Origin of the sequence: Streptomyces rubiginosohelvolus (assembly GCF_014649875.1) — a bacterium.
GTDB lineage: Bacteria > Actinomycetota > Actinomycetes > Streptomycetales > Streptomycetaceae > Streptomyces > Streptomyces rubiginosohelvolus.
In genome coordinates this window covers 1-115,343 of sequence record NZ_BMTW01000018.1, presented here as the reverse complement: position 1 = coordinate 115,343, position 115,343 = coordinate 1, and the positions used below count along the sequence as shown (strand labels likewise).

The window sequence follows — 115,343 nt, the reverse complement described above, 5'->3', positions numbered from 1 at the left end:
TGTCCGACGCCGGGGTCGATCCCGCCGAGCTGCCCGAGTACGCGGTCGGCGTGGCCGTCTCCAGCTCCACGGGCGGCCTGGAGTTCGGCCAGCAGCAGCTTCAGCAACTGTGGGGAACCGGCTGGGAGTCGGTCAGCCCGTACATGTCCTTCGCCTGGTACTACGCGGTCAACACCGGCCAGATCTCCATCAGGAGCGGCATGCGGGGGCCGGGCGGGGTCGTGGTCTCGGAGCAGGCCGGCGGCCTGGACTCGATGGCCTTCGCCCGCAGGCGGGTCCGCAAGGGGACGCAGGTGATGACGACGGGCGGCTTCGACAGCCTGCTGTGCCCGTACGGGATCTCCACCGTCGCGGCGGCGCCCGGGGTCAGCGGCAGCGCCGACCCGGACCGGGCGTATCTGCCCTTCCGTGCGGACTCCACCGGCTTCGTGCCGGGCGAGGGCGGCGCGGTGCTGGTCCTGGAGCCCCGCACGGTCGCCGAGGAGCGCGGTGCGGAGACGGTGTACGGGGTGGTGGCCGGGCATGGGGCGGCGTTCGACCCGGATGTGACCGGGTCCGGGGGCGACGGTCTGCTCCGGGCGGCCCGCGCGGCGCTCTCGGACGCCGGGCTCACCCCTGACGACGTCGACGTGGTGTTCGCCGACGCGTCCGGCAGCGTTCCGCTCGACCGGGCCGAGGCGGCGGCGATCGAGCGGCTCTTCGGGGCACGGCGGGTGCCGGTCAGCGCGCCCAAGTCACTGGTGGGCCGGCTGATATCCGGCGGTTCCGCCCTGGATGTCGTCACCGCGCTGCTGAGCCTGCGTGACGGGGTCGTACCGGCGGTGCCCGGCACGGTGCGCGATCTCGTCGACCCCAGGATCGACCTGGTCGTCGGCGAGCCGCGCACCGCGAGCCTGCGTTGTGCGCTGGTGCTGGCCCGGGGGCACGGCGGTTTCGCCTCGGCGATGGTCCTCACCGCCCCGTGAGCCGGAGGCGGCGCGGCCGTCCCGGTCAGCGCCGCTTGCCCGCCGGCACCACGAAACGCGTGTACAGCAGATCGCGGACGACGTCGTCGCCGCCCTCGACCAGACCGACGTACCGCAGGTCGCGCACCAGCTTCCCGACCGGGTGGTCGTGGGTGTAGCCGAGACCGCCGAACATCTCGGACCCCGTGGTGGCCACCTGCCAGCCGGCCTGGCCGCAGTACATCTTCGCGGCCAGCGCCGAGCGCAGTGTGCCGGTCCGGTACAGGGCGGAGGCCGGTTCGGCGCCCGACAGGTACCGGTCGAACTCCGCCGCGGCCGCCCGGCACTGGTGGCGCATCACGTCGATGAGCATCTCGATCTGGCCGAGCTTCCCGGCGAACACGGCGTTGTCCGCCAGCCGGGCGCCCTTGACCTGCTTCACCGCCGCGTACTCCATACAGAGATCGCGGACCCGGCGGGACACCCCGATCGCGGTGGAGGCGATCAGGATCCTGCTGGCGTTGAGCCCCATCTCCAGGTTGCGCAGCCCATTGCCGCGCAGGGTGTGCGCGGCGGGTACCGAACAGTCCTGGAGCCGGACCCGGTAGGTGGCGGAGCCCCGCATGCCGACCATGTCCCAGCGCTTGACGATCTCCACCCCGGGTGTGTCGCGCGGGACGAGCAGCACGCGGAAGTCGGCCGCGTCCTCGGCGTCCCGGGCCACCACCAGCAGCAGTCCGGCCGCGTCCGCGTTGGTGGAGAAGTACTTGTCACCGTCGAGGACCAGTCGATCGCCGTCGCGCCGGAACGTGGTGCTGATCCGGGCGAGTTCGCTGCCGGCCTCCTCCTCGCTGGCGAGGATCGCGCAGACGCCGCCGTCGCGGGCCAGCCGCTCCAGCGGCTCGCGCACCAGCTCGTCGTCGCCGCAGAGCTGGAGCATGGTGGTACCGAGGATGGAGAGGAACGACCCGAAGGCGAACCCGGCGTCTCCGTAGGCGAGTTCGGAGACGATGTCGACGCTGTCGACCAGGGGGACCCCCTGCCCGCCGTAGGCGGCGGGGATCCACCAATTGGCGAGACCGGCCTCGTGCAGCCGGGCCGACTCCCGGGTGGGCGCCTCCGGGAGGCTGTCGAGATGGTCGGTCCGGGGCAGGACCTCCGCGTGCACGAAGGTCCGTACCCGCTCCAGCAGACCGTCCGTCATCGAAGCCTCCCGGCCGTCGTCGCCGCTCACGCCGCCTGGGAGAGCTGCTGGTTGAAGACGTCGAGGAAGTCCCTGGGCGTCTCGATCTCCGATATCCCGTCCTCCGGGAGCTTGAGCTTGAAGTGCTGCTCCAGGCTGCTCGTCGTCGCGATGACGGCGAGCGAGTCGAAGCCCAGGTCGGTCAGCCGGGTGTCCAGGATGTCCCCGGAGAGGTCGATCGTCTCGTCCTCCCCCATCGCGCTCTTCAGGAACGTCCTCAGCTCGTCGATCGTCAGTTCGGCCATGGCGGATCGCCTTTCTCGTCGGGTGTGACTGCGGTCGGTGCGGACTGCGTGTGGTTCAGCGGGCCTCGACGTACTCCTGGGCCCTGGCCAGCGTCGCCCGGCTGTTCGCGCCCAGGGAGTCGCGCACGGCCTTGCGGGCCTCTTCGAGTGACGCGGGCGGGTTGGGCAGCGCCGCGATGCCCTCGGGGTCGAGGATCACCCGGTGCCGGGAGGTCACCTCGACCACACCGTCGGCGGGCGAGGTGAACAGCCACTCGCCGTTGTGCGCCTGGAGCGCGGGCGGCAGCTTCACCTGCTTGTAGGCGATGCGCTTCTGCGGCTCGCAGACCCGGCCCGAGACGGTCGTGTGGACCGAGCCGTCCGGTGAGCGGGTGTCCATCTCCATGTGCTGGAGACCCTCGACGTCCTCGCGGAGCCCGATGCGCAGCACGTGCGGGATGCGGTCCGGCCAGTGCCGCACGTCGTACAGGAAGTCGTACGTGTCCTTCAGGGAGCCGCGGATGGTCAGCGAGTCGGAGAAGTCCAGCAGGAGTTCCCGCTCGTTCTCACCCCGCTCGACCGCCCGGCGCAGGTGCTCCAGCTCTGATGTGCTGTTGTCCTCCACCGCCCGTGCGATACGGGCGAGTTGGGCCGGGTTGTCGCCGGTGGCGCGATAGAAGTGGTCGAGGACGACCGTGCTGGTCCCGTCGCCGTGCTCCGTCACCGACCACGCGCCGCCCATCTCGGCGACCGGGTCGGTGGGAGTGGCCTGCTCGAACTCGACCCGGTGCGCCTCGGGGCGCAGCCGGCGACGGGACTCCCAGGTCCGGATCTCGTCGTTGGCCATGGCCCAGATCCGGATGCGTTCCTCACGGTCGTCCCCCGACACCCGCTCGGCCCGGAGCGTGGGCGGGAAGTACAGCGGCCACAGCCCGACGTCGGACACGACGCGGTACACGGCGTCCGCCCCGGCGGGCACTGTGATCGTGTGGGTCACCTCGGTCTTGCTCATCTCGAACCCTTCCTCCCGGTCCGCGAACGCGGTACGGGGAATCTGGCAGGGCCACGTCGAGCGGCCCTACAGTGGTGATCCAGCGGCCCCTCACGCCTCGCCGAGCGCCTTGATCATGGATTCGACCAGGGCGCGCGGCGTCGGGTTCTTCAGGACCACGTCGGCCGGCAGCCGCAGTCCGGTGGCCGCGTTGAGCCGGTTGCGCAGGTCGACGCTGAGCAGCGAGTCGAAGCCGAGGTCCCGGAAACCCTCGTCCGTCCCGACCGCGGAGGCGTCCCCGTAGCCGAGCACGTCGGCGGCGTGGGAGCGCACGAGCGTCAGGAACGCCTCGTCGGAGGGCTGTTCCGCGGGAAGCGCCCCGGTCTGCCGTGCCTGCCCGGTCTCCTGAGGCCCTTCGGCGGGGAGGTCGCGGCTCCCGGTCGGGGCGGGCGCGTCGTCCGGGCCGGTCAGTTCATCGAACAGGCGGGCGGCCCTGCTGCCCGGCCGGATGCCGGTGAGCGCGGGCCGCAGCGGCACCCGGAGCGATCCCGCCGATGCGAGCGCCTCGTCCAGCAGCCGCAGCGCTCGGTCCGTGGCGAGGGGCGCGATCCCGATGCCCGCCAGGGCGCCGACGGCCCGCTCGGACAGGTGCGCGGTCATCCCGGTCTGCTCCGCCCACAGCCCCCAGGCCACCGAGGTGGCCTCCAGGCCCTGGGCCCGCCGGTGCTGGGCGAGCGCGTCGAGGAAGGTGTTGGCCGCCGTGTAGTTGGCCTGGCCCGGACTGCCGATCACTCCGGACGCCGAGGAGAACAGGACGAACGCCGACAGGTCGAGATCGCGGGTGAGGTCGTGGAGGTGCCACGCTCCGTGTGCCTTGGGGGCCGTCACCGCGCGTAGCCGGGCGGGGGTGAGCTGGGTGAGCGGCGCGTCGGCGAGCACCCCCGCGGTGTGGAAGACGCTGCCGGGCGGGTTCTCGGCGATCACCTTGGCGAGCGCGGCCCGGTCGGTGACGTCGCAGGCCACCACGGTCGCCTCCGCCCCGGACGCGGCCAGTTCGGCCCGCAGTTCCGTCGCTCCCGGGGTGTCCGGGCCGCGGCGGCTCAGCAACAGCAGCCTGCGGACCCCGTGCGCGGCGACGAGATGGCGGGCCACCTGGGCGCCCAGCCCGTCGGTACCGCCGGTGACGAGTGCGGGCCGGCCCGGGTCGACGGCGCGCGGCATGGTCAGGACGAGCTTGCCGCGCTGCTTGGCCCGGCTCAGCATCCGCAACGGCGTACGGCCCTCGTGGACGTCCCAGGTGCGCAGCGGCAGATGAGCCAGGGCGCCGCTCTCGAACAGGGCGATCAGCTCGTCCAGCACCTCGCCGATGCGGCCGGGGGAGATTCCCAGGATGTTGTAGGCCCGGTAGGTGATGCCCGGGTGGTCGGCCTCGGTCCGCCCGATGTCGCGGATGTCGGTCTTCCCCATCTCCGCGAACCGTCCGCCCGGGGCGAGCAGCCCCAGCGAGGCGTCGATCGCTTCCTTGGCGAGGGAGTTGAGGACGACGTCCACGCCGCGTCCGCCGGTGACGGCACGGAAGGCGTCGGCGAAGTCCAGGGTGCGGGAGGAGGCGATGTGGTCCTCGGGAACGCCCCAGGCGCGCAGGGTGTCCTGCTTGCCGGCGCTCGCGGTGGCGAACACCTCGCCGCCCAGGTGACGCACCAGTTGGATCGCGGCGAGTCCGACGCCACCGGTGGCGGTGTGGATGAGCACCGACTCGCCGGGGCGGACATCGGCCACCTCGACCAGGCACTGGTAGGCGGTGATGAACACGATCGGCACGCTCGCGGCCTGTGCGTGGCTCCACCCGGCCGGGAGGGGTTTGACCATGCGCTCGTCGGCGACCGCGAGCGGGCCCAGGGAGCGTTCGAAGACGCCGAACACCTGGTCCCCCGCGGCGAACCGGGTGACGTCGGCGCCGGTTTCGACGACGACGCCCGACCCTTCGCTGCCCATGGTCTTCTCACTGGCCACCAGCCCGAGGCCGACCGCGATGTCGCGGAAGTTGAGCCCGGCCGCGCGGACCTCGATGCGGACCTCCCGGGGACCGAGGGGGGCCTCCGCCTCCGGATGGGGCAGCAGGGCGAGGTGGTCGAGGGTCCCCTTGCTGGTCACGTCGAGCCGCCAGGCGCGGTGGCCGTCCGGCTCCCGGAGCGTGCCGCCGGACGGCATCCGCAGCCGGGGGCGGAGCAGTGCCCCGGCCCGGACCGCCAGCTCCGGTTCGCCGGTGGCCAGAGCGTGCGGCAGCGCCCGCAGCGACGCCGGGTCGTCGTCGATGTCGATCAGCTGGAAGGCGTCGGGGTGTTCCGCCTGGGCGGATCTGACCAGCCCGGTGATCACCGAGGAGGCCAGCCGGCGCACCGGTTCGCGGTCGACGACGGACTGCGCGCCCCGGGTGAGCACGGCCAGGCGCGCCGAGGAGAACCCGGGGTCCGCCAGCCAGCTCTGCAGCAGGTCGGTCGTCTCCCCGGCGAGCGCGTCCACATCGGCCGGCAGCGTGTCCTCGCTCCCGTCGCCGCCGAGAGCGGTGACGAGGACCGCGGGCGCGGGCCGGGCGACCCCGTCGAGCCCGGGGAAGTCGTGCGCCGCACCCAGTCCGGGGGTGGACAGCGCCGCCCACGCGTCCGGGGCGAGCGCCTCGGGAGTCTCCGGGACCGGGGCCCAGTGCAGGGCGAACCCCGCTCCCTCCTCGTCGAGGTCTCCGGGCGCCGCTTCCTGCGCGAGGGGGCGCATCGTGAGCGAGGCGACGGTGGCGACGGTCCGGCCCAGCGGGTCCGCACAGTGCACGGTGACCTCGTCGCCCTCGGTGCTGATGCGCACCCGCAGGTCACGGGTCGTGGAAGGCGCGAGGGTGACGTCCCGCCAGGCGAAGGGGACCACCAGTTCGCCGCCGCTCTGGAGGACCGCGGCGTGCAGGGCGGCGTCGAGCAGTGCCGGGTGCGCGGTAGCTCCGGAGCCTTCCGCGGTCCCGTCGGGCAGAGTCACCTCGGCGAATATGTCGGTGCCGCGCACCCACATCCCGCGCAGCCCGGCGAAAGCCGGACCGTAGCCGTAACCGCGCGCGGCCAGCCGCTGGTAGGCGTCGCTCAGGTCGATGCGGGAGGCGTCGGCGGGCGGCCAGGCGGCCGGGGCCGCCGTGTCCGCCTGCGGGCTCCCGGGGGCCAGCACGCCGGAGGCGTGGGCCGTCCAGGCTTCCGCGTCGGCGGGGCGGGCGTGGACGGTGAGTCGGCGGTGGCCCGCGGCGTCCGCCGGTTCCAGCAGCACGCGGAGATCGGCCGCGGTGTCCTCGGGGGAGGTCAGCGGAACGCCCAGGGTCAGCTCCTGGACGACGGGCAGCCCGGCCGACCGTCCCGCCTCGGCGAGCAGCGCCAGGAAGGCTGTCGCCGGGACGAGCGCGGTGCCGCGCACCCGGTGGTCGGCGAGCCAGGGGTGACGCGCCGGGTCGAGACGCGCGGCGAACACCGTCGCTCCCGTCGGCAGTTCGAGTGACCGCAACGTGAAGTCGCCCGTGTCCGGACCGGCTTCGGAGGCGGGTACGACTGCCGGGGCACTCGTCCAGTAGCGGCTGCGGTCGAAGGCGTAGGTCGGCAGCTCGACCCGTCGGCCCGGCGGCTGGAGCGGACCGAGGTCCACGGGGACGCCGACGGCCTGGGCGGCGGCGGCCGAGGTGAGGAACTGCCCGGGGCCTCCGCTGCCGCGCCGGACGGTGTCCAGGACGGAGCCGCGCACTCCCGCGGCCTCCAGGATCGCCTGCAGGCCGAAGGTGAGGACCGGGTGCGGGCTGATCTCGACGAACACCCGGTGTCTGCGGTCCACGAGCCGCTGGACGGCCGCCTGGAAGCGCACGGGGTTGCGCAGGTTCTCGAACCAGTACGAGGCGTCCATGGCCGAGGCCTCGATCGGCTCGCCGGTGAGCGTCGAATACACCGGCACGGTCCCGGGGCCCGGGGCGATGCCGGCCAGCCCCTCGGCCAGCGGTTCGCGCAGGACGTCCATGGCCTCGGTGTGCGAGGCGTAGTCGACCTCGATGCGCCGGGCGTCGATCCCGTGCGCCTCGCAGACGGCCAGCAGGTCCTCCAACGCCTGGACACCGCCCGCGACGACCGTGCTGGAAGGCCCGTTGAGCGCGGCGATCCCGGCCTTCCCGTTCGTCCCGTCCGCCGCGTCCAGCAGTCCCTGGGTCGCTTCCGCGCCCAGCGGCACGGAGACCATTCCGCCGCTGCCCGCGACCGAGTGCAGGGCCTTGCTCCGCAGGGCGACGATCCGGCACGCGTCGTCGAGGGTGAGCACCCCGGCCACGTACGCCGCGGCGATCTCACCCTGCGAGTGGCCGACGACGGCCGCGGGCCGCACCCCGGCCGCCTCCCACATCCGGGCCAGCGACACCATCACCGCGAACAGCGCGGGCTGGACGACGTCGACGCGGTCCAGGTCCTCGCCGCGCAGCACGTCGGACAGCCGCCAGTCGACGTACGGATCCAGGGCCCGCTCGCACGCCTCGACGCTGCGGCGGAACGGCTCGGAGCGGTCCATCAGCTCCCGGCCCATCCCCCGCCACTGCGACCCCTGGCCGGGGAAGACGAACACCGGTCCGGCGGAGCCCTGGCGGGCCTCGCCGCTCAGCACGGTCGGCGATCGGTAGCGGCCGGGCGAGGTGGGGGCGTGGGTCCCCGACGCCAACTGGCCGAGTCCGCGGGCGAGGTCAGCGGCGTCGTCGGCGACCACGGCGCCCCGGTGGGCGAAGCGGGTACGGGAGCGGAGCACCCGGGAGACGTCCTCGGGCGCGGTGTCCGGGGCGTCGGTGAGGAACGCGCCGAGGGCCGCAGCCTGGGTGCGCAGGGCGTCGGGGCTCGGGGCGGACAGCTGCCAGACGTGGGGGCCTCCGGCGGGTGCGTCGTCCTCCGTCGGCTCCGGGGCGGGGGCACGGACGGCCTCTTCCAGGACCACGTGGGCGTTGGTTCCGCTGATGCCGAAGGAGGAGACCCCGGCACGCCGGGGGCCGTCCTCCGCCCGGTTCCAGTCGCGGGCCTCGTGCAGCAGGGCGAGACCGCTGCTCCCCCAGTCCACGTGCCGGCTCGGGGTGCCCGTGTGCAGGGTGGCGGGCATCACGCTGGCGCGCATCGCCTGCACGACCTTGATCACGCCGCCCACGCCGGCGGCGGCCTGCGCGTGTCCCAGATTGGACTTCAGCGAGCCGAGCCACAGCGGGTGCTCCGCGGTACGGCCCGAGCCGTAGGCCGCCGCCAGCGCGCGGGCTTCGATCGGGTCGCCCAGTTCGGTGCCGGTACCGTGCCCCTCCACCAGGTCGATGGTGTGCGGGTGGAGCCCCGCCCGGTCCAGGGCGAGCGAGATGACCTTCTCCTGGGCGGACTTGCTGGGCGCGGTCAGCCCGTTGCTCGCACCGTCCTGGTTGGTGGCGCTGCCCCGGATCAGGGCGAGGATCTCGTGGCCGTGGGCGAGGGCGTCCGACTGCCGCTCCAGCAGGAGCAGGCCGGCGCCCTCCGACCAGGCGGTGCCGTTGGCGTCGTCGGAGTAGGAGCGGCAGCGTCCGTCCGGGGACAGTCCGCCCTGGCGGCTGAAGTCGATGAACATGCCGGGGGTCGGCATCACCGCGACCCCGCCGGCCAGCGCGCGGTCGCACTCGCCGCGGAGCAGCGCCTGGACAGCGAGGTGCAGGGCGACCAGCGAGGAGGAGCAGGCGGTGTCGACGGTGAGTGCGGGGCCGCGCAGGCCGAACCAGTAGGCGATGCGGCCCGACGCGACGCTGGTGGTGCTGCCGGTGATCCGGTAGCCGCCCGCGTCCTCGTTGTCCTCGTGCAGCCGGGGTCCGTACTCCTGGGCCATCGCGCCGACGAACACGCCGGTGTCGCTGCCGGCCAGCACGTCCTTGTCGAGGCCGGCCCGTTCGAAGGTCTCCCATGCCACTTCGAGGAGCAGCCGCTGCTGCGGGTCCATCCCGGCGGCTTCGCGGGGTGAGATGCCGAAGAACTTGGCGTCGAACAGGTCCGCGTCGTGGACGAACCCACCGTGCCGCGTGCTGGAGCGGCCGTCGGCATCGGCCAGGTCCCAGCCGCGGTTGCCGGGGAACGGGGAGATGGCGTCGCCGCCGGACGCGACGAGCCGCCAGAGGTCCTCCGGGGACCGTACGCCTCCCGGATACCGGCAGCCCATGGACACGATGGCGATCGGTTCCTGGCCCTCGTGGGGAGCAGGTATTTCCTGGGTCATGGTGCTCAAGGCCTTTCGTCGCGTGGAAGGTGGGGCCGGGGCGGACGGCGTTACAGCGGCGCGTCGCTCCCCAGGGCCTCGATCAGGGCGCCCGGGGTGGGGTGGTCGAACAGCAGGGTGGTGGGCATGGACCGCCCGGTGGCGCGGGTCAGCACCGTGCGCAGAGTGACGGCCATCCGGGAGTCCAGGCCGAGCGCGTTGAAGTTCTCGTGCAGGTCGAGTTCGGTGGCCGGGGACAGCCCGAGGGTGCTCAGGGTGCTGCTGACGACCAGTTCGTAGGGGTCGCCGGACCACTGCGCGGTGGGTTCGGCGGGCAGCGGCGCGGTGGACGGCACGGTGTCGAGCCAGAACGGCTCGCGCCGGAAGGGGTAGGGCGGCAGGTCGGTGCGGCGGGCGTGCGGGCCGTGGACGGCCACCGGATCGATCGGCGCGCCGAAGACGTGGGCCGCGGCGGCGGTCCCGGCGACGCCCGCCACCTCGTCCCGGGTGGCCATCGGCGCGCTGAAGAGGGATGCGCCCAGGTCCACGGTCTCCGCCGCCATGTTGACCAGGCCCCGCCCGGGACCGATCTCGACGAAGAACCGGGCGCCGAGGTCGTACGCGGTGCGCAGCGCGGGCCCGAACCGCACGGTGGCGCGCAGGTGGTGCGGCCAGTGTCCCGGGCGGTCGATCTCTCCGGGGATCACCGGCCGGCCGGTGACGGCCGAGACGATGGTCGGGCCGGTCGGCGGATGCCAGGTGAACCCCTCGGCCAGCGCGAGCAGTTCGTCCTGGATCGGTTCCATCAGCGGGGAGTGCCCGGCGACGGCGATCCGCAGTCGGCGGGTGCGGCGGCCCAGCTGCTCGAAGTGGGCCGCCGCCGCGAGGGTGGCCTTCTCCTCGCCGGAGAGCACGAGGGACTGCGGGCTGTTGACCGCGGCGACGGAGACCGGTCCGGGCTCGGGGCCGAGCAGGTCCCGCGCCTCCTTCTCCGCGGCCTGTACGGCGATCATCGCGCCGCCGGGCGGCAGGGTGCTGATGAGCCGGCTGCGGCGCGCGACGAACAGCGCCGCGTCCTCCAGGGACAGGACGCCCGCCACGTGCGCGGCGGTGATCTCGCCCTGGGAGTGGCCGAGCAGCAGGTCCGGCGCCATGCCCCAGGACTCGAACAGCCGGTAGAGGGCGGCCTCCAGGGCGAACAGCGCGGGCTGGGCGTGATAGCGCCGGTCGGGCAGGTCGTCGCTGCCCCACAGGATGTCGGCGAGGCTCCCGCCGAGGGCCGGCTCCATCGCGGCGCTCGCCGCGTCGAAGGTGCGGGCGAACACCTCGAACTCCTGGTGGAGCCGCCGGCCCATGCCGGGCTGCTGCGCCCCCTGCCCGGGGAAGAGGTAGGCGGTGAGACCTTCGCCGCGGGTTCCCTCGACGATGCCGGGGGCGTCGGGGTGCGGGCCGTCGGCGAGCACCCGGAGCCGGGCGACCAGTTCGTCGAGGTCGCTCGCGACGACCGCGCCCCGGTGGTGCAGGAGTGCGCGGGTGGTGACGGAGGAGAGGCCGATGTCGGCCGGGGACACCGGGTCCGCCGCCGGGTCCCGGCGCGCGGGGTCGAGGGCGTCGGCGAAGGCGGCCGCGTGCCGGCGCATCGCCGGGCCGCTGCGGCCGGACACCAGGACGGGCACAGGGGTGGCGGCACCCGTCGCCGGGCTCGCGGGGACGGTGCTGGCGGGGTGTTCGCCCAGGACGACATGGCAGTTGGTGCCGCCGAGGCCGAACGAGGAGACGCCGGCGATGGACGGCTCCGAACGCCGGGGCCACGTTCCACGGACCGCGCACACCTGCAGCCGGTTCGCGTCGAGGTCGATCGCCGGGTTGGGCTCCCGGTAGTTGAGGCTGGCCGGCAGCTCGCCGTGGTGCAGGCCGAGCGCGGTCTTGATGAAGCCCGCGATGCCCGCCGCGCCCTCCAGGTGGCCGATGTTCGTCTTGACCGAGCCGACCCGCAGGGGGAAGTCCGACGGCCGCCCGGAGCCGTGCACCGCGCCGAGCGCGGACGCCTCGACAGGGTCGCCCAACGCCGTTCCCGTGCCGTGCAGTTCGACGTAGGAGACGTCTTCGGGCGCGACGCCCGCACGCCGGCAGGCGGCGGTGAGCACCGACTGCTGGGCCTCGCTGCTGGGCGCGGTGAGGCCGGTCCGACCGCCGTCGCTGTTCATGGCGCTGCCGAGCACGGTGCAGTAGATCCGGTCGCCGTCGGCGAGGGCGCGCTCCAGCGGCTTGAGGAGCAGGACGCCGGCCCCCTCGCCCCGGACGATCCCGTCGGCCCGGGAGTCGAACGTGTGGCACCGCCCCCGGGGCGAGAGGGCGCCGACCGCCTGGACGGCGTCGTCGCCCTCGGCGGCGAGGTTGAGCTGCACCCCTGCGACAAGGGCTGCCGAGCACTCCCCCGCCTCCAGCGACCGCAGCGCTTGGTGGAGGGCGCTGAGCGACGAGGACTGCCCGGTGTCGACGGTCAGACTGGGGCCGGTGAATCCGAGGAAGTGGGAGAGGCGGTTGGCCAGGAACGCCCGGCCGGTCCCGGTCATCGTGTAGGCGGTGGCGATCCCGGCGGCCCGGCCCATCAGGGAGTAGTCGTCGGCGCAGTTGCCGACGAAGACGCCGACCGGCTCCCGGGAGAGGGTGTCGGGGGCGGTCCGGGCGTCCTCCAGGGCGTGCCAGGCGAGTTCGAGGAGCAGCCGCTGCTGGGGATCCGTCGCGGCGGCCTCCGGAGCGGGCATCTGGAAGAACTCGGCGTCGAAGAGCTCGACGCCGTCGAGGTAGCCGCCGTCGCGGCGCCCGCTCCGCCGGCTCCCGGCTGGGCCGATGGCCTCGCTGCCGGAGATCAACAGCTGCCAGAACGCGTCGAGGCCGTCGGCGCCGGGGAACCGGCAGGACATGCCGACCACCGCGACAGGTGCCTGCTGCCGGGACGTGGGTCGTCGGGTCGGGTTCTGGGACACGGTCTCCTCCGGTTTCGGCGGGCGGGCGGGCGGTGCCGGCGTGCGCGCGGGCGCTTCCGGCGGCGCGAACAGCCGCTCCACGGCCGCTGCGGCCTCCCGCCGGTCGGCCTCGTCGCCCCGGCACCGGTCGGGCAGCAGCGGCAGCACGGCGCTGCGGCGGGCGACCACGGACGGCTGTCTGCGGGCGAGGACGCTGAGGCTGTTGCCCGGTCCGGCCTCGACCAGCAGACAGTCGTGGTCGGCCAGCAGACCGGTGAGTGTGGGGGCGAAATGGACGGTCGCGGCGGCCTGCCCGGCCCAGAAGTACGGGTCCACCGCGTCCTGGTCGGTGAGCAGGCCCCGGGTGTAGGCGGAGTACAGGGGCAGCTGCGGGGGCCGCAGTCCGGTGGCCCGCCAGTCCGGCAGGGAGGCCGTCACCGCCTCGGCGACCAGGGGGCTGTGGAACGCCTGCCGGGCGCGCACCTTGCGGCAGATCAGCCCCCGTTCCTCCAGTGTCCGCGCCGCCTGCGCCAGCGGGGCCTCCGCGCCGGCCAGCAGCAGCTGCCGGGGGGCGTTGACCGCCGCCAGGTGCACATCGGCGTTCAGGAGGTCGGCGACGTCGGCCTCCGAGGCCGCGACGGCGAGCATTCCGCCCGGTGGGGTGTCGGCGAACTGCCGGACGCGGTCGCGCATCAGCCGGACCCCGTCGGTGAAGTCGAGGACTCCGGCCAGGGTGGCGGCCGCGAGTTCCCCGACGCTGTGCCCGATCAGGGCCACCGGGCGCACGCCGCGCTCCAGCAGCATCCGGCCGAGCGCGTGGTTCACCGCGTACAGCAGGGGCTGGGCCACCGACACGTCGTCGTACAGGGGTGAGGGGCGCTCGGCCAGCCACTCGGACCGCAGCGCGGGTCCGGAGTCCTCGTACAGCGTGAAGGCGCGGTCCATCCAGGCGGTGAACGACTCGTCGTGGCCGTAGAGGCCCGCCGCCATCCTGGGGTGCTGGGCGCCCTGTCCGGCGAACATCAGGGCGACGGGCCGGGTGGTCGGGGGCAAGAGCGACATCCACGTACCTTTCCTGGGATTCGGCCACACCGTGCGTCCCGGCGTTCGAGCCGCGCCTGAGAACGGTTCGAACCGCGGGGGCTCCATCCGGCCTTGAGCCGGTTTTGACGTCGCCGCCACAGACTCCGGGCCCGGGGGCCGCATCCGGCTTCACCCGCCGGCGACGATCCGGCCGAGTGGTGCACGAGGGAGGATCCGGTGAGCGTCACGGACGTGTTCATGTCCGGGGTCGGGCTTCATCTGCCGCCCGCCCTGCCCGTAGCCGAGGTGGCGCGGCAGGGTCTCGCGGACGAGCGGACGATCCGGCGCAGCCGGATGCGTTCGGTCTGCGTGGGCGAGGAGTCGGGGCCCGAGATGGCGGTTCGAGCGGCCCGGGAGGCGTTGGCCTCGGCGGGAGCCGACCGGGAGGACATCGGCCTGGTCCTGCATGCCAGTACCTACTACCAGGGACACGATCTCTGGGCGCCCGCCTCCTACGTCCAGCGGGAGGCGGTGGGCGGCTCCTGCCCGGCGATGGACGTCGGGCAGCTCTCCAACGGCGGTATGGCGGCCATGGAGTTGGCGGTCGCCGCGCTGCTGTCCGGCCGGGCTCCGCACAGTGTGCTGATCACCACGGGCGACCGGTTCGCCCTGCCCGGCTTCGACCGCTGGGAGACCGACCCGGGGACGGTGTGCGGGGACGGCGGAACGGCGGCCGTCCTGTCCACGGCCGGCGGCTTCGCCCGGCTGCGCAGCCTGGTGACGGTCTCCGATCCGACGCTGGAGTCGATGGGCCGGGGCGACGACCCGTTCGGTACGGCGCCGCTGGGCGTCCGCTCCCCGGTCAGTGTGGCCGGGCACCGGGCGCGGCTGGTCGAGGAACTCGGCATGGGTGAGCTCATCGACCGCCTGCAGGTCGGGCAACGTGAGGCGTTCGAGAGGGCGTTGGCGGACGCGGACGTGAAGGCCGACGGCATCGCCTGGTTCGTGCTGCCCCATCTGGGCCGCCCGAAGATGGACTTCCAGTTCTTCGGCGCACTGGACATCGACCCCGCCCGGAGCACCTGGTCGTGGGGGTCAGGGGTGGGACACCTGGGTGCGGGCGATCCCTTCGGGGGGCTGGCCCATCTGGTGCGGACCGACGCCCTGGCCCCCGGACAGTTCTGCGCCCTCGTCAGCGCCGGCGGAGGTTTCGCCTGGTCGGTGGCGGTCCTGGAGATCGTCGGCTTCCCGCCGTCCGGGACGCCTTCCCCTTCTGCCCCTGCGACAAGGAAGTCGAGCGCATCGTCATGACAACCCGTGAAACCCCGCCCGACACCGGGCCCGGCCCGAGCGCGAACGCCGCGGGCGAGAACGCGCTGTCGGCGTTCCACGAGCAACGGCCTCAGTGGGCCCCGGCGCCTCCCGGCGGCGGCGCCGCCTCGGCCTGGCTTCCGGCGGCCGCGCCGACCCACGCACCCGTCGAGCACGCGGTGGTGGAGGTGCCGATGGACTACTCGGACCCCGCGGGCCGCAGGCTCTCGATCGCGGTGAGCCGGCTCCGGGCCAAGGACCCGGCGCGGCGTCGCGGCATCCTGCTGCTGGTCAACGGAGGCCCCGGGGGCTACTTCGGGCTCGGCCGGGGCTTTCCCGCCGCGCTGGCGCACACCGGGCTCACCGAGGTCTACGACCTGATCGGCTTCGACCCGCGCGGCACCGGGGACTCCACGCCCCTGCGCGGCGAGATCACCCCGACGGCCGCGCCGTTCGACTCGCGCCCCCCGGACTCCGCCTTCGCGGTGATCTCCGAGGACTTCCGCATCCGCGAGGAAGGCAACCTGCGGGCGGGCGGCGAGCTGCGTCCGCACGTCAGTACGCCCAACACCGCCCGGGACATGGACGTGATCCGCGCGGTGCTCGGCGAGGACCGCCTCAACTACCTGGGCTACACCTACGGCACCTACCTCGGCGCGGTCTACGGAGCGCTGTTCCCCGACCGGCTGGACCGCAGCGTCCTGGACTCCTGTGTGCATCCCGACTGGTCCTGGCGCGAGCAGGCCATGGCCCAGGGGCGCGCCAACCGGGACAACGTGGAGGCCTGGGCCGCCTGGGCCGCGCGGCGCGACGGCCACTTCGGGCTCGGGTCCTCCGGCGAGCAGGTGCTCGCCGCGGTCGAGGCGGCCGCCGCCGCGATCACCGCCACCCCGGGCGCCGTCCCGCTGCGCTCGCTGTTCGACGGGGCGATGGGGAACCGCTCGGCCGACCGCTCGAAGTGGCGGGAGCTGGCGGACCTGGTGGCCGACGTCCGGACGGGCGGCGCCGAGGCGGCCGGGAAGTGGCTCGCGAACGAGAAGGTGTGGCCGCCGAGCGAGACCGAGGGCGAGACCCGGTGCGGGGTGCTCGACGCGGTGACGGTCGAGAAGGACTGGCCGGCGGACCTGGAGGTCTACTACGAGGACATGCGCCGCTTCCGGGAGCACTTCCCGTACGGCTACGGCGTGATGCGGGCCCAGACCTGGGTGGGGGCGTTCCGGACGTTCACCCCGCCGGAGCGGCCCGTGGAACTGTCCGCCCGCGGCTACCCGGCCGGTCTTGTCGTGCACGCCGAGGGCGACCCGACCGACCACTACGAGGGCGGGGCCGCGATGGCCGCCCGGCTCGGGCACCGGCTGATCACGGTCGCCGACTCGGGCCAGCACGAGATCTACGGCTTCGTCCGCAATCCGGACGTGGACAGGCTCGTCGAGGGCTACCTCGTCGACGGCGTCCTGCCCGACGACACGTCCTGCCCGAGCACCGTGAGCCGCCCGGACGTTCCGGCGGACGGCGACACCGGCTCCATCTCCCGTGAACAGAGGAAGGAATCATGACTCGCGTGCTCGTCATCGGCGGCGGGATCGCCGGGGCCGTCTGCGCCATCGCCCTCCAGAAGGCGGGCTTCGAGCCCACGCTCTACGAGGCCTTCGACCGCACCGCCGACGGCATCGGCAACTTCGTCAACATCGGCCCGAACGGCATCGACGCGCTGGACAGCATCGGCCTGGGCCACCTGGTCCGGGACAAGGGCTTCGACACGCCCGCCATCGCGTTCTACAGCGACACCGGCCGGGCGCTGACCGGTGACGTCCCCACCGACCGGCTGGCGGACCGGGGCCAGATCATCCAGACGATCCGCCGCTCCGACCTGTACGTCGGGCTGCGGGACGAGGCGGCGCGGCGCGGGATCCCGATCGAGTTCGGCAAGCGGATCGTGGACGCGAGCTTCGAGGGCGACCGGGTGCGGGCCATCTTCGAGGACGGAACGCACGCCGAGGGCGATCTGCTGGTGGGGGCGGACGGTCTGCGCTCGCAGGTCCGCCGGATCATCGACCCCACGGCTCCCTCGCCGCGCTATCTGGGGGTGCTCAACGCCTTCGGCCGCGCCGAGGGGCTCCAGCTGGAGGGCCCGCCGGGCGTCATCCGGATGTTCTTCGGCAAGCGGAGCTTCTTCAGCTACACCAAGCACCCCGACGGCAGCCTCTGGTGGTTCGCCAACCCGCCGCGCGCCGAGGAGCCGGACCCGGAGCTGTTGCGGCTCAGGACGGCGACCTGGCGCGGGGACCTGCTGCGCCTGTTCGACGGCGACCGCACTCCGGCTGCCGCCATCATCGGGGCGACCCGGGACCTCGCACCGCCGTCGCCGACGTACGACCTGCCGCCGGTGCCCCGCTGGCACCGCGACCGGATGATCGTGATCGGGGACGCGGCGCACGCGGTGTCCCCCACGGCCGGCCAGGGCTGCGCGGTCGCCATGGAGGACGCGGTGGTGCTGGCCAAGTGCCTGCGCGACGCGCCCTCGCACCAGCAGGGATTCGTCAGCTACGAGGCGGCGAGGCGCAAGCGCGTAGAGGACATCGTCGCGCAGGGGAAGTACAACAACGAGGGCAACATCCGGCGCGGCCCGGCGGGCCGTCTGCTGCGCAACTTCTTCATCTCCAGAGCCTTCCGCGGGACCGGGGGCAAGGGTGACCCCACCTGGATGATGAGCCATCACATCGACTGGGACGCCAAGGAGATCGCACGATGACGACCGAATCCCGTTGCCCCGTCGCCCACACCCCCTTCCCCTACGCGCGCCAGGGGCCGTTCACCGCGCCCGCGCAGTATCCGGAGATGGTCGAGAAGGGTGTCACGCAGGTGACACTCGCCCAGTCGGGCCTGCGGGTCTGGACGGTGACCGGCTACGCCAACATCCGCAGTCTGCTGACGGACCCCCGGGTGAGCGCCTCGCGCCGACTGCCCGGCTTCCCCTTCTACTTCATCGCCCCGCCGGAGTTCCGCACGGAGACCTCCTTCATCGGGTACGACGCGCCGGAGCACACCCGGGCGCGCGGCAAGGTCGCCGCCGCGTTCACGTACCAGCGGGTGCAGAAGATGCGCGGGCGCATCCAGGAGATCGTCGACGAGCACATCGACCGGATGCTCGAACTGGCCCCGCCGGTCGACTTCCACCGGCTGTTCTCGCTGTCGCTGCCGACGACGGTGATCTGCGAGATGCTGGGCGTCCCGCAGGACGACCACGACTTCATCATCGAGCACAGCAACAACATGTTCGGCGGCCGCAGTACGCCCGAGCAGCGGCGGGCCGCGATCACCGAGGTCAACGCGTACGTCGAGAAGCTGGTGCGGCTCAAGACGGAGACGCCCGGCGAGGACGTCATCAGCATGGCCATCGCGGCGTACGAGGAGTCGGGCGAGGAGTACACGCAACGCGATCTGGTCAACATGGTCCGGATGCTGATGAACGGCGGTCACGAGACCACCGCGAGCATGATCTCCTTCGGCACCGCCGCCCTGCTGGAGCACCCGGAGCAGCTGGCGGAACTGCTGGCCGACCCGGAGAAGATGATCGGTCCGGCCACCGAGGAACTGCTGCGCGTCGTGACGATCGGCGACGTGGGGGTGCCCCGGGTCGCGCTGGAGGACATCGAGATCGATGGCACGGTCATCCCGGCCGGCGACGGGATCCTGTGCCTGCTGCTCACCGCCAACCGGGACCCCGAGGTCTTCCCCGACCCCGACGAGCTGATCCTGAGCCGGGGCAGCCGCAAGCAGGTCGGGTTCGGGCACGGGGCGCACCTGTGCATCGGCGCGGAACTGGCCCGGCTGGAGATGCAGATCGTCTGGACGACGCTGTTCCGCCGGATCCCTTCGCTGCGGCTGGTCAAGCCGTTGGACGAGGTGCCCCGCAAGGAGGGCGCGATCGTGTACGGCGTTCATGAGCTGCCCGTCACCTGGGACGTGTGAGGACCATGGCCGAAGAGGTGTACGGCTCCGGACTCGCGGAGATCTACGAGCTCATCTACGCCGGCCGCGGCAAGGACTACCCGGCGGAGTCCGCCGAGGTGGCCGCCCATGTGCGGGCCCGGAGGCCGGACGCGGGCACCCTGCTCGACGTGGCCTGCGGGACGGGCGGTCACATGGCCTTCCTGCGGGAGACCTTCGACGTGGTGGAGGGGCTCGAACTCTCCGAGCACATGATCGTCAAGGCCGGCGAGAGCATGCCCGGCCTTCCGGTGCACGCGGGCGACATGCGGGACTTCTCGCTGGAGCGGTCCTACGACGCGGTCATCTGCATGTTCAGCTCCATCGGGTACATGGACACCCCCGAGGAGCTGGAGGCCGCCCTGAGCGGGATGGCCCGGCACCTGACGCCCGGCGGGGTCATCGTGCTCGAACCCTGGTACTTTCCGGACGCGTTCCTCCCCGGGTACATCGCGGAGGACCTCGTGCGGTCCGACGGCCGGGTCACGGTGCGGATCTCGCACTCCACCCGCGAGGGCGACCGGGTCCCGATCGTCGTCCACTACCTGGACGCGCTGAAGGACGGCGGGATCCGGCACTTCACGGACGTGCACCGGATGCGGTTGTTCACGCGTGAGGCCTACGAGCGGGCCTTCGAGGAGGCGGGCTGCTCGGTCGAGTACATCAGGACCGACCGGTTCGGCTGCGGGCTGTTCGTCGGCGTATTGAAGTGAGCGCGCCGCGCTGAAGCGGAGGAACGACGAAGGGGGTCCGGGCCAGTCGGCCCGGACCCCCTTCGTCGTTCCTCCCGCTGATCCGCCTACCGGCCGGCCACCGGCCGGTGCTCCGCCCGGTCCGTCCACCACATGTCCCGCAGGGACTCGGCGAGGGTGGTGCGGGGCCGCCAGCCGAGCAGGTGCGCGGCGCGCTGGATGTCGGCCCGGGTCCAGGCGCCGCCGAGGCTGCGGACCTCCTGGGCCCGTTCGTCGAGGATCTCGGCCGGGTAGCCGGCGGCGGTGACGAAGAGCCGCACCAGGGTGGGCATGTCCACGGCCGTCCCGCTGCCGATGTTCACGGCCTGGCCGGTCGCCGTCGACTCGACGGCCTTCAGGACCGCTTCGGCGACATCGCGTACGTCCACGAAGTCGCGCCGCGCGTCGCCCAGGGTGACCGGCATCCGGTCTCCGGTGGCCACCGCCTCACGCAACAACGCGACGAGCTTGCCGGGAAAGCTCTCGGGCGACGGGTGGGGGCCGCTGACATTGGCGACCCGCAGCACCAGCCCGTCCGCCGCACCGGTTCTGGTGGCTGCCAGCACCGCCTGCGAACCGGCCAGTTTGCTCCGGGTGTACGGGGTCACCGGACGCGGATGGAGCGCCTCGTCCATGACGGTGCCCGCGGGGACCTCGCCGTACTCGTGCATCGTGCCGATGTGGACGAGGCGGACCCGTCCCTCCACGGTGCCCAGGGCCGCGAGGAGGCGGCGGACCAGACCGAGGTTCAGGTCCGCCAGGTCCTCGTCGGTCCTGGCCCAGCCGTCGGTGGCGTTCGCGGCGTCGGTTGCGTTGACCACGACGTCCACCCGGTGCTCGCGCAGCAGCCGGCCGATGCTCTCGGGCGAGGCGCGGGCGAGGTCGAGCTCCGCGAACTGGTGGGTGGCTACGTGGGGCCGGGGCCGACGGGCCACGGCGAGGACGTGGTGGCCGCGCCGGGCGGCCAGCTCGCAGACGTGTCTGCCGAGCCAGCCGGTACCGCCGAGGACGGCCGTCCGGAGTGCGCCGGGCGCGCCCGGCCGGGGCGTGGCCACGGCCCTAGGCCGTCCTGTACCGCAGGACGAGGTCCTCGAGGACCGGCACGACCGCGCCGGGCGAGGGCTGCCGGGCGATCTCCTCGCGTACCTCCATGGCCCGCTTGGCATGGCCGGTGTCCTCCAGCAGGGTGCGGCAGGAGTCCAGCAGGCTCTGCGGGGTCAGGTCGGCGGGCGGCAGGTGGCGCACCGCACCGAGGTCGGCCAGCCGGCCGATGGCCTCCAGGGGCTTGCCGCGGCCGGGGACGACGACCTGGGGGATGCCCTGGGCGAGACAGGCCATCATGGTGCCGGGCCCGCCGTGGTGGACCGCCGCGTCGCAGCCGGGCAGCACGGAGGTCAGCGAGATCCAGCCCGCGGCGACGACCTTGTCCGGGAGCGTGCCGAGCTTGCCGACCAGGTGGTCGGCGACCGCGACGACCAGCTCCGCGTCCAGGGACGCGAGGGCCTGGATCATCTGGCCGAGCATCGGGATGCCACCGATCTGCGGCTGGACGGACCCCAGGGTCACCAGCAGCCGGGGCCGGGTACGGGGCTCGTGGACCCAGCCGGGCACGGCACCCGGCTCACCGAAGGGGACATACCGTACGGGCTGCGCCCCGGGCGCCGGATCGCCGAGCGACGGCGGGCAGTTGTCGAGGACCAGGGCGGGCGGGGGCAGCTTGTCGAGCCCCAGGCGCTCCAGTTCCGGGGCGAGTTCCCGCTCCACCGCGTCGGCGACCGGCAGATCGCCGGGGCCGACGACGTGCTTGACCCACGGCACTCCGTGAATCCCGGCGGCGATGGCCGGGGCCGCGAAGGAGTACGAGTCGGTGATCACGAGGTCGGGCCGCCAGCGCCCGACGAGCTCGACGGTGGCGTCGACGGTCCGCGCGGCCAGCCGGCCGAAGCCGGCACCGACGCCCGCGGCCATGTCGGCGTCGTTGTCGGGGACGCGGACCGGCCGGCCCTCCCGGTCCAGGGCCATGACCTCGCCCATGTCGAGGGGGCCGTGCACCGGCGTCATGGCGAGACCGGAGCCGCTCACGGTGGATTCGAAGCTTTCGGGGACTGTCACGAGCACCTCGTGACCGGCGGCGCGCAGTGCCCAGGCAAGGGGCACGACCGGGAAGTACAGCGGGTGGGCAGGCCCTGTGGCCACGAGAATCTTCATGTTCCGGAACCTAGGAGCCCGTGCCTGATTCCCGCTCGAATCCGGCTGGTCGCGGCCGGTGCCGCGGGCCGCCGGCGTACCGTCTCAGCGGGCGAGTTCGGCATCCAGCTCCAGGCACTGTTCGTAGTCGGGCAACACCCCTAATTCCAGGGCCTGTTCGAGGCTCTGGGCCACCCGGTCGCGTTCCGAGACGACCGGTTCGATGTCCTCGGGCAGGGACAGCGCCAGGTCGGGGTCGTACACCGACAACGCCAGTTCGTTCTCCGGGGCGTAGGCCAGGGACAGGGTGTACGCCATCACCGTGTCGTCCTCCAGCGCGACGAAGGCGTGGCCCAGACCGACGGGGAAGTACACCGCCCGGAAGTCCACCGGGTCGAGGACCACGGTGGCGTGGCGGCCGAAGGTCGGCGAGCCGCGCCGCAGGTCCACGATGATGTCGAGCGCCCGGCCCCGGGGGCAGTAGACGTACTTCGCCATCCCCGGCGGGGTGCGGGTGAAGTGCACCCCGCGGACGACGCCCCGGCGGGAGCGGCTGTGGCTGATCTGCTCGACCGGGAACAGCCGGTGCCCGGTCTGCCGGACGAACGCCTCCTCCTGGAAGGGCGACACGAACGCGCCGCGCGAGTCCGCGAAGACCTGCGGGGTGAAGACGTGCGCGCCGACGACACCCAGTTCCTTGGCTTCCATGAGCCGATCCTCCCCGTTCCCCGTGAGCCGGTCGGGCGACGGTCGTGCCCGCGGAGATGCTGGGTCCGCTGTCTGGAGTGCGGGTGGGGAATCGCTGGAGGCGTCCGCCGGTAGATCGCCGGGGCGATCGCGGACAGTGGATGACCGCGATCCCGGCTATCGTCCGGGACAGTTTCCAGCCTCGCGCTCCGTCGGAAGGACACCATGGCACTGCTCACCCGCCGGAGCCTGAACAGGGCCACCTCGCAACGGCAGTTGCTGCTGGAGCGGACCGGCCTCCCGGCGTTGGAGGTGACGGAACGCCTCGTCGGACTGCAGGCACAGGATCCCGATCCGCCCTACATCGGCCTGTGGAGCAGGGTCGAGGACTTCCGCCTCGACGACCTGACCCGGCTGCTGTACGAGCGCCAGGTGGTGCGCGCGACTCTGTTCCGGGGGACCCAGCACCTGCTGAGCGCCGAGGACTACCTGTGGGTCCGGCCGCTCCTGCAGCCGATGCTGGACCGGTGGCAGAAGGGGGCCTTCGGCAAGTTCACCGCCGGGCTCGACCTGACCGAGATCGCGGCGTTCTCACGGGAGTTCATCGGTGAGGGCACGGTGACCCGGGTGGAGCTGGGCCGGGCCCTGGTGGAGCGGTGGCCCGGCACCGACAAGGTCGGCATGGCCCGGTCGGTGCAGGGGCTGCTGCCGGTGGTGCATCCGCCGCCGGACGGCACCTGGGGCAAGCGGGGGGCCACGCCCATCGCGCTCGCCGACCACTGGCTCGGCCGGAGTCCGGCCGTCGAGGAGCAGGCGGCCCGCAAGCTGGTCCTGCGCTACCTGGCCGCGTTCGGCCCGGCCACGGTGAAGGACGTCCAGGCCTGGAGCGGCATGACCCGGCTGCGCGAGGTCGTCGACGGCCTGGGATCGCAACTGGTGCTCCACCGCAACGAGGCCGGCCAGGATCTGTACGACCTCCCCGACGCCCCGCTGCCCGACCCGGACACCCCGGCGCCGGTCCGGTTCCTCGCCGCGCTCGACAACGTGGTGCTCAGTCACTTCGACCGGTCCCGGATGATGGACGAGGTGGTGCGCAAACACATCGTCGTCGAGGCGGCGGTGACCGTGGACGGCTTCGTGCAGGGACTCTGGCACATCCGGCAGGAGAAGACCGGGGCGACGCTGGTCGTCAAACTCTTCCGGCCGTTGACGGGTACCGAGGAGGAGGCCGTCATGGAGGAGGGCGGCCGTCTGCTGCGCTTCGCCGCGGACAAGGCCGAGCGCCACGACATCGAATTCCGGCCGGTGGACCCGGGCGTCTGACCGGCCCCCTGCGGGCGACCGCCGGGGGGCGGCCGCGCGGATCATCCGGTGGGGGGATCTCCCCCCACCGGATGAGTATGCCGAGGGACCGTGACCGTCGTCGTAGGCCCACCGGGGATCACGAGCACTAGAGGTCGGCGAGCTCCTTGGCGATGGCCATGACGTACTGCCCGTACCGGGAGGGGGCGAGCCGCGCGCCGAGGCTGTGGCACTCGTCGCTGGTGATGTAGCCCATGCGCAGGGCGACCTCCTCGACGCAGGCGATGCGCACGCCCTGCCGCTCCTCCAGCGTCCCTACGTACTGTCCGGCCATCAACAGTGACTCAGGGGTACCCGTGTCCAGCCAGGCGAAGCCGCGGCCGAGGTCGACCAGCCTGGCGCGCCCGCGCTCCAGGTACCAGCGGTTCACATCGGTGATCTCCAGTTCGCCGCGCGCGGACGGCCGGACGTTCTTGGCGACGTCGACGACGGAGTTGTCGTAGAAGTACAGCCCGGTGATGGCCCGGTTGGACCGCGGGTGCGTGGGTTTCTCCTCGATGGACACGAGCCGGCCGTCGGCGTCGACCTCGCCCACACCGTAGCGCTCGGGATCGTTCACCGGATAGCCGAACAGGACGCATCCGGACACGTCCCGGCTGTTTTCCGTGAGTACAGAATAGAAACTGTGCCCGTGAAAGATGTTGTCGCCCAGAATCAGGGCGACCGAGCTGTCGCCGATATGGTCGGCGCCGATCACGAATGCTTCCGCGAGTCCGTTGGCCTCGGCCTGTTCGGCGTATTCGATCTGAAGCCCGAGATGTGAACCGTCGCCCAGCAGCCGCCGGAACTGCGGGAGATCGTCGGGGGTCGAGATGACCAGGATCTCCCGGATGCCGGCCAGCATCAGAATGCTCAGCGGGTAGTAGATCATCGGTTTGTCGCCGACCGGCAGCAGCTGCTTGGAAACGGCGATGGTCACGGGCCGGAGTCTGGTTCCGGATCCGCCCGCAAGAATGATCCCCTTCACCGGGTGACACCTCTCGATCTCTGGTTGAACAACACCGCAGGGCGCTCAGCGCACCATGGATCATTCGAGCAGGTCTCGATGTACGCTCGAATCCGGAGGCCTTCTCGAATGAGCGGAGACGGCACCCCGTCAAGTTCCTGTCGAGCAACTTTCGAGGACCCGCACCTACGGTCACCGACATGACTTCATGCCGTATCTGCCAAGGCGTGGTGCAGGAGTTCTTCGACTTCGGCCGACAGCCTCTCTCCGACGCCTTCCGCAGGCCCGAGGACAGTTCGGAGGAATTCTTCTACCGGCTCGCCGTGGGCGTATGCGAACAGTGCACCATGGTTCAGCTGATGGAAGAAGTTCCCCGCGAACGGATGTTCCGCGCGGACTACCCGTACCACTCCTCGATGTCCTCGGTCATGCGGGAACACTTCACCCGCACCGCCCACCAGCTGCTCGCGGCGGGCGGGCAGGGTGAGGACCCCTTCGTGGTGGAGATCGGCTGCAACGACGGGGTCATGCTCAAGACCGTCGCCGAACAGGGCGTCCGGCACCTGGGCGTGGACCCGTCCCGGGACGTGGCCGAGCTGGCCGCCGGCAAGGGCGTCCGTGTGCAGATCGACTTCTTCCAGGAGTCGACGGCCACCGCCATCCGCGCGACCGACGGACCCGCCGACGTGATCTACGCGGCGAACACCATCTGCCACATCCCCTACCTGGACTCGGTGTTCCGCGGGGTCGACGCCCTGCTGGCCCCCGACGGCATCTTCGTGTTCGAGGACCCCTACCTCGGGGACATCGTCGAGCGCACCAGCTTCGACCAGATCTACGACGAGCACTTCTACCTGTTCTCGGCCTCGTCCGTACGGGCCACCGCGCGCAGGTTCGGCTTCGAACTCGTCGACGTCGAGCGCCTCCCGGTGCACGGCGGCGAGGTGCGGTACACCATCGGCCGCGAGGGGCGTCGGGAGCCCGCGGCGGCCGTCGACGCGCTGATCGCCGAGGAGCGCAAGCGCCAGATCGTCGACATCACGATACTGGAGAACTTCGCGGTCGAGGTGAAGCGGAACTGCGAGGCGCTCACCACCCTGCTGGCCCAGTTGCACGAGCAGGGCCACACGGTCGCCGCGTACGGCGCGACGGCGAAGAGCGCCACCGTCGCCAACTACTGCGACATCGGCCCGGACCTCGTTCCGGCGGTGTTCGACTCGACGGCGGCCAAGCAGGGCCGGCTCACACCCGGGACGCACATCCCGGTCCGGCCGATGGAGGAGTTCTCCGCTCCGTACCCCGACTACGCGCTGCTCTTCGCGTGGAACCACGCGGACGAGATCATCGCCAAGGAGCAGGAGTTCCGCGCCCGGGGCGGGAAATGGATCGTGTACGTCCCCGAGGTGAAGATCATCTGACCGGACGGCCGACGGCCACCGCACGTCCGTGCGCGCCCTCCCCCACCACAGGGGGACGGCGCGCACGGACGCGCGAGCCGACCGCGCGGTGCGGCACGCGGACGGCGGTCGGTCAGGCGCGGATCACGGGTTCGGGGGCCGTTCGAGCGGTGTCCTTCCGCGGGGCGGGCCTGCTCCAGCGCCGCATCGCCGGACGCTCGACGCTCACGTACAGCAGCCAGGCGAGCAGCATGCTGACAGCGATCACGAGAGCGCTCTCATAGAGGGCACGCGAAAGCGTCGACTGGCGCATCCAGCCATCGGGTTTGGACATGCCGAGCGGCCCGTAGCCCAGGACGAACCAGTGCACCATGTAGAGGGCGAAGGAGATCTCCCCCAAGAAGACCATGGTCCGGCTCTTCAGGAGTGTGCGCCGGCCGTCCGCGTCGGCGGTGGCCGCGGCGGCGATGACCAGGGCGAGGAAGAACGCGATCCCGGACGACTGGCTGAACGTCTCCGGCAGCGTCTTGACGATGACGAGGTAGCTCGCCAGCGCCAGCACGACGGCGGGCAGCAGGCCCAGGCGGATCCACCGGCCGCTCAGGACGATCTGCGCGACCAGCATGCCGAGAACGAACTCCAGCGCACGGACGACCGGGAAGTAGTAGACGAACCACTCCTCCCACCACGGGATCGAGCTGGCCAGGGAGTCGGTCATGGTCGGGGTGTCCGGGAACAGCCAGGCCACGAACGGCATCACGCAGATCGCGACGGCGACCACACCGGTCCACAGCCAGAGCCTCTGCGCCCGGACCCGGCGCACCAGCAGGAGCAGAGCCGGGAAGCAGAGGTAGAACAGGAGCTCACAGGCCAGTGTCCAACTGGCACCGCTGGAGGCGAAGTTGAGGACGACCTCCTGGGAGGGTATCCAGCTCTGCACGAGGAACAGGGTGGGCAGGGTGTTGGCCGCCGTGACCGGGTTCCCGTAGACGAGCATGAGGACGGTGACGACGGCCAGGGTGACGAGGTGGTTGGGGTAGATCTTCACCAGCCGACGACGCCAGAACAGCCGTTTGGTGTCGGTGGGCCGGGCCACCCAGGTCAGCACGAAGCCGCTCAGGACGAAGAAGAACACCACCCCGGTCGGCCCGGCCGGGTAGATGTAGTCCCCGACGGAGGCGACCCACGGCTCCTGTACCCGGGGCACGACCACGATGGTGATGTGGCAGATCAGCACCATGAAGGCGGCGACGAACCGCATTCCGGTCAGGGAGGGGAGCCGCGCCGGGAAGGCGTCGGAGGATGGGCGGGTGGATGAGGGTGTGGCGGCGCGCCCGCGTGGTGACGGCGCTCCGGCATCGTTGTCGGGACGTTGGTTGTGTGGTTGCAAGGGGCCCTTCATGGTGACCAACATGGGCCGGTCGGCTTGAGGACTCCTCGGAAACCGCCTCACCACGTCCCGCTCGCGGGCGCGCCCGCCTCAGAGCGGTCGCTCGAAGCCCTCCCAGTACGGTTCGCGCAGTCGCCGCTTGTAGAGCTTGCCGTTGGGGTCGCGGGGCATCGCGGTGATGAAGTCGAGGGAGCGGGGCCGTTTGTACCCGGCGAGCCGGGTCTCGCAGTGGGCGAGGATCTCGGCGGCGAGTTCGTCCGACGGCGCGTGGCCCTCGGCCGGTTCGACGACCGCCTTGACCTCTTCGCCCCGGTCGGCGTGCGGGATGCCGAAGGCGGCGGCGTCCGCGACGGCGGGGTGGGTGAGCAGGGCCGACTCGATCTCGGCGGGGTAGATGTTGACGCCCCCGGCGATGATCATGTCGATCTTGCGGTCGCGGAGGAAGAGGTAGCCGTCCGCGTCCAGGACGCCGAGGTCGCCGACGGTGAAGAAGTCGCCGATGCGGTTCTTGCGGGTCTTGGTCTCGTCCTTGTGGTAGCTGAAGCCGCCGGTGCTCATCTTCATGTAGACGGTGCCCAGTTCGCCCGCCGGGAGCCGGTTGCCGTCGTCGTCGAAGACGGCCAGCTCGCTGATCGGCCAGGCCTTGCCGACGGTACCGGGCTTCTTCAGCCAGTCCTCGGCGGTGGCGAACGCCCCGCCGCCCTCGCTCGCCGCGTAGTACTCCTCGACGCAGCTCCCCCACCAGTCGATCATGGCGCGTTTGACGTGGTCGGGGCAGGGTGCGGCCCCGTGGATGGCGTGCCGCATCGAGGAGACGTCGTAGCGGGCCTTCACCTCCTCGGGCAGGGCGAGCAGCCGGTGGAACTGGGTGGGGACCATATGGGTGTGGGTGCACCGGTGGGCGTCGATGAGGCGGAGCATCTCCTCGGGCGCCCAGCCGTCCATCAGGACCAGCGGGTGCCCGATGTGCAGGGCGGCGCCCGCGAATTGGAGCACGGCGGTGTGGTAGAGCGGCGAGCAGACGAGGTGGACGTTGTCGTCGAACGGCCGGATGCCGAAGATGCCGAGGAACCCGCCGAGGTAGGTCTCCTCGGGGCGTTTGCCGGGCAGCGGCCGGCGGATGCCGCGCGGGCGGCCGGTGGTGCCCGAGGTGTAGTTCATGACCCAGCCCAGGGTGCGGCCCTCGGGCGGGCCGTCGGAGTGGCCGTCGAGGAGGTCGGCGTACGGGCGGCTGCCGGGGACCGCGCCGACGCCGTAGCGGTGGCTCGTGGGCAGTTCCGCTTGGTCGGCGGCGGCCGTCGCGGCGTCGGCGAAGCGTTCGTGGGCGATCAGGACGCGGGCGCCGGAGTCGGCGACGATCCAGGCGATCTCGGGGCCGACGAGGTGGTGGTTGACGGGCACGAGGTAGAAGCCGGCCTGCGAGGCGGCGAGGTAGGCGGTGAGGAGTTCGACGCCGTTGGGCAGCACGACGGCGAACGCGTCGCCCTCGCGCAGTCCCGCCGCGCGCAGCCCGTGGACCATGCGGTTGACGTCGGCGTGCAGTCGGCCCGCGCTCCACTCCTCGCCGTCGGGGGCGATCAGGACGGTACGGTCGGGGTCGGCTGCGGCCTGGGCCCAGAAGCCGTTGGGCGGCTGGTTCACGTGGCGCTCCTTCCGGCGATGCGGTTGAGGCGGGTGACGGCCCGTTCGAAACCGCGGGTGAGGTCGTCGACGACGGCCTGGACGCTGCGTTCGCTGGTCATCCGGCCGACGATCTGCCCCACGGGTGTGCCGAGCAGCTCGCCGACCTCGTACTTCTGGATCCGGGAGACGGCCTCGGCGACCAGCAGCCCCTGGAGCGGCATGGGCAGGGTTCCGGGCCCCGCCGGGTCGTCCCAGGCGTCCGTCCACGCGGTACGGAGCTGGCGTGCGGGCTTGCCCGTCAGGGCGCGGGAGCGGACGGTGTCCCCGGAACCCGCGGCGAGCAGTTTGGCGGTGAGGGCCTCGGAGTGCAGGTCGGCCTCCTCGGTGGTGAGCCACAGGGAGCCGAGCCAGACGCCCTGGGCGCCGAGGGCGAGTCCGGCGGCGACCTGTTCGCCGCTGCCGATGCCTCCGGCGGCGAGTACGGGCAGCGGGGCGACGGCCTCGACGACTTCGGGGACCAGCACCATGGAGCCGATCTCGCCGGTGTGGCCGCCCGCCTCGTACCCCTGGGCGACGACGACGTCGATGCCCGCCTCCGCGTGGCGCCGGGCGTGCCGGGCGCTGCCGGCCAGGGCGGCGACGAGGACGCCGTGGTCGTGGGCGCGGGCGATGACGTCGGCGGGCGGCGAGCCGAGGGCGTTGGCCAGGAGCTTGATCGGGTAGTCGAAGGCGACGTCGAGCTGGCCCCGGGCGACCTCCTCCATCCAGCCGGTGATACGCCAGCCGGACGCCTCCCCCTCGGCCAGCTCGGGCACGCCGTGACGGGCCAGGAGTTCCCGGACGAAGCCGCGGTGCTCCTCGGGGATCATCGCCTCGACGTCCGCCTCGGTGACGCCCTCGACCTTCTTGGCGGGCATGACGACGTCGAGGCCGTAGGGCTTGCCGTCGGCGTGCTCGTGCAGGCGGTCGAGGTCGCGTGCGAGGTCGTCGGGGGCGGTGTAGCGGACGGCTCCGAGCACGCCGAAGCCACCGGCTCTGGTGATGGCCGCGGCGACTTCGGGGAACGGCGTGAAGCCGAAGATGGCGTGCTCGATCCCCAGTTGGCGGCTCAGTTCCGTCTCCATGGGCGGCAGGATGCCGCAGCGGTGCGGCCGAGGGAAGAGCTTTTCTGATGCAGTGTCAGATTCTTTGCGGGCCGGGACCCGTCCGGAAACGTGGAGGTGACAGTAACCTCTGCGGCGGCAGGAACTTTCATTGCTCGGCGAGATTTCGGAAGTTACTTTCGCGCGGGCTCCGGCATACGGGTGCGGCCCGGTGACCGGACGTCAGGCGCGGGAAGGAGTCGCGGATGACCGGGGACACGCAGGGGAACGGGCGGACCTCCGAGGACACGCCACGCACCGCCGGGAGCGGCATCGCCCGGCGGCGGCTGGGCGGCGGGATACTGGCGCTGGGCGGGGCGCTCGCGCTCACGCCGATTCCCCTCGCGGGCGCGGCCGCCCGGAGCGATTCCGGCACGGACGGGCCGGGCGGTGCGGCGGACACGGGAGCGGGCATGGAGTCAGGGGCACACCGGCCCACGCTGCGGCGCGGCAGCGCGGCCCGCGCCGGGCTGCTCCAGGAGCCGCTGGACCAGCTCGTCCGAGACGCCGAGGCCTACCTCGCGGACTCCCCCGAGCACCCCTGGTACGCGGGTGCGGTGCTGCTCGCGGGGCGCGGCGGCACGGTGGCGCTGCACCGGCCGATCGGCAAGGCAGTGCGCTATTCCGCGTACGACGAGAAGACCGACACCGGAGTGGAGTTCCCGGCGGACCGGCAGATCGCGATGGCCGAGGACACCGTCTTCGACCTGGCCTCGATCTCCAAGCTGTTCACCTCGCTCCTGGCGGTCCAGCAGATCGAGCGCGGAAGGCTGGAGCTGGAGGCGACGGTCGCCTCGTACCTCCCGGACTTCGCGGGCGGCGGCAAGCAGGACATCACGGTCCGTCAACTTCTGACGCACACCTCGGGTTTCCGGTCATGGATCCCGCTGTACAAGGAGCCGACCCGGGAGGGCAAGCTCCGCATGCTGTGGGACGAGGTCCCGGCGAGCACCCCGGGCAGCGCCTACCTCTACTCCGACCTCAACCTGATCTCGCTGCAGCTGATCCTGGAGCACCTCACCGGCCGCCCGCTGGACGTCCTGCTCCGCGAGGAGATCACCGCCCCGCTCGGGATGCACCGCACCCGCTACAACCCGCCCGCCTCCTGGAAGCCGAAGATCGCGGCGACCGAGGATGCCCGGCTGCCCTGGTCCGGTCTGGAGCGCGGTCTCGTCTGGGGCGAGGTGCACGACGAGAACGCCTTCGGCTTCGGCGGGGTGGCGGGGCACGCCGGGGTGTTCTCCTGCGCCTGGGACCTCGCGGTGCTCGCCCGGACGCTCCTCAACGGCGGGGTGTACGGCCGCTCCCGCATCCTGTCCGAGGAGTCGGTGGACCTGCTGTTCACCGACTTCAACACCGCGTTCCCGGGCGACGAGCACGGCCTGGGCTTCGAGCTCTACCAGCACTGGTACATGGGCGCGATGGCGACCCCGCGCAGTGCGGGGCACACCGGATTCACCGGGACCAGCCTCGTACTCGACCCGACGACCGACACCTTCCTCATCGTGCTGGGCAACTCCGTCCACCCCGTACGGAGTTGGCGCTCGGGCAGCGCGCCCCGGGTGGCGACCGCGAATCAGCTGGCCCGGGCCGTTCCGGTCCGGCCCGAGCGGGGGCGGACGGCCTGGTTCTCCGGGATGGCGAGCGCCTCCACGGCCACCCTCACGCTGCCCGCCCTGCGCCTGGACTCCGCACGGGCCCGGCTGGAGTGCGCGCTGTGGTGGGACACCGAACCGGCCTCCGACGGGCTCTTCCTGGAAGCGTCGGCGGGCGGGGAGGAGTGGCAGCCGGTGCCGTTCACCACCGTACGCCCGGGCCCCGGCCACCGCCCGGACCCGCTGCCGCACCCGGCGGGCTCGGTGACCGGCTGGTCGGGGCGGGTGTGGCACCGGCTGGAGGCGGACCTGTCGGCCTGGCGCGGCGCGAGCCTCCGGCTGCGGTGGCGGTACACCACGGACCAGCTGTACGTGGGGCGCGGCGCGTATGTGGACGCCCTGCGGGTCCGGGACGGGGGCCGCACGGTCTTCGACTCCGAGCGGCCCCGGGACGCGGGGCGGATCGGGGCGGCGGGCTGGGTGCGGTCGGCCGACTGAGCGGCGGGGCGGGGCGCCGCGCGTGGTGTGCCGGCGCCCGCCCGACGCCCCCGCCACAATGGCGTCGCGTCCGGTGCGTACCGACGTCACCACCGGTTCATCTGGGGGCCGTTGGATGGAGCGGACCGTAGGGGAGCCGCTCGGCCCACCCGCTCCCGTGGTCGATTCCAGGAGGCACACCATGAGCAGCGTCCGGCACCCCGTCCCTTCCGCCCCGGTGCTCTCCCGGTGACCGGCCGGGTCCCCGCACCGGCCAGACGAAGCCTGCTGTACGCGGCGGCGGCCGGGATCACGGCGGCCTTCACCCCCGCCCCGCTCGCGTCGGCGGCCCCGGACCCCGCGCCCGGCCCTTCCCGCACGGGCACGCCCTGGACCACCTCCTGGGCCACCGCCCAGACCGTGCCCACGGCGGACGACCCGCTGGCGTCCGCCGGGCTCACCGACGGGCTCTGCACGACGCGGCTGCGCCTCTCGGCGGGCGGACAGGTCCGGCTGCGGTACGCGCACGCCTTCGGGACCGCGCCGGTGCTGGTGGGGCCGGTGACCGCCGACGGGCGGCCGGTCACCTTCGCCGGACGGCCGCAGGCGTGGCTGGCGGCGGGCGCTTCCCTCACCAGCGACCCGGTGGCGGGACTCCGGGTGCCGGACGGGTCCCTGCTGACCGTCGGGACGCGGCTCCCGGGCCCCACCGGCCCGCTGTCCTTCCACCGCAACACGCACGCCTGGCACACCGTCGACGGGGTCCGGACCCGGTCCGTGTTCCTCCTGACCGGGGTCGAGACGAGCGGGGCGCGCGGACCGGTCCTCGCCGTGCTGGGCGACTCCATCGCGGAGGGCACCGGCACGCCCGACGACGCGGACCTGCGCTGGCCCGACCAGCTGGCCCGCAGGCTGTCCGGCTCCGCCGTCGCCAACCTCGGCATCAGCGGGAACCGGCTGCTGCTCGACAGCGACCGCTTCGGGCCGAGCGCCCAGGCCCGCTTCGACCGGGACGTGCTGTCGCTGCCGGGGCTGCGGACGGTCCTGGTGCACCTGGGCGTCAACGACCTCCACCATCTGCCGGTCGAGCGCGACCCGGCCCGGATGGTGGCCGCCTACCACCAACTCGCCCTGCGCGCCCGGTCCGCCGGGCTGCGGGTGGTGGGCGCCACCATCACCCCGTTCGAGGGGTGGACACGCTGGACACCGGAGGCGGACGCGGTGCGCCGGGAGGTCAACGAGGCGGTGCGCACCGGCCGGCTCTTCGACGCGGTCGCCGACTTCGACGCGGCGCTGCGCGACCCGGGCCGCCCTTCCCGGCTGCTGCCCGCGTACGACAGCGGCGACGGACTGCACCCGGGCACCGAGGGTCACACGGCGATCGCCGCCGCCGTGGACCCCCGGCACCTGCGCTAGGGAATGCCCCTCACTACTCCCCGAGCGCGGCCATCGCCGCGTTGTGGCCGGGGACCCCGCTGACCCCGCCGCCGCGTACCGCGCCCGCCCCGCAGAGCAGCACATTGGCGTGCGCGGTCTCCACACCCCAGCGCCCGGTGCTCTCGTCCGCGTACGGGAAGGCGAGGTCGCGGTGGAAGATGTGGCCGCCGGGCAGCCGCAGATCGCGCTCCAGGTCGAGCGGGGTCTTGGCCTCGATGCAGGGTTCGCCGTCGGCGTCGAGGGCCAGGCAGTCGGTGATGGGCTCCTCCAGGTGCGCGTCCAGTTCGGCGAGGGTCGCCTTGAGCAGGGCGGCGCGGGCGGCGTCGTTGTCGGCGGCGAACAGGCGGGCCGGGGCGTGCAGGCCGAAGAGGGTGAGGGTCTGGTAGCCGCGCGCGACGAGTTCGGGGCCGAGGATCGTCGGGTCGGTCAGCGAGTGGCAGTAGATCTCGGACGGCGGGGCGGTGGGCAGCCGGCCGGCCGCCGCGTCCCGGTAGGCGTCGGCGAGCTGCCCGTACCCTTCGGCGATGTGGAACGTCCCGGCGAAGGCCTGCCGGGGGTCGACGGACCGGTCGCGGAGTCGCGGCAGCCGGGTGAGCAGCATGTTCACCTTGAGCTGGGCGCCCTCGGCGGGCGGGGGCGGGGTGTCGCCGAGCAGGGCGGCGAGGGCTTGCGGGGAGGCGTTGACGAGCACGCGGCCCGCGGCGACGACGTGTTCGCCGTCCGGGGTGCGGACGGTGACCTCGGCGGCGTTCCCGTCGGTCTCGATGCGGGTCGCCTCGTGCCGTACGCGGATCTCGGCGCCCGCCGCCCGGGCGGCCCCGGCCAGGGCGTCGGTGAGTGCGCCCATGCCGCCGACGGGGACGTCCCAGTCGCCGGTGGAGCCGCCGATCACGTGGTAGAGGAAGCACCGGTTCTGCAGGAGCGAGGGGTCATGGGCGTCGGCGAAGGTGCCGATCAGGGCGTCGGTGAGGACGACCCCGCGCACCAGGTCGTCGGTGAAGTTCTCCTCGACGGCCACGCCGAGCGGTTCCTCGAAGAGCATCCGCCAGGCGTCGGCGTCGTCGATCCGCTCGCGCAGCGCGTCGCGGCCGGGCAGCGGTTCGGTGAGCGTGGGGAAGACCCGCTCGGCGACCCGCTGCGTCATCCCGTAGAAGCGCTGCCAGGCCGCGTACTCGCGTTCGCCGCCGGTGAGCGCGGCGAACGACTCCCGGGTGCCCTCGCCCGCGACGAGCAGCCCGGTGGAGCGGCCGTCGCGCACGGCGGGGGTGTAGGAGGAGACGGTCCGCTTGCGCACGGCGAAGTCGAGCCCGAGGTCGCGGACGATCTTGTCGGGCAGCAGGGAGACCAGGTACGAGTAGCGCGAGAGCCGGGCGTCGACCCCGGCGAAGGGGCGGGTCGAGATCGCCGCTCCCCCGGTGGTGCCGAGCCGCTCCAGGACGAGGACGGACTGCCCGGCGCGCGCGAGGTAGGCGGCGGCGACCAGACCGTTGTGTCCGCCGCCGACGATCACGGTGTCGTAGCGGTCCCGGGCGGGTGCGCCGGGCCCGAAAGCCTCCTGGGTTCCGGGCTGACCTGCGGGTGTTCGGGGTGCGGGGCTCTGAGGTGCGGGCATGCACCTTCGTAACACGCCGACCACAGTCCCCACCAGAGGCGGCGGCTCTCCCCCGGACGCCCCCTATGCCTGCGCGAGCCGCTCCAGGCAGTGCGCCTCGTCGTCGCGGGCCGCGAGCGTCTGGGGGTGGTCGGGGCCCAGCGTCCGGGTGCGCGCCTCGGCGACTTGGCGGTACGCCACGAGGGCCTCGCTCCAGCGGCCGAGCCAGCCGAGCCCCGCGGCGACCTCCCGGCGGCTGATGACCGTGTCGGGGTGGTCGGGTCCCAGGGCGCGTTCCCGGAGGGCGCAGACCTCGCGGGCCTCCGTGAGCGCCTCCTCCCAGCGGCCGAGCCGTCCCAGGTTGACCCCGAGGCCGTGGCGGGCGCGCAGGGTTTCGGGGTCGGCCGCTCCGGCGGTCCGGGTGCGGTCGGCGACCAGGGAGCGGTACAGCTCCAGGGCCTGCGTGTCGTGGCCGAGCCGGCCGAGGCTGATGCCGGCCTCGTAGCGGGCGGCGAAGGTGTCGGGGTGGTCGGCCCCGAGGACGTCGGCGCGGGCCCGGGCGACGTCCTGGTAGGTCGCCAGGGCCTCCGTCCAGCGGCCCAGCCTGCCCAGGGTGTACGCCACTTCGTAGCGGGTGGCGAGGGTGTCGGGATGCGTGGGGCCGAGCACGCGGGCCCGGGCGTCGGCGACTTCCCCGGCGATCCGGCAGGACTCCTCGGGCCGCCCGAGACGGCAGAGGTTGAACGCCAGGTTGTGGCGGCAGCGCAGGGTGTCGGGGTGGTCGGGGCCCATGACGCGTTCGCGGACGGCGAGGACCGTCTCGTACACCTGGTGGGCCTCGGCGTGCCGGCCGAGCCGGCCCAGGGAGTGGGCGGTCGCCTGGCGGGCGGCGAGCGTGTGCGGATGGTCGGCGCCCAGGGCGCGCTCGCGGCCCTCGGCGACCCGGGTGAACGCGCTCAGCGCCTCCTCGGCCCGGCCCGTACGGCTGAGGGTGAGGCCGATCTCGTAATGGCTGGCGAGGGTGTCGGGGTGGTCCGGGCCGAGGACACGGCCGCGCTGCTCGGCGACCTGACGGTGCACCTCACCCGCCTCCTCCCAGCGGCCGAGGCGCCCGAGGTCGATGCCCGCGCTGTGGCGGCCCTCAAGACCGGCGAGGAGGTCCGGGGCCGGGGGCCCGGCCGACACGGAGACGAAGGCGTTGGTGTGCGGGGCGGTGGCGCGCGCGGTGGTCCACTGCCCCGTCAGCCCGGCGGCCGGGTCGGGGCGTTCGGCGTGCGGGCCGGTCGCTCCGGTCGCCCGGTGACCGGCGGTCATGGACCGGGTCCAGGAGGGCAGCGCCCTCTCGCGCGGAGCCGGCAGCAGACCGGGACCGGGGTGCGCGAGGGATCCCGGTCCGAGCGCGGGCTGTTCGCCGGTCCGGCCGAGGATGATGCGGCGGCGCAGGTCGCCCGCGTCCACGGGCCGCTCCTCCGGGGCCTTGGCGAGCAGGTCGAGGACGACCCGGTCGAAGAAGCCCGGCAGTTCGGCACGGTGGGTGCGCAACGGTTCCGGCGGCGTGTCCCGGTGCCCGACGAGCACGGCCCAGGCGTCCTCCTGGTCGAACGGCGGTACACCGGTGGCGATTTCGTACAGGACGCAGCCCAGGGAGTAGAGGTCGCTGCGGTGGTCGACCTCCTTGCCGCTGATCTGCTCGGGCGACATGTAGTGCGGCGTGCCCATGGCGAGGCCGGTGGTGGTGAGCCGGGAGGTCATGCCGATGTCGTGGCCGAGGCGCGCTATGCCGAAGTCGCAGATCTTCACCGTGCCGTCGGTCAGCCGCATGATGTTGGCGGGCTTGAGGTCGCGGTGGACGATGCCCTGCCGGTGGGTGTAACCGAGGGCGTCGGCGACCTGCTCCGCGATGTCGACGACATGCTCGACGGGCAGCGGGTGCTGCTGGTTCTCCTCCAGCAGCTGGCTCAGGTTCTGCCCGTCGAGCAGCTCCATGACGAGGTACAGCACGCCCTCGTACTCACCGAAGTCGTGCACGACGGTGACCCCCCGGTGCTGGAGGGACGCGGCCACCCGGGCCTCGCGCCGAAAGCGTTCACGCAGGATCCGCGTGAACGCCTGGTCGTGCTGGGGACCCATGGGTTTGAGGCATTTCACCGCGACCTGACGGCCCAGCGACTCGTCGAGGGCGCGCCACACCTCGCCCATACCGCCGCGCCCGATGATCTCGAGCAGCCGGTACCGGCTCTGGATCAGCCTGGTGTCCGCCATCTGCCGTTTCCCGCCCCCGTTGTCCCCGTGTTCCCAGCTGCTGTGCCCTCCCCGGCCCTCCAGTATGGCTGGCGGTACGCGGAGTGTGTACGCGGGCGGGGCGGTCCACCGCATGCGCGTGCCCGGACGCTCCTGGGACAATGGCCGCACGGGCGATCGGGAGACCTTCCGGACGACAGGAGACGCGAGGACCATGATCCCCACCGAACAGCGCGCCACCGCGATCGTCCCCTCGCTCGTCGAGGAGGCCGTTGCCGCGCCCTCCATGCACAACGCGCAGCCGTGGAAGTTCACCCACCGCTCCGGCAGCCGTCGTCTCTCCTTGTACGGCGATCCGGAACGTACGCTGCCGGTCGGCGACCCGGACCGGCGCGCCCTGCACATCGGATGCGGGGCGGCGCTGCTGAATCTGCGGGTGGCCGCCGCGCGCCGCGGCTGGACGGCTGTCACCGAGCTGCTGCCCGATCCCCACGATCCCTGGCATCTGGCCGACGTGCTGCTGGAGGAGAGCCCCGGGGCCACCGACCTCCGGCTGGCTGATCTGCAACCCGCGGTGCGGCGTCGGCGCACGAGTCGGCTCCCGTTCTCGGACGAGGGGATCCCGCCGGAGATCTGGGACGAGCTGAGCGCGGCGGCGCTGCTGGAAGGGGTCCGGCTGATCGTGCCGGGAACCTGGCACGCCGACGCCGTCATGGACCTCGTGCACGACGCGGAGCTCCTGGAGTCGGCCAGCGACGCCATGCGCGCCGAGATCATCACCTGGACCCGCACGGGCAGGGCCGGGGAGGGCCCGGCCACCGAGGGTGTCCCGTCGTACGCGTTCGGCCCCCGCCAGCACGGGACGACGGCCCCGGTACGGGACTTCGACGTACCGCACGGCGCTCCGGGCCGGGAGGCCGCCGTGTTCGAGGAGCGGCCGCAGACGGCCCTGCTGGGCACAGCGGAGGATCTGCCCGTGGACTGGCTGCGGGCGGGCCAGGGCATGGAGCGCGTGCTGCTGCAGGCCACGCTCGACGGGCTCGCGACCTCCTTGATCTCGCAGCCTCTCGAATGGCCCGAGCTCAGGGACCTCGCGCGTGATCCGCGGTCCCGGACCGGCTTCGTGCAGATGGTGTTCCGCTTCGGCTACGGGCCCGCGGGCCCGGCCACGCCCCGGCGGCCGGTCTCGGAGGTCCTCGAGGTCACGTGAGACGGGCGCGTCCCGTCTGCTGGAGGAACCGGATGCGCCCTGCGGTGTCAGCCGGCCTCGCCCGGGGCGTCGGGGACGACGATCTTGCGCCCGGTGATCCGCCGGGGCGCGAGGACCATGACGTGTTCGCGCTCGGCACCCGCCCACGGGGTCGAGTACGCGGCCTCCCTCAGCTGCCGCGCGGCCTCCTCGTCGGTGACGGCGTGCACGGTTCCGACGAGCAGGACGCTCCAGCCTTTACTGAAGGCGTCGTCGATGTGGTCGGCCTCGAAGGCGATCTCCGTGTCGTCGGCGGTGGCCAGCGGGGAGTCCTCCGCCGTGCTGAACACCACCTCGCCGTCGCTCACCTGGTAGTTCACCGGCAGGACGACCGGCCCGTCGCCGAGGGCCAGGGCCACCCGCCCCACCCCGTGGTCGCCCAGCAGCGTCCAGCACATCGCTTCGTCGAGTTCAGCCATCCGGGCGCGCCGGGCGCCCCGGCCCGCGCCGCGCGGCAGCTCGACCGCCCCGCCCGTCAGCTCCAGCACCGTGGTCTCCAGCGCGTCGGCCAGCCGGAGCAGGAAGCCGACGCCCGGGGTGGCGGACTGTTCCTCCACGTACTCGATGTAGCCGGGCGCGGCGCCCGCCCGCAGGGCTACGTCCTGCCGGGACAGACCGAGCTGAAGACGGCGTGCCGAGATACGCCGGCCCAGGTCGCCACCGGCCGACTGCGGTGCTGAGGGCATCGCGGGGCTCCTTCACTGTCGACGTGCGTCCCCCACGGCTCACGCTAACCAGGACCGCGAGCGGTCGCAGCGCGGAAGGTCGTCGTACTCTTCCCCGAGTTCGCCTGCCCCGGGGAGATTCGCTTGTCCGTCCGTTCTCGGCTCCGTGCCACCGTGCCCGCTCCGCTGCCCTCGTCCCAGGCCGGTCCCCCGGAGATCACGGGGCCGCCGGGGCGCAGGCTGCTCGTCCAACGGAGCGACGACGAGATCCTGGCCCGGCCCCTGGACGACGCCTTCGCCGCCCGCGCCGGGGCGACCGTACGTTTCCCCGCGCCGTGGCCGCGGCGCCGCGGTACGTGGGAGGTGGCGCCGGACGCGACTCTGGCCGTCTACGCCGGGGTGCATGCCGTGCGCGCGGTGGACCCGTCGGGCGCGGCGCTCTGGGAGGTCCGCCACGGGTGCTGGTCCGGCGGCTGCGAGGAGATCCACGAGTCGTACGAGTCGTACGCGGACCGGCGGGACCATCGGTACCCCGAGAGCGGCTCGGTCGGCTTCTCAGCGGACGGCAGGCTCGTCTGGGCGCACGTACGCGGCCCGTTGTCCGAGGGTGAGCTGAGCCCTGACACGGCGGACGAGTGGCTGGTCATCGACGCCGAGGACGGTCGCGTGCTCGCGCGGGCCGACGCCGAAGCGGTGGCGGCCGGCAGCGCTCACCTTCCCCATCCTACCGATCCGGCGCAGATGGGGCTGAGCATCGGCGAGGGCCAGGACGGTGCACCGCTGCGATGGGGCCGGTGGGACGGGAAGGAACTGACCGTGGACTGCCTGGACGACGATCTGTGCCTTCTGAGCCTGAGCCCGTCGGGCGACCGGCTCATGACGGTCTCTCACGATCAGGACGCCCTCGCCGTACGGGACTCTCGCGGCGCCGTCGTCGAGGCGCTGGACTGGGACGCCGGCGCGGCGATACCCCGGCACCCGGAAGCTCCCGCCGACGAGGACGAGTTGCCCGTCTGCTGGGACTGGGCCGGCGGCTTCCTCGACGAGACGACCCTGATCGCGTCGACCACCGAGAGCGACGAGGACTGCGGGCAGTACCGGCACTGGCTGGTCGACACCACGACAGCCCACGGCTTCGTGCCGGTCGACTACCCCTCGCCTGTCTCCTGCGAACCGACCGCGCTGGGCGGCGGTTTCTGGTCGACGCTGTCCCCGTCGCGCGACGTCGTCCACGTCTGGAGTGCCGACGGGCCGGAAGGCTGACCCCGGCCGGCCGGCCGTCCCGGCAGGGCTTTCCCGCGCCACGAGGCCGTATGACAGGGCATCACCGCCGCACGCGCGGCATTCCCAGCCCGATCCACGAGATGATCTCGCGCTGGATCTCGTTGTTGCCGCCGCCGAAGGTGAAGATCACGGCCGAGCGGTAGCCGCGTTCCAGTTCGCCGTGCAGCACCGCGCCGGCCGAGCCCTCCTTCAGCGCACCCGCGGAGCCGACGATCTCCATCAGCCAGGCGTAAGCGTCCCGGCGGGCCTCGGAGCCGTAGACCTTGACCGCCGAGGCGTCCTGCGGGGTGAGGGTGCCGTCCTGGAGGGCGGCGACCATCTGCCAGTTGAGGAGTTTCATCGCGTCGAGGCGGGTGTGGGTGCGGGCGAGCAGGGCGCGGACCCAGCCGAGGTCGATGACCCGGCGGCCGTCGGCGAGCTTGGTGTCGGCGGCCCAGCGCTGGACGTTGTGCAGGGCGCGGACCGCCATCGTGCCGTGGGCGGCGAGGGTGACGCGTTCGTGGTTGAGCTGGTTGGTGATGAGCCGCCAGCCCTTGTTCTCCTCGCCGACGCGGCGGGAGACGGGGACCCGGATGTTCTCGTAGTAGCTGGCGGTCGTGTCGTGCGAGGCGAGGGTGTTGATCAGGGTGCAGGAGTATCCCGGGTCGCTCGTGGGGACGAGGAGCATGGTGATGCCCTTGTGCGGCGGGGCGTCGGGGTCGGTGCGCACCGCGAGCCAGACCCAGTCGGCGGTGTCGCCGTTGGTGGTCCAGATCTTCTGGCCGTTGACGATGTACGTGTCGCCCTCGCGGACCGCGCGGGTCTTGAGGGCGGCGAGGTCGGTGCCCGCGTCCGGTTCGCTGTAGCCGATCGCGAAGTCGATCTCCCCGGCCAGGATTCCGGGCAGGAAGTGGGCCTTCTGCTCCTCGGTGCCGTACTGCATGATCGTGGGGCCGACGGTGTTCAGGGCCATCAGGGGCAGCGGTACGCCTGCCTGGGCGGCCTCGTCGAAGAAGATGAACTGTTCCATCGGGGTCAGCCCCCGGCCGCCGTACTCCTTCGGCCAGCCGACCCCCAGCCAGCCGTCGGCGCCGAGCCTGCGGACCGTGTCGCGGTAGAAGCGCTTCTGGGCGGCGGGTTCCGCGTAGCGCGCGTAGGCGTTGTCGGGTACCAGGGCCGCGAAGTAGGTCCGCAGTTCGGTACGCAACCGCTGCTGCTCAGGCGTGTATTCGAGGTGCACGGCCCCTCCAGAGTCTCGCGTCGGCGTCGTCCGTGTGCGGCGGCGCACACAGTAGAACCTGTTGCAAGAATCCGGAAGGGCCGGGGCGTGGGGTTGCTCGTCAGCGCTTCACGGCACGCAGGACCACGAACTTCGGATCGCCCGCGACCGTGGTGCAGTTGCCGAAGATCCGGCGCAGGTGGGTGTGGTACGAGAGGTGCCGGTTGCCCACGACCCACAGCTCGCCGCCCTGCCGCAGCGCGGTCCGCGCGCCGGCGAACATCGTGCGGGCCGTGGCGTCCGTGGTCGCCATGTGGGAGTGGAACGGCGGGTTGTTCAGCACCAGGTCGACGCTGCCCGGTTCGAGGTCGGCGAGTCCGTCGCCGACCAGGAAGTCGGCCTTCGCGCCGTCCGGCGCCCCGGCCCGGAAGGTCTCCTCGGCGGAGGCGACCGCCCCGTAGGACTCGTCGACGAAGGTGATGTGCGCATCGGGGTTGGCGACGGCGGCGGAGAGCCCGACGACACCGTTGCCGCAGCCCAGGTCGACGACCCGGACGTCCCCGCCGCGGGTGGGCAGGTGCTTCAGGAAGAAGCGGGTGCCGACGTCGAGGCGGTCGGCGCAGAAGATCCCGGCGTGGTTGACGGTGGTCAGGCCCGAGACGGGACCCACGTCGGCGGGCAGCTCGTAGCGGTACGGCCACGGGCTCGGCTTACGGGGCAGCTCGGGGTCCGGGGTGCAGAAGATCAGCCGCGCCTTGCGGACGGCGAGGGAGGTGCGGGTCGGGCCGATGATCCGCTCGAAGAGCTTCAGCGTGGAGGTGTGGATCTCCTTGACCATGCCGGTGCCGATGATCACGGTGCCGGCGTGGACGGCGGGCGCGATCCGGTGGAGCTGGTCCTCCAGGAACGCCAGCGACTTGGGCACCCGGACGATCAGGACGTCGATCCGGTCCGGCGGGGTGTCGCGCGAGGACAGCAGCCGTACCGCGTCCTGGTCGATGCCGTTGCGGGCCAGGTTGGCGAGGGTGGCGCGCCGGGCCAGGTAGGAGTCGCTGATCTGGACGGGCCGGTGCGCGGCCAGCGCGGTGGCGAGGGCTCCCCAGCGGTCCCCCACGACGGCGACCGTCCCCGAGAGGTCGACCGGGCCCGCCTCGGGGTCCGTCAGCTGCCGGAGCAGATATTCGTCGGCGGCGTCCCACGCCCGGAAGGGGTCGCGCGGGTGCTCGGGGAAGCGGGCGAGATCGAACGTGCCCTGGGGGATCGTCAAGCTGTTCATAGGTGACTCAGGCTAGCCGAGGAAGCCGGGGGCGCCCCACACGCTCCCCGGCCCCTCGGCCGCGTTCACCTCGGTGTACGGAGCGGCGTACGGCTCCGCGCGCCCGCCCGCCGGGTGCCCCTGCGGGCCCCGGAGGGGGTGTGTCATGGCAGTTGTTTGTCGATGGCCGACCGTCCCTCGGCGGCCAGCTTGCGCCGGGCCCATTCCAGGGTTTCCGGAGTCAGGTCCCGCCCGGAGGCCAGCACCAGGTCCTCCGGGCTCGGCCGGTCGCTCGCGCCCGTGTGCAGGAGCCGGTCGGGCGTGATGCCGCCCGGCCCGGCCAGGGCCTCGGATACGGATTCGGACTCTTCGCTCATGCCGCCTCCTCGTCCTTGCGGCAATTCTCACCCTCCGCGGACCCTGCCGCATCCGATGAGCGCGCGCCCCTTACCCGGGAGGGTGAATCAGCCCTTGGCGGGCCCGGGGAGTGGGCAGGAGAGGGGGATCGTTGCCCCACATTCCCGAGGCGGGTGCCCATGCTCCACGGTGTCGATGTCAGCGCCTATCAGCCCTCCTACGACACGGACGGTCTCGACTTCGTCCTCATCAAGTCCACCGAAGGCCGTACCTACGTCAATCCGCGTCTGGACGCGCAGGTGAAGCGGGCCAGGGACGCCGAGTGCGTCGTCGGCTTCTACCACTTCCTCTGGCCGGGGAACGTGGCGGACCAGGTCGACTACTTCCTGAGCAAGACCCCCGAGAAGGCGGGTGATCTGCTCGCGGTCGACTGGGAACAGACCGGCGGCGGGACGCGGGCGAGCAACGCGGACAAGGACCGGTTCATCCGCGCGGTGAAGGAGGAGCGGCCCGGCCACCGGGTCCTGCTGTACTGCAACCGTTCGTTCTGGCTCAACCACGACACCACGAGCTACGCGGGCGACGGGCTGTGGATCGCCGACTACGTCTCCGCGGGCAAGCCCCGTATCGAGGCGGACTGGCGCATCCACCAGTACACCGACGATCCCCTCGACAGGAACGTGGCCGACTTCGCCTCGGTCCGGGCCCTGCGTGACTGGGCGGCCGGATAACACCCGAATACACCCCCTCGTGGAGGGCCGTCCGCGGGGGGTGACGACAGGGCGACCCTTGACCTGCACATGATAGGTACAGCGTGTTCACACCTGGGCCACGGTGCGTGTGGAAGGCTCCCGGCTGACCACCTACCGAACGGCCGCCGCGCGAGCACCCTCACCCAGGGCCCCGCCGCGACGCCCGCGTTCCGGAGAGGACACCCCACATGTCCCGTCGTCACTCGTTCTACGCGCGTCCACTGCTGGTCGCCGTGGCCGCCGCCACCGTGCTCGCCGGCACCGCGGCCGCGGCCCCCGCGAACTCCTCGCCCGGCCGGTACACCGCCACCGCCGCCGCCCTCGACGACACCTACTACCAGGACGCCCTCGGCAAGACCGGCGCCGAGCTGAAGGCCGCCCTGCACACGATCATCAGCGAGCAGACCAAGCTCTCCTACGACCAGGTGTGGGACGCCCTCAAGGCGACCGACGAGGACCCCGCCAACTCCTCCAACGTCGTCCTGCTGTACACCGGGCGCTCCCAGTCGAAGAACGACAACGGCGGGGGCTCGGGCCAGTGGAACCGGGAGCACGTCTGGGCCAAGTCGCACGGTGACTTCGGTACGTCGACGGGTCCGGGCACCGACGTCCACCACCTGCGGCCCGAGGACGTCCAGGTCAACTCGACCCGGGGCAACAAGGACTTCGACAACGGCGGCAGCGAACTGGGCGACGCCCCGGGGAACTTCACCGACGGCGACTCCTTCGAGCCGCGCGACGAGGTCAAGGGCGACGTCGCCCGCATGATCCTCTACATGGCCGTTCGGTACGAGGGCAACGACTCCTTCGCCGACCTCGAACCCAACGACCAGGTGGACAACGGGTCCGCGCCGAAGATGGGCAGGCTGTCCGTCCTCAAGCAGTGGAGCCAGGAGGACCCGCCGGACACCTTCGAGAAGCGCCGCAACGACGTCATATTCGAGCAGTTCCAGCACAACCGGAACCCGTTCATCGACCACCCCGAGTGGGTCGGCGCCATCTGGTAGCCCCCCGGCTCGGCCCTACCCGGCCAGGGCCTGCGCGCAGCCTTCGACGGCAGCCTCGCGGGTGGCGTAGCGCGGCACGTCCTGGCCGGTCCCGTTCCGTACGACGTCGGGCGGGCCCAGCAGATTTCGCGGGTCGACGACGGCCGCGCGCCGCCCGTCGGACAGGAGCCGCGCGAGGCCGGTGTGCAGCATGGCCAGGGCCACGGGGTCGACGGCGGTGACGTCGTGCAGGTCGAGCACCACGGACCCGCCGTTCGGCCCCGACTCGTCCAGGGCGTACAGCACGCGTTCGGCGGCCGTGAAGTCGATGGACCCCTGGGCGACGACGACGCCGACCTGTTCGTGGAGGACCCGTTCGTGCTCGGCGGAGGGCGCCGACGGCAGGTCGTCCGCGGTCGTGACGAGGGTGACGGTGGACCCCGGCAGCGCGGGGTTGAGCATGAGGTGGAGCCCGTAGCGCTGCGACATCGTCTCCAGCGCGGCGTGGCCGCGCACCGAACCGCCGGTGGCGTCCAGCGGCGGGCTGTACGTCGCGACCCCGAAGCGGGCCGGGCCCACCGCGATGAGGCCGCCGGACACCCCGCTCTTGGCGGGCAGCCCGACGCGCAGGAGCCAGTCGCCGGAGCCGTCGTACATGCCGCAGGTCGCCATGACGGCGAGGGCCCGGGCGGCGACCTCGGCGGAGACGACCTCCTCGCCGGTGACCGGGTTCACCCCGCCGTAGGCGAGCGTCGCGGCCATCGTGGCGAGGTCGACAGCGGTGACGCGGATCGCGCACTGGCGGAAGTAGCGGTCGACGGCTAGGACCGGGTCGACGGGCATGGTGCCGGTGGAGCGGATCAGATAGGCCAGCGCCCGGTTGCGGTCCCCGGTCACCGATTCGGAGCTGAACACCTCTTCGTCGACGTCCAGTTCACGTCCGGCGAACCGGCCGAGGCAGCGCAGGATCCGGTCGAAGGCGGGCTCTTCGGGGGTGTCGGGGATCAGGGCGGTGGTGACGATCGCGCCGGCGTTGACCATGGCGTTGGCGGGCCGGCCTGTGTCGGGTTCGAGGCTGATGGCGTTGAACGCCTCGCCGCTCGGCTCGGCGCCCACCCAGCGGCTCACCTCGTCGAGGCCGAGCACGGAGAGCGCGAGGGCGTAGATGAACGGTTTCGAGACGGACTGGAGGGTGAAGGGGATGTCGGCCTCGCCCGCGCTGTAGCGGTGTCCGTCCATGCTGACCAGCGCGAGCCCGAAGGCGTCCGGGTCGGCCAGGGCCAGCTGGGGGATGTAGTCGGCCGGCTTCCCGTCCCGTACGCCGATGAACCGGGCGCGCAGGTTCTCCAGCGAGTCGGTCACCGCGTCGGCTGCGCTCATGACCGCGCCCTCTCAGCCGCGCTCGGCCTGGGCGACCCGGGGGAAGGTCTTCACCCCGGCGGCCTTGCGGCTGTTGGCCTGGGCGTCGACCGTGCGGTCCGGCGGCGCGTCCTCGACGCCGACGACGACGGTGTCCAGGACCTTGTCCTCGGCGTCGACGAACTCCACCTTCACGGCGTAGAACGCGGCCTCGTCGGTGGGGTTGGTGACCCGGACGCGCGCGCTGCGGACCTCCTCGGACCCGCTGAGCGGCAGCCCGGTGACCGAGACGTCGGCGACGGCGTTGCCCCGGCCCTCCACCTCGTCGAGGCGCTTCGCCGCCTCCTGCCGTACGCGTTCGGACTCGGCGGACACCGAGGCGGCGAAGCTCTCCTGGGTGCGCGGGCTCGGGGACTCGGACGGCGACTCCTCCGGCTCGGGCGTCAGGGTGTGGACGCCCTGGTCGGTGCCTTCACTGGTGGTGTCGGAGTCGCAGGCCGCCGTACCGACGAGCAGCAGGGCCACGACCGCGACGGGGGCCAGGGCGCGCGCGGCGCGGGCCCGGCGCGCGGGGAGGTTCGCATTCACGGACGGTCGTCCAATCCAGGAGTGGGGGTGTGTGCGGTGGTCAGGCCGTGTTGTCGCCGAAGATGTCGCGGAGTTTCGCCTCGCGCTCGGTGTCGAGATTGCTGTGGAGGAGTTCGGCGCCGTCGCCGGGCAGCTGTGCGCCGATGCGGTCGGGCACCTCGTTCATGGTCAGCAGGAAGAGCGCCGAGGTTCCGGGCGTCACCTTCTCCTTGACCTCGGCGATGAAGTCGTCGTCGATGCCGACGTCCGCGAGCTTCCCGCCGAGCGCCCCGGCGGCCGCCCCGATGGCCGCGCCCAGCAGCGGCATGAGGAAGATCAGCCCGAAGAGCATGCCCCAGAAGGTGCCGCTGAGGGCTCCGGCGCCGACGAGGTTCAGCAGCTGTCTGGTGCGCGGCTTGGCCCGGTCGGCGGGCCAGCTGACCACGGCCGCGTCGAGGATCTTGATCAGCCCTTCCTTCTGAAGGGATTTCAGGGCCTCCTCCACGTTCTCCGCGCCGTCGGCCGTCCGGAACTTCCACACCGTGAGCGTGGACATCGCGCACCCTCCTGAACTCCCGAGCAACAACTCGCCCATATTAGGATCAAAAGGTATGAATTGACTCGTCGAAGCATCCGCTTCATACGGGAGCGGGCCGAGCCCTGGGAGGGAACGATGGATACGGACGCCCTGACCGCCGACCTGTTGCGGGAGCTGCGGGCGACCCGGCCCTATCCGGCGCTGTCCCTGACCATGCCGACCCACCGCAAGGCCCCGGACAACGCCCAGGACCCGGTCCGGCTGCGGAACCTGGTGGCGGAGGCCGGGCACCGGCTGGACGCCGACCCGGAGGTCAGCCGTGAGGTCGCGGCCGCTCTGCGGGCCCAGTTGGAGCGGGCGGCGGGCGAGGTGGACCCGCGCGGGGCGCTGGACTCCCTGGTGCTCCTGGTCACCACCGACGAGTACCGGATCTGGCGGCTTCCGCGTACCGCACCCGAACGGGTGGTGCTCAGCGACACCTTCCTCACCCGCAACCTCGTCGCGGCCAAGGCGCAGACGCGGCCGTTCCGGGCGCTGACCGTCGCCGCCGACCACGCCACGCTGTGGATCGGGACCGGCGACGCCATCCGTCAGGAGAAGACCGACGGCTTCCCGCTGACCGCTCCGAAGGAGCCGCCGAACCCGCAGCGCGAAGAGCGGATCGGGGACACCCCGAGCACGTTCACCGACGAGGAGACCCGGAACTTCTTCCGCGACGTCGACGAGAAGCTGCGGGCGGTGCTCGCCGACGATCCGCGTCCGCTGTATCTGATGGGCCTGGCCCCCGCTCTCGCCCTGCTGGACGAGGTCGGCGAGAGCTCGCGGTCCGCGATCGCCCGGGTCACCAAAGGGGCGCCGGCCGACCTGCCGACCGCCGAGGTCCTCCGCGAGCTGCGGCCCGCCCTGGAGGCGGGGGCGCATCAGGCGGCGGCCGAGGTGGAGACCCGGCTGGACAACGCCCGCAGCGCCCACACCTTCGCCGGCGGGCTCGACGAGGTGTGGGCCGCCGTCCGGGAGGGTCGGGCGGGTCTGGTCGTGGTGGAGGAACACTTCCAGGCGACCGTTCGGGTGGCCGACGAGCATCTGGAGCCGGTGCCCGAGGGGACGGCGCAGAGCGCGGACGGCGCGGTCCGCGAGGACATCGTCGACGAACTGGTCGAAGCGGCGCTGGACAGCGGCGCCGACGTCGTCTTCGTGGAGGACGACTCGCTGGCGGAGCACGGCCGGATCGCGGCGGCCCTGCGCTACTGAACAGCCTTCAGGAGAGGCCGCTCCGCCGTCAGCCCAGGCGGCGGATCGGCTGCCCGTCGAGGAACGCCCTGATGTTCTCGACCGCCTGGCCGTAGTACGTCTCGTAGTTGGCGCGTGACACATAGCCCAGGTGCGGGGTGGCCAGCAGCCGCGGGGCCGTCCGCACCGGGTCGCCGGCAGGCAGCGGCTCGACGTCGAACACATCGGTCGCGGCCCCCGCGATGGCGCCCGCCTTCAGGGCCGCGAGCAGGGCGTCCGTGTCGACGATGGCCGCCCTGGAGGTGTTGATCAGGTACGCGGTCGGGCGCATCCGGGCGAGTTCGGCCGCGCCGATCAGCCCCCGGGTCCGCTCGCCGAGCGCCAGGTGGACGGAGACGAAGTCGCTGGAGTCCAGCAGGTCCTCCTTGGACGCGGCGAGACCCACCCCGACCTCGTCGGTACGTTCCTTCGTGAGGTTCCGGCTCCAGGCCACCACGTCCATGCCGAAGGCCAGGCCCACCTGCGCCACCCGGGCGCCGATCTTCCCGAGCCCCAGCAGCCCGAGCCTCCGCCCGTGCAGATCGGCCCCGAGGGTCGACTGCCAGGGCCCGCCCGTGCGCAGGGCCTCGGCCTCGGGGACGATCCCGCGCGCCAGGCCCAGCAGCAGAGCCCAGGTCAGCTCGACGGGCGGGGTGGAGGAGCTGGCGGTGCCGCAGACCTCGACACCGTGCCGCCGCGCGGCGTCGAAGTCGATGACGGAGTTGCGCATACCGGAGGCGACGAGGAGCCGCAGCCGGTGCAGCCGGTCGAACAGCTCGGCGGGGAAGGGCACCCGCTCGCGCAGGGTGACCACGATATCGAAGCCGTCGAGGGCGGATGCCGCCTCGTCCACCGTCGCGAGGTGCTCGGTGAACGTCACGATCTCCACGTCGTCGGTGACGGACGACCAGTCGACGACGGTGGTGGCCACGGACTGGAAGTCCTCGATGACGGCGCAGCGCAGCTTCATGGCAGCCTTCCTCCGGCAGGGCAGGGTCGCCGTCCATGATCGCGCATCGCCCCTGCCGGGCGTACGGGGCCCGGCTCGGCCGGTTGTCAGGAGGCCTCGGGGCCGTACCAGAGCGTGGTGGCGTTGCAGAACTCGCGGATGCCGTGTCCGGCCAGCTCACGGCCGTAACCGGAGCGCTTGATGCCGCCGAAGGGGAGGGCGGGGTGCGAGGCGGTCATCCCGTTGAAGAAGACGCCGCCGGCCTCCAGATCGCGGGCGCACCGCTCCTGTTCGCCCTGGTCGCGGGTCCAGACGTTGGAACTGAGGCCGAAGGGGGTGTCGTTGGCCAGGTGGATCGCCTCGTCGAGGTCGGCGACCCGGTAGAGGGTGGCGACCGGGCCGAAGGTCTCCTCACGGTGGATGCGCATGGCCGTGGTGATGCCGGCGAGAACGGTGGGCTCGTAGAACCAGCCGTTCTCCAGGCCGCCGCCGAGCTTGTCGGGGCGGCGTCCGCCGCACAGTGCCTCGGCCCCGCGCCCGACGGCGTCGTCGACGAGCTCCTCCAGGTCGGTGCGGCCCTGTTCGGTGGAGAGCGGCCCGATGTCGGTGGCCTCCTCCAGTGGGTCGCCGACGGTCAGGGCGCGCATGCCCGCGGTGAAGCGTTCGGCGAACGCGTCATACACGTCGGTGTGGACGATGAAGCGCTTGGCGGCGATGCAGGACTGGCCGTTGTTCTGGACGCGTGCGGTGACGGCGGTGGCGGCGGCCTTCTCCACGTCCGCCGAGGGCAGGACGAGATAGGGGTCGCTGCCGCCGAGTTCCAGCACGGTCTTCTTGACCTCGTCACCGGCGGTGGCGGCGACGGCGCGCCCGGCCGGTTCGCTGCCGGTGAGCGTGGCGGCGACGACACGCGGGTCACGCAGGACGGCCTCGACGGCACCCGAGCCGATCAGCAGCGTGCGGAAGCAGCCCGCCGGGAATCCGGCCCGGTGGAAGAGGTCCTCCAGGTAGAGGGCGGTCTGCGGGACGTTCGACGCGTGCTTGAGGAGCCCGACGTTGCCCGCCATCAGGGCGGGTGCGGCGAAGCGCACCACCTGCCAGAGCGGGAAGTTCCACGGCATCACGGCGAGGACCACGCCGAGCGGACGGTAGCGGACCAGCGCGCGGGAGGCGCCGGAGTCCGTCACGTCGGCCGGGTCCGGGTGCTCGTCGGCGAGCAGGCCCTCGGCACGGTGGGCGTACCAGCGCATCGCCTTCGCGCACTTGGCCGCCTCCGCGCGGGCCGCGGTGATGGGCTTGCCCATCTCCAGGGACATCGTGCGGGCGATGGTGTCGCGGTCCTCGTCGAGGAGGTCGGCGGCCCGGTTCAGCCAGGCCGCGCGCTGCTCGAAGGGGGTGGTGCGGTACTGGCGGAAGGTCTCCGCGGCGGCGGTGATCCGGCGTTCGGTCTCCTCCTCGCCGAGGGCGTCGAATGACCTGATCAGTTCGCCGTTCGCGGGGTTGACCGTCGCGATGGGCATGGCAGTGGCCTCCTTGCATCGGTAGTCCGACCGTGCCGCGCCGCACCGGTCCGCGCAACGCGGCTCTCCCCCTCCCCCGCACGTACCCGGCCGACGCGGATCATGCGTGCCCAGGGGACACGATCCGCGTCGGCCGGTGTGCGGGCCGCCTGCTCGGGGCGGTTACACGAGCACCGCCACCGGGACGGCGCGGGCGGTGCGGACGCCGGGCAGCGGGGCGTACGGGAGCAGTCCCGCGGCCTTCGGCGCCTCGGCGTAGCGGGTGAACCAGACCACTTTGCCGTCCGTGGTCCGGCAGGTGCCCCAGCTGTCGCTGAGGGCCATGACCCGGCTCAGCCCGCCGCCGGCCGGCAGGAGCCGGGGCATCCGGGCGCTGTTGTCGGCGACGGACACGGTCACGTGCCGTCCGGTCCAGCGGAGTTCGAGGACGCAGGTGTTGCCGTCGCCGACATGCCGGTGGACGTTCGTCAGGAGTTCGTCCAGGGCCCGGCACACCGGCCGGACGTGCAGATCGAGACTCCAGTGACGGAGGTGTGCGGCGACGATCCGCCGCAGCTGGGAAACGCGCTCTGCCGACACCTGCAGTTCGACCGAGTAGTGCCGGTCGAGTGGAACGGTCATCGTCGAGGCTCCTCACCACGAGGCCCACGTGCTTCAACCCCGTCGTACTTCACCCCGTCGTACGAACGACCCCCGAACACAAAGCGTGAGCACCTATCACTTCTGGGTCACTCCTCAGGGTGAGGCCGGTACGCCGGACGCGCAACAGCTGGGCCGTCCGTGCTGGTGGGGGCGGTGCCCGGTCACAGCAGGTAGGGCAGCAGGGTGTCCGGGGTGAGGGGCAGTTCGCGCAGCCGGGCGCCGGTGGCGTGACGGACCGCGTTGCCGATGGCGGCGGCGGTGCCGACGATGCCGATCTCGCCGATGCCCTTGCTGCCCATGGGGTTCAGGTGGCGGTCGTCCTCCTCGATCCAGTGGGCCTGGATGTCGGCGGTGTCGGCGCAGACGGGCACGTGGTAGGAGGCGAGGTCCTTGGCGGTGAAGTCGCCGAAGACCGGGTCGATGCCGCAGCCCTCGGTGAGGGCCATGCCGATGCCCATCACCATGCCGCCGGTGAACTGGGAGCGGGCGGTGCGGGCGTTCAGGATCCGCCCGGCGGCGTACACGCCGAGGAGCCGGCGGACGCGCACCTCGCCGGTGACGGCGTCGACGGCCGTCTCGGCGAAGTGGGCGCCGAAGGCGTGCCGGGCGTACGGGGACTCCTCGGCGGTCTCCTGCTCGGTGTCGGCGGTGGTGGTGACCCCCTCGGCCGGGAGCGGCCCGGTGTGCCCGGCGAGGCGGGCGGCAAGGTCGGCGGCCGCCTTGTGCACGGCCCAGCCCCAGGAGGCGGTGCCGGAGGAGCCGCCGGCCAGCGAGGCGGTGGGCAGGTCGGTGGAGCCGATGTCGACGTGGACGGCCGCGGGGTCGGCGCCGAGCGCGTCGGCGGCGATCTGGGCCAGCACGGTGCGGGCCCCGGTGCCGATGTCGGTGGCGTTGACCCGGATGGTCAGGGAGCCGTCCGGGGCGGCGTGGGCGCTCGCGGTGGACCGGGAGACGAGGACGGGGTACGTCGCGGAGGCCACGCCCGTACCGATGAGCCAGCGGCCCTCCTGGCGGGCGGCGGGGCGGGGGTCGCGGTCGTGCCAGCCGAACCGTGCGGCACCGTCGCGCAGGCAGGCGGCGAGGCCGCGGCTGCTGAAGGGGCGGCCGCTGTCCGGTTCGGTCGCGGGTTCGTTGCGCAGCCGCAGTTCCACGGGGTCGAGGCCGAGCGCGGAGGCGAGTTCGTCCATGGCGGACTCCAGGGCGTACATCCCCGAGGCCTCCCCCGGGGCGCGCATCCAGGAGGGGCTGGGCACGTCGAGGGCGACCACCCGGTGCCCGGTGCGGCTGTTCGGCGAGGCGTACATGACGCGGGCGGGCACGGCGGCCTGCTCGACGAACTCCTTCACGGTGGAGGTCTGGGTGACCACCTCGTGGCTGACGGCGGTGAGCACGCCGTCGAGGTCGGCGCCGAGCCGGACCCGCTGGATCGTGGGGGCCCGGTGACCGACGACCTCGGCAAGCTGGGCCCGGGGGAAGACGAGCTTGACGGGGTGCCCGGTGTGCTGGGCGGCCATCGCGGCCAGAACCCCCTGAGGGCGGGTGGTGCCCTTCGAGCCGAAGCCGCCGCCGACGTGCTCGGAGACCACGGTGATGTGGTCGGGGTCCATACCGAACGCCTGGGCGAGGCTGCCGCGGACCTTGTCGGAGCCCTGGCTGGAGTCGTGGACGGTGAGATGCCCGTCGGCCCATACGGCGGTGGCGGCGTGCGGCTCCATGGGGTGGTTGTGCAGCGCGTCCATCCGGTACGTCGCGTCGACCTGGACGGGCGATGCGGCCAGGGCCCTCTCCACGTCGCCGCGGTTACGGACGGCGGGGAACCCGCCGTTGGCCTCCTCGGGCGTGTACAGGCCGAGGTGGTCCTCGGTGAGGGTGACGTCGTGCGGGTCGCGTTCGTACTCGATGTGGAGCTCCCCGGCCCCGGTCCGGGCGGCTTCGAGCGAATCCGCGATCACGAGGGCGACCGGCATGCCGTGGTGCGGGACGCGGTCGTCCTGGAGCACGGCGAGGATCGGGTCGTCGGGCTCCTGCAGCCGGGGCGCGTTGTCGTGGGTGAGGACGGAGTGGACGCCCGGTACGGCGAGGGCGTCGACGGCCCGTACGGCGGTGACGCGTCCGGCCGCGATCGTGGCAGGGACGGTCCAGGCGTACAGGCAGCCGGCGGGCGTGCGGTCGGCCGCGTAGCGGGCGGTGCCGGTGACCTTGTCCCGGGCCTCTCTGCGGACGACGGGCGCACCGGGGAACTGCGGGGCTTGCGTGGTCATGGCGGGGATCCTCGGGGGTCGGTGGTGCGGGAGGGCGGCCGTTGTGGCGGGTTCAGCCGGTACGGGCCTGCTGCCGCTCGGTGAGTTCGCCGAGGACGTCCAGGGCGAGGCGGCGGGCGAGGTCCACCTTGAACGCGTTGTCACGCAGTGGCCGCGCCTCGGCCAGTTCGGCGATCAGGGCGTGCTGGAAGGCGGCGGGGGTGGCCGGGGCGTCGCGCAGTTCGGCCTCGGCCCTCCGGGCCCGCCACGGCCGGTGGGCGACGCCGCCGAACGCGAGCGTGGCGTGCTCCACGCGGCCCGCCGCCACCCGGAGCGTGGCGGCGACGGAGACCAGCGCGAAGGCGAAACTGGCCCGGTCGCGGGCCTTGCGGTAGCGGGAGGCCGCCCCGGGCACCGGCGGCGGGAGCACCACCTCGGTGATCAGCTCGCCGGGTCTGATCACGGTGTCCTGGTCGGGGTTCTCCCCGGGCAGGCGGTGGAATTCGGTGAGCGGGACGGCCCGTTCGCCCTCGGGTCCCACGAGGAGCACGGTCGCGTCCAGCGCGGCGAGGGCCACCGCCATGTCGGACGGGTTGGTGGCCACGCACTCCGGCGAGTGCCCGAGGATCGCGAGGTCGCGGTGGGTCCCTTCGAGCGCGGGGCAGCCGGAGCCGGGAAGCCGTTTGTTGCAGGGCTTGGAGACGTCCTGGAAATAGCGGCACCGGGTGCGCTGGAGCAGGTTGCCGCCGGTGGTGGCGGCGTTGCGGAGCTGGCCGGAGGCCCCGGCCAGCAGCGCCTGGGACAGGGCCGGGTAGTCCTCCGTCACGTCGGGGTGGGAGGCGAGGTCGCTGTTGCGCACGGTGGCGCCGATGCTCAGGCCGCCGTCCGCCGTCCGGGTCACCCGGTCCAGGGGCAGCCCGGAGACGTCGATGAGGATCCGGGGCGTCTCCACGCCGAGCTTCATCAGGTCCACCAGATTGGTGCCGCCGCCCAGGAAGCGGGCGCCGGGACCGGCCGCGCAGAGCCGGACGGCCTCGTCGGTGGAGGCGGGGCGCGCATAGCCGAACGGTTTCACTCGATCACGTCCTCGATGGCTTCGACGATGCGGGGGTAGGCCCCGCACCGGCACAGGTTGCCGCTCATGCGTTCACGGATCTCGTCGGCGTCGAGTGCGACCGGCCCGGTCTCGGTATCCGGCGGGGTGACGTGCGAGGGGTGCCCGTCGGCGGCCTCGCGGAGCATGCCCACGGCCGAGCAGATCTGGCCCGGGGTGCAGAAGCCGCACTGGAGGGCGTCCCGCTCGACGAACGCCTGCTGCACCGGGTGGAGGCTCTCGCCGTCGGCGAGCCCTTCCACCGTGGTGACCGTGGCGCCGTCCTGGGTGACGGCGAGCAGCAGGCAGCTGTTGATCCGCCGCCCGTCGACAAGGACCGTGCAGGCCCCGCACTGGCCGTGGTCGCAGCCCTTCTTCGCCCCGGTGAGGCCGAAGCGCTCCCGGAGCGTCTCCAGGACCGTGGCGCGGTGGTCGACGGTCAGCGTCGTCTCCTCGCCGTTGACGAACAGGGTCACGGTGGAGTGTTCGTCCACGACCGGTTCGGGTTCGAGGTCCGCTCCGAGAGCGAGGGAATCCATGCGCGCGCCTTTCACTTCGCCGCGGGGCAGGTCCCGCCCCGGTCGTGCTCGGGTGTCGTCCGGCCGGTCAGCGGCTCTGCAGCCGCAGCCGGACCTCCTGCTCCTGGTCCCCGGCGGCCGTGCCGACGACGCTCACCGCGAAGGCCCCGGTGAGATGCGTACGCAGCCGGTCGACGGCCCAGTAGCCGCCCTGGGCGTCCACCGTGACCGGCGCCGTGAGGCGGGCGGGGGTGGCGTCGGCCTTCGGTTCGGACACGTCGACGGTGGTGACCCAGACGGTCGGGCGGGGGCCGGAGGTCTGCTCGGGGGTCTCGCCCATCGGGTGGTCGGAGGCGAAGCCGGTGGCGAGCACGTCGAACACGGTCCGGGCGTCCTCGGTGTCGCAGCGGCTGAGCGAGACCACCACCTCCCGGCCCGCCGGGTGATCCTCGCCGCTCTGCTCGGGAGTGCTGTTCACCGTGGTTCCTTCCGAGATGCCTGAACTTCCGGAGTGCGGGCAGGAGGGGTGTCCTGACGCACGGTGGTGAAACCCGTTTCCCCTGAGATACCCATAAAACATGAATTGCTGTGAATAGCTGACTGATGCCCTTCTCTCGGGGTATGCCGATGACATGGATGTTCTGAAGGCAGTCAATGCGGCCGATGCGCCCGCCGAGATCCCGCTCGCGGACGGCACGGGGGCTCTGGGGATCTTCATGGGCGTCGTGGCGCTGGCCGTCGTGGCCCTGCTGATCGGTGGATTCCTCCTCAGCAAGCGCAAGCACGACGCCGAGCCGCCGCCGCCCCAGCCCCATGAGCAGCCGACGAAGCCCGAGCGGCGCACACACATCGAGCAGACCGACCCGCATTCCTCCGACCGCTTCCCCGAGGACGGCCACGCCCTGTCGCCGTACGAGCTGAAGGACCACGGCAACCACCCGATGCCGCCCGACGAGGAGCAGCCCCGCAGCTGACCGCCCGTCCCCCCGGGGGCGTCACACCTGCCCCCCATGTCCAGGAGGTCCAGGAGGTTGTGATGGCCGGCTCGGCCGCCGACCGACGTACTCGTCTGGCCTTCCGGCTCGGACGGGACGCCCGCGACCAGCTGATCGGCGAGGCCGTCGATCCGGAGTTGCGCCGCGAACTGGTGGGATCCCTGATGCGCCAGAGCGAGATCGACAACGTCGCCGAGCTGCTCACGATGCGCCTCGGCATGGACTCGGTCCTGGTGGCCGCCCGTATCGACCTCGCCCCCGGTATCGACAGCGAGCGCATCGAGGAGGTCTCGATGCGCATCCGCGAGGCGATGGCCGGCCGGTGGCCGCAGGCCGACCAGGTCTTCCTCGACGTCACGAACGCCCCGCCGCGCGCCGGGCTGTGACCCGGTCCGGCGCGCGGCCCGCGTTGCGGGACCGGGCGGGCCGGTCAAGGCTGGTTGCTGGACCGCAGCGGCCGGGCAGGACGCCGCTCCCCGACGAAGGCAGTGGACCATGACCGGAAGCGATCCCCGTACGGCCTCCTCGGCAGCGCCCCTGACGGGGCCGGCCGCACCGTGCTGGGTCACCCTCATGACGCGGCACCGGGAGACCGCCGAGCGGTTCTACTCCCAGGTGCTGGGCTGGTCGTTCCGCCCCGGGCGGCTCGGGTCCGACTTCTCGGTCGCCTACCGCGGTCAGGTCCCGGTGGCCGGCCTCTTCGTCGTCTCCTCGGCGTTCCAGGTCGCGGTGGCCTGGACGCCGTACTTCTCGGTCGAGGACGCGAACGTGGCCGCAGCCCGGATCCGCGAGCGCAGCGGGACGGTCGCGGTGGGCCCGCTGACGCTCGGCAAGGGGCGCGGGGTACTGGCCTCGGACCGGGACGGGGCGGCCTTCGGCCTGTGGGAGCGCACCGAGCCCTCCACGTCGCCGCCGGCCCCGGCCGACCACGCGCACGCCTGGCTGCGGCTGCGGACCCGGAACGCCTTCGACGCGGCGATCTTCTACGGCGAGGTGCTCGACTGGGCGAGCGGGCGGCCGGGGGGCTGCGATGTCGCGTACGAGGGCGAGGAGGTCATCGTGCGGTGCGGGGGCCATCCGCTGGCCCGGATCAGCTCAGGTGCCGTGGAGTCCGCGGTCGACCCGCTGGTGCGGCCGCACTGGCAGGTCCAGTTCCCGGTGGCGGACCTCGCGGAGACGGTCGCCGCGGCCGAGCGGCACGGCGGCACCCTCGTCGAGGACCGCACCGGTTTCGAAGGCACCGAGGTCACGCTGCGCGATCCGGACGGCGCCCTGTTCGCGGTGACCGATGTGCGCAGCCCCGCCTGACCGGCCCTCAGGCCGGGTCGCTCCCCCGGTCGGACGTGTCGCCCACGCGCGGACCGGAGCGCCCCTTGGCGACGGCCCACAGCGGAAAGCCGAACCAGCAGAGCAGGAACCACAGCGCCATCCCGCCGACCAGCCAGAGGGCCAGCTGGTTGTGCAGGGCGACGCGCATGATCAGCAGCAGCGTCGAGCACATGGTGCAGAACAGCAGGACCAGGCCGAGAACGGTCATGCGCGAGGCCCAGATCACCGTCTGGGGCTTCATCCGGCGGCCCGTGAGGAGCCGGTGGTACGAAACGGGGCCGATGAGCGTCGCCGCGGTCGCCGCGCCCAGCATCACGGTCACCACATAGATGTTCCGGTCGACGTCCGCCAGGTCCGCGAACCGCTCCTGGAAGACCACCGCGAGCATGAAGCCGAAGAGGATCTGCACCCCGGTCTGCGCGACGCGCAGTTCCTGGAGGAGTTCGGACCACTGCCGGTCCGCCCGCTCCTCCTGGGTCTCCTCCCGGCCTCTGCCATGGGTCTCCGTCATCGTTGTTCTCCTCGTCTCGACCCGACCGGGGCGCTTAGACAGACGTTCGATTCGGGACTACAGATGCCCCGGCGACGCGGGGCCATTCCCGAACGCGCTCGACCCGGCTGTGCGGCGCGTCTAAGATCGCCGCAGGGCATCGCGCGTCGGTCACCGGCCGGGTGAGGCGTGGAGGTAGCCCGTGAGATGCCCGTTGGAGGCATTCCACCGTGTCAGTCGAGTTGAACCACACCATCGTCCACTGCAAGGACAACCGCGAGTCCGCCGAATTCTTCGCGGATCTGCTGGATCTGACGGTCGGCGAGGAGTGGGGTCCGTTCATTCCGGTCGTTCTCGCGAACAGCGTCACGCTGGATTTCGCGACGATTCCCGCCGCTTCGATCACCCCGCAGCACTACGCCTTCCTCATTTCGGAGGCGGAGTTCGACTCCGCGTTCGCGAAGATCCAGGCGCTGGGAATCGAGTTCTACGCCGATCCCCATCGGAAGCACCCCGGCGAGATCAACCGCAACGACGGCGGGCGGGGTGTGTACTTCCCCGATCCCGGCGGTCATTGGCTGGAGCTGATCACCCGCCCGTACGGCGGCTGACCGGCACCAGGAGAAGTGAAGTCCCGGGCCGGGGGCCTCAGCCGGTCCGGAGCAGGAGTGCGGGGCGGTCCCACATCACCGCCGGCGGGCGAGCCCGGACCGTACCGACGGGTTCGGCGCCGATGCTCCGGTAGAAGCCCTCGGCGGGCGGGTGGGAGACGATCCGGACGCCTGTGAGCCCGGCGCTTCGGGCCTCCTCGCGCAGATGCGCGGCGAGCAGTCGGCCGATGCCGAGCCCCTGGGCGGCGTCGGCGACGAACATCAGGTCCAGTTCGGGCGGGTCGAGGAGCAGCGCGTAGAAGCCGAGGACCTGGCCCGTGGCGTCGTCCGCGGCGACGAAGACCCGGTGCACCTCGATGTAGTCCGGTCCGACCCGGTAGCCCGCGACCATCGGGGCGTACGGGCCCTCGTAGGCGCGTGATGTGCGGACCAGTCGGGTCAGTCGGGCGGCGTCGCGCGCCACGGCCCGGCGGATCATCACGTCGGCACGCCGTGGGGCGCCCCCGCGTCGTCGTCCTGCACTGCCCGGTTCCATACGTCGATTATCGGGCACCGCCCCGCGGCGGCGGGTCTCAGGCGGGGCGGTGCTCCTCGCGCCAGCGACGGACGGTCGCCTCGACGTCGAACGGCTTGAGGTGCAGCGGCGGGCCCTCGGGGGGCATCCTGACGGCCCGCTCGATCTTCTCGTTCACCTCGGTCAGGATGCGCCGCACAGCGGACTCGGTGCGGGCCGCGGCCACCGCGGCGGGGACGTCCTCCACCTCTTTGCGCAGGGCCAGCGCGGGCGGCAGCATCGACACGCCCTCCCGCTGCATCTTCTGCTTGATCCACCAGGCCTCGTCGTACGGGCGTTCCAGGCCGGCGATCGGTTTGCCGAAACCCGGGAGCCGGGAGAAGTCGCCGCGCTCCTGCGCCTCGTGGATCTGCCGGTCGACCCAGGACTCGAAACTGACCCCCGGTGGTTTGCGCTCCGTCATCGCGTGTCCCTCCGACCTGCCGTCGACCCGACGTTTTCACCCTACACAGGGCCTCGCGCGCAGCCTTCCATCGCGGACGGCTGCCTCGAACGGAAATCCGGGGGTACACGGACTCCAGCACGCCGTCCGGCGATTGCCGCCGGGCCCGGACCGAGAGGGGTTGACCACTGTGCGACAGCAGAGCTACGTACCGGGCGATGAACGGTGGGGGCGGTAGCCGTGACGACAGCGATCATCATCATCGCCGTGGTCGCCGTGGCGGCCATCGCCGCGTTCTTCCTGCTCCGTGGGCGCCTCGCCGGCGGCGGCCGGAGTCTGCGCGGCCGCTTCGGGCCGGAGTACGACCGGGTGGTCGCCCGGCACGGCGGCGACACCGAGGCGGCCGAGCGGGAGCTCGACGACCGGGTGAAGCGGCACGGGGCCATCGAGGAGCGCCCGCTGACCGAGGAGGCCCGCGCGCGCTACGCAGCCCGCTGGGCGGGCGCCCAGGAACTGTTCGTCGAGTCGCCGGAGCGCTCCCTCACCGAGGCCGACGCGCTGCTGGCCGATCTGTCGCGCGAGCGTGGTTTTCCGGACGGCGAGAACTTCGAGGACCGTACGGACGCCATCTCCGTGCACCACGCCGCCCATGTAGACGGATACCGCCGGGTGCACACCGCTCGGAACGGGGACGCGAACACCGAGGACAGGCGCGAGGCCCTCATCGAGGCCCGCAAGCTCTTCGACGCCCTGCTCGCGGGCGGCGCGTCGGGGCGTGAACACAACAACCGGAATCTGGTGAAGGGACGGAGTACGTCATGACGCGCACACCGAACGACGGGACGGACGCTGCCGCGGGCACCGGACTGCCGAAGGGCGCCGGGCCCATCGACACGGGTACGCCTGTCAGGCGACCGGGCACGCCCGACCCGGCCACGAGGACGGTCACGGGCAAGGAGACCGATCCGGTGCGGCCGCCCACGAAGGCCCCGGGCTCCGCAGGGCACGCCGAGGGGGCCCAGGAGACCTCCGTCGGCGGCACCCCGCACACCCCGGACCCCACTGCCGTCAGGCCCCCGGATCCGCGCACGGCGCCCGGCGAAACGGGCCCCGAGGCCGGTTCCGACTCCGTGGGGCGGCCCGGGGACGGCCCGGGACTGGGCAAGCCCTTGTTCGCCCCCGCCGAGCAGGAGGCCTTCGCCGCCCGGATCCAGCAGGCGGTGACCGGATTCGTGGAAGACCCGCACCGGGCGGTGCGGGACGCCGACGCCACGTTCGAGGAGGTCGTCGCGGACCTGGGAGCCGCCCTGGCGGAACGCGGGCGGCGGCTGCGGTCCGGGAAGGACGGGAGCGGCGCCGAGTCCGGGGCGGAGACCGAGGATCTGCGGATCGCCCTTCAGCACTACCGCGATCTGACGGAGCGCCTCGTACGCCTGTGACGGGGCCTCGTACGACCGTGTGAAGGGGCTGGTCCGCCGGACCAGCCCCTTCACGCGTGGCGACGCCTCGGTCGTCCGCTTCAGCCGCGGACCACCAGGCCCTCGCGCAGCCGTTCCAGTACGGCGTCGGGCACACGCAGTCCGTTGCGTACGTAGCCGTCGAGGCCGCCCCACCGCTCGTCCATCGCGTCGAGCGCCACGTCGAGGTAGCGGGGGCGGACCTCGATGATCGCGGCGGCGACGGCGGGGTCGCCGCCGCCGTCGAGGAACTTCGTGACCTGCGGGGCGAAGGCCGCCCGTACGGCGGGATTGACCGCGAGGAAATCGGAGCGCACCGTCGCACGGGGCGCTCCCAGGATCATCAGCAGGACGGCCGCCGCCCAGCCGGTACGGTCCTTGCCCGCCGTGCAGTGGAAGAGCACGGGGCGCGCGGCGGGGTCGGCCGCCGTCTCCAGGAAGGCCCGGTAGGCGGCCGCGGCGCCCGGTGAGAGGACCATCTTGCGGTAGGTCTCGGCGAAGAGTTCCTCGGCCCGGCCGCCCCCGAGGGCCCGCTCGGCCTCGGCCGGGTCGGCGAGCAGGGAGCGCAGCCGGGCGGGCGCCACGCCCGGGTGGTCGCCCAGCACGTCGGCGACGAAGAGCCGGGCCCGGTCCGGCAGCCGGTCCGGGGCCCACTGGCGCTCGTCGGCGGTGCGCAGGTCCACGACGGTGCGGATGCCGAGTGCGGCCACCGCGCGGTCGCGTGCCGGGTCGAGTTCGCTCAGCTGACCCGAGCGGAACAGGACGCCCTGCCGCACCCGGCGGTCACGCCCGAGGGCGATGCCTCCCAGGTCGCGCAGATTGACGACGGTGGCGGCCGGAACGGTCCGGGCGGTCTGCACGATGAACTGCCTCTTTCCCCGATGAATTCCAGGAATTCCCCATACCAGGATCAACGTCGTACGCGTCAGGTCCTACGCGTCAGTCCGACAGAAGCCTGGTCTTCTGCTCCACGAACTCGGCGTCGGTGAGGATCTCGCGCTTCCACAGTTCGGCGAGCCGCTCCAGCCGGTTGATGATGTCGTCGCCCGCGGCCTCGTCCGTCCCCGCCCCGTCGGCGCCGAGGCGCTCGTGCGCGACGAACGTGCCGCCCGCCTCACGGGCCGTACGGGCGAGCTCCGTGGTCCACAGGTCCTCCCGGACGACGATCGCGACGACATCGCCCGCCGGTACGCCCTGGTCGAGCCGGTCGAGGTCCTCCGCGCTCAGCACCGCCGCCGCCCCGCCCTCGGCGGTATCGGCGGGAACCACTCCCTCGGGGTCCAGCTCCCGCAGGTCCACGGGGGCCGGCGCGCCGCCTTCGGTCCGCCGGACGAAGGCCAGGTCACCGGCGCGTACGGCGCCGGACGACACGGCGTCGGCGAGGGCGGGGGCGACCGCCCCGGTGAAGCGGCCGCCGGGGAAGGCGATGACGAGGTATTCCACAGGTCCGACGGCCACGGTCGCGTCCTCTCCGTGTCCCGGCGGCCGCAGGGGCACCGGGGTGGATACGGCATTCCAGGGATGACATAAGAAATCAGGAAACTTCGCACATAATATGCATCAGTGTCCCGATTCATCCCGATGTCGAGGACCGTCGTGTTGCCCGGACGTCCGGCGGCCGAGCCGGTTACGCGACCGTATGTAATGGATCAAGTGCATACCCGAGAGGGCAAGGTCACAGCACGTGCCCCTGCTGCTCGTTCCGCGCACTGGCCTAGCATCTGAGCATGACGGTCCAGCCTGCTGACGGGCTCTCTCCGGCCGCCGCGTTCCCCGACCCTTCCCATGACCAGTGGCAGAGCCTCGTCGAAGGCGTACTGCGCAAGTCGGGCAAGGAAGTCTCGGGCTCGGCCGCCGAGGAAGCTCTGTCCACCACACTGGAGGACGGGCTCACCACCCGCCCCCTCTACACCGCGAGCGACGAGTCGCCGGACACCGGTTTCCCCGGCTTCGCCCCCTTCACCCGGGGCAGCAGGGCCGAGGGGAACGCGGCGGGCGGCTGGGACGTGCGCCAGCGCCACGCCCTGACCGATCCCGCCCGGCTCAACGAGGCGCTGCTCGGCGATCTGGAGAACGGGGTCACCTCGCTCTGGCTCACCGTGGGCGGCCCGGCGGGCGTCCCCGTCGACGGGCTCGCGCGGGCGCTGGAGGGCGTGTACCTCGATCTCGCACCCGTCGTGCTCGACGCCCCGGCCGACCTGGACGCCGCCGCGACGGAGCTGCTGCGCCTGTACGAGGAGCGCGGTGTCGCCAGGAGCGAGGCGCGGGGCACGCTGGGCGCCGATCCGCTCGGCCATGAGGCCCGGACGGGCGTCGAGGCGGATCTCGCCCCCGCCGTGCGCTGGGCCCAGCGGTGCGACGCGGAGTACCCGGGGCTGCGCGCGATCGTCGTGGACGGGTTGCCGTACCACGAGGCGGGCGGTTCGGCCGGCGAGGAGCTGGGGCTCTCCCTGGCCACCGGCGTCGCCTATCTGCGGGCCCTGACCGCTGCCGGGATGAGCGTGGAGGCGGCCTGCGGACAGCTGGAGTTCCGGTACGCGGCCACCGCCGACCAGTTCCTGACCATCGCCAAGCTGCGCGCGGCGCGCCGGCTGTGGGCGCGGGTCGCCGATGCGTCGGGCGCTCCCGCCGCCGGGGCGCAGCGGCAGCACGCCGTCACCTCGCCGGTGATGATGACGCGCCGCGACCCGTGGGTGAACATGCTGCGCACCACGCTCGCCACGCTGGGCGCTGGGGTGGGCGGGGCGGACTCCGTGACGGTGCTGCCGTTCGATCACGCGCTGGGCCTGCCCGACGCGTTCGCGCGGCGGATCGCCCGCAACACCTCGACGATCCTGATGGAGGAGTCGCATCTGGCGCGGGTCATCGACCCGGCGGGCGGCTCCTGGTACGTGGAGCGGCTGACCGACGAACTCGCCGCGGCCGCCTGGGCGTTCTTCCAGGAGACCGAGCGGGCGGGCGGTCTGCCCGCGGCCCTGCGGTCGGGGACGGTCGCGGAGCGGCTGGCCGCCACCTGGGCGGCGCGGAGCGCGAAGCTGGCGCGTCGCAAGGAGCCGATCACCGGGGTCAGCGAGTTCCCGATGCCCGGCGAGCGTCCGGTGGAGCGCGAGCCCGCACCCGACGCCTACGCCGGTGCTCCGGGCGGTCTGCCCCGGGTCCGGCGCGACGAGGCGTTCGAGGCGCTGCGCGCCCGGTCGGACGCGCACCTCGCGGCGACCGGAAGCCGTCCCAAGGTGTTCGTCGCGGCGCTCGGCCCGGCCGCCGCGCACACCGCGCGGGTCTCCTTCGCCGTCAACCTCTTCGGAGCGGGCGGGATCGAGGTGGTGCACGACCCGGTCTCCGTGGACGCGGACACCGCCGCCGGTGCGCTGACCGCCTCCGGGGCGTCGGTCGCCGTGCTGTGCTCGTCGGACGCGCTCTACGCCGAGCAGGCTGAGCAGGTGGCCGGTGCGCTGAAGTCGGCGGGTGCGGCGCAGGTGTTCCTCGCGGGGCGCCCCGGCGAGTACGCCGGTGTCGATGCCCATGTCTTCGCGGGCTGCGACGCGGTCGCCGTTCTCACCTCCGTTCTCGACCGCATGGGAGTGGCGTGATGCCGACCTCGCCGACGGACCGTAAAGCCTCCGTTCCCGACTTCTCCGACGTGCCGCTCACGCCTCCCGCGTCCGCCGGCTCCCCCGCTCCCGCCGCTTCGGCCGGGGAGTGGCAGGCGGCCGTGACCAAGGCGGCCGACGGCGCCGAGGCCCCGCTCTGGGAGACGCCCGAGGGCATCACGGTCAAGCCGCTCTACACCGGTGAGGACCTGGAGGGCCTGGACGCGCTGCACAGCTACCCGGGCATCGCCCCGTATCTGCGCGGCCCCTACCCGACGATGTACGTCAACCAGCCCTGGACGATCCGGCAGTACGCCGGGTTTTCCACGGCCGAGGAGTCCAACGCCTTCTACCGGCGCAACCTCGCGGCCGGGCAGAAGGGTCTGTCGGTCGCCTTCGACCTGCCGACTCACCGGGGTTACGACAGCGACCATCCCCGGGTCACGGGTGACGTCGGCATGGCCGGGGTGGCGATCGACTCCATCTACGACATGCGCCAGTTGTTCGACGGCATTCCGCTGGACCGGATGTCGGTGTCGATGACGATGAACGGCGCGGTGCTCCCCGTGCTGGCGCTGTACATCGTGGCCGCCGAAGAGCAGGGCGTACCGCCCGAGAAGCTGGCCGGGACCATTCAGAACGACATTCTGAAGGAGTTCATGGTCCGCAACACCTACATCTATCCGCCGTCGCCCTCGATGCGGATCATCTCCGACATCTTCGCGTTCACCTCGCAGAAGATGCCGCGCTACAACTCCATCTCGATCTCCGGCTATCACATCCAGGAGGCCGGGGCGACGGCCGATCTGGAGCTGGCGTACACGCTCGCCGACGGCGTGGAGTATCTGCGCGCCGGACAGGAAGCGGGCCTGGACGTCGACGCGTTCGCGCCGCGCCTGTCGTTCTTCTGGGCGATCGGGATGAACTTCTTCATGGAGGTCGCCAAGTTGCGGGCGGCCCGGCTCCTGTGGGCGCGTCTGGTCAAGCAGTTCGACCCGAAGAACCCCAAGTCGCTTTCGCTGCGCACCCATTCGCAGACCTCGGGGTGGTCCCTGACCGCGCAGGACGTGTTCAACAATGTGACGCGTACGTGCGTGGAGGCGATGGCCGCGACGCAGGGGCACACCCAGTCGCTGCACACCAACGCGCTCGACGAGGCACTGGCGCTGCCCACCGACTTCTCGGCGCGGATCGCCCGTAACACCCAGCTCCTGCTCCAGCAGGAGTCCGGGACCTGCCGGGTCATCGACCCGTGGGGCGGCAGCGCGTACGTGGAGAAGCTGACGCGGGACCTGGCGGAGAGGGCCTGGCAGCACATCGAGGAGGTCGAGGCGGCCGGCGGGATGGCGAAGGCCATCGACGCGGGCATCCCCAAGCTCCGGGTGGAGGAGGCGGCCGCGCGGACGCAGGCGCGGATCGACTCCGGGCGTCAGCCGGTGATCGGCGTGAACAAGTACCGGGTGGAGACCGACGAGCAGATCGACGTGCTCAAGGTCGACAACTCCTCGGTGCGCACGCGGCAGATCGAGAAGCTGCGCCGGCTGCGCGAGGAGCGCGACGAGGCGGCGTGCCAGGCGGCGTTGCGGGCCCTGACGGCCGCCGCCGAGAGCGACCCCGGTCCGGGTCTTGAGGGCAATCTGCTGGCACTGGCGGTCGACGCGGCGCGCGCGATGGCCACGGTCGGCGAGATCTCGGACGCGCTGGAGAAGGTGTACGGCAGGCACGCCGGGCAGATCCGTACGATCTCCGGTGTGTACCGCAAAGAGGCAGGAGAGTCCCCTTCCGTGGACCGGACCCGTGAGCTGGTCGACGCGTTCGAGTTGGCGGAGGGCCGTCGGCCGCGCATCCTGGTCGCCAAGATGGGCCAGGACGGCCACGACCGGGGCCAGAAGGTGATCGCCACGGCCTTCGCCGACCTGGGTTTCGACGTGGACGTCGGCCCGCTGTTCCAGACGCCGGGCGAGGTGGCGCGGCAGGCCGTCGAGGCCGACGTGCACATCGTGGGCGTCTCCTCGCTGGCGGCCGGGCACCTGACCCTGGTGCCGGCGCTGCGCGAGGAACTGGCCGCCGAGGGCCGCGAGGACATCATGATCGTGGTGGGCGGGGTCATTCCGCCACAGGACATCGAGGCCCTGCACGAGGCGGGCGCGGCCTCCGTCTTCCCGCCGGGGACGGTGATCCCGGACGCGGCCCACGACCTGGTGACGCGGCTCGGCGCCGCGCTCGGCCACGAGCTGTGAGCCGCTGACCGGATGGCTGCGAAGATCGACATCGACGGTTATGTGCAGGGAGTGCTCGACGGGAAGCGGGCGTTCGTGGCGCGCGCGATCACGCTCGTCGAGTCGACGCGGGCCGAACACCGGGTGCTGGCGCAGCAGTTGCTGAGCCGTCTGCTGCCGCACGCGGGGGCGGCCCGGCGGATCGGGATCAGCGGGGTGCCGGGCGTGGGCAAGTCCACGTTCATCGACGCGCTCGGCACGATGCTCACCGGGCTGGGCCATCGGGTGGCGGTGCTGGCGGTCGACCCGTCCTCCAGCCGTACGGGCGGTTCCATCCTGGGCGACAAGACCCGGATGGAGCGCCTGGCGGTGGACCCGGCCGCGTTCGTGCGCCCCTCCCCCACGGCGGGCACGCTGGGCGGGGTGGCCAAGGCGACCCGGGAGTCCATCGTGGTGATGGAGGCGGCGGGCTACGACGTGGTGCTGGTGGAGACGGTGGGCGTCGGGCAGTCGGAGACGGCGGTGGCCAACATGGTCGACACGTTCCTGCTGCTGACCCTGGCCCGCACCGGCGACCAGTTGCAGGGCATCAAGAAGGGCGTCCTGGAGCTGGCGGACGCCATCGCGGTGAACAAGGCCGACGGCCCGCACGAGCGTGACGCCCGCTCGGCGGCACGCGAACTGGCGGGCGCGCTCCGGCTGATGCATCCGGCGGACGCGGCCTGGACTCCCCCGGTGCTCACGTGCAGCGCCCGCGAGTCGACCGGGCTCGACACGCTCTGGGACCGGCTGGAGCAGCACCGTACGGTCCTGGAGTCCACCGGCCGGCTGGCGGCCAAGCGCCGCGACCAGCAGGTGGACTGGACCTGGGCCATGGTCCGGGACGAGCTGCTGGACAGCCTGTACAGCCATCCGTCGGTCCGGAAGCTCGCGCCGGAGCTCGAACAGCGGGTCCGGGAGGGCACGTTGACGGCGACGCTGGCGGCGGAGGAGATCCTCGGCGCGTTCCGGGGCGGCGTACGGGGCGAGCCCGGCACGGGAACGTCCGCCTGAGCGCGTCGGTGCAGGAATCGGATACAGACCGAGGGGCCCCCGGACGGAGGGGCCCCTCGGCGTTTTCGGGCGCCCGTGAGGAGCGCGGGGCCGTCGTCAGACGCCGGCCGTGGGCACGCTCACCCTCGGTACGACGACGGGGCTCCCGTCGGAGGTCGCGGTGAGGATCTCCGCCTCGATGCCGTAGAGCTCCTGGACGAGCGCGGCGTCCACGGTCTCGCGGGGCGGCCCCGAGGCGACGATCCTGCCGTCGCGCATGGCGACCAGGGTGTCGGCGTAGCGCGCGGCCGCGGCCAGGTCGTGGACGACCATGACGATGGTGCGGCCCTCGGCGGCGACTTCGCGGACCAGGTCCAGGACCTCCACGGCGTGCCCGATGTCGAGGGCGCTGGTGGGCTCGTCGAGCAGGACGACGGGGGTCTCCTGGGCGAGGGCCATGGCGAGCCAGCATCGCTGGCGCTGACCGCCGGAGAGCTGGTCGAGGCGGCGCCCGGCCAGAGCGGCGGTGCCGGTGGCCTCCAGGGCGCGGGTGACGGCCTCCTCGTCCTGTCGCGACCACTGGCGGAACAGCCCCTGGTGCGGATGGCGTCCGTACCGTACGAGTCCGGCGACGGTGACCGCTTCGGGAGCCTGCGGGGCCTGGGGCAGCAGGGCGATGCGGTGGGCGGCGTCGCGCTGGCGCAGCTTCCAGACGTCGGCGTCGCCGACGAACACCGTGCCGGTGCGGGGCTGGTGGAGGCGGGCCATGGAGCGCAGGAGGGTCGATTTGCCGCAGCCGTTGGGGCCGACGATCGCCACGACCTGACCGGAGGGAACCGTCAGGTCGACCTGATCCACGGCGGTATGACCGGCGTATCCAGCGGTGAGCTGTTCGACACGGATTTCCACGGAGACCGGCCTTTCCGAAGGACTTGGACAGCATTTTGCCCGATGGGGCTAAAGTAAGGCTAACCTTAGCTCGCTCACGAGCCGACGGCCGCACGCGCGTGACCGTACGGCCGTCGACGCTTCATGTCCCGTTGAACCCGGAGCCCTTGATGAACCTGCACAGCCGCCCCGCCCGCACCGCCGTCCGAAGAGCGGCGCAAGCCGTCGCCGCGCTCGGCGCCGCCACCCTCCTCCTGACGGCCTGCGGGACGGACTCCGACTCGGGCAAGTCCTCCGGGGACAAGGCCGGCAAGGCGGACAGCACCTCCTCCGCGACCCGTACGGTCAAGGACGCCACGGGCAAGGCCGTGGAGATACCGGCGGAGCCCCAGCGCATCGTCACGCTGACCCAGGAGGACCTGGACGCGGTGCTGGCGCTGGACATCAAGCCGGTCGGCATCACCAACGGGCAGGGCCTGGACAAGCCGCCGGCCTACCTGGCGGACAAGGTCGAGGGCATCAACGTCGTCGGCAACCTCCTCCAGCCGGTCATGGACAAGGTCGTCGCCGCGAAGCCCGACCTGATCCTCGCCGGCGACATGCAGGACGAGCAGGTGCTCAAGCAGCTCCGCGAGATCACTCCGGCCACGCTGGTGACGATGGCGCCGACCGACGACTGGAAGCTGTTCTTCCGGGGTGTCGGCAACGCCGTCAACAAGCTCGACGCGGCCAACAAGTTCATCACCGACCACGAGGCCGCCGCCAAGGCCGCCGGGGAGAAGCTCGGGAAGAACAAGGGCGCCGAGGTCTCCATCGTCCGCTGGAACCCGGACGGTCCCAGCTGGATGGAGAACAAGCAGTTCGCCAGTGGCGTCGCCCTGGAGATGGGGCTGAAGCGGCCCAAGTCCCAGGACAAGGACGGCAACGCGCACACCCCGTCGCTGAGTCTGGAGAAGATCAACGAGATCGACGGCGACTGGCTGTTCCTCTCGACGCTGACCTCGGACGGCGAGAAGGCGCTCAAGGACGTCCAGTCCAAGCCCGCCTACAAGGAGTTGGGCGCCGTCAAGAACGGCCAGGCCGTGACCGTCGACGGCTCGGTGTGGTCCACGCGCGGCGGCCCGCTCGCGGCGGACGTCGTCCTGGGTGACTACGTGAAGGCGCTCTCCGCCAAGTGACCTTCGGGTGACGGCAACGCTGTGCGGTCCGGACCGGGAGCTCCCGGTCCGGACCGCACAGCGTGGGTCCCGGGCTCAGATCCTGGCGGCGGCGAAGTCGGCGGCCGTCCACGCCATGCCCACCGCCCCGTCCAGCAGGGCCTGTTCGGCCGCCGGGGAGATCGCCGCCTCGGCGAAGGCGGCCTCGTGCGGGCCGCAGGCTCCCCCGCTGATGTCGAGCACCGGGTGGATGGACGGCACCGCGTGCGAGACGTTGCCCATGTCGGTGCAGGCGAACGGCGGGCGCTCGACCGGTTCGGCGCGGCCCAGCTCCCGGGCGTTGGCGGTCCAGAGGCGGATCAGCTCCGGGTCGCCCCGGAAGTCCAGGTAGTCGGGCTCGGGGCGCTCCAGGGTCACTTCGCAGCCGGTGGCGAGCGCCCCGGCGCGGAAGCAGTCCTCGACCCGCTGCCGCAGCTGCCGCAGGTCCTCGGCGGCCAGCGCCCGTATCTCGTAGGTGGCGGTGGCCCGGTCGGGTATCGCGTTGGGCGCGGTGCCGGCGGCGGTGGTGATGCCGTGCACCCGCCACTGCGGGGGCAGTTGCTGGCGCAGGAGGCCCAGGGCGACCTGGGCGACGGTCAGGGCGTCGGCGGCGTTGCGGCCCTCGTGCGGGTTGAGGCTGGGGTGCGCGGCGCGGCCGGTGTAGGTGACGTCGAGGGTGCCGAGCGCGAAGGAGCGGAAGTCGGCCATCTCGAAGGGGCAGGGGTGCACCATCATCGCGGCGTCGACCCCGTCGAACGCCCCGGCGTCCAGCAGCAGCGCCTTGCCGGCTCCGCGCTCCTCGGCGGGGGTGCCGATGACCCGTACGGTCAGGCCGAGTTCGTCCGCGTGGGGGGCGAGGCCGAGGGCCGCGCCGACTCCGGCGGCGGCGATCAGATTGTGCCCGCAGGCGTGGCCGAGGCCAGGCAGCGCGTCGTACTCGCAGGCGATGGCCACGGTGACGGGTCCGGAGCCGATCGTGGCGCGGAACGCCGTGTCCAGGCCGTGGGCGGGTGCGGTGACCTCGAAGCCGTGCGCGGCGAGGAGTTCGGCGCAGAGCGCGGCTGACCTGTGCTCCTCGAAGGCGGTCTCGGGCTCGGCGTGCAGGCGCCTGCTGAGGTCGATCAGGGCCGGGGCGTGCTGGCCGACCGCCTCCCGCACGGCGGCCCTGAGAGCGCGGGCCCGCTCGTCGAGCCCGTGGTCGGCCCCCTCGTCGGCCCGTGTCTCGGGGCGTGGGGCTGCGGGGACGGTCATGGGCTCTCCTGGCGTTCCGGACCGCCCCGGGGCGGTCGCCTGCACTGTCGGAAATAGGTTAACTTAGCCTTACCTAAGTGTGCGCCGTGTGCCCGTTGGCCCGGTGTCCGTTGTCTTCAGGGGAGTCGTCACCCACATGCATGAGCGTCCGAACCGCCCGACCAGCACTTCGGCAGCGCACTCCGGCGGCGCACCCTCCCCCGGACTCCCCCTTCTGACAGCCCAGTCGGGCATCTACTACGCGCACCAGCTGGCGCCCCTCGGCACCGAGTTCAACACGGCGGACTGTGTGGAGCTCGACGGGCCGCTGGACGCCGACCTGTTCGTGGCGGCGCTGAGACAGGCGGTGGGCGAGGCCGAGACGCTCGCCCTGTGTGTGACGGAGACCGACGGGCTGCCGGTGCAGCGGATCGCGCCCACCGCCGAACCCGTGGTGCACCGGCTGGAGATGACCGAGGCCGAGGCCGAGGCGTGGATGCGGGAGGACCTGAACCGGCCGGTGGACCTCGCCGCCGACGGTTCGCTGATGACGCAGGCGCTGATCCGGGTCGGCGAGGGGCGCCACCGGTGGTACCAGCGCGTGCACCACATAGCCGTCGACGCCTACGCCCTCTCCCTCATCGGGCAGCGCGTCGCCGAGCTCTACCGGGCGCTGGTGGCCGAAGAGCCGCTGCCCGAGAGCCGGTTCGCCCCGCTGAGCGAGCTGACCGAGCAGGAGGCCGCGTATCTGTCGGGTGAGGAGTACGCGGCGGACCGGGCGTTCTGGTCGGCGCGCATGGCGGGCTCCGCCGTGGCGGTGCCCCGCCGCTCCCCTGCCGCCGCACTCGCCGGGGAGGCGGCGGACGGTGGTGGCCCGCACCGGAGCACCGATCTCCCCGCCGAGACCCTGGAGCGGCTGTCCTCGGCGGCGCGTGCGGCGAAGGCGACCTGGGCGGAGCTGGTGGTGGCCGCGACCGCGGGTCATCTGCACCGGCTCACCGGCGCCGAGGACGTGGTGCTGGGCCTGCCGCTGAGCAACCGGCGGGGGCCTTCGGCCCTGCGCACCCCGGCCATGACCGTGAACGTGCTGCCGCTGCGGATCGCCGTGCGCCCGGGTGACACCGGGGCCGAGCTGCTGCGCCGGGTGGTGCTGGAGATCCGTGAGGTCCGCCGCCACCAGCGTTATCCGCAGGCGGACCTGCGCCGCGATCTCGCCCTGGAGTCGGCCGAGACCCCGCTGACCGGCCCGCTGGTCAACGTCAAGCCGTTCGACGGCGCCCTGGACTTCGCCGGGACCACCGGCACCGTACGCAATCTCGCCGCCGGCCCCGTGGAAGGGCTCGCGGTCGGCGCGGCCCCCGGCCCGGACGGAGGCCTGCGGCTCACCCTGGACGCCGACCCCGCCGCGTACGGGCCCGAGGACCTCGCCGCCCACGAGGCCACCTGGCTGCGCTATCTGGACGGGCTGGCCGAGCTGCTGCTGACTGACCCGGCACGGCCGATCGGCACCCTGGACCTGCTCACCGGCGACCATGTGCGGGAAGCCACGTCCGGCCGCTCGGAACCCGCCGCCGCGCTCCCCCTGCCGCAGTCGTTCAGCGCGCAGGCGGTCCGGACGCCCGACGCCGTGGCGGTGCGATCGACAGTGGCGGGCACGTTCCGGGGGAAGAGCGTGGAAGCCACTTCGGCGGCGGACGCCGGAGCAGACGCGCGTACGGAACCGGGAGCGGGTGCCCCCGAGGCCGCCGCCGTGCCCGGGGCCCGCCTCACCTTCGCCGAACTGGACGCCGTCTCCGACCGCCTGGCCCACCTGCTGACCGGACTCGGCACTTCCGGCTCCGACCAGCCGGGCACCGCCGGTCGCACCGAGAACGCGGTGGGCTCGGGAGGCACCGTGGCGCTGGCGCTGCCCCGGACCGCCGACGTGGTCGTCGCCCTGCTGGCCGTGCTCAAGGCGGGTCTGGTCTGCCAGCCGCTCGACCTCGGCCACCCCGCCGCCCGGACGCTGGCCGTTCTGGAGGACGCGCGCCCGCTGTGTGTGATCGGCACGGCGGAGACGCTCGCCGCGCTGCCCGGCCACGGGCTGCCGACGGTCGCGCTCGACGCACCTGCCACGGCCGACACCCTGGCTGCCTGCCCCGACGGGCCGCTGCCCGCCGGGCCCGCGCTCGGTGACCCCGCCTATCTCATCCACACCTCCGGTTCCACGGGCCGCCCCAAGGGCGTCCTCGTCAGCCACGCCTCGCTCGCCAACCTCTGCGCCGGGCACGGCACGGACCACATCGCCCCGGCCGTGGCACGGACCGGCCGGGAGCGCCTGCGGGTCGCGCACAGCGCCTCGTTCGCCTTCGACGCGTCCTGGGACCCGCTGCTGTGGATGGTCCACGGGCACGAACTGCATCTGCTGGACGACGCCGCCTACCGGGACCCGGCTGCCCTCACCGCGTATGTCGACGCGCACCTGGTCGACTATCTCGATGTCACCCCCTCCTACGCCGAAGCGCTGCTCGCCGAAGGCCTGCTGGACGAGGGCCGCCATCACCCGGCCCACATCGTGGTCGGCGGGGAGACCGTCCCCCCGGCCCTGTGGGAGCGGCTGACCGAGGCGGCGGCCGTGCACCCGGTCAACCTCTACGGGCCGACGGAGACGACGGTCGACGCCTACTACTGGGTGCCGGGAGAGACCGCCGCCCGTCCCGACGGCCGCCCCGTGCGCGGCTCACGCGTCTACGTCCTGGACTCCTCCCTCCGTCCCGTGCCCGCCGGTGTGACGGGCGAGCTGTATGTCGCGGGGGCCTGCCTGGCCCTCGGCTACCTGGGCCGCCCCGACCTGAGCGCCGAGCGGTTCGTCGCGGACCCGTTCGGCGCGCTGCACGGCGAGCCCGGGGGGCGCATGTACCGCACCGGCGACCTGGTGCGCCGCCGCGCCGACCACACGCTGGAGTTCCTGGGCCGCAGCGACGACCAGGTGAAGATCCGCGGCTTCCGCATCGAACTCGGTGAGATCCAGGCCCGGCTGGCCGTCCACCCGCAGGTCGCGGCAGCCGCCGTCATCGCCCGCGACACCGGCCACGGAAAGCGGCTGCTGGCCTACGCCGTACCGACGAAGGACGCCGCCACGCCGCCCGCACCGGGCGAGCTGCGCGACCACCTGGCCGCCGCGCTGCCCGAGCACATGCTCCCCGCGACCGTGACGCTGCTGGAGGCGCTCCCCCGTACCGCCAACGACAAGCTGGACCACCGGGCGCTGCCCGACCCCGAACCCCTCTCCCCCGCCGCCGGGGCGGAGAGCGCCGGCGAGAGCAACCCGCACACCGAGATCGTGCGAGGTCTCTACGCCGACGTGCTCGGTATCGCGGAGCCACCGGCCGCCGATGCGGGCTTCCTGGACCTCGGCGGGCACTCCCTGCTCGCCGCCCGGCTCGCCGCCCGCGTCCGCGAGCACTTCGCCGTCCCGTTCTCCATCGCCGACGTCTTCCGCCAGTCCTCCGCGGCGGCGCTCGCCGCGGAGGTCCGCGCCCGCAGCGGAGCGGCCGTCGCTTCCGTACCGCTCTCCCCCGTACCCCGCACCGGTCCCCTCCCTCTCTCCCCGGCCCAGCAGCGGCTGTGGTTCCTCCACCGCCTCGAAGGCCCCAGCCCGACCTACAACATCCCGCTCGTGCTCAGCGTCAACGGCCCTGTGGACCGGGACGCGCTCCAGCTCGCCCTGCGCGATCTGGTGGACCGTCACGAGACACTGAGAACGGTATATCCGCCCACTGACAACGGGTCCGGAGCCGACGGGGACGGCACCCCTCACCAGCTGATTCTCCCTCCGGGCCACGAGGCGGCCCGGCCCGTGCTGCGCCTGGCGGAGCCGGGCAGCGATCTCACCGAGGCCGTCCGCCACTGCTTCGACCTCGCCACCGAGCCGCCGCTGCGCACGGTCCTCTTCAGCGACGGACCCGACCACCACACCCTGCTCCTGCTGCTCCACCACATCGCGGGCGACGGAGCCTCCACCACTCCCCTGGCCCGCGACCTGGCCACCGCCTACACCGCGCGCCTCTCAGGCCGCGCCCCGGAGTTCGCGCCCCTGGCCGGCCAGTACGTGGACCACGCGGCCCGGCTCCAGCTGCTCCTGGGCTCCCCGGCCGAGCCGACCGCGCTCGCCGAGGCCCAGCTCGCCCACTGGCGCGAGGCGCTCGCCGGGCTGCCGGACCAGCTGGAACTGCCCACCGACCGGCCCCGGCCCCCGGTGGCCACCTCGGCGGGCGACACCGTGCCCTTCGTCCTGGACGCCACGGCGCACGAGGCGCTGCGCCGGCTCGCGCGGGCGCACGGGGCGACGGTGTTCATGACCGTGCAGGCGGGGCTCGCCGCTCTGCTGACCCGGCACGGATGCGGCAGCGACATCCCCCTCGGCACCCCCGTGGCGGGCCGCGACGACGACGCATCGGCCGGGCTCGTCGGCTTCTTCACCAACACCGTGGTCCTGCGCACCGACACCTCCGGCGACCCGGCCTTCGGTGACCTCCTGGACCGGGTGCGGGCGACCACGCTCGCCGCGTACGAGCACGACGCGCTGCCGTTCGACCACCTCGTCGAGGCGCTGAACCCGCCGCGCTCGCTGGCCCGGCACCCGCTGTTCCAGGTGATGCTGGCCTGGCAGTCGATCGCGGACGCGCCCGTCGCCCTCGGCCCGGACACCACCGCGCGGCTCACCGCCGTGCCGTCGGGGACCGCGAAGTTCGACCTGACCCTGAACGCGGGCGAGCTGCCCGGCGGCGGGATCGGCGGCTTCCTGGAGTTCCGCACCGACCTCTTCGACCGGTCGACCGCCCAGGCTCTGGCGGACCGGCTGTCCCGGCTGCTGGCGGCCGCCGCCGAGCGGCCGGAGACGCCGGTCGGTCTGCTGCCCGTGCTCGGTGAGGACGAGGTGCACCGCGCCCTGGTCGAGGCCAACGGCGTCCCGTCCGGCGACCGCCCGGTGCCGCTCACCCTCGCCGAGGTCTACGGGGCCGCCGCGCGCCGCCACCCGGAGCGGGTCGCGGTCAGCTGCGAGGGCGACTCGCTGACGTACGCCGAACTGTCCTCCCGGGCACAGTCGTTGGCCCGGCTGCTGGCGGACCGGAACATCGGCCCCGGCTCCATCGTGGCGCTCGCGCTGCCGCGCTCCCTGGACCTGGTGGCCGGGCTGCTCGCGGTGTCGCTGGCGGGGGCCGCGTATCTGCCGATGGACCCGGACTACCCGGCGGACCGGCTCGCGTACATGCTGGACGACGCCCGACCGGCGGCGCTGATCACCGACCCGGCGACGGCCGAGCGGCTGCCCGCGCACGATCTCCCGCTGATCACGGTGGACGAGGCGGCCGGGTTCCCCGACGGGCCGATCACCCAGGCGGACCGTACCCGGCCGCTGACCCCGCAGGATCCGGCGTACGTCATCTACACCTCGGGTTCCACCGGCCGCCCGAAGGGCGTCGTGGTCACCCAGCACAATGTGACGCGGCTGCTGACGGCGACCGAGCACTGGTTCTCGTTCGGGCCGGACGACGTGTGGACGCTGTTCCACTCCTACGCGTTCGACTTCTCCGTGTGGGAGCTGTGGGGCGCGCTGCTGTACGGCGGCCGGGTCGTCGTCGTGCCGCATGTGACCAGCCGTGACCCGCACGCCTTCCTCCGGCTGCTGGCCGACGAGCGGGTGACCGTCCTCAACCAGACGCCGTCCGCCTTCTACCAGCTGGCCGCCGCCGACCGGGAGGCTCCGGGCCACGAACTGGCCCTGCGCTACGTCGTGTTCGGTGGGGAGGCGCTGGAGCTGGGGCGGCTCGCCGACTGGTACACCCGCCACCGGGAGAACGCGCCGACGCTGGTCAACATGTACGGCATCACCGAGACGACCGTCCATGTCTCGTATCTGGCGCTGGACCGGGCGACCGCCGCCTCCGCGATCTCCAGCACCATCGGCGTGAACATCCCCGACCTGCGCGTCTACGTCCTGGACGACCGGCTCCAGCCGGTGCCGCCCGGAGTGACCGGCGAGATGTACGTCGCCGGTGAGGGCGTGGCCCTCGGCTATCTGGGCCGCCCGGACCTGTCGGCGGGGCGTTTCGTCGCCGACCCGTTCGCGCATCTCTTCGGGGAGAGCGGGCGCCGGATGTACCGCTCGGGCGACCTCGCCCGGCGACGCGTGGACGGCACGCTGGAGTACTTCGGCCGGGGCGACCAGCAGGTCAAGATCCGCGGTTTCCGTATCGAACTCGGCGAGATCGAAGCGGTGTTGGCCGCCCACCCGGAGGTCGCCGATGTGGCGGTCGTGGTGCGCGAGGACCAGCCCGGCGACAAGCGGCTGGTCGGCTATGTGGTCGCCGCGCCCGGTACGGACCCGGTCCCGGCGGCGCTGCGCGAGCATGGTGCCGCCACGCTGCCGGTGCACATGGTGCCCTCGGCGGTGGTGGTGCTGGACCGGCTGCCGCTGACCGGCAACGGCAAGCTGGACCGCAAGGCGCTGCCCGCGCCGGGCCTGCCGGTGAACGCCGCCGGTCGCGCGCCGCGCACGGTCCGTGAGGAGCAGCTCTGCTCGATCTTCGCGGAGGTGCTGGGGCTGCCGTCCGCCGGGGTGGAGGACAACTTCTTCGACCTGGGCGGGCATTCGCTGCTCGCGGTGCGTCTGGCCGGGCGGATCAGGTCGGCGTTCGGCATCGAGGTGTCGATCGGCACGGTGTTCCAGGCGCCGACGCCCGCCGCGCTGGACACGGCCCTGGACGTCTCGCGCGAGGAGGACCCGCTGGATGTGCTGCTGCCGCTGCGGCCGGCCCGTCCCGGCGACCGCGCCCCCGTCCACTGCGTGCATCCGGCGGGCGGTCTGAGCTGGTGCTACGCCGGCCTGATCCGCAACCTGCCCGCCGATGTGCCGATCTACGGGCTCCAGGCCCAGGGCGTCGGCGAGGTGACGGCGGACGAGCCGCTGCCGACCACGCTGGAGGAGCTCGCCGCGCATTACGCGTCCCGGATCCGGGAGGTCCAGCCCGAGGGCCCCTACCGGCTGCTCGGCTGGTCGACCGGCGGCATCATCGCGCACGCGATCGCGGCGGTGCTCCAGGAGACGGGCCAGGAGGTCGAGTTGCTGGCGATCCTGGACGCGTACCCCGCCGAGGGCTTCCGCGACCTGCCGGTGCCCGATCAGGCCGAAGCCCTCGAATCGCTGCTCACGATGGGCGGTTACGGCCCCGAGAGCCTCGGCGACAAGGAGCTGAACACCGCGAACGTGGTGGAGGTGCTGCGCCGCGAGGGCTCCCCGCTGGCCGCGCTGTCCGCCGCGAAGATCGAGGCGCTCGGCGAGGTGTACCTCAACACCAACGACCTCGTACGGGCCTACGACCACCGGGTGTTCCAGGGGGATGTGCTGTTCTTCCGGGCCACGGTGGACACCATCGACGACACCCTGACGCCCGAGACCTGGACCCCGTACGTGAGCGGGCGGATCGACAACACCAACGTCGCCTGCTCGCACAAGGACATGACCCTGCCCGAGCCGATCGCGCACATCGCGCGCGTGGTCGCCGACCGACTGACCGAGCTGGAGAAGTGACACCGATGAGCGACGCATCCGCCAACCCCTTCGACGCGGACGGGGAGTTCCTCGTGCTGACCAACGCGGAGGGTCAGCACTCGCTGTGGCCGCTGTTCGCCGCGGTGCCCGAGGGCTGGTCGACGGCTCACGGCCCGTGCGCCCGGCAGGACGCGCTGGACTGGATCACCGCGCACTGGGACGGCCCCGTCGCCGCCGCCGCGCGGTGAGCGGGTTGCTGATCCGGCCCCGGATACGACCCCGGGTCGCCGTCGTCCTCGTCTACACGGCCGCGATGTGCATGAACGGCCTGGACTCGACGATCGTGAACCCGGCGCTCTACACGATCGCGGGCGACTTCGGCCGCCCGCTGTCGGCCGCCAACACGGTGGAGACGGCCTTCCTGGTCGCGCTCGCGGTGGGGCTGCCGGTGGCGGGGTGGCTGGGCGACCGGTTCGGGACGAAGCGGGTGTTCCTCGGCGCGCTGACGGCGTTCACGGTCGCCTCGGCGGTCTGCGGTCTGGCCCCGGACCTCACGACGCTGGTGGTGGCCCGGGCCGTGCAGGGCCTGGCGGGCGGGTTGTTGACGCCGGTCGGGATGACGCTGCTGTTCCGGGCGTTCCCGCCGCACGAGCGGACGAAGCTGGCGAAGGTGCTGATCGTGCCGACGGCACTGATGCCCGCGCTCGGTCCGCCGCTGGGCGGTCTGCTCACCGAACACCTTTCCTGGCACTGGCTGTTCTTCGTGAACGTGCCGATCGGGGCGGCGGCCGTCCTGCTGGGTGTCTTCGGTCTGCGCGAGCATGTCGAGGGCCCGGAGGGGAGGTTCGACACGGTCGGCTTCTGGCTGGCGACCCCGGCGCTGGGGCTGCTGACGTACGCGCTGGGCTTCGGCCCCTCGCAGGGCTGGACGGAGCCCGCCGTCGCCGTGAGCGCGGTGCTGGGGTCCGTCCTGTTGGTGGCGGCGGTCCTGCACCAGACGCGGGCGAAGACGCCGTTGCTGAAGCTGCGGCTGCTCGCCGACCGGGTGTACGGGTCGGCCTCCGCGCTCGCCGGGGTGACCGCGGCCGGGCTGATGGGGGTCCTGTTCGTCTTCCCGCTGCTGTACCAGGCGAGCCTGGGCGCTTCGGCGCTGGACGCCGGGCTGAGCGTCTTCCCGGAGGCGGTGGGGCTGATGCTGGCCTCGCAGGTGGTGGACCGGCTGCTGCCGCGGCTCGGCCCCCGGCTGCTGACCGTGCCGGCACTGCTGGTCGCGGCGGCGGTCTTCGGTGCGCTCGCGGTGCCCGGCGTGGCGGAGAACGCGTGGAGCGTGCGCGGGCTGATGTTCCTCATCGGCCTGGTGCTGGGGACGGCGGTGCTGACCGTGCAGATCTCCGGCTTCGAGTCGATCGCGCCCCCGGACATGGGGCAGGCGATGGGCCTGTTCCAGATCGTCCGCACGCTGGGCGGCGCGTTGGGCATCGCCGCCTGTGCGGCGGTGATCGGCGGCGGCCACGTGACGGAGGCCTCCGCCGACCCGGGCCCGTACCGTACGGCGGTCTGGGTGACGGCGGGGCTCGTCGCGGTCGGCGCGCTGATCGCGCTGCGGCTGCCGCGCGAGGCCCCGCAGCCGCCGCCGTTCGACGACGAGGACGTCCCCGAGCCGCCCGGTGAGGGCCTGGCGGCTCAGGAGGCCCCGGTCGCGAAGGGCTGAGCGGGCATACGCGTGAGGGGCGGGCGGCATCCGGAGGGGGATGCCGCCCGCCCCTCACGCGTGGTCGGGATGCGGGGTCACGTCGTCGTCTCAGCCTTCGCCGAGCAGGGCGGCCAGCCCGTCCGCGAGGCCGCCGCGCCAGCAGGCGTAGTCGTGGCCGCCGTTGAACTCCCGGTAGCGGACGTCGTATCCGCGGGCGCGCAGCACATTGCGGAGCCTGCGGTTCTCCTGGAGGAGCATCCACTCCTGGAGGCCGACCTCCAGATGGAGGGTCACCGGCCTGCGCTCCGCCCACGCGTACTGGCCGGTGAGCCATTCGGTGCCGCGCTCGTCGTCGGGCCACCAGAAGGAACCCGACTGGGAGAGGGCGAGGCCGAAGCGGTCGGGGCGCTGGAAGGCGGCGAACGCCGCGGTGAGGCCGCCCGCGCTCTGTCCGGCGACGACGGTCCGCGCGGCGTCCGCCCCGGCCCCGTACTCCCGCTCGGCCCACGGCAGCAGGGTGTCGGCGAGCCAGTCGACGAACGGGGCGCTGCACGCGAGGTCGTCCATGCGCCGGCCCATGGTGTCGACCAGGATCGCAACGGTGGGCGGCAGATCCCCGTCGGCGTGCAGATTGTCGAGGATGTCGCCGACGCCGAGGACCGGCCCCCACATCTCGCCGTCGAGGAGCACGGCGAGCGCGTACGGGCCCCTGTCCGGGCGGTGGCCGGGCGGCAGGTGAACGGTGATCGGGCGGCCGTCGACCTCGGCGTCGAGCGTGCGCCCCCGGTCCACGTCGTCACGCCGCCGGATGCGTGACTGAGGCGGGGCATCGGGGAGTTCGAGGACGGAGGCGGGGTTGCGGCCGTCCCGGGAGGGCAGCGGGGCGCGGTCGTTGAGCGGGTCGGGTTCGGCGTGGTCGAGGACCCCGAGCCAGGAGGACCGGTCGGCGCGCAGGGCGTCCTCGCGCGTTCCCCCGGTGGCGTGGAACTGGTACGAGGCGCGGTGGTCGGCGCGCAGCCGGTGGCTGATCGCCCATACGCCGGTGCCGTCGACCCGTTCCATCAGGTGCGGGGCGAGGTCGCCCGCGTGCCGGTCCTTGTCGGTGACCGTGTGGACGAGGGCCAGGACATGGGTGGCGGGGCGCGCGGGGTCCTCGCGGCGGACGAAGGTGACGAGCCGGTGGTCCGGGTCGCCCTCCGGGTCGGGTTCGACGAGGGGGGTGCCGGTGGCGGCGGCGTGCCGCCAGAACGCCTCCTCGGCGTCGGGCTTTTCGGCGCGGACGTCCGCGATGAGCGTACGCAGCAGGGGGCTTCGCACGGCGGTGGCCTCGGATTCGGTCGGTCCGGGGGAAATCGGCCCCGTGGATGCCGGTCCCTCGGATACGGGCGGGGGCGGCGGGTTCCTGCGCGGCGGGTAGGTCATGGGTGTCTCGTACTTCCTGTACGTGGGCTTCTGGTACGCGGGTGGCGGTCCACTACACGCGGGTGGCGGCCGAGCGGCCGAGCAGCACCCAGAGCAGGAAGGGGCCGCCGAGGACGGTGGTGACGATGCCGACGGGGAGTTCGGCACCATCGAAAACGATGCGGCCGAGGGTGTCGGCGGCGACGACGAGGACGGCTCCGGTGAGCATCGAGCCGACGAGCGGCACGCGCAGGGGTCCGGCGAGCCGGGAGGCGATGACCGGGGAGGCGAGTGCGACGAAGCCGACGGGTCCGCAGATGCCGACCGCGAGGCCCGCGAGGGCGACGGCGAGGAGCAGGGCGAGGGCGCGGACCCGGCCGGGGGCGGAGCCGAGCGAGGAGGCGGTCGCGTCGTCGAAGCGCAGGACACCCAGGTGGCGGGCGACGGCGAGGCTGACCGGGACGAGTACCGCGAGGCCGATGAGGACGGGGACGGCGACGGAGTAGCTGCGGCCGTTGAGGCTGCCCGAGGTCCACACGTACAGCGAACTGGCGGAGGAGAGGGACCGGCGGGAGAGGACGACCTGGGTGATGGCGGAGGCCAGGGCGGACATGGCGAGGCCGACGACGAGGACGCGGTAGCCGCGCTGGCCGAGGCCGCCGGAGACGGTGGTGACGACGATGACGGCGACCAGTGCGCCGATCGGCCCGGCCCACCAGGCGCCGAAGGATCCGGTGGCGCTGAGGGTGACGGAGAGCAGGACGGCGGCGGTGGCCCCGTCGTTGACACCGAGGAGCTCGGGGGTGGCCAGGCGGTTGCGGGCCAGGGTCTGGGTGAGGCACCCGGCCAGGCCGAGCGCGGCTCCGGCGGTGAGTCCGGCGACGATGCGGCCGAGGCGGAACTTCTGGACGAGCAGCACGTCGAAGCGGTCGCCCTGGCCGAACACCGCGCGGAAGGTGCGGGCGACGCCCATGTCGCTCTGGCCCGCGTAGGCGGAGAGGACGACGGCGAGCAGGAGGACCCCTGCGAGGGCGAGGGCGGCCAGGGCGGCGCGCCGGGTGACGAGGAGGGACAGCGGGCCGCGGCGCAGCACGAGGGTGTCGGCCGGGCGGACCCGCAGGGTCTTGGCCTTCGGGGTGCGGCGGGCCGGGCGGGGCAGGGTGATCCGGAAGCGGCGGGGGCGGTCGGGGGCGCGTTCCTCGGTGGCCGGTTCCGTCATGCCCATCGAGGCCAGCTGCTTGGAGCGGACGATGGCGATGAGGACGGGGGCGCCGATGAGGGCGACGATGACGGAGACGGGTGCTTCGAAAGGCCGCGAGACCACGCGGGCGGCGATGTCGGAAACCGTCAGGACGCAGGCGCCGATGAGCCCGGCGAGCAGGATGCGGGCGGCGAGCCGGGTGCCGGCGAGGGCGCGGGCGAGGAAACCCGCGAGCAGGCCGAGGAAGGAGATCGGCCCGGCGAGCGCGACGGCGGCCGCGGTCAGCAGAGTGACGCCGATGGCGACGACCGTACGGATCACGGGAGGCCGGTGGCCGAGGCTGCGGGCCAGGTCGTCGCCGAGGGCCAGCGCGGAGAGCGGGCGGGCGACGAGGAGGGCGACGACGAAGCCGAGGGCGAGGACCGGGGCGAGGCGGCCGAGTTCGCCGAAGCCCTCGACCCCGGCGAGGGAGCCGAGGACCCAGAAGCGGAATCTGTCGTAGGTCTCCGCGGAGTTGACGACGATGACACTGGTGAGCCCGCCGAAGGTGGCGCCGAGCGCCGCGCCGGCAAGGACCAGCCGCATGGGAGAGCCGCCGCCGCGTCTTCCGGATATGAGGAGGACGAGACCGCTGGCGACCACCGCACCGACGAACGCGCAGACGAGGTAGGCGTAACCGGAATCGAAGCCGAGCAGCGCGATGCCGGCGACGACGCCGAGCGAGGCGCCCGCGTTGACGCCGAGGAGTCCGGTCTCGGCCAGCGGGTTGCGGGTGACCGCCTGGAGGAGGCACCCGGCGACGCCGAGGGCGGCCCCGACGAGCAGCGCGGTGAAGGTGCGCGGCAGGCGCAGATCGCCGACGACGAGGGAGAGACGGGCGTTGTCACGCGCGCCGTCCCGGCCGAGGAGGTAATCCAGGACGCCGCCGGGGCCGACCTCGCCCGCGCCGATCGAGAGGGAGAGGCCCGTCAACAGCAGGACGGCGAAGGCCAGTCCGGCGACGGCCACCACCACGGTGCGCCGCCGCGGGTCGGCCGTGGCGCGGGAGCCGTCAGGCGTGGCGGCGTCTTCGGGAACAGGCAGGTGCCCCGAGGGCTGTCCGGTTTCCGGCTTTGTTCCCTTTTCGGTTCCCGGAGATGCTTCCCCGTGTCCGGCGGAGGCGGCCTCCGTGGTCCGGTCGGCTTCGCCTCCGTCCAACTGAACGGTCGAGGAGTCATGTTCGGGAGCCGAGGCCGTGGTCCCCGTGCGCGGCGTTTGCATAAGGTGAGGCTAGCCTAAGTAGATATCGACGGCTCGACCCCTTCTGGGCGGTCGGTTCAATTTAGGTTACCCTTACCTAACACCTGGAGGAGGTTGCTCATGCCTGAGCACATACCGGGCAGAAGCGGCGACTTCATCGGCCGCACTGCTCTGGTCACCGGTGCCGCACAAGGCATCGGCGCGGCAGTCGCCGACCTGCTCGCCACCCTCGGCGCCCGCGTGGCCGCCACCGATCGCGCCCTGCACGGCATCGAGGCGACAGCCGCCGAGTGGACCAGGACGCAGGAGAAACTGCCCCATGGCGAGCGTTCGGCAGGCAGTCTGGACCCGTATGTGATGGACGTCACCGACCGCGGCTCGGTGGAGAGCACCGTGGCCCGCGTCGAGCGCCAACTCGGCCCGGTCGACGTCCTGGTGAACGTGGCGGGCATCCTGCGCACCGGCCCGGCCGCCGTGCTCTCCGCGCAGGACTGGGCGGACACCTTCGCGGTGAACGCCACCGGCGTCTTCCATGTCTCCCAGGCCGTCGCCCCGCTCATGGCGGCCCGCGGATCCGGCGCGGTCGTCACCGTCGGCTCCAACGCCGCCGGGATCCCGCGCACCGGCATGGCCGCCTACGCCGCCTCCAAGGCGGCCGCCGCCATGTTCACCAAGTGTCTGGGGCTCGAACTCGCCGGCAGCGGCGTCCGCTGCAACGTCGTCGCGCCCGGCTCCACCGACACACCGATGCAACGCGCGCTCTGGACCGACCCGGGCGCCGAACAGCGCGTCATCGACGGGGACCCCGCCACGTACCGCACCGGCATTCCCCTGGGCCGGATCGCCGACCCCGAGGACATCGCGGAGACGGTGGCGTTCCTCGCCTCGGACCGCGCCCGCCACATCACCATGCAGGAGCTGTACGTCGACGGCGGCGCGACCCTTCGCTGACCGCCCGACCGCCCCGCCTTCCCTTCCTTCACCTCCCATCCAGCCCCCCGCACCCGCTGACGGGACCATCGAGAATGGAGTCCCCGTGCCGACGGCATCCCAGGTCGCCACGCACACCGCCCCGGCCGATCCGGCCCACCCGGCCGTAGGAGCGGCCACCTCGCTTCTGGACGCCTACGCACCGGGCGACCACTTTCTCGCCACTCCCGGACGCACGCTGCTCGCACGGGGACCGGGACGCCATGTCCCGCACGACGAGAGACCGTTGACCGCGCGAGTGGACGCCACGCTCGCCGCGGCGGCCGCCGCCGGCCAGGAATCACCGGTGGTCATCGGCGCCATCCCCTTCGACCACACCGCCCCGGCCGCCCTGAGCGTCCCGGAGTCGGTGCGCACCGCGCCCGCGCTCGCCTCCGACCCGCTCATCGCCCTGCCGGCCACCGCGCCCACCGCCGGGACCTGGGAGATACGCCAGGTGCCCGAGCCGGAGATCTACGGCAAGGGCGTCGCCGCCGCCGTGGAACGCATGTGGCGCGGCGAGTTCAGCAAGGTCGTCCTGGCCCGCACCCTCGAACTCACCTCCGACGCCCCGGTCGACCTGCCCGCGATGCTCCAGCGCCTCGCCCGCCGCGACCCCTCCGGTTACACGTTCGCCCTGCCGACCGGCCCCGGGCGCACCCTCATCGGCGCCAGCCCCGAGCTGCTCGTCTCCCGCCATGGGAAGCAGGTCGTCGCCAACCCGCTGGCCGGCTCGACCCCGCGCAGCGCCGACCTGGCCGAGGACGTGCGCCGGGCGGCGACGCTGCTGGAGTCGGCCAAGGATCTCCACGAGCACGCCGTCGTCGTCGACGCCGTCCACCAGGCGCTCGCGGCGCACTGCACGGAACTGACCGTCCCGGCCCGGCCGACGCTCATCCGCACCGCCACCATGTGGCACCTGTCCACCACGGTCACCGGCACCCTGCGCTCCCCCGACACCTCGGCGCTGGAGCTGGCGCTCGCGCTGCACCCGACGCCCGCCGTGTGCGGCACGCCGACGCAGACGGCCCGTCAGGTCATCGCGGAGACCGAACCGTTCGACCGGGACTTCTTCACCGGCGTGATCGGCTGGGGAAACGCCGAGGGCGACGGCGACTGGGTCGTCACGATCCGCTGCGCCGAGGCCGAGGAGCGCACCCTGCGCCTGTACGCCGGAGCGGGCGTCGTCGCCGCCTCCGAGCCCGAGGCGGAGACCGCGGAGACCGCGGCCAAGTTCCGCACCTTCCTGAGCGCCGTGGGAGCCGAGCTGTGAGTACGGAAGCGGCGCCCACCTGGCCCGCCGAATTCGCCGAGCGGTACCGGGCGGCCGGCTGGTGGCGCGGGGAGACCTTCGGGGAGATGCTGCGACAGCGCGCCGAGGAGCATCCGGACCGGGTCGCGATCGTGGACCCGGTGGCGGGCAGCCGGTGGACGTACGCCGATCTCGACCGGCGCGCCGACCGGCTGGCGGCGGGCTTCCTCTCCCGGGGCATCGTCAAGGGCGACAAGGTGGTGGTGCAACTCCCCAACATCGCCGAGTTCTTCGAGGTGATCTTCGCGCTGTTCCGGATCGGCGCGCTGCCCGTCTTCGCGCTGCCCGCGCACCGCGAGAGCGAGATCACCTACTTCTGCGAGTTCACCGAGGCGGTGGCGTACGTCATCGCGGCCGAGCACGGCGGCTACGACTACCGTGAACTGGCGTCGAAGACCCACGCCAATGTGAGCACGCTGCGCCATGTGTTCGTCGCCCAGGGGGACCCGGGCGAGTTCGAGGCGCTGTCCGAGGTCGCCGAGGAGCCGGTCGGCTACGGCGGGCCCCGCCCGGACGACCTGGCCTTCCTCCAGCTCTCCGGCGGCAGCACCGGCATCCCGAAGCTGATCCCGCGCACCCACGACGACTACATCTACTCGCTGTGGGGGTCCAACGAGATCTGCGCGGTCGACGAGAACAGCGTCTACCTGTGCGTGCTGCCCGCCGCGCACAACTTCCCGCTCTCCTCCCCCGGTTCGCTCGGCACGCTGTACGCCGGGGGCCGTGTGGTGCTGTGCCCCGGGCCTTCGCCCGAGGTGGCGTTCCCCCTGATCGAGCGCGAGGGCGTCACCATCACCGGGCTCGTGCCGCCGCTGGCCCTGCTCTGGACCGAGGCCGCGCCCGGCACCGCCCACGACCTCAGCAGCCTGGACGTGCTGCTCGTGGGCGGCGCCAAGTTCAGCGAGGAGGCGGCCCGCCGGGTGCGGCCCGCGCTGGGCTGCACGCTCCAGCAGGTGTTCGGCATGGCCGAGGGGCTGGTCAACTACACCCGTCTCGACGACCCGGTCGAGACGATCGTCACCACCCAGGGCCGGCCCATCTCGCCCGACGACGAGATCCTCGTCGTCGACGACGAGGACCAGGAGGTGGCCCCGGGCGAGACGGGTCACCTGCTGACCCGGGGCCCGTACACCATCCGGGGCTACTGGAACGCCCCCGAGCACAACGCCCGTTCCTTCACCGAGGACGGCTTCTACCGCACCGGCGACATCGTGCGGGTCACCGGGAGCGGGCACATCGTCGTCGAGGGGCGCGCCAAGGACCAGATCAACCGGGGCGGCGAGAAGATCGCCGCCGAGGAGGTCGAGAACCACATCCTCGCCCACCCCGCCGTGCACGACGCCAACGTGGTGGCCGAGCCGGACCCGTATCTGGGCGAACGCACCTGCGCGTACGTGATCCTGCGCTCGGGCGCGGGCCCGCTGAAGGCGGTGGCCGTCAAGAGGTTCGTCCGCGAACGGGGCCTGGCCGCCTACAAGGTGCCGGACCGGGTCGAGTTCGTCGACGCGTTCCCGCAGACCGGCGTGGGCAAGGTCTCCAAGAAGGACCTGCGCAACGCCGCCGCCCGCACGGCCCCGTCGTCCTCGCTTTCGTAACCATCCCGTCCCCGTCCCACTGAACGACTCCCCGAACGGAACCCTCCCCACCATGGCTCTGCCCGCCATCGTCCCCTACCCCATGCCGACCGCCGACGCGTTGCCCGCCAACCGGGTCGACTGGACCGTCGACCCGGCGCGCGCGGTGCTCCTCGTCCACGATCTGCAGAACTACTTCCTGACGGCATACGACCGCGAGGCCGCACCCGTTCCCGAACTCCTGGCCCATGTGGCCGAGTTGAAGAAGGACGCGGCGCGGCTCGGGGTGCCGGTGCTCTACACCGCGCAGCCCGGCGGCCAGGGTGCGGAGGAACGCGGTCTCCAGCAGGACTTCTGGGGCCCCGGCCTGCCGGCCGACGAGCACCTGGCGGCCATCGCGGACGAGGTCGCGCCCGACGCGGACGACACGGTCCTCACCAAGTGGAAGTACAGCGGCTTCGTCCGCACGGATCTGCTGGAGCGCCTGCGCGAGCAGGGCCGCGACCAGATCGTCATCACCGGTGTCTACGCCCACATCGGTGTGCTGATGACCGCGTGCGACGCCTGGATGCAGGACATCCAGGCGTTCGTGGTGGCCGACGCGGTGGCGGACTTCTCCGCCGAGGACCATGCGATGGCGCTGCGGTGGGCCGCGGGCAAGTGTGCCGTCGTCACCACCGCCCGGACCGTCTTCGAAGGGAAGTGACCGCCGTGGCGCTCACGCTCGACCAGCTCCGTGCCGATGTCGCCGACATCCTCGGCGAGGACCCCGAGGAGATCCCCGTGGACGAGAACCTCGTCGACTACGGTCTCGACTCCGTCCGCCTGATGTCGCTGGCCGCCGCCTGGCGTCGCGACCACGGGATCGAGGTGGCCTTCGCCGACCTCGCCGAGAAGCCGGCGCTGGAGGCCTGGGCACCGCTGCTGGGTGTGACCGGCTGACCCAGGCGTACCTCTACGTCCGACGCGCGTTCTTCGGAGCCGCCGAGCACCGGATCGAACGGTGCCGGCGGCCCGGGAGCCGTTGTCGTGGGGCCCGGACCGTCGGCCTCGTCCGATGGGAAAGACTGAGGCCATGAGAGACATCGTTTTCACGCGCGCGAGCGGCTGGATCCCGAACGTGATCCGCGAGGACGGCGAGCTGAAGCTGATGCTCGGTGCCGGGGCGGACGCCAACCACTCGCCACGTGAGTTCACGTTCCCGATCCGGGAAGCCCATCTCGCGGTGATCCGGGAGGACCTGGGCAGGCACCTGCTGCTGTGGAGTGCGGTCCTGCCGCTGTGCGATGCCGCCGGAACCCGGGGCCCGCTCGACGAGGACGCCGCCGTCGCGCTCCTGGATCCGGTTCTCCTCGCCACGCCCGCCGACGTCGACGCGCTCTTCGGGCGCGTCCCGTGGGACAGGGGACGGCTCATCGCCCACGGTGCCGACATCGAACTGCTGGAGCGCGGTCAGCTCTGCGCGGCGATGCGCGCGGCGACCGAGACGTCCGACGGAAAGCGGGCTCAGGAGCATCACGCGAACCGCCGCCGCGCCGAGCGTGGCGTGGTCCTCGGACCGCTGGATACGGCACTCCTGAAGTACACGGGCCAGTACGTGCACGGCGCGACGATCCCGAAGCGGGTGCCGGACGCCGTCGACCCCGCGCTGCTGCCCGAGGTCATGCGGGTGCTCGCCACCGCCGAGCAGGCGTGCGCCGGAATGCGGATCGGCCGCGACCCACGGCGGGGCAAGCGCGCCACGGACAAGCGCGACTGGAGCCGGATGGAGACGGCGGTGGACGCCGCCGTGCGCCGGGCGCACCCGGATCTCGCCGCCGACGCCATCCGTACCGTGAGCTTCCTGATGTGCTCGGAAGCCGCCCATCGCTCCAGGAACGCACCTCTGGAGGACGACGAGGAGATCACCGGCGGCCTCGGCGAGGGAGCGGGGACGAGGAAGACCGTCCTGTCCTTCACCGACGACAAGGGCGTCGAGAAGAAGTGGCGCGCGGGCAGCGGCCGCACCGCCTCGGCGGAGTTCTGGGAGTTCGTCGGTGATCGCTCCGCCGGCGACAACGAAGTGTTCACCGTCGAGGACGAGGAGCTGGGCGAGGGGATCCAGCTGCACTTCTACGCCGACACCGCCGCCCGGGTCATGACGGTGCGCAAGGGCCGCGGCGGGTCGGATCCGGAGTACCGGGTCGAGTACACGCTCGTCGACGGGATGAGCGGGTACCGGAGCCTGGTGAGCGCCTACGTCCGCGGTGGCTGGGCCGGACTCGACCGGCACGGCTCCTGGCTGTCGGACGCCGCCGAGCTCGAACGCGCCCGGCGGCGACGCGACGGCCGACCCGACGCCTAGGCGCCGCCCAGCGCTGCGGACACCAGCGCCCGGGCCTCCTCCTGGACCTGGGCGAGGTGGCCGGGGCCCTGGAAGCTCTCCGCGTACACCTTGTAGACGTCCTCGGTGCCCGAGGGACGGGCGGCGAACCAGGCGCTGTCGGTGCAGACCTTGAGGCCGCCGATCGGGGCCCCGTTGCCGGGGGCCTCGGTGAGCACGGCGGTGACGGGTTCCCCGGCCAGGGTGTCGGCCTTGACCTGCTGCGGGGAGAGCTTCGCCAGGACGGCCTTCTCCTCGCGGGTGGCGGGCGCGTCGATGCGGGCGTACGCCGGGTCGCCGAAGCGGTCCGTGAGGCGGGCGTAGTGCTCGGAGGGGGTGGAACCGGTGACGGCGGTGATCTCGGAGGCGAGGAGGGCGAGCAGGATGCCGTCCTTGTCCGTCGTCCAGACCCGGCCGTCGCGGCGCAGGAAGGAGGCCCCGGCGGACTCCTCGCCGCCGAAGCCGAGGCTGCCGTCGTAGAGACCGTCGACGAACCACTTGAAGCCGACCGGGACCTCCACCAGGGTCCGGCCGAGGTCCTGGGCGACCCGGTCGATCATGGAGGAGGAGACCAGGGTCTTGCCGATGCCGGTCCCGGCGGCCCAGGCGTCGCGGTGGGTGTAGAGGTAGTCGATGGCGACGGCCAGGTAGTGGTTGGGGTTCATCAGCCCGCCGTCGGGCGTGACGATGCCGTGCCGGTCGGCGTCCGCGTCGTTGCCGGTGGAGATGGCGTACGCGTCGCGCTGCTCGATGAGCGAGGCCATGGCGTGCGGCGACGAGCAGTCCATGCGGATCTTGCCGTCCCAGTCCAGCGTCATGAACCGCCAGGTGGGATCGGCCAGCGGGTTCACCACCGTGAGGTCGATCCGGTGGCGCTCGGCGATCCGCCCCCAGTAGGCGACGGACGCGCCGCCGAGCGGGTCGGCGCCGATGCGGATGCCCGCGTCCCGTACGGCGTCGAGGTCGAGGACGGACGGCAGGTCGTCGACGTACGCGGTCAGGAAGTCGTGGCGGCGGGTGGTGTCGGCGGCCAGGGCGCGGGCGTACGGGATCCGGCGGACCTCCCCGAGTCCGGCCTCGATCAGGGCGTTCGCCCGGTCCTGGATCCAGGAGGTGGCGTCGGAGGCGGCCGGTCCCCCGTTCGGCGGGTTGTACTTGAAGCCGCCGTCGGCGGGCGGGTTGTGCGACGGGGTGACCACGATGCCGTCGGCCAGGTGCTCGGTGCGCCCCTGGTTGTACGTGAGGATGGCGTGCGAGACGGCCGGGGTCGGGGTGTAGCCGTCCTCGCTGTCGATGAGGACGGTGGCCCCGTTGGCGGCCAGCACCTCCAGGGCGGTGACCCGGGCGGGTTCGGAGAGCGCGTGGGTGTCCGCGCCGAGGAAGAGAGGTCCGTCGGTGCCCTGGCGGGTGCGGTAGTCGCAGATCGCCTGGGTGGTGGCGGCGATGTGGTCCTCGTTGAACGCGGCGGCGAACGCGGAGCCGCGGTGGCCGGAGGTCCCGAAAGCCACGCGCTGGGCGGGCTCGGACGGATCGGGGTGGAGGGCGTAATAGGCCGTCACCAGCCGTGCCACGTCGACCAGGTCTGCGGACTGTGCCGGGTGACCGGCCCGTTCGTGCACCATCGGGTCTCCTCGTACGTCTTCGTCTTCGGCCGGCCCGCGGGGAGACGGGCCCGTCGCACCGGGAAGCGATCACCCGGGTCCGTACCCGATTCTGCTCTCTCGACCGCCCCGGCGTGCGACCGGTTCACGCCTTCCTCGTGTCGCCTCCCGGCCGGAGCGGCGCCGCGCCCCCGGTCATCGGCGGACCGGGGGCGCGGAAACCGTACGGGCGGGGGGTCAACGGCCCTGGAGGGCCTTCACGTTGTCGCCGAAGGTCCAGCCCTTCGAGCCGTCCCAGTTCAGCGACCAGGTCATCAGCCCCTTCAGCGAACCGTTGTAGTGGTTCCAGGCCTGCGCGACGAGTCCGGTGGACAGGTGACCGCCACCGGCCCCGGGCTGCGCGGGCAGTCCCGGGACCTGCTTGTCGTAGGGCACCTTGATGGTGGTGCCCTGGATGACGAGCCCCTTGTTCAGGCAGTCGGTCTGGGCGGTGAAGCCCGCGACGGTGCCGGCGGAGTAGGAGTCGCCGGAGCAGCCGTACATGCTGCCGTTGTAGTACTGCATGTTCAGCCACCACAGGCGGCCGTTGTCGGCGTACTTCTTGATGACCGGGAGGTACGCGCCCCAGATCGAGCCGTAGACGACGCTGCCGCCGGTGACATACGCCGTCTCGGGGGCCATGGTGAGGCCGAAGTTCGACGGCATGGCGGCGAGGACGCCGTCGATGATGCGGATGAGGTTGGTCTGCGAGGGGGACAGCTGGTTGATGTTGCCGCTGCCGACGAGGCCGGTCTCGATGTCGATGTCGATGCCGTCGAAGTTGTACTTCTTCAGGATCGGGACGATCGTCTGGACGAACCGGTCGGCCACCTTGCTGGAGCTGAGGTCGATCCCGGCCGTGGCTCCGCCGATCGACATGAGGGTGGTGAGGCCGGCGGCCTTGGCCTGGCACATCTCGGCGGGGGTGGCGACCTTGACGGTGCTGTCCATGCCGTCCTCCCAGAGGACGGTGCCGTCGGAGCGGATGACGGGGAAGGCCGCGTTGACGACGTTGTAGCCGTGCTGGGTGATGCGGGAGTCGGTGATCGGGATCCAGCCGAGCGGCGGGTGCACGCCGTTGGCCGCGCCGTCCCAGTTCTCCCAGTACCCCTGGAGCACCTTGCCCGTGGGCTTCGACTTGACCGCACAGGTCTCGGCGGCCGCCCCGGTCGTCTCCGCGGGCTTCGGCGGTGCGGCTCCGACGAGCATCGGTACGACGAGCGCCGCGGCCAGGCCGAGGCCCAGCAGTCGTGATGTACGCCCCATGATCCGGATGTCCTTCCTGCCCGGGTCAGCCGCCGTCGGTGCGAAAGGTTCGCCCCGACCCGCCCTATGTCGTGACCCCGTCAAAACGTAGAATGGTCCAGACCTTCGGTCAAGAGGTCTGGACCAGGATGCCGGTCTGGAGCCGTCCGCCCGGAACCGTGCGGCGGACACCGCGGCGGGGTGGGCAGCGGCACAGTCAACCGCTTCCCACCCCGTCCGGTCAGTGGTCGCGGCCCCTCAGCCGCGACCTGGAACCCGGGCCCCTCAGCCCCGGTCGTACATGTGGAACCCGCGCCCGGTCTTCCGGCCGAGCAGCCCCGCCTCCACCATCCGCTGGAGCAGCGGCGGCGGGGCGTAGAGGGGTTCCTTGAACTCGTCGTACAGCGACGCGGCGATGGAGGCCACCGTGTCGAGGCCGATCAGGTCGGCGAGCTTGAGCGGGCCCATCGGGTGGGCGCAGCCCAGCTCCATCCCGGCGTCCACGTCGGCGGCGGTGGCGAACCCGGACTCCGCCATCCGGATCGCGGAGAGCAGATACGGGATCAGGAGCGCGTTGACGACGAAGCCGGCCCGGTCCTGGGAGCGGACCACCGTCTTGCCGAGGACGGTGGTGGCGAACTCCTCGGCGGCGGTCAGCGTCTCGGCGGAGGTGTGCAGCGAGGTCACCACCTCGACGAGCGGGAGGACCGGCACGGGGTTGAAGAAGTGCAGTCCGAGCACGCGGTCGGCGCGCTGGGTGGCCATGCCGAGGCGCATGACGGGGATGGCGGAGGTGTTGGTCGCCAGGATCGCTTCCGGGTCCTCGACGATCTTGTCGAGGGCGGTGAAGATCTCCGTCTTTGCGGCGGCGTCCTCGACGACGACCTCGATCACGAGCCGGCGGTCGGCCAGGTCGTCGAGGCTGCCGGTGAAGGTCAGCCGGCCGAGAGCGTCCTCGGCGCTCAGGCGGTCGAGCTTGCCGCGCTGGACGGCTCGCTCCAGGGAGACCGCCACCCGTTCGCGGGCCCGGTCGGCGGCGGCGCGGCCGGCCTCGCAGACGATCGTGTCCAGCCCGGCGCGGGCGCAGACCTCGGCGATGCCGGCCCCCATCTGGCCGCCGCCGACGACGCCCACCCGGGCGATGGGGGCGCTCATGCCCGCACCGCCGGACGGCCGACGAGGTGGCGGGCGTACGCCTCCGTGGTGAAGAAGGCGGGCAGCTCCTTGCCGAGCGCGGTGCGTTCGAACAGGTCGCGGACCTGGTCGAGCTGGGCCCAGGGGTACGTGGCGCCGAGCGCGGCCAGCTCCTCGTCGAGGAGCCCGAGGACCGTCTCGCGGTCGACCGCCCGGTGCTTGAGCCACTGCCAGATCTGGACCCGGGCTATCTCGGCGGTGGCCGCGTCCTCCATCAGCCCGTTGAGGGCGACGGCCCCCTGTCCGCGCAGCCAGGCGTCGTAGTAGCGCAGGGCGACGGCGATGTTGTCGCGGACGCCTTCCGGGGTCGGGCGACCTGCCGTGCGGCGGACGGCGACGAGGTGCTCGGCGGTGATGTGGACGTCGTCGCGGGTGCGCTCCAGCTGGTGCGGCCGGTCGCCGAGCACCTCGTCGAAGACGGTCCGGCAGACCGGGACGAGCCCGGGGTGGGCCACCCAGGATCCGTCGAAGCCGTCCTCCGCCTCCCGCTCCTTGTCGAGCCGGACCTTCGCCAGGGCCGCTTCCCGGGCGGCCGGTTCGCCGCCCGGGATCTGGGCGGCCATGCCGCCGATGGCGTGCGCGCCGCGCTTGTGACAGGTGCGCACCAGGAGTTCGGTGTAGGCCCGCATGAACGGGGCGGTCATGGTGACGGTCGCCCGGTCGGGGAGGACGAAGTCGGGGCGGTGCGCGAAGTTCTTGATCAGGCTGAAGAGGTAGTCCCAGCGGCCCGCGTTCAGTCCGGCGCTGTGCTCGCGCAGTTCGTAGAGGATCTCCTCCATCTCGAACGCGGCGGTGATCGTCTCGATGAGAACGGTGGCCCTGATCGTCCCCCGGGGGATGTCCAGCAGGTCCTGGGCGAGGAGGAAGACGTCGTTCCAGAGCCGGGCCTCGTACCGGTTCTCCAGCTTGGGGAGGTAGAAGTACGGTCCGCTGCCCGCGTCGATCTGGCGCCGGGCGCAGTGGAAGAAGTACAGGCCGAAGTCGACGAGTGCGGCGGGCACGGGACGGTCGTCGATGACGAGGTGCTTCTCGGTGAGGTGCCAGCCGCGCGGCCGGACCATGATGGTGGCGGGCCGGTCGGTGAGCCGGTACTCCTTGCCGCTCGTGGTGGTGAAGTCGATGCGGCGGTCGATGGCGTCGACCAGGGTCAGCTGGCCTTGGACGAGGTTCTCCCAGGTGGGCGAGGTGGCGTCCTCGAAGTCGGCCATCCACACCTGAGCCTCGGAGTTGAGCGCGTTGACGGCCATGGCGCGCTCCGGCGGGCCGGTGATCTCCACCCGGCGGTCGGTCAGGCCGGGGGCGGGCCGGGCGACGCGCCAGTCGGGGTCGTTGCGGATGGGGCCGGTGGCGCGGGAGAAGTCGAGCGGGGTGCCGCCGCGCAGGAGGGCGGAGCGCCGACGGCGCTCGGTCAGCAGGTCGAAGCGGCGGGCGGCGAAGGCCGCGTCGAGGCGGCCGATGAAGTCGAGGGCCTCGGGGGTGAGGACCTCCTCGTGCCGGTCCCCCGGTACGCCGAGGACCTGGACGCGGCCGGTCGTGGCAAGGGTGGTCATGCGGTTCTCCTCAGCGGGGTGCGAGCGGCGGCGGCGGCCCCGGTCGCGGGGGCTCGGCGCCCCCGCGACCGGACGGGACTTCTAGTGGAACTGCTCTTCCTCCGTGGAGCCGGTGAGGGCCGTGGTGGAGGAGGCGGGGTTGATGGCGGTGGAGACCTGGTCGAAGTAGCCGGTGCCGACCTCGCGCTGGTGCCTGACGGCGGTGAAGCCCTGCGCCTGGGCGGCGAACTCCCGCTCCTGGAGGTCGACATAGGCGGTCATGCCCTGCTCGGCGTAGCCGCGCGCCAGGTCGAACATGGCGTGGTTGAGGGAGTGGAAGCCGGCCAGGGTGATGAACTGGAAGCGGTAGCCCATCGCGCCCAGCTCCCGCTGGAACTTGGCGATCTGGTCGTCGTCCAGCGCGGCCCGCCAGTTGAAGGACGGCGAGCAGTTGTACGCGAGCATCTGATCCGGGTGCTCGGCGTGGATCGCCTCGGCGAACTCACGGGCCTGCGCCAGGTCCGGGGTGCCGGTCTCGACCCAGATGAGGTCGGCGTACGGGGCGTAGGCGAGGCCGCGCGAGATGACCGGGGCCATGCCGTTCTGGACGCGGTAGAAGCCTTCGGCGGTCCGGTCGCCCGTGATGAACTGCGCGTCGCGCTCGTCCACGTCGCTGGTGATGAGGTTGGCGGCGAGCGCGTCGGTGCGGGCCACGATCAGGGTCGGGACGTCAGCGATGTCGGCGGCGAGGCGGGCCGCGTTGAGGGTGCGCACGTGCTGGGCGGTGGGGACGAGGACCTTGCCGCCGAGGTGGCCGCACTTCTTCTCGGAGGCGAGCTGGTCCTCGTAGTGGATGCCGGCCGCGCCCGCCTCGATCATCGCCTTGGTGAGCTCGAAGGCGTTGAGCGGTCCGCCGAAGCCGGCCTCCGCGTCGGCGACGATCGGCGCCAGGTAGTCGGTGGTGTCGCCCGCGTCCTCGGCGGTGGCGATCTGGTCGGCGCGCAGCAGGGCGTTGTTGATCCTGCGGACCACGCTCGGGACCGAGTTGGCCGGGTAGAGGCTCTGGTCGGGGTAGGTGTGGCCGGCCAGGTTGGCGTCGGCGGCGACCTGCCAGCCGGAGAGGTAGATGGCCTGGAGGCCGGCCTTGACCTGCTGGACGGCCTGGCCGCCGGTCAGTGCGCCGAGCGCGTGGATGTAGTCCTGCTCATGCAGCTGGCGCCACAGCCGCTCGGCGCCGCGCCGGGCGAGGGTGTGCTCCTCGCGGACGCTGCCGGAGAGCCGGACCACGTCCTCGGCGCTGTAGGTGCGCTCGATGCCCTTCCAGCGGGGGTCGCTCGCCCACCGCCGCGCCAGCTCTTCCGCCGTCGTCCTTGCCTGCGCCATGGCGTGTCTCCCGAAGTCGTGTGGGTCGATCGTGTGAAGGGTGCGAAGCCTCCGTCACCGAGTGACGGGACTTGCTGGTGCGGCCCACCGGACCTCCGAGGTGGAACGGTAAGCAATGCGCCCGGCGGATCGGTCCGAGATCCCGAGGAGAACGACGTCAGGGCATGAAATCGTGCTCGGGGCCCCAGGCCGGAGCCGGTGTCCGGTGGGCCGCACTGAGAACTCTGACAGTGGCACTCAGTGCCATCAACGGGGTGCGCCTGCCAAGTTCTGCGAATCTTTCGGCGTGTTTTGCCAAGGTTGCGAAGGGTCCGGGAGGTGTCGCGGCGGCTAGGGTTGCCGATATGTCGACGACGGCGGGAAAGGCCCCGATGTGAGCAAGACCTACGCGGGAGCGCGGCTGCGCCGGCTCCGTGAGGAGCGCGCGCTGAGCCAGGCGGAGCTGGCCCGGATGCTGGCGATCTCGCCGAGCTATCTGAACCAGATGGAGCACGACTCGCGCCCGCTGACGGTGCCGGTGCTGCTCCGGCTGACCGAGACCTTCGGGGTGGATCCAGGCTTCTTCTCGGAGCGGGACACCGCCCGCGTGCTGGCGGATCTGCGGGAGGCGCTGGCGGACGAGGTCGGCGCGGCGCGGGTCTCGGCCGCCGAACTGTCCGAGCTGGCCTCCCGGCTGCCGGGGGTGGCGAACGTGCTGCTGGACCTCGGGCGGCGCAACCAGGCGCTGGCAGGGCGGCTCGCGGAGGCCGCCGAGCTGCGGGGCGGCGGCGGGCCGGAGCTGCCGCGCTCCCCGCACGAGGAGATCCGCGAGTTCTTCTACCGCCGCCAGAACTATCTGCACGAGGCGGACCTGGCGGCGGAGGAGCTGGCGGCGGAGATCGGCGTGCGGCCGGGCGAGGTCGTCCGGGCGCTCTCGGCCCGCCTCACCGAACGGCACGGCATCCGGCTGGCGACCACCTCGGAACGGCCGGGCGGGCCAGGAGCCGGCGCGCCCCGGGGGCGAGCGGAACGGCGGCAGGAGGGAGAAGGCCGTGCGGCGGACACCGGACGGCTGCACCACTACGACCGGGACGCCCGGGTGCTGTATCTGTCCGGCCGTCTCCGGCCCGGGCAGCAGGCGTTCCGGATGGCGACGCAGCTGGCCCTGCTCGAATACGGCCCGGAGATCGACCGGCTGGCGTCGGAGGACTACGACGAGGGCTCGGCGACCTGGCCGCTGGCCCGGATCGGGGTCGCGAACTACTTCGCGGGCGCGCTGATCCTCCCCTACCGGGCCTTCCATACGGCGGCCGAGGAGGTGCGGTACGACATCGAGCGCCTCACCGACCGGTTCGGGCTCGGCTACGAGACGGTCTGCCACCGGCTGTCCACGCTCCAGCGGCCCCGGTTGCGCGGGGTGCCGTTCTCCTTCGTCCGGGTCGACCGGGCCGGGAACATGTCGAAGCGGCAGTCCGCGACCGGGTTCCACTTCTCCCGCGCGGGCGGCACCTGCCCCCTGTGGAACGTGTACGAGGCGTTCGCCGCGCCCGGCAGGATCCACGTCCAGATCGCGGCCATGCCCGACGGGCAGCGCTACCTCTGGACCGCACGGGCGGTGACCCGGCACCGGGGCGGCTGGGGCGAGCCGGGCAAGACGTTCGCGATCGGTCTGGGCTGCGAGATCCGGCACGCGGGACGGCTGGTCTACTCCGACGGCCTCGACCTGGACAACGCCTCGGCCGCGACCCCGATCGGGATGGGCTGCCGGATCTGCGAACGCCTGGACTGCCCGCAGCGGGCGGTGCCGCCGTTGGGGCAGCCGCTGGCGATCGACGAGAACAGCAGCACGTTCGTGCCGTACCCGGTGAAGGGGACGCCCGTTTAGGAGTCCCCTTCACCGGTGCGGATCACGGGTCAGGAGTAGCGCAGGGCGATCGTGTCGCCGACCCCGATCACCTTGTTGCGGGCGGCCCCGGCGAACGCCGAGCCGTCGACGGACACCTTCCAGGTCGCCGACCCGGCGTTGGCCTTGCCGTTGACGGAGGTGATCGTTCCGGTGCCGGAGGCGGGGACGACCGAAGTGACGCAGCCCGCCGGGGTGGCGGCGCTCGTCGCGGCGGCCAGGACGGCGCCGAGCGTGGTGGTCGTGCCGGTAGGTGTGAAGGCGACCGAGCAGACCTTCAGGGCGCCGGTGCCGTCGTCCACGGTGAGCGCCAGCTTCGTCGCCGTACCGGCCGTGAAGCCGCCCGCCGCGACCCACTTGGGCGCGCCCGGGGTCACCGGCGTGGGCGGAGCGGCGGTAAAGCCGCCGCCCGCCACGGCGCGCAGGGCGTCGAGGGAGGAGTAGGCGGACGGGGAGGTGTCGGACGGCTGGTACTTGAAACCGCCGCCCGGGTTGTACTGCTGGGCGATCAGGAAGTCGATCGGGGTCTTGCCGGCCGGGGTGAGGAAGTCGCCGGTCTGCGGGTTGATGCCGCAGGCGTTGAGCCCGGAGACGGCCCAGCCGTTGGAGCTGGTGTTGATGCCGTACATGGCGTTGAACGCGCCGGAGGTGTTGATCAGCTTGCTCTTGAGGAACGCCTTGGCCTGGAGGATGTCGGGGTCGGTGTTGGGGACACCGGAGGCGCAGAGCGCGGCCATGGAGGCTCCGGTCATGTCGACGTCGCCCGGCTTGGCCAGCTCGGTGGCGTTGCCCTCGGCCTTGGCGTAGGTCCAGCCGCCGTCGTTGTGCTGGTTGGCCCGGAGGCGGGTGACGATCTTGTCGACGAGCGCCTGCGGAACCCGCTGGCCGCCCGCCTGGGTTCTCGCGCCGCCCAGGGCGAGGGCGGCGAAGACGGTGCCGTTGTAGTTGGCCGAGGGGCCGAAGTAGCCGGCCTCGGCGTTCTGCCAGTAGCCGTAGATGTCGGCGATCAGGTTGCGTGAGGCGGAGACCCGGGCGGGGTCGATCCCGGCGGCGTACGCGTTGAGCGTGCCGCGCTGGTAGTCGGTGACGACGGGGGTGGCGGAGGGCCAGCCGGGGGTGGCCAGGAGGTTGCGGTAGACGGTGCGGGCGTTCTTGGTGGCGTCGCCGCCCGGGGTGACGTCCACGGCGGCCGTTCCGGCGGCGGCGAACGCGCTGAACGCCCATTCGTTGGAGAGCCCGGAACCGGCGTACGAACCGTCCGCCGCCTGGAGGGACTTGACGTACGCCACACCGTTGGTCTTCGAGGTGGCGATCTGGGCGGGCGTGGACGTCGCGGCGGCGGGCAGCGCCGTGAGGGCGAACGCCCCGAGGACGGCGGGCGCCACGAGGGCGACGCGGCGCGGCGTACGGGAGGTGCGGGACGTACGGGAGGGGACAGAACGCGGCATGTGCCTGCTCCTGAGGTGAGGGGCGCACGGCACCGCGCCGCCTCCCGGGCCGCGCGCGGCGGGTCGGGGCAGGCTGGGGGTGGCCGACGCCCGGACGCGTGGGTACGGCTTCTCCTGGGACAACCGCCGTCTGGGCATTCGGGCTCGGGAACGGCCCCCTGCCGTCCCACACCGCTGCGCGTCAGCCCCGGATTCGCACCGGGTTCCCCCCTACGGCAGGCCAGGACGCTACCCGAGGCGGCACCGGCGCGCCAGGGACGGCCGGGCGTACGCCGGAGCGTCGGCGAAGGAGACACAGGCCACCTTGACGGCCTCTTCGAGAGCGTGTTCCAATCCGCCTGATACGCACTCAGCCCCAGGGGAAGCCGGTCGAAATCCGGCGCTGACCCGCAACCGTGGGCCCGCATCGCGCGGGCGAGCCGGACTGCCTGGGACCAGGAATCACAGCGAGAAGCGCCGTCGCGGACTACGGCGTGGTTCGAACAGCCCCCTGTGGGCGGCCCCTCTGCGGCCGCACCCTCGCCGGGTGCTCTCTGCCACGCACGGCCCGCCCGGACGACACGAGGGGCCGTGGTGGGGACCGCACAGCAACAGGACCGGCACGTCGGCAAGAAGAGACTTCTGTCGCTGCTCACGGCGGCCGCCGTGACGTTCGCCGCGAGCGTGGTGTTCGTCACCGGCGCGGGTCCGGCGGCCGCCGACCCGGTCGCGGAGTGCACGGCCACGAAGGGCGCGATCGTCGCCGTGGACTTCGGACCGTTCCGCGGCGGTGTGGTACGCGGCTGCGACACCACGCCGACCACCGGCTACGCACTGCTCCACGAGGGCGGGTTCACCACCGAGGGCACCCAGCACGACGGCGACGGCTTCATCTGCCGGATCGGCACGGGCTCCTTCAACTCGGGTACGCAGTACCCGACTCCGGCCACCGAGGACTGCGTGCTGACCCCCCAGGCCTCCGCCTACTGGTCGTACTGGATCGCCTCGCCCGGCCAGGACTCCTGGTCCTACAGTCCGCTCGGCGCGATGAGCCGCAAGCCGCAGGCGGGCGACGTGGACGCCTGGGTGTTCGGCGGCACCGACGTCGGGGGCTCCACCGGCCGCCCCACCTTCACCCCCGACGAGGTCCGCGCCGGCGGGGGCGCGACGCCCGGCCCCAGCGAGGACCCGACCGGCGGGCCGACCGTGCCCGCCGGGAAGATCGACGTAACGGCGGCCGGCCGGTGGGTGAGCGGCCAACTGCGCGAGGGCACCCACGTGGCGGACGAAGGGTCCGACACGCCCAACGACTTCCTGACCACGGAGGCCGCGTACGCGCTCGCGGCGGCGAACGGCAAGGGGTCGGCCCTGGACAAGGTCGTGACCCACCTGGCCGACCGCACGGACGCGTACGCCTACCCGGCCGGTGCGGAGGAGCCGCCCGCCGCCCCGGCGGCGGCCCGGCTGGCGCTGCTCGCGGAGATCACCGAGGGCGACCCGCGCGATTTCGGCGGGCACGACCTGCTCGGCGACCTCGCGGAGAACGTCTGCCCGGCAGGACCGGAGTCCGGCAGCCCCACGCCCGGCTGCACGGCCAAGGGCGACTTCCACGGCGCGACGTACGCCGACGGCCAGGCGCTGGCCGTGCTGGCGCTCCTGCGTGGCGGGGTCGAGCGGCCCGCCGGGACCGAGGAACGGCTGACCCAGCTGGTCTGCCAGGACGGATCGGTGACCGGCATCCTGCTGAGCCCCGGTGAGTACTGCGACGGTGATCCGGCGACCACCGGGCTGGTGGCGCTGGTGCTGGACGAGGCCGGCGGGCATGAGGCCGCCGTCGCCAAGATGCGTACGTATCTGAAGAAGGCCCAGCTGAAGTCGGGCGCGTTCCCCGTGGACAACATGTCGACCACCGGCTCCGTCGCGGCCACCTCCTACGCGGCGCAGGCGCTGCGCGCACTCGGTGACGGCGACGCGGCCGACGCGGCGGTCGCCTGGCTGTCGCGGGAGCAACTGGACGACGGCGGCTTCGGGTTCGACGAGGGCGCCACCGACGCCGCGCTGTACGCGACGGCCCCCGCCGTGCTGGCGGGGGCGGGCACGGACCTGGTGAGACTGGTCGCGAAGGCCCCCGAGCCGACCGACCCACCGACCACTCCCCCGGCGACCGGCGGCCCCACCACGAAGCCGACCACGCGCCCGTCGGGTGTGGGCCCGGACCTGAAGAAGGGTGTCGGGTTCCTCACGCACCCCGCCAACCTGCTGCAGGGCCGCTACTACGACGACGGGGCCGGGCAGGGGCAGGCCGAGTTCGGCATGACCATCGACGGGGCGTTCGCCCTGGCCGCGACCGGGCACGACAACAACGCGCTGCGCACGATCGTGGACTTCCTCTCCGGCGGCGGCAAGGACCGCACGGGCCGGACGCTGGTGGACTGGTCCGGGATCGGCGGCAAGTACGCGCAGGGCGGCAGGATCGGCAAGGCGGCCCTGCTCGCGCAGGCCGTCGAGCGCGACCCGCGGGACTTCGGCGGCCGGGACCTGATCGCCGCGGTGACCGACGCCGTCTGCGAGAAGCCGAGCACCGCCCCGGACCGCAGCTGCCCCGCCAAGGGCGCCTACACCCACTCCCCGTCCGTGTTCGCCCAGTCCCTCGGGATCATCGCGCAGGTGCGCGCGGGCGAGGAAAAGGCGGCCGAGGCGCCGATCGCGTATCTGGCGAGCCTTCAGCACGCCTCCTCGGGTGCCTGGCCGAGTCTGATTCCTTCCACGGGGGACTCGGACGTCGACTCGACCGCCATGGCCGCGATGACGCTGGACCTGGTCCCGGGTGACGCGCACGCGGCCGCCGTCGACAAGTCGCTGGCCTGGATCGCCGCCCGGCAGTTGCCGGACGGCGGCTTCCCCGGCGCGTCCGGCAACTCGGTCAACTCGGCGGCGCTGGCCGTGCAGGGGCTGTCCCTGGACGCGGAGAAGTACGACAAGCAGATCACGAAGGCGCTGAAGTTCCTCGCCTCGCAGCAGAACAAGGACGGCGGGTTCAACGTCGCGAAGGAAGGGCAGCGGGGCTCCGACATCCGCGCCTCGGCGCAGGCCGTCGGCGGCGCCACCGGCATCTCCTTCGGCACCCTGGCCCGCAGCCTGAAGGGCACCACGCCGAACCCGGTGCCGTCCTCCTCCACCCCGGTGATCGTCACCCCCGGGGACAGCGCGGGCGGCGGGGGCATCGTGAACGCCGACGGTCCGGGCGGCGGGGGCGGCCTCGCGTCGACCGGTGCGCAGGCGCTCGGCCTCGCGGCTGCCGCCGCGGTGCTGGTCCTGGCGGGCTGGCGTACGGTCGTGACCGCCCGCAACCGGCGTGGCGCGGCAGCGGGCGGTGAGCGGTGAACCCGCGCCTGCTCCGTACCGTCGGCCGGGCCCTGGCCGTCCTCGGCCTGATCGGCGCTGCGGTCCTCGCTCCCTCAGGTCCGGCCTCGGCGGCCCCGCAGCCGATCGGCCGGTGCACCACCTCCTCGGGCGTGGTGCTGGCGGTCGACTTCAGCCACTGGGGCGGTCCCGTCTACCGCTCCTGCGGTACGACGCCGACGACCGGCTACGAGCTGCTCAACCAGGGCGGCTGGCGGACCACCGGCACCGGGCACGACGGCCCGGCGTTCATCTGCCGGATCGGCTTCAGCGGACACCAGGGCGGCAAGCAGTACCCCACCTCCCAGCAGGAGGACTGCGTGCTCACCCCGCCCGCGTCCGCCTACTGGTCGTACTGGCACGCCGACCCCGGCGAGGACACCTGGGAGTACAGCCAGCTCGGCGCGATGAGCTACCGGCCCCGGCCGGGCAGCGTGGACCTGTGGATCTTCGGCGGGACGAACATCGAGGGCACGAAGGGCCGCCCGACCGTCACCCCCGATCAGCTGCGCGCCCACAACTCCCGTCCCACGGGCGGCGATCCGGCGCCGAAGCCCGAGCCGAAGCCCGACCCCGCACGGACCGCGCAGCGGCCGGCGGACGGCGACCAGGCTCCATCGCCGCCCTCCGAAAAGCCGTCGGAGAAGCCTTCGGAGAAGCCCTCGAAGTCGGCGTCGCCGTCCGCTTCCGCCACCGCCTCCCCCAGCCCGTCCGCTTCGGCGACGACGGGGGCGGCGGTGGCCGCGCCGAAGAAGGGGGCGAAGGTGGTGGACGCCGCCCCGGCGGCCGACGCGGAGCACGACTCCGGGTCGATCGTGCCGGTGGCGGCGACGGCCGGTCTCGTGGTGGTCATCGGCGGCGCGGCCGTGTTCGCCGCGAAGCGCCGCCGCCGTGAGCAGTAGTCCGTACGCGGCCCGTACGGCCGAGGAACGCACCGCCGCCACGCCGGACACCGGCGGGCGGCGGCTGCCGCGCACCCTGCACCCGGTCGCCTGGTGGATCTGGGCGCTCGCCCTGGCCACGGCGGTGAGCCGGACCAACAACCCGCTGCTGCTCTTCCTGGTTCTCGCGGTGCTCGGTTACGTGATCACCGTGCGGCGCACCGAGGCCCCATGGGCGCGCGGCTTCAAGTACTACCTGTATCTGGCGCTCACCGTCGTCGCGATCCGGGTGGTGTTCCGGGCCGTGTTCGCCACCGGCATGACCCCCGACGACCACTACCTCTTCTCGCTCCCGCACATCCCGACACCGGACTGGTACGCGGGCATCCAACTGGGCGGCCCGGTCTCGCTGGAGGCGCTGCTGTCGGCCGCGACGGACGGCCTGCGGCTCGCCTGCATGCTGTGCTGCATCGGTGCGGCGAACACCCTCGCCAACCCGAAGCGGGCGCTGCGGGTGCTGCCCGGCGCCCTGTACGAACTCGGCGTCGCCGTCACCGTGTCGATCAGCGTCGCCCCCCAACTGGTGCAGAGCGTGCAGCGGGTGGCCCGGGCCCGGCGGCTGCGGGCGGGGCGCACCAAGGGGCTGAAGGCGCTGCGGGGCATCGTGGTGCCCGTGCTGGAGGACGCGCTGGAGCGGTCGCTGCGGCTGGCGGCGGCGATGGACTCGCGGGGGTACGGGCGGGCCGGTTCGGCGACGCCGCGCTCGCGCCGGCTGACCGGGGCGCTGATGCTGCTGGGCATGTGCGGACTGTGCGCCGGGGCGTACGGGCTCCTCGACCCGTCGGCGCCCACGCTGCTGGGCCTGCCCGCGCTGGCGGCCGGTTCGGTGCTCTGTCTGGCCGGGCTGCGGCTCGGCGGGCGGCGGGTGACGCGGACGACGTACCGGCCGGATCCGTGGCGGTTCGCGGAGTGGGCGGTGGCGTCCTGCGGGGTGCTCTCGGCCGTGCTCCTGTTCGTCAACGCAGGTTACGACCCCGCAGAGTTGAACCCGTCCATCTATCCGCTGAGCTGGCCGACGCTGCCGCTCGTCCCGGCCGCCGCGATCCTGCTGGCGGGAGGGGCCGGATTCCTGGCGCCTCCACCGACCCCGCCTACCCCTTCCGCTCCGCCCACCCCGCACATCACCGCACCGCGCACCGAGGAAACCGCATGATCACCTTCGACCGGGTGTCCGTCGTGTACGACGGCGCCGACGAGCCGGTCCTGCGGGACGTGAACCTCTCGGTCGACGAGGGCGAACTGTGCCTCGTGGTGGGCCACACGGGGGTCGGCAAGTCGACCCTGCTGGGCGCGGTCAACGGGCTCGTCCCGCACTTCACCGGAGGCACGCTGTACGGCACGGTCACGGTCGACGGCCGCGACACCGCCGACCATCCGCCGCGTGAACTCGCCGATGTCGTGGGCGTGGTGGGCCAGGACCCGCTGGACGGCTTCGTCACGGACACGGTCGAGGAGGAACTGGCTTACGCGATGGAGCAGTTGGCGATCTCGCCGACGGTGATGCGCAAACGGGTCGAGGAGACGCTCGATCTGCTCGGACTGGCTGATCTGCGCCATCGGGCGCTGCACGAGCTGTCCGGCGGTCAGCAGCAGCGCGTCGCGATCGGTTCCGTGCTCACCGCCCACCCGCGGGTCCTGGTGCTGGACGAGCCGACGTCCGCGCTCGACCCGACGGCGGCCGAGGAGGTGCTGGCCGCGGTGACCCGGCTGGTCCACGACCTGGGGGTGACGGTGCTGCTGGCCGAGCACCGGCTGGAGCGGGTGGTGCAGTACGCCGACCGGGTCATCCATCTGCCGGGGAACGGGCGGGTGGTCGCGGGGCCGCCGTCGGAGATCTTCACGGCGTCGTCGATCGCCCCGCCCATCGTGGAGCTGGGCCGGGCTGCGGGCTGGTCGCCCCTGCCCCTGTCCGTACGCGACGCCCGCAGGGCCGCCCGGCCGCTGCGTACGGCGCTGGAGGGAGCGACTCCCCCGCCGGTGCGCGCGGTGCCGGACGCACCGGGCGCGACTCTGCTCGGTGCCCGGGGGATCACGGTCGCCTACCGGGGTGTCCCGGCGGTGCGCGAGGTCGACCTCGACCTGCGGGCCGGGGAGGTCACGGCGTTGATGGGGCGCAACGGCTCGGGCAAGTCGTCGCTGCTGTGGGCGCTTCAGGGTTCGGGGCCCCGTACGGCCGGTACGGTCCGGGTCGGCCGCGACGAGTCCGGGGCGCCGGACGCGGCGAAGGGCGGCGACCCGAAGAAGCTGTCGGCCGCCGAGGCCCGGCGGCTGGTCGGGCTGGTTCCGCAGACCCCGACCGACCTGCTCTATCTGGAGAGCGTCAAGCAGGAACTCGACCAGGCGGACACCGAGTCCGGGACCGGGGGTAAGGCCGCGACCCGGGCCACGGGGCCGTCCGCCCGGGCGATCCTGGACCGGCTGGCTCCGGGCATCGACGGGGCCACGCACCCCCGTGATCTCTCCGAGGGGCAGAAGCTGGCGCTGGTCCTCGCGATCCAGCTGTCAGCGGCCCCCCGGGTGCTGCTGCTGGACGAACCGACGCGCGGTCTCGACTACCGGGCGAAGACCATACTGATCGCGATGGTCGACGAACTGGCCGCCGAGGGGCGGTCGGTGGTGGTCTCCACCCATGACGTCGAGTTCGCCGCGCGCGCCGCGGACCGGGTCGTCGTCCTGGCCGAGGGCGACATCGTCGCGGACGGACCGACCACTGAAGTGATCGTCGCCTCGCCGGTCTTCGCCCCGCAGGTGGCCAAGATCCTCGCACCCCTGACGTACTTGACGGTCGACCAGGTGACCGCGGTGCTGCGGGACGGAGAGGCGGACGCGTGAAGAACCTCGACGGTCTCAAGGACGTCAACGTCCTCACCGAGCGCTCCGCCGGCGCCATCCGTATCGCCCCGCGCGCCGGAATCGTGATCGCCATGGCGGCCTTCCTCGGTCTGGTCGCCTTCTTCTGGCCCTTCGTCGTCGCCCCGGGCAAGCTGGGTGCGGCCTACGCGCCGCCGCTCATCTTCGGTGTGCTGCTCGTCCTCGTCCTGTGCGTCGTGATCTCCGAGATCGCCGAGGGCGGCATCAACTCCAAGGCACTGGCGATGCTCGGGGTGCTCTCCGCCGTGAACGCGGCGCTGCGCCCGCTCGGGGCGGGGACGGCGGGCATCGAGACGGTGTTCTTCGTCCTCGTCCTGGCGGGCCGGGTCTACGGTCCCGGCTTCGGCTTCACCCTGGGCTGCACATCCCTGTTCGCGTCCGCGCTGATCACCGGCGGGGTCGGCCCCTGGATGCCGTACCAGATGTTCGGCTGCGCGTTCGTCGGCATGCTCGCGGGTCTGCTGCCCCGGGCCACGGGGCGCCGCGAGGTCCTGATGCTCGCCGTCTACGGATCGCTCTCCGGCTATCTCTTCGGCTTTCTGCTGAACCTGTCGTTCTGGCCGTTCTCGGTGGACCCGAACAGCTCGATCGCCTACCTTCCGGGGCTCCCCTTCACCGAACAGTGGCAGCGCTACCTGGCGTTCGACGTGGCCACGTCGCTGGGCTGGGACACCGGACGCGCCGTCACGAACTTCGTCTGCGTGATGCTGGCGGGCCCCGCCGTCCTCACCACGTTCCGCCGGGCCGCGCGCAAGGCGCGCTTCCGGGCGCCGGTGCGCTTCGCCGCCCGAAAGCCGGATGGCGAGGGTTCGGCGGGGATAGATTCGACGACGCGTACACCGTGATCGTCTTCAGGGGGAACAGCAGTGGACTGGGGCACGCTCATCGCCACCGTGAGCGGCGGATTCATCGCGATATCGGGCACGGTGCTGGCGGACCGGCTGCGCCAGCGCCATGAGAGGGACCGGGAGGCCGACGAGCGGCGGCGTTCGGTGTACATCGAGTTCATCGCCGCCGTGGGGAAGTGCCACACCCGGCTGCGTGGCATAGCCCAGGCGCAGGATCCGGGCGTCGATCCGGATCTGGCCGCCCGCGCGGCCCTCGACGAAGCAGGCGTCCACGAGGTGCGCGAGCGGTTCTTCATCGACGCCTCCGCCCAGGTGGCGGGCGCCGGGCAGGCGATGTTCCAGCAGTTGCGCGCCGTCCAGCGGGTCGTGGGCTCGGGCGCGACGCACACCTCGTCCGCGTTCCACGACGCCTACCACCCCTACCTCGACCTGGTCTGGGCCTACCGGGTGTCGGTGCGCGGGGAGCTGAAGGACCGCGCGTTCTCGCCCGAGTCCTTCGGGTGGGAGGCCTGGGACGGCAGGGAACGGTGTCCGGTGTGCCGCGACCGTCCGGCCCGGGCACGGCCTCCCGCGCGACCGGGCGCACCGGACACGTGATGGTGGATGATGGACGAGGGACCGCGACGCGACGACGTTCCGCAGATGTCGTCGGCCGGCGCCCCGGAAGGGCGGTCGTCATGTCCGCAGCCGGAGTGAAGAACCGGGCCGCAGCGCTGTTCGCCGTGCTCGTGCTGGCCGTGACCGCCGCGTGCACGGGCGGCGACGGTTCGGCGCCCTCCTCCACCAGCCCGTCCCCCCGTACGGGCGGAGCCACCGACGTACTCGCCGTGAAGATCGACAATGTGGCGCCCGCACGCCCCCACACCGGGCTGGAGCGGGCCGACATCGTCTACGTGGAGCAGGTGGAGGCGGGCCTGAGCCGCATCCTCGCCGTGTACTCCTCCGACCTGCCGCCGGTCATCGGCCCCGTGCGCAGCGCGCGGGAGACCGATCTGGAGCTGCTGCGGCAGTTCGACCGGCCGACGCTGGCCTTCTCGGGGGCCCAGAGCAGGCTGCTGCCGGTCATCGACCGCGCGCCGCTGGACCCCGTACCGCCTTCGAAGGCGCCCCAGGCGTACTTCCGGGGCCCGGACCGGCCCGCGCCGCACAACCTGTATCTGCGGCCGGAAAGGATCCCGTTCACGGCCTCCGGTGCGGATGCCGTGGCGGAGCTCGGGCTCAAGGTCGGCGCGCCGCCGCCCGGCGGGGAGCCGGAGGACAGCCGTACGGTCCGCTATCCGTCCGCGTCGGTGACGTTCACCTGGTCCGCGGAGGGCGAGCGGTGGCTCGTCTCGCTGGACGGCGCCCCCGCCCGTACGGTCGAGGGCGAGCGGATCGGGGCCGGTACGGTCGTCGTCCAGGACGTGGACGTACGGGAGTCGGACTTCCGTGACCGGTCGGGGAACAACACGCCGTTCACCGAGACCGTGGGGTCGGGGGACGCGGTCGTCCTGCGGGACGGCCGGGCGTACGACGCCCGGTGGGCCCGGAGCTCCGCCGACGCGGACACGGTGTTCAGCACCCCCGACGGACGCCGCGTCGATCTCGCCGAGGGACCGCTGTGGATCCTGTACGCGCCGCGCGGCTGAAGCGCGGAAGGGCGTCCGGGCGGTGCGGGGAACGCACCGCCCGGACGGCCGGGACCTGCGGGTTTCCTACTGCCAGACCTTGATGTAGTCGATGCTCATCTTCTGCGGGAAGCGGGTGGTGGCGTCAGGCGGACCGGGCCAGTCACCGCCGACCGCGTTGTTGAGGATGAGGAAGAAGTCGTGGTCGAACACCCAGGGTCCGCGGGTGCTCTCCAGCTCCTCCTTGTCGACCGTGTGCGTGACGTTGCCGTCGACCCGGAACGTCATGCCCTTGCTGTTCCAGTCCACGGCGAAGGTGTGGAAGGCGTCGGCGAAGTTCGCCCCGCCCGGCAGGGAGTACGGGGCTCCGTAGCCGGCCGCGCCGTTGTACGCGGGTGCGTGCAGGGTGGAGTACGTGGTGTTCGGCTCCTTGCCGACGTGCTCCATGATGTCGATCTCACCGGTGTAGGGCCACGGACGCCCCTGGTCGAAGTAGTCCGCGCCCAGCATCCAGAACGCGGGCCAGAGCCCCTGCGTACCGGAGACCTTGATGCGGGCCTCGACCCGGCCGTAGGTGAACTGGAACTTCCCGTAGGTGTTGAGCCGCGCCGAGGTGTACTGGCACGTGGTGCTGCCGCTCAGCGGGTCGGGCGGGCAGGCGGAACCGGGGGTCGCCTCGCGGCGGGCCTCCAGGACGAGGCTGCCGTTGCCGTCCTGGGCCGCGTTCTTGTTGTTGGTGTAGTACTCCAGCTCGTTGTTGGGCCCGGTGCCGGTCTCCGGGACCCACTTGGCCGGGTCGGGCGCCGCGCCGGCGGGGCCGTTGAACTCGTCGCTGAACACCAGCCGGTCGTACGTGGGGTCCGCGGGCAGCGGCGGTGCGGGGATCGGCGCTCCGCCGGTGCCCCAGACCTGGAACTCCCAGAGCGAGTAGCCGTATTCACCGCTGCGCTGCGTGGCGTACAGGCGTACGTGCCGGCCGGTGCCGCTGACGTCCAGCGTCTCCTTGAAGCCGGTGCCGGTGGTGGTGGAGTGGATCGTCGTCCAGTCGGTCCCGTTGTCGGAGACCTCGATGCGGTAGGCCCTGGCGTACGCCGGGTCCCACTGGAGGACCACCCGGCTGATCTCCGCGCGGGCGCCGAGATCGACCGCGATCCAGCCCGGGTCGGTCCAGCCGCCCTCGGGGCTGGTCGCCCAGCGGCTGGCGGGGTCGCGGTCGAAGGCCTTGTCCGGGGAGCACTCCCAGCAGGTGCCGTCATGCTGGGAGGTCGAGGCCGATCCGGTCTTTCCGTACGAGAGCAGGACGTCGTCGCCGGGGGCGGTGCCGCCGGTGGTGGAGTAGACCTGGAACTCGTGAAGGGAGTAGCCCCAGGGGGTGGCGCGCTCGGTGCCGTGCATCCGGATGTAGCGGCCGGTCCCGGAGACCGTCAGGGTCTCGACGCCTCCGGAGCCGGTGGTGGTGGAGTGGACGGTCCGCCAGTCGGCCCCGTTGTCGGAGACCTCCAGGCGGTAGCCCTTGGCGTACGCGGCCTCCCAGTTGAGGACGACCTGTCCGATCGAGGTGCTCGCGCCCAGGTCGATACGGATCCACTCGTCGTCGGTGAAGCCGCTGGACCAGCGGGTGGAGGTGTCGCCGTCGACGGCGGACGGGGCCGTGAAGGGCGCTTCGGTGCTGGAGGCGGTGGCCGGCTTTCCCTGGGAGACGAGAACGGCAGCGGCGGCGGCGCGTTCGGGGGCGACGGCCACCGAGAGGGTGAACAGGAGGGCCACGGCGGCCATGACCGCCAGGGCACCGCGCAACCGTGGTGTTCCACGGGCTTCCATGCGAACTCCTTGCTCTGTGAGGGGATGAGGCCGAGAGAGCGCTCCCCCGCAGTGGGGAGCGTGGCCGGAGCGGAGTGAACCGTCAAGGGTTACGGCCGGTTTGATTCCAGATGCCACAGCGACAGCGTCCGACTTGTCACGCTGATGCCAGGTCAACTGCCGCTGGGCTTTCAGGAGATGAAACATCGCCTCCGCCGGAAGAGCCGAGGCGCCAATCCTGTGCACAACTCTTGACGCGACGGAAACACGGGAGAATCATTCGGCTACCGAGAGAGCGCTCTCTCTGTTCTGTGGAGCGCGCCCGCAGCTGAACCACCCCCGCCCACCTGACCTTTCAGGAGATCAGACATGTCCGTTGCCCTCGTCAGACCCTCGCGGCCTCCCCTGGCCGCATCCCGTCGACGGCGCACGCTGGCCCTCGCGGTCATCACCGCCCTGGTCGCGACCCTGCTCGCGGCCGTGCAGGCGGCTCCGGCACAGGCCGCGCCCGTCCTGCTCTCCCAGGGCAGCACGGTGACCGCCTCCAGCCAGGAGAACGGCGGCACCGCGGCGGGCAACGCCGTCGACGGGGACGGCGGGACCCGCTGGTCCAGCGCGTTCGCCGACCCCCAGTGGATCCGGATCGACCTCGGCTCCCCGGCCGCTCTCAGCCGGGTCGAACTCGCCTGGGAGGCCGCGCACGCCAAGAGCTACCGCATCGAGCTCTCGACCAACGGCACCGACTGGACGACCGCCTACAGCACCACCACTTCGGCGGGCGGCAACGAGACCCTCACCGTCTCCGGCGACGCCCGGTACGTACGTCTGACCGGCACCGAGCGGGCCACCGGCTACGGCTACTCGCTCTGGGAGTTCAAGGTCTTCGGTACGCGTGACGGGGGCGGCGGACCGGAGATCCCGGGCGGCGGCGACCTCGGTCCGAACGTCCATGTCTTCGACCCGTCCACGCCGAACATCCAGGGCAAGGTCGACGAGATCTTCCAGCAGCAGGAGGAGGCCCAGTTCGGCAGCGGCCGGCACGCGCTCCTCTTCAAGCCGGGCACGTACAACAACATCAACGCGCAGATCGGCTTCTACACGCAGATCGCAGGGCTCGGCCTCAACCCGAACGCCACCACGTTCAACGGCGATGTGACCGTGGACGCGGGCTGGTTCAACGGCAACGCGACGCAGAACTTCTGGCGCTCGGCGGAGAACCTGACCCTGAACCCGGTCTCCGGGACCAACCGCTGGGCGGTCTCCCAGGCGGCCCCGTTCCGCCGGATGCACGTCAAGGGCGGGCTGAACCTCGCGCCCGACGGTTACGGCTGGGCCAGCGGCGGCTACATCGCCGACTCCAAGATCGACGGCACGGTCGGCCCCTACTCCCAGCAGCAGTGGTACACCCGCGACAGCTCCGTCGGCGGCTGGACCAACGCCGTGTGGAACATGACGTTCTCGGGCGTCCAGGGCGCCCCCGCGGCGAGCTACCCGACCCCGCCGTACACCACGCTGGACACCACCCCGATCTCCCGCGAGAAGCCGTTCCTCTACCTCGACGCCAACGAGTACAAGGTCTTCGTCCCCGCGAAGCGCGTCAACGCGCGCGGCGTCTCGTGGGACGGCGGAACCCAGCCCGGCGAGTCCATCCCGCTGAACCGCTTCTATGTCGTCAAGCAGGGCGCCACGGCCGCGACGATCAACGCCGCGCTGGCGCAGGGCCTCAACCTGCTCTTCACGCCCGGGGTTTACCACATCGACCAGACGATCAACGTGAACCGGGCGAACACCGTCGTCCTCGGCCTCGGCCTGGCCACGATCATCCCGGACAACGGGGTGACGGCGATGAAGGTCGCCGATGTGGACGGGGTGAAGCTGGCGGGCTTCCTCATCGACGCGGGCCCGGTCAACTCGCCGACGCTGCTGGAGGTCGGGCCGCAGGGCGCGTCCGCCGATCACTCGGCGAACCCGACATCGCTCCAGGATGTGTTCGTGCGGATCGGCGGGGCCGGTCCCGGCAAGGCGACCACCAGCATCGTCGTCAACAGCGACGACACGATCATCGACCACACCTGGGTGTGGCGTGCGGACCACGGCGAGGGCTGGGG

At 72.5% G+C, this 115,343-nt stretch carries 87 protein-coding genes, 1 pseudogene and 1 riboswitch (1 of these 89 running past the window's edge); of the genes and pseudogenes, 43 read left to right on the top strand and 45 right to left on the bottom strand.

Features of this window, described 5'->3' with window-relative positions; genetic code table 11:
- Positions 1-965, top strand: partial view of a beta-ketoacyl synthase N-terminal-like domain-containing protein gene (locus IE134_RS29725; protein ID WP_030720922.1) — the 3' portion only. It extends 253 nt beyond the left edge of the window; only the last 965 of its 1,218 coding nucleotides appear in the window; its start codon lies beyond the left edge, outside the window; the stop codon is at positions 963-965.
- A 25-nt stretch (positions 966-990) separates the two neighbouring features.
- Here the strand turns inward: IE134_RS29725 and IE134_RS29720 are convergent, their stop codons facing one another.
- From IE134_RS29720 to IE134_RS29700, 5 genes are all read right to left on the bottom strand, one after another.
- The gene (locus tag IE134_RS29720) at positions 991-2,178 is read right to left on the bottom strand and encodes an acyl-CoA dehydrogenase family protein (protein WP_229823766.1); all 1,188 of its coding nucleotides are present in this window, start codon (positions 2,176-2,178) and stop codon (positions 991-993) included.
- Complete coding sequence (locus IE134_RS29715) at positions 2,175-2,432, bottom strand: acyl carrier protein (protein WP_030720928.1); 258 nt, start codon at positions 2,430-2,432, stop codon at positions 2,175-2,177. Before IE134_RS29715 ends, IE134_RS29720 begins: the two co-directional genes overlap by 4 nt.
- Before the next feature lie 55 nt (positions 2,433-2,487).
- A complete protein-coding gene (locus tag IE134_RS29710) occupies positions 2,488-3,423 on the bottom strand; it encodes an aromatase/cyclase (RefSeq protein WP_189432243.1) in 936 nt (311 codons plus the stop codon).
- A gap of 90 nt (positions 3,424-3,513) precedes the next feature.
- Positions 3,514-9,678: a type I polyketide synthase gene (locus tag IE134_RS29705; RefSeq protein WP_189432242.1), complete on the bottom strand. Its 6,165-nt coding sequence runs from the start codon at positions 9,676-9,678 to the stop codon at positions 3,514-3,516.
- A 41-nt stretch (positions 9,679-9,719) separates the two neighbouring features.
- On the bottom strand, positions 9,720-13,679 hold the full coding sequence (locus IE134_RS29700; RefSeq protein WP_189432239.1) for a type I polyketide synthase: 3,960 nt from the start codon (positions 13,677-13,679) through the stop codon (positions 9,720-9,722).
- 198 nt (positions 13,680-13,877) lie between these two features.
- On the opposite strand from IE134_RS29700, the gene IE134_RS29695 reads away from it, so the two are divergent.
- From IE134_RS29695 to IE134_RS29675, 5 genes are read left to right on the top strand one after another with little or no spacing between them, the layout of a single operon-like run.
- A complete protein-coding gene (locus IE134_RS29695) occupies positions 13,878-14,951 on the top strand; it encodes a ketoacyl-ACP synthase III family protein (protein WP_050513823.1) in 1,074 nt (357 codons plus the stop codon).
- Positions 14,948-16,507: an alpha/beta fold hydrolase gene (locus IE134_RS29690; RefSeq protein ID WP_078614524.1), complete on the top strand. Its 1,560-nt coding sequence runs from the start codon at positions 14,948-14,950 to the stop codon at positions 16,505-16,507. Before IE134_RS29695 ends, IE134_RS29690 begins: the two co-directional genes overlap by 4 nt.
- Positions 16,504-17,703: an FAD-dependent oxidoreductase gene (locus tag IE134_RS29685; protein ID WP_098017034.1), complete on the top strand. Its 1,200-nt coding sequence runs from the start codon at positions 16,504-16,506 to the stop codon at positions 17,701-17,703. The genes IE134_RS29690 and IE134_RS29685 overlap by 4 nt, the downstream gene beginning before the upstream one ends.
- Positions 17,700-18,923, top strand: a complete 1,224-nt coding sequence (locus IE134_RS29680) for a cytochrome P450 (RefSeq protein ID WP_097885694.1) — start codon at positions 17,700-17,702, stop codon at positions 18,921-18,923. Before IE134_RS29685 ends, IE134_RS29680 begins: the two co-directional genes overlap by 4 nt.
- Before the next feature lie 5 nt (positions 18,924-18,928).
- On the top strand, positions 18,929-19,654 hold the full coding sequence (locus IE134_RS29675; protein ID WP_030720955.1) for a class I SAM-dependent methyltransferase: 726 nt from the start codon (positions 18,929-18,931) through the stop codon (positions 19,652-19,654).
- 86 nt (positions 19,655-19,740) lie between these two features.
- On the opposite strand, the gene IE134_RS29670 is transcribed toward IE134_RS29675, so the two are convergent.
- The 3 genes from IE134_RS29670 to IE134_RS29660 all read right to left on the bottom strand — a co-directional run bounded on the left by IE134_RS29670 (position 19,741) and on the right by IE134_RS29660 (position 22,567).
- Positions 19,741-20,727 carry an NAD-dependent epimerase/dehydratase family protein gene (locus IE134_RS29670; protein WP_050513824.1) on the bottom strand — a complete coding sequence of 329 codons (987 nt, stop codon included), beginning with the start codon at positions 20,725-20,727 and terminating at the stop codon, positions 19,741-19,743.
- Positions 20,728-20,731: 4 nt separating this feature from the next.
- On the bottom strand, positions 20,732-21,880 hold the full coding sequence (locus IE134_RS29665) for a nucleotide disphospho-sugar-binding domain-containing protein (protein WP_050513825.1): 1,149 nt from the start codon (positions 21,878-21,880) through the stop codon (positions 20,732-20,734).
- An 84-nt stretch (positions 21,881-21,964) separates the two neighbouring features.
- Positions 21,965-22,567, bottom strand: a complete 603-nt coding sequence (locus IE134_RS29660; protein ID WP_189432237.1) for a dTDP-4-dehydrorhamnose 3,5-epimerase family protein — start codon at positions 22,565-22,567, stop codon at positions 21,965-21,967.
- A gap of 204 nt (positions 22,568-22,771) precedes the next feature.
- Between IE134_RS29660 and IE134_RS29655 the strand changes: the two genes are divergently transcribed.
- Positions 22,772-23,869 carry a winged helix DNA-binding domain-containing protein gene (locus tag IE134_RS29655; protein WP_030720967.1) on the top strand — a complete coding sequence of 366 codons (1,098 nt, stop codon included), beginning with the start codon at positions 22,772-22,774 and terminating at the stop codon, positions 23,867-23,869.
- Between the two features lie 127 nt (positions 23,870-23,996).
- Here IE134_RS29655 and rfbA read toward each other — a convergent pair whose 3' ends face one another.
- Complete coding sequence (gene rfbA / locus IE134_RS29650) at positions 23,997-24,875, bottom strand: glucose-1-phosphate thymidylyltransferase RfbA (protein WP_030720971.1); 879 nt, start codon at positions 24,873-24,875, stop codon at positions 23,997-23,999.
- A 179-nt stretch (positions 24,876-25,054) separates the two neighbouring features.
- On the opposite strand from rfbA, the gene IE134_RS29645 reads away from it, so the two are divergent.
- Entirely contained in the window at positions 25,055-26,272 is a 1,218-nt protein-coding gene (locus IE134_RS29645) for a class I SAM-dependent methyltransferase (protein WP_030720974.1), read from the top strand.
- A gap of 112 nt (positions 26,273-26,384) precedes the next feature.
- On the opposite strand, the gene IE134_RS29640 is transcribed toward IE134_RS29645, so the two are convergent.
- From IE134_RS29640 to IE134_RS29630, 3 genes are all read right to left on the bottom strand, one after another.
- Positions 26,385-27,512 (bottom strand): acyltransferase family protein, encoded by a 1,128-nt coding sequence (locus tag IE134_RS29640; protein WP_032769462.1) that lies wholly within the window; start codon positions 27,510-27,512, stop codon positions 26,385-26,387.
- 219 nt (positions 27,513-27,731) lie between these two features.
- Positions 27,732-29,282, bottom strand: coding sequence for an acyl-CoA synthetase (locus IE134_RS29635; protein ID WP_098017036.1), 1,551 nt, complete (start codon positions 29,280-29,282; stop codon positions 27,732-27,734).
- A complete protein-coding gene (locus tag IE134_RS29630; RefSeq protein ID WP_030720981.1) occupies positions 29,279-30,388 on the bottom strand; it encodes an NAD(P)H-dependent flavin oxidoreductase in 1,110 nt (369 codons plus the stop codon). The genes IE134_RS29635 and IE134_RS29630 overlap by 4 nt, the downstream gene beginning before the upstream one ends.
- Positions 30,389-30,612: 224 nt before the next feature.
- Here IE134_RS29630 and IE134_RS29625 point away from each other — a divergent pair, with 224 nt between their 5' ends.
- Both IE134_RS29625 and IE134_RS29620 read left to right on the top strand, forming a co-directional pair.
- The gene (locus tag IE134_RS29625; RefSeq protein WP_098896018.1) at positions 30,613-32,499 is read left to right on the top strand and encodes a serine hydrolase domain-containing protein; all 1,887 of its coding nucleotides are present in this window, start codon (positions 30,613-30,615) and stop codon (positions 32,497-32,499) included.
- 228 nt (positions 32,500-32,727) lie between these two features.
- Positions 32,728-33,894 (top strand): SGNH/GDSL hydrolase family protein, encoded by a 1,167-nt coding sequence (locus tag IE134_RS29620; RefSeq protein WP_098017038.1) that lies wholly within the window; start codon positions 32,728-32,730, stop codon positions 33,892-33,894.
- 13 nt (positions 33,895-33,907) lie between these two features.
- On the opposite strand, the gene IE134_RS29615 is transcribed toward IE134_RS29620, so the two are convergent.
- On the bottom strand, positions 33,908-35,527 hold the full coding sequence (locus IE134_RS29615; RefSeq protein ID WP_229823765.1) for a phytoene desaturase family protein: 1,620 nt from the start codon (positions 35,525-35,527) through the stop codon (positions 33,908-33,910).
- Between the two features lie 63 nt (positions 35,528-35,590).
- Complete coding sequence (locus tag IE134_RS29610; RefSeq protein ID WP_189432233.1) at positions 35,591-37,768, bottom strand: serine/threonine-protein kinase; 2,178 nt, start codon at positions 37,766-37,768, stop codon at positions 35,591-35,593.
- A 193-nt stretch (positions 37,769-37,961) separates the two neighbouring features.
- Here IE134_RS29610 and IE134_RS29605 point away from each other — a divergent pair, with 193 nt between their 5' ends.
- The gene (locus IE134_RS29605; RefSeq protein WP_030720997.1) at positions 37,962-38,957 is read left to right on the top strand and encodes an Acg family FMN-binding oxidoreductase; all 996 of its coding nucleotides are present in this window, start codon (positions 37,962-37,964) and stop codon (positions 38,955-38,957) included.
- 47 nt (positions 38,958-39,004) lie between these two features.
- Here IE134_RS29605 and IE134_RS29600 read toward each other — a convergent pair whose 3' ends face one another.
- A complete protein-coding gene (locus tag IE134_RS29600) occupies positions 39,005-39,682 on the bottom strand; it encodes a helix-turn-helix domain-containing protein (RefSeq protein ID WP_098017041.1) in 678 nt (225 codons plus the stop codon).
- A 123-nt stretch (positions 39,683-39,805) separates the two neighbouring features.
- Between IE134_RS29600 and IE134_RS29595 the strand changes: the two genes are divergently transcribed.
- Positions 39,806-40,924: a hypothetical protein gene (locus IE134_RS29595; protein WP_189432232.1), complete on the top strand. Its 1,119-nt coding sequence runs from the start codon at positions 39,806-39,808 to the stop codon at positions 40,922-40,924.
- A gap of 61 nt (positions 40,925-40,985) precedes the next feature.
- On the opposite strand, the gene IE134_RS29590 is transcribed toward IE134_RS29595, so the two are convergent.
- The 4 genes from IE134_RS29590 to IE134_RS29580 form a co-directional block, all read right to left on the bottom strand.
- Complete coding sequence (locus tag IE134_RS29590; RefSeq protein WP_097885873.1) at positions 40,986-42,164, bottom strand: acyl-CoA dehydrogenase family protein; 1,179 nt, start codon at positions 42,162-42,164, stop codon at positions 40,986-40,988.
- A gap of 100 nt (positions 42,165-42,264) precedes the next feature.
- Complete coding sequence (locus IE134_RS29585) at positions 42,265-43,419, bottom strand: methyltransferase (protein WP_030721007.1); 1,155 nt, start codon at positions 43,417-43,419, stop codon at positions 42,265-42,267.
- A gap of 12 nt (positions 43,420-43,431) precedes the next feature.
- A complete protein-coding gene (locus IE134_RS34480) occupies positions 43,432-43,566 on the bottom strand; it encodes a hypothetical protein (RefSeq protein ID WP_257136058.1) in 135 nt (44 codons plus the stop codon).
- Positions 43,563-43,775 (bottom strand): hypothetical protein, encoded by a 213-nt coding sequence (locus IE134_RS29580; RefSeq protein WP_030721010.1) that lies wholly within the window; start codon positions 43,773-43,775, stop codon positions 43,563-43,565. The genes IE134_RS34480 and IE134_RS29580 overlap by 4 nt, the downstream gene beginning before the upstream one ends.
- Before the next feature lie 159 nt (positions 43,776-43,934).
- On the opposite strand from IE134_RS29580, the gene IE134_RS29575 reads away from it, so the two are divergent.
- Both IE134_RS29575 and IE134_RS29570 read left to right on the top strand, forming a co-directional pair.
- Complete coding sequence (locus tag IE134_RS29575; RefSeq protein WP_030721013.1) at positions 43,935-44,486, top strand: GH25 family lysozyme; 552 nt, start codon at positions 43,935-43,937, stop codon at positions 44,484-44,486.
- A 209-nt stretch (positions 44,487-44,695) separates the two neighbouring features.
- On the top strand, positions 44,696-45,514 hold the full coding sequence (locus tag IE134_RS29570) for an endonuclease I family protein (RefSeq protein WP_189432230.1): 819 nt from the start codon (positions 44,696-44,698) through the stop codon (positions 45,512-45,514).
- Between the two features lie 15 nt (positions 45,515-45,529).
- On the opposite strand, the gene glsA is transcribed toward IE134_RS29570, so the two are convergent.
- The 3 genes from glsA to IE134_RS29555 are packed head-to-tail and all read right to left on the bottom strand — an operon-like array spanning position 45,530 to position 47,975.
- The gene (gene glsA / locus IE134_RS29565) at positions 45,530-46,873 is read right to left on the bottom strand and encodes a glutaminase A (protein WP_189432228.1); all 1,344 of its coding nucleotides are present in this window, start codon (positions 46,871-46,873) and stop codon (positions 45,530-45,532) included.
- Between the two features lie 12 nt (positions 46,874-46,885).
- Complete coding sequence (locus IE134_RS29560; protein ID WP_030721022.1) at positions 46,886-47,440, bottom strand: hypothetical protein; 555 nt, start codon at positions 47,438-47,440, stop codon at positions 46,886-46,888.
- Positions 47,441-47,480: 40 nt separating this feature from the next.
- Positions 47,481-47,975 carry a DUF1269 domain-containing protein gene (locus IE134_RS29555; RefSeq protein WP_126932500.1) on the bottom strand — a complete coding sequence of 165 codons (495 nt, stop codon included), beginning with the start codon at positions 47,973-47,975 and terminating at the stop codon, positions 47,481-47,483.
- Between the two features lie 117 nt (positions 47,976-48,092).
- Between IE134_RS29555 and IE134_RS29550 the strand changes: the two genes are divergently transcribed.
- Positions 48,093-49,208, top strand: coding sequence for a baeRF3 domain-containing protein (locus IE134_RS29550; protein WP_030721028.1), 1,116 nt, complete (start codon positions 48,093-48,095; stop codon positions 49,206-49,208).
- A gap of 28 nt (positions 49,209-49,236) precedes the next feature.
- Here the strand turns inward: IE134_RS29550 and IE134_RS29545 are convergent, their stop codons facing one another.
- The 7 genes from IE134_RS29545 to IE134_RS29515 form a co-directional block, all read right to left on the bottom strand.
- Positions 49,237-50,196 (bottom strand): D-2-hydroxyacid dehydrogenase family protein, encoded by a 960-nt coding sequence (locus IE134_RS29545; protein ID WP_030721030.1) that lies wholly within the window; start codon positions 50,194-50,196, stop codon positions 49,237-49,239.
- A gap of 86 nt (positions 50,197-50,282) precedes the next feature.
- Positions 50,283-51,695, bottom strand: a complete 1,413-nt coding sequence (locus IE134_RS29540; RefSeq protein ID WP_030721033.1) for an NADP-dependent succinic semialdehyde dehydrogenase — start codon at positions 51,693-51,695, stop codon at positions 50,283-50,285.
- A gap of 162 nt (positions 51,696-51,857) precedes the next feature.
- Positions 51,858-52,316: an ATP-binding protein gene (locus tag IE134_RS29535; protein ID WP_030721036.1), complete on the bottom strand. Its 459-nt coding sequence runs from the start codon at positions 52,314-52,316 to the stop codon at positions 51,858-51,860.
- A gap of 182 nt (positions 52,317-52,498) precedes the next feature.
- Complete coding sequence (locus tag IE134_RS29530; protein ID WP_030721039.1) at positions 52,499-54,598, bottom strand: xanthine dehydrogenase family protein molybdopterin-binding subunit; 2,100 nt, start codon at positions 54,596-54,598, stop codon at positions 52,499-52,501.
- A 52-nt stretch (positions 54,599-54,650) separates the two neighbouring features.
- Entirely contained in the window at positions 54,651-55,652 is a 1,002-nt protein-coding gene (locus tag IE134_RS29525; RefSeq protein ID WP_098017048.1) for an FAD binding domain-containing protein, read from the bottom strand.
- Positions 55,649-56,209: a 2Fe-2S iron-sulfur cluster-binding protein gene (locus tag IE134_RS29520; RefSeq protein WP_098017049.1), complete on the bottom strand. Its 561-nt coding sequence runs from the start codon at positions 56,207-56,209 to the stop codon at positions 55,649-55,651. Before IE134_RS29520 ends, IE134_RS29525 begins: the two co-directional genes overlap by 4 nt.
- 67 nt (positions 56,210-56,276) lie before the next feature.
- Positions 56,277-56,666, bottom strand: a complete 390-nt coding sequence (locus IE134_RS29515; RefSeq protein ID WP_030721048.1) for a hypothetical protein — start codon at positions 56,664-56,666, stop codon at positions 56,277-56,279.
- Positions 56,667-56,820: 154 nt separating this feature from the next.
- Between IE134_RS29515 and IE134_RS29510 the strand changes: the two genes are divergently transcribed.
- The 3 genes and pseudogenes from IE134_RS29510 (at position 56,821) to IE134_RS29500 (ending at position 58,491) form a co-directional block, all read left to right on the top strand.
- Complete coding sequence (locus tag IE134_RS29510; protein ID WP_030721051.1) at positions 56,821-57,162, top strand: DUF6479 family protein; 342 nt, start codon at positions 56,821-56,823, stop codon at positions 57,160-57,162.
- A gap of 95 nt (positions 57,163-57,257) precedes the next feature.
- Positions 57,258-57,569, top strand: a pseudogene (locus tag IE134_RS29505) (cation diffusion facilitator family transporter); the annotation flags it as partial.
- 109 nt (positions 57,570-57,678) lie between these two features.
- Positions 57,679-58,491, top strand: a complete 813-nt coding sequence (locus IE134_RS29500; RefSeq protein WP_030721056.1) for a VOC family protein — start codon at positions 57,679-57,681, stop codon at positions 58,489-58,491.
- Between the two features lie 7 nt (positions 58,492-58,498).
- Here IE134_RS29500 and IE134_RS29495 read toward each other — a convergent pair whose 3' ends face one another.
- On the bottom strand, positions 58,499-59,023 hold the full coding sequence (locus tag IE134_RS29495; protein ID WP_030721058.1) for a DUF6328 family protein: 525 nt from the start codon (positions 59,021-59,023) through the stop codon (positions 58,499-58,501).
- A gap of 209 nt (positions 59,024-59,232) precedes the next feature.
- Between IE134_RS29495 and IE134_RS29490 the strand changes: the two genes are divergently transcribed.
- A complete protein-coding gene (locus tag IE134_RS29490; RefSeq protein WP_030721061.1) occupies positions 59,233-59,613 on the top strand; it encodes a VOC family protein in 381 nt (126 codons plus the stop codon).
- 37 nt (positions 59,614-59,650) lie between these two features.
- On the opposite strand, the gene IE134_RS29485 is transcribed toward IE134_RS29490, so the two are convergent.
- Positions 59,651-60,148, bottom strand: coding sequence for a GNAT family N-acetyltransferase (locus IE134_RS29485; RefSeq protein ID WP_098017051.1), 498 nt, complete (start codon positions 60,146-60,148; stop codon positions 59,651-59,653).
- A 37-nt stretch (positions 60,149-60,185) separates the two neighbouring features.
- Entirely contained in the window at positions 60,186-60,590 is a 405-nt protein-coding gene (locus tag IE134_RS29480) for a DnaJ family domain-containing protein (protein WP_030721065.1), read from the bottom strand.
- 219 nt (positions 60,591-60,809) lie between these two features.
- On the opposite strand from IE134_RS29480, the gene IE134_RS29475 reads away from it, so the two are divergent.
- Both IE134_RS29475 and IE134_RS29470 read left to right on the top strand, forming a co-directional pair.
- On the top strand, positions 60,810-61,391 hold the full coding sequence (locus tag IE134_RS29475) for a hypothetical protein (RefSeq protein WP_189432225.1): 582 nt from the start codon (positions 60,810-60,812) through the stop codon (positions 61,389-61,391).
- The gene (locus IE134_RS29470; RefSeq protein ID WP_030721070.1) at positions 61,388-62,008 is read left to right on the top strand and encodes a hypothetical protein; all 621 of its coding nucleotides are present in this window, start codon (positions 61,388-61,390) and stop codon (positions 62,006-62,008) included. The genes IE134_RS29475 and IE134_RS29470 overlap by 4 nt, the downstream gene beginning before the upstream one ends.
- An 80-nt stretch (positions 62,009-62,088) precedes the next feature.
- Here the strand turns inward: IE134_RS29470 and IE134_RS29465 are convergent, their stop codons facing one another.
- Both IE134_RS29465 and IE134_RS29460 read right to left on the bottom strand, forming a co-directional pair.
- The gene (locus IE134_RS29465; protein WP_030721073.1) at positions 62,089-62,886 is read right to left on the bottom strand and encodes a tyrosine-protein phosphatase; all 798 of its coding nucleotides are present in this window, start codon (positions 62,884-62,886) and stop codon (positions 62,089-62,091) included.
- 79 nt (positions 62,887-62,965) lie between these two features.
- Positions 62,966-63,484, bottom strand: coding sequence for a DUF6325 family protein (locus IE134_RS29460; protein ID WP_030721076.1), 519 nt, complete (start codon positions 63,482-63,484; stop codon positions 62,966-62,968).
- Positions 63,485-63,753: 269 nt separating this feature from the next.
- On the opposite strand from IE134_RS29460, the gene IE134_RS29455 reads away from it, so the two are divergent.
- The 3 genes from IE134_RS29455 to meaB are packed head-to-tail and all read left to right on the top strand — an operon-like array spanning position 63,754 to position 68,888.
- Positions 63,754-65,616 (top strand): methylmalonyl-CoA mutase family protein, encoded by a 1,863-nt coding sequence (locus tag IE134_RS29455; protein WP_189432223.1) that lies wholly within the window; start codon positions 63,754-63,756, stop codon positions 65,614-65,616.
- Positions 65,616-67,856, top strand: a complete 2,241-nt coding sequence (scpA, locus tag IE134_RS29450) for a methylmalonyl-CoA mutase (protein WP_189432221.1) — start codon at positions 65,616-65,618, stop codon at positions 67,854-67,856. The genes IE134_RS29455 and scpA overlap by 1 nt, the downstream gene beginning before the upstream one ends.
- A 12-nt stretch (positions 67,857-67,868) precedes the next feature.
- Positions 67,869-68,888 carry a methylmalonyl Co-A mutase-associated GTPase MeaB gene (gene meaB / locus IE134_RS29445; protein ID WP_030721084.1) on the top strand — a complete coding sequence of 340 codons (1,020 nt, stop codon included), beginning with the start codon at positions 67,869-67,871 and terminating at the stop codon, positions 68,886-68,888.
- Between the two features lie 96 nt (positions 68,889-68,984).
- Here meaB and IE134_RS29440 read toward each other — a convergent pair whose 3' ends face one another.
- Positions 68,985-69,776, bottom strand: a complete 792-nt coding sequence (locus IE134_RS29440) for an ABC transporter ATP-binding protein (RefSeq protein WP_030721085.1) — start codon at positions 69,774-69,776, stop codon at positions 68,985-68,987.
- Positions 69,777-69,925: 149 nt separating this feature from the next.
- Between IE134_RS29440 and IE134_RS29435 the strand changes: the two genes are divergently transcribed.
- Positions 69,926-70,933 carry an ABC transporter substrate-binding protein gene (locus IE134_RS29435; protein ID WP_098017054.1) on the top strand — a complete coding sequence of 336 codons (1,008 nt, stop codon included), beginning with the start codon at positions 69,926-69,928 and terminating at the stop codon, positions 70,931-70,933.
- 75 nt (positions 70,934-71,008) lie between these two features.
- On the opposite strand, the gene IE134_RS29430 is transcribed toward IE134_RS29435, so the two are convergent.
- On the bottom strand, positions 71,009-72,202 hold the full coding sequence (locus tag IE134_RS29430) for a M20 family metallopeptidase (RefSeq protein ID WP_098017055.1): 1,194 nt from the start codon (positions 72,200-72,202) through the stop codon (positions 71,009-71,011).
- A 136-nt stretch (positions 72,203-72,338) separates the two neighbouring features.
- Between IE134_RS29430 and IE134_RS29425 the strand changes: the two genes are divergently transcribed.
- Genes IE134_RS29425 through IE134_RS29415 form a run of 3 tightly spaced genes read left to right on the top strand, consistent with a single transcriptional unit; the run spans position 72,339 to position 81,426 of the window.
- Positions 72,339-79,754, top strand: coding sequence for a non-ribosomal peptide synthetase (locus tag IE134_RS29425; RefSeq protein ID WP_189432218.1), 7,416 nt, complete (start codon positions 72,339-72,341; stop codon positions 79,752-79,754).
- 5 nt (positions 79,755-79,759) lie between these two features.
- A complete protein-coding gene (locus IE134_RS29420; RefSeq protein WP_003971056.1) occupies positions 79,760-79,963 on the top strand; it encodes an MbtH family protein in 204 nt (67 codons plus the stop codon).
- A complete protein-coding gene (locus tag IE134_RS29415; RefSeq protein WP_126932491.1) occupies positions 79,960-81,426 on the top strand; it encodes a DHA2 family efflux MFS transporter permease subunit in 1,467 nt (488 codons plus the stop codon). The genes IE134_RS29420 and IE134_RS29415 overlap by 4 nt, the downstream gene beginning before the upstream one ends.
- Positions 81,427-81,516: 90 nt before the next feature.
- Here IE134_RS29415 and fes read toward each other — a convergent pair whose 3' ends face one another.
- Complete coding sequence (fes, locus tag IE134_RS29410) at positions 81,517-82,830, bottom strand: enterochelin esterase (RefSeq protein ID WP_229823764.1); 1,314 nt, start codon at positions 82,828-82,830, stop codon at positions 81,517-81,519.
- 52 nt (positions 82,831-82,882) lie between these two features.
- A complete protein-coding gene (gene fhuB / locus IE134_RS29405; RefSeq protein WP_098017057.1) occupies positions 82,883-85,270 on the bottom strand; it encodes a Fe(3+)-hydroxamate ABC transporter permease FhuB in 2,388 nt (795 codons plus the stop codon).
- Between the two features lie 99 nt (positions 85,271-85,369).
- On the opposite strand from fhuB, the gene IE134_RS29400 reads away from it, so the two are divergent.
- The 6 genes from IE134_RS29400 to IE134_RS29375 all read left to right on the top strand — a co-directional run bounded on the left by IE134_RS29400 (position 85,370) and on the right by IE134_RS29375 (position 91,448).
- Positions 85,370-86,200, top strand: a complete 831-nt coding sequence (locus IE134_RS29400; protein ID WP_098017058.1) for a 2,3-dihydro-2,3-dihydroxybenzoate dehydrogenase — start codon at positions 85,370-85,372, stop codon at positions 86,198-86,200.
- Between the two features lie 85 nt (positions 86,201-86,285).
- Complete coding sequence (gene dhbC, locus IE134_RS29395; protein ID WP_189432216.1) at positions 86,286-87,491, top strand: isochorismate synthase DhbC; 1,206 nt, start codon at positions 86,286-86,288, stop codon at positions 87,489-87,491.
- The gene (locus IE134_RS29390) at positions 87,488-89,125 is read left to right on the top strand and encodes a (2,3-dihydroxybenzoyl)adenylate synthase (RefSeq protein WP_189432214.1); all 1,638 of its coding nucleotides are present in this window, start codon (positions 87,488-87,490) and stop codon (positions 89,123-89,125) included. Before dhbC ends, IE134_RS29390 begins: the two co-directional genes overlap by 4 nt.
- 52 nt (positions 89,126-89,177) lie before the next feature.
- The gene (locus tag IE134_RS29385) at positions 89,178-89,810 is read left to right on the top strand and encodes an isochorismatase family protein (protein WP_189432212.1); all 633 of its coding nucleotides are present in this window, start codon (positions 89,178-89,180) and stop codon (positions 89,808-89,810) included.
- Between the two features lie 5 nt (positions 89,811-89,815).
- Positions 89,816-90,046 carry a phosphopantetheine-binding protein gene (locus IE134_RS29380; RefSeq protein WP_029182312.1) on the top strand — a complete coding sequence of 77 codons (231 nt, stop codon included), beginning with the start codon at positions 89,816-89,818 and terminating at the stop codon, positions 90,044-90,046.
- A 133-nt stretch (positions 90,047-90,179) separates the two neighbouring features.
- Positions 90,180-91,448: a DUF6357 family protein gene (locus IE134_RS29375; protein ID WP_189432210.1), complete on the top strand. Its 1,269-nt coding sequence runs from the start codon at positions 90,180-90,182 to the stop codon at positions 91,446-91,448.
- Here IE134_RS29375 and pgm read toward each other — a convergent pair.
- From pgm to aceA, 5 genes are all read right to left on the bottom strand, one after another.
- On the bottom strand, positions 91,445-93,088 hold the full coding sequence (pgm, locus tag IE134_RS29370; protein WP_030721120.1) for a phosphoglucomutase (alpha-D-glucose-1,6-bisphosphate-dependent): 1,644 nt from the start codon (positions 93,086-93,088) through the stop codon (positions 91,445-91,447). The genes IE134_RS29375 and pgm overlap by 4 nt on opposite strands.
- A 216-nt stretch (positions 93,089-93,304) precedes the next feature.
- Positions 93,305-94,372, bottom strand: coding sequence for a chitinase (locus IE134_RS29365; RefSeq protein WP_030721123.1), 1,068 nt, complete (start codon positions 94,370-94,372; stop codon positions 93,305-93,307).
- A 264-nt stretch (positions 94,373-94,636) separates the two neighbouring features.
- Entirely contained in the window at positions 94,637-95,506 is an 870-nt protein-coding gene (locus tag IE134_RS29360; RefSeq protein WP_189432208.1) for a 3-hydroxybutyryl-CoA dehydrogenase, read from the bottom strand.
- Positions 95,503-97,095: a malate synthase A gene (aceB, locus tag IE134_RS29355; protein WP_189432207.1), complete on the bottom strand. Its 1,593-nt coding sequence runs from the start codon at positions 97,093-97,095 to the stop codon at positions 95,503-95,505. The genes IE134_RS29360 and aceB overlap by 4 nt, the downstream gene beginning before the upstream one ends.
- Before the next feature lie 81 nt (positions 97,096-97,176).
- The gene (aceA, locus tag IE134_RS29350) at positions 97,177-98,457 is read right to left on the bottom strand and encodes an isocitrate lyase (protein ID WP_098020250.1); all 1,281 of its coding nucleotides are present in this window, start codon (positions 98,455-98,457) and stop codon (positions 97,177-97,179) included.
- 373 nt (positions 98,458-98,830) lie between these two features.
- Between aceA and IE134_RS29345 the strand changes: the two genes are divergently transcribed.
- Positions 98,831-100,321: a short-chain fatty acyl-CoA regulator family protein gene (locus tag IE134_RS29345; RefSeq protein WP_189432205.1), complete on the top strand. Its 1,491-nt coding sequence runs from the start codon at positions 98,831-98,833 to the stop codon at positions 100,319-100,321.
- A gap of 29 nt (positions 100,322-100,350) precedes the next feature.
- Here the strand turns inward: IE134_RS29345 and IE134_RS29340 are convergent, their stop codons facing one another.
- Positions 100,351-101,787, bottom strand: coding sequence for a prenyltransferase/squalene oxidase repeat-containing protein (locus IE134_RS29340; protein WP_098020249.1), 1,437 nt, complete (start codon positions 101,785-101,787; stop codon positions 100,351-100,353).
- A 132-nt stretch (positions 101,788-101,919) separates the two neighbouring features.
- A riboswitch (cobalamin riboswitch) is annotated at positions 101,920-101,996 on the bottom strand.
- 364 nt (positions 101,997-102,360) lie between these two features.
- Here IE134_RS29340 and IE134_RS29335 point away from each other — a divergent pair.
- The 7 genes from IE134_RS29335 to IE134_RS29305 all read left to right on the top strand — a co-directional run bounded on the left by IE134_RS29335 (position 102,361) and on the right by IE134_RS29305 (position 111,456).
- On the top strand, positions 102,361-105,150 hold the full coding sequence (locus tag IE134_RS29335; protein ID WP_189432203.1) for a prenyltransferase/squalene oxidase repeat-containing protein: 2,790 nt from the start codon (positions 102,361-102,363) through the stop codon (positions 105,148-105,150).
- On the top strand, positions 105,147-106,070 hold the full coding sequence (locus tag IE134_RS29330; RefSeq protein WP_189432200.1) for a hypothetical protein: 924 nt from the start codon (positions 105,147-105,149) through the stop codon (positions 106,068-106,070). The genes IE134_RS29335 and IE134_RS29330 overlap by 4 nt, the downstream gene beginning before the upstream one ends.
- The gene (locus tag IE134_RS29325; RefSeq protein ID WP_189432198.1) at positions 106,060-107,262 is read left to right on the top strand and encodes an energy-coupling factor transporter transmembrane component T; all 1,203 of its coding nucleotides are present in this window, start codon (positions 106,060-106,062) and stop codon (positions 107,260-107,262) included. The genes IE134_RS29330 and IE134_RS29325 overlap by 11 nt, the downstream gene beginning before the upstream one ends.
- Positions 107,259-108,941, top strand: a complete 1,683-nt coding sequence (locus tag IE134_RS29320; RefSeq protein ID WP_189432195.1) for an ABC transporter ATP-binding protein — start codon at positions 107,259-107,261, stop codon at positions 108,939-108,941. Before IE134_RS29325 ends, IE134_RS29320 begins: the two co-directional genes overlap by 4 nt.
- Positions 108,942-109,033: 92 nt before the next feature.
- Positions 109,034-109,825, top strand: a complete 792-nt coding sequence (locus tag IE134_RS29315) for an ECF transporter S component (protein WP_098895653.1) — start codon at positions 109,034-109,036, stop codon at positions 109,823-109,825.
- Positions 109,826-109,846: 21 nt separating this feature from the next.
- A complete protein-coding gene (locus IE134_RS29310; RefSeq protein ID WP_098020245.1) occupies positions 109,847-110,425 on the top strand; it encodes a CchlQ in 579 nt (192 codons plus the stop codon).
- An 80-nt stretch (positions 110,426-110,505) separates the two neighbouring features.
- Positions 110,506-111,456: a DUF3048 domain-containing protein gene (locus IE134_RS29305; protein ID WP_098020244.1), complete on the top strand. Its 951-nt coding sequence runs from the start codon at positions 110,506-110,508 to the stop codon at positions 111,454-111,456.
- A 66-nt stretch (positions 111,457-111,522) separates the two neighbouring features.
- Here IE134_RS29305 and IE134_RS29300 read toward each other — a convergent pair whose 3' ends face one another.
- A complete protein-coding gene (locus tag IE134_RS29300; protein WP_098020243.1) occupies positions 111,523-113,256 on the bottom strand; it encodes a discoidin domain-containing protein in 1,734 nt (577 codons plus the stop codon).
- Positions 113,257-113,604: 348 nt separating this feature from the next.
- Here IE134_RS29300 and IE134_RS29295 point away from each other — a divergent pair.
- A partial coding sequence (locus IE134_RS29295) for a discoidin domain-containing protein (protein ID WP_189432190.1) occupies positions 113,605-115,343 on the top strand: 1,739 nt, incomplete at its 3' end.

Coding starts and splice junctions, on each gene's coding strand:
- IE134_RS29715 (WP_030720928.1), bottom strand. CDS start 2,432: ATGGCCGAACTGACGATCGACGAGCTGAGGACGTTCCTGAAGAGCGCG.
- IE134_RS29710 (WP_189432243.1), bottom strand. CDS start 3,423: ATGAGCAAGACCGAGGTGACCCACACGATCACAGTGCCCGCCGGGGCG.
- IE134_RS29700 (WP_189432239.1), bottom strand. CDS start 13,679: ATGTCGCTCTTGCCCCCGACCACCCGGCCCGTCGCCCTGATGTTCGCC.
- IE134_RS29690 (WP_078614524.1), top strand. CDS start 14,948: ATGACAACCCGTGAAACCCCGCCCGACACCGGGCCCGGCCCGAGCGCG.
- IE134_RS29685 (WP_098017034.1), top strand. CDS start 16,504: ATGACTCGCGTGCTCGTCATCGGCGGCGGGATCGCCGGGGCCGTCTGC.
- IE134_RS29680 (WP_097885694.1), top strand. CDS start 17,700: ATGACGACCGAATCCCGTTGCCCCGTCGCCCACACCCCCTTCCCCTAC.
- IE134_RS29675 (WP_030720955.1), top strand. CDS start 18,929: ATGGCCGAAGAGGTGTACGGCTCCGGACTCGCGGAGATCTACGAGCTC.
- IE134_RS29665 (WP_050513825.1), bottom strand. CDS start 21,880: ATGAAGATTCTCGTGGCCACAGGGCCTGCCCACCCGCTGTACTTCCCG.
- IE134_RS29660 (WP_189432237.1), bottom strand. CDS start 22,567: ATGGAAGCCAAGGAACTGGGTGTCGTCGGCGCGCACGTCTTCACCCCG.
- IE134_RS29655 (WP_030720967.1), top strand. CDS start 22,772: ATGGCACTGCTCACCCGCCGGAGCCTGAACAGGGCCACCTCGCAACGG.
- IE134_RS29645 (WP_030720974.1), top strand. CDS start 25,055: ATGACTTCATGCCGTATCTGCCAAGGCGTGGTGCAGGAGTTCTTCGAC.
- IE134_RS29640 (WP_032769462.1), bottom strand. CDS start 27,512: ATGCGGTTCGTCGCCGCCTTCATGGTGCTGATCTGCCACATCACCATC.
- IE134_RS29630 (WP_030720981.1), bottom strand. CDS start 30,388: ATGGAGACGGAACTGAGCCGCCAACTGGGGATCGAGCACGCCATCTTC.
- IE134_RS29625 (WP_098896018.1), top strand. CDS start 30,613: ATGACCGGGGACACGCAGGGGAACGGGCGGACCTCCGAGGACACGCCA.
- IE134_RS29615 (WP_229823765.1), bottom strand. CDS start 35,527: ATGCCCGCACCTCAGAGCCCCGCACCCCGAACACCCGCAGGTCAGCCC.
- IE134_RS29610 (WP_189432233.1), bottom strand. CDS start 37,768: ATGGCGGACACCAGGCTGATCCAGAGCCGGTACCGGCTGCTCGAGATC.
- IE134_RS29605 (WP_030720997.1), top strand. CDS start 37,962: ATGATCCCCACCGAACAGCGCGCCACCGCGATCGTCCCCTCGCTCGTC.
- IE134_RS29600 (WP_098017041.1), bottom strand. CDS start 39,682: ATGCCCTCAGCACCGCAGTCGGCCGGTGGCGACCTGGGCCGGCGTATC.
- IE134_RS29585 (WP_030721007.1), bottom strand. CDS start 43,419: ATGAACAGCTTGACGATCCCCCAGGGCACGTTCGATCTCGCCCGCTTC.
- IE134_RS34480 (WP_257136058.1), bottom strand. CDS start 43,566: ATGACACACCCCCTCCGGGGCCCGCAGGGGCACCCGGCGGGCGGGCGC.
- IE134_RS29580 (WP_030721010.1), bottom strand. CDS start 43,775: ATGAGCGAAGAGTCCGAATCCGTATCCGAGGCCCTGGCCGGGCCGGGC.
- IE134_RS29575 (WP_030721013.1), top strand. CDS start 43,935: ATGCTCCACGGTGTCGATGTCAGCGCCTATCAGCCCTCCTACGACACG.
- IE134_RS29570 (WP_189432230.1), top strand. CDS start 44,696: ATGTCCCGTCGTCACTCGTTCTACGCGCGTCCACTGCTGGTCGCCGTG.
- glsA (WP_189432228.1), bottom strand. CDS start 46,873: ATGAGCGCAGCCGACGCGGTGACCGACTCGCTGGAGAACCTGCGCGCC.
- IE134_RS29555 (WP_126932500.1), bottom strand. CDS start 47,975: ATGTCCACGCTCACGGTGTGGAAGTTCCGGACGGCCGACGGCGCGGAG.
- IE134_RS29550 (WP_030721028.1), top strand. CDS start 48,093: ATGGATACGGACGCCCTGACCGCCGACCTGTTGCGGGAGCTGCGGGCG.
- IE134_RS29545 (WP_030721030.1), bottom strand. CDS start 50,196: ATGAAGCTGCGCTGCGCCGTCATCGAGGACTTCCAGTCCGTGGCCACC.
- IE134_RS29540 (WP_030721033.1), bottom strand. CDS start 51,695: ATGCCCATCGCGACGGTCAACCCCGCGAACGGCGAACTGATCAGGTCA.
- IE134_RS29535 (WP_030721036.1), bottom strand. CDS start 52,316: ATGACCGTTCCACTCGACCGGCACTACTCGGTCGAACTGCAGGTGTCG.
- IE134_RS29530 (WP_030721039.1), bottom strand. CDS start 54,598: ATGACCACGCAAGCCCCGCAGTTCCCCGGTGCGCCCGTCGTCCGCAGA.
- IE134_RS29520 (WP_098017049.1), bottom strand. CDS start 56,209: ATGGATTCCCTCGCTCTCGGAGCGGACCTCGAACCCGAACCGGTCGTG.
- IE134_RS29510 (WP_030721051.1), top strand. CDS start 56,821: ATGGATGTTCTGAAGGCAGTCAATGCGGCCGATGCGCCCGCCGAGATC.
- IE134_RS29500 (WP_030721056.1), top strand. CDS start 57,679: ATGACCGGAAGCGATCCCCGTACGGCCTCCTCGGCAGCGCCCCTGACG.
- IE134_RS29495 (WP_030721058.1), bottom strand. CDS start 59,023: ATGACGGAGACCCATGGCAGAGGCCGGGAGGAGACCCAGGAGGAGCGG.
- IE134_RS29485 (WP_098017051.1), bottom strand. CDS start 60,148: ATGGAACCGGGCAGTGCAGGACGACGACGCGGGGGCGCCCCACGGCGT.
- IE134_RS29480 (WP_030721065.1), bottom strand. CDS start 60,590: ATGACGGAGCGCAAACCACCGGGGGTCAGTTTCGAGTCCTGGGTCGAC.
- IE134_RS29470 (WP_030721070.1), top strand. CDS start 61,388: ATGACGCGCACACCGAACGACGGGACGGACGCTGCCGCGGGCACCGGA.
- IE134_RS29455 (WP_189432223.1), top strand. CDS start 63,754: ATGACGGTCCAGCCTGCTGACGGGCTCTCTCCGGCCGCCGCGTTCCCC.
- scpA (WP_189432221.1), top strand. CDS start 65,616: ATGCCGACCTCGCCGACGGACCGTAAAGCCTCCGTTCCCGACTTCTCC.
- meaB (WP_030721084.1), top strand. CDS start 67,869: ATGGCTGCGAAGATCGACATCGACGGTTATGTGCAGGGAGTGCTCGAC.
- IE134_RS29435 (WP_098017054.1), top strand. CDS start 69,926: ATGAACCTGCACAGCCGCCCCGCCCGCACCGCCGTCCGAAGAGCGGCG.
- IE134_RS29430 (WP_098017055.1), bottom strand. CDS start 72,202: ATGACCGTCCCCGCAGCCCCACGCCCCGAGACACGGGCCGACGAGGGG.
- IE134_RS29425 (WP_189432218.1), top strand. CDS start 72,339: ATGCATGAGCGTCCGAACCGCCCGACCAGCACTTCGGCAGCGCACTCC.
- IE134_RS29420 (WP_003971056.1), top strand. CDS start 79,760: ATGAGCGACGCATCCGCCAACCCCTTCGACGCGGACGGGGAGTTCCTC.
- fes (WP_229823764.1), bottom strand. CDS start 82,830: ATGACCTACCCGCCGCGCAGGAACCCGCCGCCCCCGCCCGTATCCGAG.
- fhuB (WP_098017057.1), bottom strand. CDS start 85,270: ATGCAAACGCCGCGCACGGGGACCACGGCCTCGGCTCCCGAACATGAC.
- IE134_RS29400 (WP_098017058.1), top strand. CDS start 85,370: ATGCCTGAGCACATACCGGGCAGAAGCGGCGACTTCATCGGCCGCACT.
- IE134_RS29385 (WP_189432212.1), top strand. CDS start 89,178: ATGGCTCTGCCCGCCATCGTCCCCTACCCCATGCCGACCGCCGACGCG.
- IE134_RS29375 (WP_189432210.1), top strand. CDS start 90,180: ATGAGAGACATCGTTTTCACGCGCGCGAGCGGCTGGATCCCGAACGTG.
- pgm (WP_030721120.1), bottom strand. CDS start 93,088: ATGGTGCACGAACGGGCCGGTCACCCGGCACAGTCCGCAGACCTGGTC.
- IE134_RS29365 (WP_030721123.1), bottom strand. CDS start 94,372: ATGGGGCGTACATCACGACTGCTGGGCCTCGGCCTGGCCGCGGCGCTC.
- IE134_RS29360 (WP_189432208.1), bottom strand. CDS start 95,506: ATGAGCGCCCCCATCGCCCGGGTGGGCGTCGTCGGCGGCGGCCAGATG.
- aceB (WP_189432207.1), bottom strand. CDS start 97,095: ATGACCACCCTTGCCACGACCGGCCGCGTCCAGGTCCTCGGCGTACCG.
- aceA (WP_098020250.1), bottom strand. CDS start 98,457: ATGGCGCAGGCAAGGACGACGGCGGAAGAGCTGGCGCGGCGGTGGGCG.
- IE134_RS29340 (WP_098020249.1), bottom strand. CDS start 101,787: ATGCCGCGTTCTGTCCCCTCCCGTACGTCCCGCACCTCCCGTACGCCG.
- IE134_RS29320 (WP_189432195.1), top strand. CDS start 107,259: ATGATCACCTTCGACCGGGTGTCCGTCGTGTACGACGGCGCCGACGAG.
- IE134_RS29315 (WP_098895653.1), top strand. CDS start 109,034: ATGGCGGCCTTCCTCGGTCTGGTCGCCTTCTTCTGGCCCTTCGTCGTC.
- IE134_RS29305 (WP_098020244.1), top strand. CDS start 110,506: ATGTCCGCAGCCGGAGTGAAGAACCGGGCCGCAGCGCTGTTCGCCGTG.
- IE134_RS29300 (WP_098020243.1), bottom strand. CDS start 113,256: ATGGAAGCCCGTGGAACACCACGGTTGCGCGGTGCCCTGGCGGTCATG.